Source organism: Streptomyces sp. NBC_00683, assembly GCF_036226745.1.
Lineage (GTDB): Bacteria > Actinomycetota > Actinomycetes > Streptomycetales > Streptomycetaceae > Streptomyces.
This window is the reverse complement of record NZ_CP109013.1, coordinates 2,240,079-2,355,421: the sequence shown is the minus strand read 5'-3', so window position 1 is coordinate 2,355,421 and position 115,343 is coordinate 2,240,079. Positions and strand designations below refer to the sequence as shown.

Sequence of the window (115,343 nt, the reverse complement as noted above, 5' to 3'; positions counted from 1 at the left end):
GCAGGTGTGCGCACGGCCCAGGTCTCCGCACCCACGTTCGAGCAGACCCCGCTCACCAAGGTCGCGCTCAGCGGAGGCTCGTTCCTCGGCCGGCTCTCCGGCGAGGACCGGATGGACCTGGCCGCGGAGCGGCTCGCCGCCGGTGACAGGTCGCTCGTCTACACGTACTACAGCGAGGTCGACGGCAAGGGTCACCGCTTCGGCGTCGACTCCGACGCCTGGCGGGGCCAGGTGATGTATGTCGACGGGCTGGCCCGGCGACTGGCCGAGCAGCTGCCGCCCCGCTCGGCGCTGTACATCACCGCCGACCACGGCATGATCGACATCCCGTTCGACGAGCAGTCCAGGATCGACTTCGACGAGGACTGGGAGCTCCGCGCCGGGGTCGCCCTGCTCGGCGGGGAAGGCCGGGCCCGTCATGTGTACGCGGTCCCCGGGGCGCAGAACGATGTCCTGACCGTCTGGCGCGAGGTACTCGGCGAGCAGTTCTGGGTGGCGAGCCGGGAAGAGGCGATCGCGGCGGGCTGGTTCGGCCCGCGGATCGACGAGCGGGTCCGTGGCAGGATCGGAGACGTGGTGGCCGCCGCGCACGACGACGTGGTGATCACCGCGTCGGTCAACGAGCCCCATGAGTCCGTGATGGCCGGCATGCACGGTTCGCTGACCCCTGCGGAGCAACTCGTCCCGCTCCTCGAAGTACGCTCGTAACTCCCTCCCGACCCCACTACGTACGACCCGAAAGGCGCTCAACTTCTCATGCCCGAGCTTGTGTTCTTCTCCGGAACGATGGACTGCGGAAAGAGCACGCTCGCGCTGCAGATTGCGCACAACCGGTCGGCGAGAGGGCTGCAGGGCCTGAACTTCACCCGGGATGACCGGGCGGGGGAGGGGAAGCTCTCTTCCCGGCTCGGGCTGGTGACGGAGGCGGTCGAGGCGGTGGCGGGTATGAATCTGTACGCCTACGTCGTCGACCGGGTGTCGCAGGGCGGCAGGGTCGACTACTTGATCGTGGACGAGGCGCAGTTCCTGGAGCCGGCGCAGATCGACCAGCTGGCGCGCATCGTGGATGACCTGGACCTGGACGTCTTTTCCTTCGGTATCACCACCGACTTCCGCACGAAGCTCTTCCCGGGCTCGCGACGGCTGTTCGAGCTGGCGGACCGCGTGGAGACGCTGCAGGTGGAGGCGCTGTGCTGGTGCGGGGCGCGTGCCACGCACAATGCCCGCACGGTGGGCGGCGAGATGGTGGTGGAAGGTGAGCAGGTCGTTGTCGGTGACGTGAGCAGCCCCGCTGCGGAAGTCGGCTACGAGGTGTTGTGCCGGCGTCACCATCGTCGCCGTATGACGAGCGGCTCCGTCCACGCCGGCGCGCTCTCGCCGGACGTCCTGCCGGTGGGCTCCGACTGAACGCTGTCAACGGCCACCCATGCAGAACGCTCGGCCGGGAAAACCCAGCCGAGCGCCTGCAGAACTGCTCGCCGGGTCAGTCCAGGGCGTACGCCCGCTCGATGGTCTGCGTCGTGCGGTTGCCCGCGTCGTCCCACACCTCGACGCGCAGGGCCACGAAGCCGTTGGTCTCCGCACGGCTCGGGTGGCGGACGCTCACGCGGTGGCTCCCGTCGTCGCCGACCACTACGTCGGCGTCACGCCAGGTGGCGCCGTCGTCGTAGGAGACGGAGACCTTGGCACCGGCGATGTCCTTGTCCCCGGTGTATCCGGCCTGGCGGGAGGTGGTGAGCGTGAATCCGAACCGCTTGCCCGCATCGGCCCGGTTGAACACGTCCACCGGCACGTCGAAGCCGGTGAGGATCACCGGCAGGGTCGAGCAGTCCGTCGGGTTCCCGTACGCTTCGTGGCACTCCTCGGACTGGACACCCTTCGGCGCGGCCGAGCGGAACGTCCAGGCCGTCTTCTGCTCCGTGCCGAGCCGGACGCCCGAGCCCAGGGCCCGGGTGACGTCGTACTCCATCCGGTAGGTGGCTTCCTCGGGAACGAGCAGCTCCGCGAGCTTGTCGATCTTTGTGTCGTTGCGGTAGTAGCGAGCCGTCATCGCCGTCGCGCCGTACATCCCCCAGTGCGATGACTCGGAGTCTCCGGCAGTCGTGTACGCGAAGCTGAGCCGCTCCGGGGTGCGGCAGAACCCGCACGCCGTGAGCCGAGGCGTCGCGGCATGGACGGGCCCGCGGTACCAGTCCCGCTCGCGTTTCTGACCGGCCTTGAAGGAGGCGACGGGCTCGCGCATCTCGGTGCCCGGCCGACCGGAGTGGACGGACTGCTGGTACGTCATGTCGGGCGCGTACACGTAGTCCTGCCGGGTGGCGGGGGCGTTCAGGTAGGCCTTGGTGCGGAAGGCGTAACCGCCCCACGGGTGCCAGGCGCTCATCGTCTCGTTGGCGAGGCGTGGTTCGAGGTCGCTGTAGAAGTGGTTCTCCGTGACGGCGTACTGCTTCTTGTAGGTGGTCATGACGGGCTTGGCGGGCAGGGCGCCCTGGAAGGCGAGGGGGACGAGGTAGGTGAAGCGGCTCTCGGCACGCGTGGCCACCTCCACCGTGACGGGCCTGCGGGCCAGTTCGCGCAGCAACTGCCGGCTGGAGGCCCGGGTGGTCGCGAAGACGGGGATCCTGCGGCCCTCGGTGTCCGTGATCGCCCCGGAACCCGGTTCGGGACGGGCGATCAGCACACCGGCTGCGCCCTTGGCCACCGCCGTGTCGACGAGCTTCGACACGTCGACGGCCATGGTGGTGACCACAGCCAGCCGGCCGCGTACGTCGCGTCCGGAGTAGTCGGCGTCCGAACCGCCGCCTGCCAGGACCGACTTGAGGCGGCGCGAGGTGTCCTTCCGCATACCCAGAGCGGGGGTCACGATGCTCAGGCGGTCCGAGCCCGGCAGGTCCGCCTCGGCGGTGACCAGCGGGTCACGGAGTCCGGCGTCCCGGCCGAAGGTGAGCGTGCCCGTCTCGGCCGTCGACTCCGACGGGATGACGCCTTCGGTGACGACCCGGTCCCCGGCGAGGCCGTAGCTGGTCAGCGAGCCGACGAAGTTCCCCGGACGGGTGCGCGTCAGCGACGTCGAGTACCAGGAGTCGGCCGTCGGCCGCTTCTCGTCGGCCACATGTGCCCTCACGTCGACGGCCTTGCGGGCGTCGATGCTGACCTCCATGTCCCTGGCCAGGTCGATCTCGGGCTCGGCGTAGAAGTCGGAGGCGGACTCCGTGCCGTTCACGTCCGTGCGGAGCCGGGCGATCACCGAGTAGCGGCCCTTGGGAACGGTGACGGAGTACGAGTCCTGGTTCTGCAGGGTCGCGCTGCGGAACACGACGTCGTCGGTGACCATGTCGAACACCTGGATCTGCGCCAGCGCGGGCGCCTTGCCGTTGCGGTCGGCCAGGTGGACCGTGACATCCGCCTGCGGCGCCCACCTGATGTAGCCGACCGCCGTGACGAGCCGGGCGCCGTCGGCGGTGGCGTGCACGAAGCCACTGTGGTAGCTGTACGCACCGAGGTACTGGTCGACGGAGAGCGTCACATCGGCGGTGCCGTGAGCGGGCACGGTGACGGTGCCGGAGGAGAGGCGGACCTCGTCCTTGACCGTGTCGACACCGCGGTCCATGTCGAGCCCGAGGGACAGCGTGACGTCCTTGTCGCCGATGTTGGTGTACGTGATGGTGCGGTTCAGGGGATCCGTCGGCGTGTCGGAGGCGATGAACGTACCGAAGTCGGCCTTGGCGCCGGCGAAGACCGTCGACCTGATGCCGTTGGTGAGGTCGACGCGGCCCGCGCCCTCTTCGAAGGGGGTGACCACGGGGAGATTCTTCGCGGTGCTGGCCAGGGCGTTCTTGAGCTGCTCGCCGTTCATGTCGGGGTGGATCTGCGCCATGATCGCCGCGGCACCGGCGACATGCGGGGTGGCCATCGAGGTGCCGCTGAGCGAGGTGTAGTTGTCGTCGACGGGCGTGCCCAGGCTGGTGCCGGCGGCGCGCGCGGCGACGATGCCGACGCCCGGCGCGGAGATCTCGGGCTTCAGTGACCCGCCGCTGTTACCGGGTCCTCGGCTGGAGAAGAGTGCCACCTTGTCGTCGCTGTCGACGGCGCCGACGGTCAGTGCCTTCGCTGCGAGGCCGGGCGACCGGACCGTGCCTGCGGCGGGTCCCGCGTTCCCGGCGGCGATGACGAACAGGGTGCCGTACTGCTCGCTTAGCCGGTTGACGGCCTGGCTGAGGACGTCGTTGGGGGTGCCCTCACCACCGAGGCTCATGCTGATGACATCGGCGCCCTGCGCGGCGGCCCACTCCATACCGGCGAGCACCCATGAGGAGTCACCGGAACCGCTGTTGCTGAGGACCTTCCCGACGATCAGGTCGGCGCCGGGGGCGACACCCTTGCGGAGCCCGCCGGAGGCGGCGCCCGAGCCCGCGATGGTCGCCGCGACGTGTGTGCCGTGCCCCTGCTTGTCAGGGACGGTCTCGGTCGGCACGAAGCTCTCCGAGGCGGAGATCCTGCCTGCCAGGTCCGGGTGGTCGAGGTCGGCCCCGGTGTCGAGGACGGCGACCTTCACACCCTTGCCGTCGTATCCGGCGGCCCAGGCGTCGGGCGCGCCGATCTGCGGCACGCTCTTCTCGAGGAGCGGCTTGACCTGCTGGTCGAGCCACACCTTCGTTATCTCGCGGGCGGCCTTCGCGGGCTGGTCGTCGCCGGTACCGAGCGCGTCGAAGAACGCGGCCGTGTCCTTCTTGCCGAGCGAGGTGGCCGCCGCGTCGATGGAGGTCAGGGGGCGTGCGCTCGCGTCGGCGAGGGTCTCGGTCCGCGTGTCGAGCGTGCGGGCCGAGGGCTCGTCCCCGTAACTGACGATGACGGGGATGGTGGCGCGGTGGGCGTCGTCGTACCCGGCGGCCATCAGCCCGGTGACGTTGAAGAGTTCACGGTCGAGCTTGCCGGAGGCGATGCCGCCGAGTGCGCTGTCCGGGTAGACGTACACGTCGCCGTCCGGCGTCGTCTCGCTCTGGAACGACGTGGCTTGCCGATCCCCGGGAGCGGCCGTCACCGACGTACGGCCGCCCGCCGTGGTGACGTTGACGGTGTCGCCGGTGAGCAGGGTGACGGCAGCATTGGTCGACCGGGCGGCAGCGGCGGGCTTTCGGGCCGCGTCATCGGCACGCCCCGTGGACTCGGCCGCGGCCGGTGCCACCGGGCTGATCGCCGAGACCACGATCGTGGCGGCGACCGCGGTACTGCCAAGCGCCGCGCGCACCGGTCTTCTACGTGTTGGTCGCATGATGGGGTTCACTCCGGTTCCATTGCAGTCGTGACCGGGATGCTTGCGTATGCCACGGCCACTGGCGACAGTTCCGGGTGGCCGGATTGCGCCAATGACGCCTATTCGCCACGCATGCGCGCCCGGGCTCCGGTGACCGTCCTCCGAGGAACGACCTCTCCACGGACATGCCCGATGGCCTGATCGCCCGCTTCCGCACGATGGTGGTCCGCCGCGGGTCGGTGCTCGTCGGCGCAGGCGCCAACTCGCCTTTATGTACTCCCAGTTCGCGTAGCCTGAGGGGACAGGACCCGTTACCCGTGGGTGCGATCGGCAGTTGTCCGGTTACCGGCCAATCGGACCAGTCCACAGGGCATTTGGATCCGAACAGCTAGGGGAGGGGACGGGTCCGGCACCGTTGCCGGACCTCTTCGGCGTGCGCGTGGCGCGGACCCCGGCAACGGACGAGCCCTGCCGGCGAGCGGTCCGGCAGGCAGACAGACACAGGTGGAGACGCACGTGGGCATACGCAGCGCGACAATGACCGACGCACGGAGCGTACGGGGCGAAAAAACCACAGGTGATGAAACGGGCAGACGTCAGGGCGCGAACCCTCGATGCGACGGCGGTGCGAAAAGAGTCCGTGACTCGGCAGTGAACGGCAGGGCATCCGCCGTGGCCGCGTCCGGTGACGGCTCGGTCTCCCGCACCGTTGTGTCGCCCGCCCGGCCGGTCTTCGTCGACAACACCGGGAAGCGCAGCCGTTCCTGGCGTCGTGCAGGGACCATCACCGCGCTCTGCTGCACCTGCTACGCCACGACCGTGGTCGCCGCGCTGGTGGGAGGCGACTCCAGCGCACCCTTCTTCCAGCTGCCCCGGGCGATGGGCCTGGAACGTGAGGTGGGAGAGCGACCGGCTGAGTCCCAGGACGAGGACGGTGCGGCCTCGGCCGCCGAAGCCGCGCTCGGAACGCCCGGTCCGGTGACACCTGATCAGGCACGCCTGTCGGCGGCCGGGCGGCCCACCGTTCAGCGGCCGCTCGAAGCGTCCTCCGGCCCCGCGGGCATCCCCGCCGTGGACGTGAGGCCCGCCGCGCCCACGTCAGTACCCCAGACGTCCGCCCCCGCATCCGGCGGGAACACGCAGACCGGTGGGGGCGGCGAGGAATCCCCGAGCGTGCCTTCGGCGCCCGCTCCGGAGACCGGCAGCGGCTCCGGAGCAGGCACTCCGGCCGGCGGTGGTGACGACACCCAGGGCCCGGAGGCCGAGGCCCCGTCCGGCGGGCCGCTCGGCGATCTGCTGGGAGGACTGCTCGGCGGGCTGCTGGGAGGCGCCTGACCGGCCGGGAACACCGTGGCGCGGGATGTGACCGGCGTGGCCCGGGCCGGGCTCAGCGGTCCGCCGACCGCACGATCGTGAACACCGCGCCCTCCGGGTCCGCGACCGTGGCGAGCCGCCCGCTCGATCCCTCTCGCGGCGGCTGCAGGACATGTCCGCCGAGCTCCACCACACGCGCGGCGGCGTCGTCCGTGTCGGACACCTCGAAATAGGTCATCCAGTGCGGCCCCCGGTCGCGCGGCAGCGCATGGCCCACCCCGTGGAGAGCCGCCACGGGGCGGCCTTCCAGATGCAGGGTCTGGTAGTCGAAGTCGGCCGAGACGACCGCCTCCAACTCGAACCCGAACACGGCCTGGTAGAACTTGGCGACCGAGGACGTCTCGCGTGTCACCAGCTCGTTCCAGACAGGGGTTCCGGGTTCGCCCGCCAGGGCCGTACCGACGTGCGCGGCGGCCTGCCAGATGCCGAAGACCGCTCCGCTCGGGTCCGAGGCGATGGCGAGGCGGCCCGCGCTCCCGGCGACGATCGGCCCGACGGCGACCGTTCCACCGCAGGCGCGGATCACCTCCGCGGTGAGATCGGCGTCCTCGGTGGCGAGATAGGTGGTCCAGGCGATCGGCAGGTGGCGGTCAGGGGGAAGCTGGCCGATGCCCGCGACTTCCTTCCCGTGAAGCAGCGCGCGGACATACGGCCCGAGCTCTTCGGGTCCCGGCCGGAACTCCCAGCCGAACAGATTGCCGTAGAACTCCTGGGTCGCGGTCAGGCCGTGCACGATCAGACTCACCCAGCAAGGTGCTCCGGGCGTGCGCCGGGCGGCAGCCTCGGTCATCTTCTTCTCTCTCCTCGGACCATCGTCGTGGCCGTACGGGGGGAACGGGGCCGGTACGCCGTCCAGCGGTACGGATACGGGTGTGTACGCTCCGTGCAGATGCTCGCACCACCGAGCTCCACAGGCACCCCGGCCGCGCCGCATTTTCCGGGTTCTGAAGGTGCGAAGACCGATTTGATGCGGTACGTCCAATTTGGCGTCACCCTATGCGGGACGCCGTCTGCGCGAAGATGGCACCTATGAAGCCCATCATCACCGCATCCGAATACGTGAGCGAGTCGGCAGGGCCACGTCCGCCGGTGCTCCTGGACATCCGCTGGCAGCTGGGCGGTCCTCACGGCCGCCCCGATTACGAAGCCGGGCACATCCCCGGCGCGGTGTTCGTCGATCTCGAAGCGGAGCTCTCCGGTCCGGCGGGCAGCGGCGGGCGCCACCCGCTGCCCCGCCCGGAAACCTTCGGGGCGGCCATGAGGCGGGCCGGCGTCTCCCACGGCACACCGGTGGTGGTCTACGACGGCGGCCTGGGCTGGGCGGCGGCCCGCGCCTGGTGGCTGCTGCGCTGGGCGGGACACCCCGACGTCCGCGTTCTGGACGGCGGTCTCGCGGCATGGACCGGAGAGCTCTCGACGAAGGTTCCGACGCCCGACGAGGGTGATTTCCGGCCCGAACCGGGTGCGCTCCCCCTGCTGGACGCGGACGCCGCCGCGGCACTCGCCCGCTCCGGGCTGCTGCTCGACGCCCGTGCCGCGGAGCGCTACCGGGGCGATGTGGAGCCGATCGACCGGGTGGGCGGTCACATCCCCGGCGCCGTATCTGCCCCGACCGTGCAGAACGTGGCCGAGGACGGGCGCTTCCTCCCCGCCGGATCGCTGGCCTCCCGCTTCGCCGCCCTGGGGGCCGACGGGGATACCGAGGTCGGTGTCTACTGCGGCTCGGGTGTCTCGGGCGCCCATGAGGTGCTGGCGCTGGAGATCGCCGGACACCGGGCCGCGCTGTACGCGGGTTCCTGGTCCGAGTGGTCCTCGGACGAGTCCCGCCCCGTGGCGACCGGGCCGAACCCCAGCTGACGCGACCGGCGTCCGGACGGAGCAAGGGCCCGTACGCAGCGGCGTACGGGCCCTCGTCATGCTACGGACATCCGGATGGTCCTCAGTCCTGCTTCTTCCGGCGCGTGCCGAAGACGATCTCGTCCCAGCTGGGCACCGCGGCCCGACGACCCGGTCGGACTCCGTCCGCCTCGGCCTGCCGGTCCGTCGTCCCGGTCAGCCGGTCGCGGTGGCCGGCCACCGCGCGCGGCATCAGCACGTCCGCGTAGGCGGAACCCGCACCCGCGGATGCGGCAGCCGCCGGCGGCTCGTCGGCCTCCGGCTCCTGGGCGGCGGGTTCGATCGCCGGCGGTTCGGGCTGCTGGGGACGCTCCGGGACGACCATGTCGCCACGGAAGCTGGGGACCGCCTCCAGGAGGCTGGTCAGCGAGTCGCGCTCGCCGGCCGACACCCCGCCGATGCGCTCCTCCGGCTCCGGTGCCGGGGGAGTGGGGCGCTCGATCTGACGGTCGAGCGCACGGTCCAGCGGCCGGTCGCGCGGCAGTCGTGCGATCCGCGGCACGAACGGGAAGCTGGGCTCCGGCGCGGCGACGTCGTCCGTCTCGCCGATCAGCGAGCGTGCTTCGTCGTCCACCGCCTGGACCAGCCGGCGCGGCGGGTCGTACGTCCAGCTCGCCGAGTGCGGTTCGCCCGCGACCCGGTACACCAGGAGGACTTCCCAGGTGCCGTCGTCCCGGCGCCAGGAGTCCCACTGGACGGTTTCCTTGTCGGCGCCGCGCAGCAGGAGGCGCTCCTGCACCGCCTCGCCGAGCTGAGGGCCGGTGTTCTCGCCGGGACGGCGCACAGGAGTCTTCCGGGCCCGCTCGGCCATGAAGGCGCGCTCGGCGAGGACAGGGCCCTCGAAGCGGCGCACACGGTCGACGGGGATTCCGGCGAACTGGGCGACTTCCTCCGCCGAGGCACCGGCTCGTATCCGTGCCTGGATGTCGCGGGGGCGGAGGTGGCTCTCCACCTCGATTTCGATCTGGCCGAGCCTGGCGCGGTCATTGCGCACGGCGGCACGCAGCCGCTCATCGATCGGAAGCGTGTACTCCGTGCTGTCCGCAGCCTTGAGCACCAGTCGTGTGCCGTCGTTTGAGACGGCCACGACACGCAGTTCGGGCATGGGAACCTCCCGGGTGGTGCCTGCCGACGTCACGTGCGTCGCTGCTTCCGCTAGTCGAGTGTGGCCTGCCCGGGTGCAGCCTGCCACAACCTTGCCAAGTTACCCGGCGTGTCGGGCGTTGGCCCTGGATCGCCACCATGGCACGGTTACCTGTTTACGACACATAGTGACCACTTGGTCGCTCTGTGTCGCAGGCGCCCGTGCGATGCCGCGGCGCCGCCGGTTCGAGTGCCGTCTTCGGCCCCCTCCCGCAGGTCCCGGATACCCATGTGGGAGTCCGGCCCCAGGGCTCGCCACAGTACTCCATTCGGGCCACGGGGGTGGACCGGCGCGCCGCCGAAGTTCTCGCCGGGCACGGGAGTTGGGCTACCCAGTTGTCGGCACTATGCCCTCAATGCGTGTGCTGCTTCACACAATCTCCAGAATCGGAACTATTCCCTTCGCTCATATGTCCCTTCTTGGTGCAGGGTGGGGTAGTTGTCGAGCAAGGGCTGGTAATGGATCAGAAGCCGCAAAGGGATGCGGAACCCGGGCAGAAGCGAATAGATCTGAGCCTGCCGCAGGTTGCGGGCAGTGCCGTCGCGGCGGTCGCCGCGGCGGTGATGGCTTCGCAGCTGGGTGTGTACGGGACGATCGCCGGCGCCGGCGTGATGAGTGTCGTCGCCACCTGCGGGGGGTCGGTCTTCCAGCACTTCTTCCGTCGCACGGGTGAGCAGATCCGCGAAGTCACGGTCCAGGTGAAGCATCCGGCCGGCCGTCAGGTGGCCGTACTCACGCGGGAGACGGTGCGGGAGCCGGCACGGCTCCGGGGTGACGACGCGACGACGGTCCTGCGGACCGTGGAGTCCGACCCGGAGCGTACGCAGCTGCTGAGAGCCGACGACGCGGAAGCCACGCAGCTGCTGAGAGCCGACGACGCGCAGGCCACGCAGCTGCTCGGCCAGGTCGGGCCCGACGCGTACTCGGACGCACGTACCCACGGCACCCGGATCCGGGGCGCACGGCGCTCCGCGCTCGCGGCGGTCGCCGTCTTCGCCCTGTCGATGGCCGGCATCACCGCGTACGAACTGGTCTCCGGCAACGACCTCAGCGGCGGCGGGGGAACGACCGTCGGCTCCGTCGTGCACGGCGAACGGGGCACGGGAACGACCGCTCCGGAGCCCTCGCGCGGCACCGGCGAGGAGCAGGACGGTGACCGCGACGGTGATCCGGGCAGCGGGGCCGGCACCACGCCCGGGACGGACGCGGACGACGGGCCGAGCACGGCACCGGACCCGGTTCCGGACCGGAGCGGCGGCTCGTCGGCCGACCCCGGCACCACACCCTCCGCCCCCGGCGCAGACCCGGCGCCCGATCCCACCGCCACTCCGACGGCGCCCGGCGACGGAGCTCCGGAGTCACCGGACCCGACCGGAACCGGCGACGCCCCGGAACAGAGCGACGGGGCCGCAGCGGGGACGGACACCGGCCGGTGACCGGCCGTCCGCGCGGCACCGCAGGGTTCAGTCGCCCAGGACGCGCCGCAGATAGTCGTTGGCGAACAGCCGGTCCGGGTCGAGCCGGTCGCGCACGGCGGTGAACTCGCCGAACTTCGGGTACGCCCCGGCCAGATACTCGGCGTCCCGGGTGTGGATCTTTCCCCAGTGAGGGCGGCCGGCATAGCCCGTCATGATCCGTTCGACGGCCGTGAAGTACGCCTGGTGCGGGGTGCCGCGGTACAGGTGCACGGCGATGTACGCGCTCTCGCGGCCGTGGGCCGTGGAGAGCGGTATGTCGTCCGCGGGCGCCGTCCGCACCTCCACCGGGAAGCCGACCCGCAGCGGTGAGCGCTCGACCATGGCCTTGACCTCGCGCAGCGCCTCGACCGCGGCCTCGCGCGGCAGTGCGTACTCCATCTCGACGAAGCGCACCCGCCGGGGACTGGTGAACACCTTGTAGGGAACGTCGGTGTACGTACGGGCCGACAGGGCGCGACTGGAGAGCTTCGCGAGGGAAGGGATGGCCCCCGGGACCGCCCGGCCGACCGAACAGGCCACCTGGAAGATCCCGTTGGAGAGGAGCTCGTCCTCGATCCAGCCGCTGATCCTGCCGGGAGGATCAGCGGGGCCCGCGCTGCGGTTGTTGCGCTTGGTGTTGCAGTTGCCGGTGTGAGGGAACCAGTAGAACTCGAAGTGCTCGTTCTCGGCGACCAGCTGATCGAAGTCGGTGGTGACCCTGTCGAAGGTCATCGGTTCCTCGCGTGCCCTGAGCAGAAAGACCGGCTCCACCGCGAACGTGATCGCGGTGACCACACCGAGCGCGCCGAGCCCGATCCGGGCGGCCGCGAAGACATCGGGGTTCTCGCTCTTCGAACAGCGCAGCACCGTGCCGCCCGCGGTGACCAGTTCCAGCGCGCGTATCTGCGCGGAGATGGAAGCCGAGTCGCGGCCGGTGCCGTGGGTACCGGTGGAGGTGGCCCCGGCAACCGTCTGCTCCATGATGTCGCCCATGTTGGTGAGCGAGAGTCCCTCGCGGGCGAGCACCGTGTTGAGGCGCTTCAGCGGGGTGCCCGCCTCGACGGTCACCGTCATCGCCGTACGGTCGATCTCCCGGATCCCGGTGAGCAGACCGGGGCGGATCAGCACACCGTCGGTCGCCGCGGCCGCGGTGAACGAGTGACCGGTGCCGACCGGCTTCACCGTCAGGCCGTCCTCGGAGGCCCTGCGGAGGACCTCGGCGAGCTCGTCGACGGAGGCGGGGGACACGGTCCGTACCGGCCGGGCGGTGACGTTTCCCGCCCAGTTACGCCACGTGCTCGTCGTCGTCCGTGCGTAGGTGTCGGTCATCTTCCCCGCGCCCTCCCGTAGGAACCGGCTCGGCGAGCCGGCGATACCCCAGGAACGCCACCGCGGCCGCGAGCGCTCCCGCCACGGCGGGCACCGCGTACCCCGCCTCGGCCCCGGAGGCGTCGACCACCCAGCCGGCGGCGGAGGAGCCGAGCGCCACTCCGACAGCGAGCCCGGTACTGGTCCAGGTCATGCCCTCGGTCAGCTGGGTGCGCGGTACGTGCTGTTCGACGAGGGCCATGGTGGTGACCATCGTCGGTGCGATGGCGAGACCCGCGACAAAGAGCGCCACGGCCAGGAACGGCAGGCTCCCGGCCAATTGGAGGGGGATCATACTCACGGCCATCGCACAGACCCCCACCAGCCACCTCGTGGACGACTTCCCCCTGAGGTGCAGCAGGCCGAAGACGGCTCCCGCGAGACACGACCCCAGGGCGTAGACCGCCAGGACGAGACTGGCCGCGGCCTTGTGGCCGCGCTCCTCGGCGAAGGCCACCGTCACCACGTCGACCGCACCGAAGATCGCGCCCGTGGCGACGAAGGTGACCACCAGGACCTGCAGACCGGTCGAGCGGAGCGCCGAACCGCCCGAGTGGTGCTCCTTGGGATGCGGTCTCGGCTCGGTGGCGCGCTGGGCGGTCAGCCAGAAGACGCCGATCACCAGGAACACGGCCGCGAGCAGCGGCCCGGCCTCCGGGAACCACGCCGTGGACAGGCCGATGGAGATGATCGGCCCGAAGATGAAGCACACCTCGTCGACGATCGACTCCCAGGCGTACGCGGTGTGCAGCTGGCGGCCGGAACCCCGGTAGATCTCGGCCCAGCGCGCCCTCACCATCGAACCCACGCTCGGGACGCAGCCGGCGCCCGCGGCGAAGACGAAGAGGGTCCAGTCCGGCAGCCGCTGCTGGGCGCAGATCAGGAGCCCCGCGACCGCCGCGACGGAGACCAGGGTGACCGGGCGCAGGACCCGGCGCTGCCCGTACCGGTCCACCAGCCGGGAGACCTGCGGCCCCATGACGGCCGCCGCCATGGCGAGCGTCGCCGAGAGCGCACCGGCGAGCCCGTAGCGGCCGGTGATCTGGGACACCATCGTCACCACGCCGATCCCCATCATGGAGAGCGGCATCCGGCCGAAGAATCCTGCCGCCGAGAAACCCCTGGTGCCGGGGGCGGCGAAGATGGCGCGGTAGGGGCTGGGCAAGAGGAGCTCCGGGAAGCCTGTCAGGCGTATAGATGGCTCATACAGCTTACGGGCGGTCGCGGTCCCCGGGGACCGCGACCGATGTCGGCTGTCGCACGGGCGGAGGCGGGTGGCAGGATCGGGTCCATGTCCGATCTGCGCGATCCCGCTCTCTACGACGCCCTGCTGCTGCTCTCCTTCGGCGGCCCCGAAGGCCCGGACGACGTGGTCCCGTTCCTGGCGAACGTGACCCGGGGCAGGGGCATCCCCGAAGAACGGCTGAAGGAAGTCGGCAAGCACTACTTCCTGTTCGGCGGCGTCAGCCCGATCAACGCGCAGAACAGGTCGCTGCTCGACGCGCTGCGCAAGGACTTCGCCGACCACGGCCTCGAACTGCCGGTGTACTGGGGCAACCGCAACTGGGCGCCGTACCTCACCGCCACGCTCCGGGACATGGTCGCGGACGGCCATCGCCGCATCGCCGTCCTCGCCACCAGCGCCTACGCCTCGTACTCGGGCTGCCGCCAGTACCGCGAGAACCTCGCCGAGTCACTGGCCGTACTGGAGGCCGAGGGACTGCCGGTGCCGCGCGTGGACAAGCTCCGGCACTACTTCAACCACCCCGGCTTCGTACGTCCCATGGTGGACGGTCTGCTGGCCTCGCTGGCGGACCTCCCCGACGACGTCAGGGCGGGTGCGCACCTCGCGTTCACCACGCACTCCATCCCGACCTCCGCCGCCGACTCCTCGGGCCCCGTGGAGACGCACGGGGACGGCGGCTCCTACGTGGCGGAGCACCTCGACGTGGCCCGGGTGATCGTCGACGCGGTGCGCGAGGAGACCGGAATCGACCACCCGTGGCAGCTCGTCTACCAGTCGCGCAGCGGCGCCCCGCACATCCCGTGGCTGGAGCCCGACATCTGCGACCACCTGGAGACGCTCCACGGCGCCGGTGTCCCCGCGGTCGTCATGGCCCCCATCGGCTTCGTCTCGGACCACATGGAGGTCCTGTACGACCTCGACACGGAGGCCACCGCGAAGGCCGCCGAGCTGGGGCTGCCGGTCCGCAGGTCCGCGACGGTCGGTGCGGACCCCCGGTTCGCGGCGGCCGTGCGTGAGCTCCTCCTGGAGCGCACCGCCGCCGAAGAGGGCCGCCCGGTGGACCGGTGCGCCCTGGGCGCTCTCGGCGCCTCCCACGACCTCTGCCCGGCCGGGTGCTGTCCGGCCAGGGCCGTCAGGCCCGCAGCCGCGGGTGCCGACAGCCCGTACGCCTGAAACCCCGGCATGCCAGCCGGCCGGAACACCCCCTGGAGCGTTGTGACCGACCCCTTCCTGTCCGAACTGCTCGACCTCGCCCTGGAGGCGGCCCGCCGGGCCGGAGCCCTGCTGCGTGACGGCCGCCCGGCCGACCTGGGGGTGGCCGCGACGAAGTCCAGCCCCATCGACGTCGTCACCGAGATGGACATCCGGGCGGAGAAGCTCATCACCGGCTTCCTCTCCGGGAACCGCCCCCGCGACGGCTTCCTCGGCGAGGAGGGCGCCAGCGCCGAGGGCAGCAGCGGGATCCGGTGGGTCATCGATCCCCTCGACGGCACGGTGAACTACCTCTACGGGCTGCCCACCTGGGCCGTCTCCATCGCCGCCGAGCGCGACGGAGAGCGGGTCGTCGGCGTGGTCGAGGCGCCGATGCGCCGCGAGACGTTCCACGCGGTGCTCGGCGGCGGCGCGTACCTGAACGGCGAGGCCCTGACCTGCCGCCCCTCCCCGCCCTTCGGCGAGGCCCTCGTGTCGACCGGCTTCAACTACGTCACCGAGGTACGCACCCACCAGGCCGCCGTCGCCCAGCAGCTCATCCCGAAGCTGCGCGACATCCGGCGCGGCGGATCGGCCGCGGTCGACCTCTGCGACGTCGCGGCGGGCAGGCTCGACGGCTACTACGAACGCGGACTGCACCCCTGGGACCTGGCGGCCGGCGACCTCATCGCCCGCGAGGCCGGAGCGCTCACCGGAGGCCGGCCGGGGCTCCCGGCGGACGGCGACCTGACCGTCGCGGCGACCCCGGGCGTCTTCGAGCCGCTGCAGGCACTCCTGGAGGACCTGGGGGCCTGGCACGACTGATGCCGGGCCCGGGGCCCCTGGTGGCACCCCGGACGGGCGCGGACGTACGAGAGGGCCCCGGGTGCCGTATATCGGCTCCGGGGCCCTCTCGTGGCGGCTCAGACGCTTGTGGCGCTGATTTCGACGCCGTGCTCGGCGGCGAGGCGGTGCAGGTCGTCCAGCTCTCCCTGCTCGACATCCGCGAGGAAGTCGTCGCCCGTCTCGCGAGCCCTCGTGAGGTCGGACTCGGTGGTCTTGATTCGTTGCAGCAGACCTGCGGTGAAAGCGTCCATGGAGCGCCCCCTCATCGTGGGTCGGTGGCACGGGGGTGTGCCCGGGATTCCCCCGGCCAGCGGTCGGGGGGCGGGTGATCACGCAGTCCCTCCGGGGAGAAGGGCGGGCTGTGGAACGCCACGTGCATGGCGTGATCGCGGGTGTGAAATCGTCCTCCCCGGGCCGGATGCCGGAGAAACCTCAACTGGCCCGGGAATCCGATGAATTCCCGGGAGGCGCACTGCGGGCCGCGTCGTCTTACCGCCGGTTTATGCGCGTTACGGGCAGGATGGACGCGCACAGTCGGTGCCGCTGACGTGCAGCGAGCGGCCGGAACGAGGGCCGCTCGCCGTATTTCTGGAGATCTAGGGAAGGACTGCGCCGTGCGCGTACTCGTCGTCGAGGACGAGCAACTGCTCGCCGATGCGGTGGCCACCGGACTGCGCCGGGAGGCCATGGCCGTCGACGTCGTCTACGACGGAGCGGCGGCCCTGGAGCGCGTCGGGGTCAACGACTACGACGTCGTGGTGCTGGACCGGGACCTCCCGCTGGTGCACGGCGACGACGTCTGCCGCAGGATCGTCGAGCTCGGCATGCCCACCAGGATCCTCATGCTCACCGCGTCCGGGGACGTCAGCGACCGGGTCGAGGGCCTGGAGCTCGGCGCGGACGACTATCTGCCCAAGCCCTTCGCCTTCAGTGAGCTGACCGCGCGGGTACGGGCCCTGGGGCGCCGCACCACAGTCGCCCTGCCGCCCGTTCTGGAGCGGGCCGGCATCAAGCTCGACCCCAACCGCCGCGAGGTCTTCCGGGACGAGCAGGAGATCCAGCTGGCCCCGAAGGAATTCGCCGTGCTCGAGGTACTGATGCGCAGCGAGGGTGCGGTCGTCTCGGCCGAGCAGCTCCTGGAGAAGGCCTGGGACGAGAACACCGACCCCTTCACCAACGTGGTGCGTGTGACGGTGATGACCCTGCGGCGCAAGCTCGGGGAACCTCCCGTCATCGTCACCGTGCCCGGCTCCGGATACCGGATCTGAGCGCCCCGTGGCCGCCTCCCCGGCGCCTGTGAAGGCGCCCCCGAAGCCGACCTGGGAGCCCAAGCCGCAGGAACCGCCGTACCCCTGGCTGCGCCCGACCATCCGGATACGGCTCACCCTGCTCTACGGCGGCATGTTCCTGATCGCGGGCATCCTGCTGCTCTCGATCATCTACATGCTGGCCGCACAGGCGCTGAACGTGGGCAGCGACCTGCCGTTCCGGATCGTGAACGGCCAGGTCACCAGTGAGGTCTGCGACCTGCCGAAGACGGCGAGCCCGGAGACCTTCAACGCCGCCATGAACGCCTGCGTCAACCAGCAGCGCCAGCAGGCGCTCGACTCCCTGCTGAACCGCTCGCTGCTGGCCCTCGTGGGCCTCAGCATCATCGCCTTCGCCTTCGGATACGCCATGGCCGGCCGCGTCCTGTCCCCGTTGGGCAGGATCACCCGCACCGCACGCAGGGTGGCCGGGACGGACCTGTCCCGCCGGATCGAGCTGGACGGCCCGGACGACGAGCTGAAGGAGCTCGCCGACACCTTCGACGAGATGCTGGACCGCCTGGAGCGGGCCTTCACGGCCCAGCAGCGATTCGTCGGGAACGCCTCGCACGAGCTGCGCACGCCGCTCGCGATCAACCGCACCCTGCTGGAGGTGCACCTCTCCGACCCGGAGGCCCCCACGGAGCTCCAGCAGCTCGGCAAGACACTTCTCGCCACCAACGAGCGCAGCGAGCAGCTGGTCGAAGGCCTGCTGCTGCTCGCCCGCAGCGAGAACCAGATCGTCGAGCGCAAACCGGTGGACCTCGCCGAGGTCGCCGACCGCGCCATCGACCAGGCCCGCGCCGAGGCGGCTCAGAAGGCGGTGGAGATCCGCGGTGAGCGCGCTCCGGCCGTCGTCCAGGGCAACGGTGTCCTCCTGGAGCGGATCGCGCTGAACCTCGTACAGAACGCCGTGCGCTACAACGTGGCGGAGGGCGGCTGGGTGGAGGTCACCACGGAGCTCCAGCCCGGACAGGCGCTCCTGGTGGTCTCGAACACAGGTCCTGTAGTGCCCGCCTACGAGATCGACAACCTCTTCGAGCCGTTCAGGCGGCTGCGCACGGAACGCACAGGCAGCGACAAGGGGGTGGGGCTCGGCCTGTCGATCGCGCGGTCCGTCGCGCGGGCGCACGGAGGCCGTATCATCGCGGAGCCCCGCGAGGGCGGTGGTCTCGTGATGCGCGTCACCCTGCCGGTCTGAGAGGCTTCGCGGTGTGAAGCCGCATTGGATCGCTCTGTTCGCTTTGGGCGGAATTTTCGGGCGCCAGTCCCGTTGACTCCCTGTGTGATCGATCACAGGAGCCATTTTCGGTCCTTCTACTCTCGGTGATCACGTCTCTGCCGGAAAGCCGGGAAACGTCCGGGTTTCCGGGGGTCGATATCACGGGAAGTACACGGGGTGGCACCCGTGAACTGCAGCAATCGGACCGTGTACGGTCCCCATCGCCACCCAAGCTGATCGCTCTCGGGAGATCCGGTTGGGTGTCGATTGAGTAACAGACCTTGATGTGAGGCAAAATCTCCGCCTCAGGTCGGGCACAAGTCCGGCCTCTCACGCGTTACGTGCGCTGAGACACCGCAGACACCCAAGAGGGGGAGAGCGACATGGCAACGGATTACGACACCCCACGCAAGACTGACGACGACGTGGACCAGGACAGCCTCGAAGAGCTCAAGGCTCGTCGGAGCGACAAGACGGCATCCGCCGTCGACGTGGACGAGTTCGACGCGGCAGAGGGACTGGAGCTGCCCGGCGCAGACCTGTCCAACGAAGAGCTGGCCGTGCGGGTCCTGCCCAAGCAGGCGGACGAGTTCACCTGCATGAGCTGCTTCCTGGTCCACCACAGGAGCCAGCTGGCGCGCGAGAAGAACGGCCAGCCCATCTGCCGCGACTGCGACTGAGGCAGGCCGGCCGTGGCAGGCGACACACCGTTCCGGAAGCGGCGCTTGCGGCGCACGAAGTCGTCGGAGGCGCATCAGGGCGGCACAGGCCCGGCAGAAGGCGCAAGCACTCCTGCCGAGCACCAGGCCGCCCTGCCGCCCTCTCCCGGCACATCCGACGACGAGCGGGGCCGGTCGGCCTCGCTCGAAGCGGCCCGGGCAGCGGCATCTCCGGAGATGCCCGGACAGGACGGCACGACGGAGCCCACGACCGGGGCAGGCCGTCTGAGAAAGCTGAAACGGGGCGTACACAAGGGCGGGGAGAGCGCCAGGGCGGTGGTCGGCCAGCTGGCCGACCGGATCATCGACACGGCTCCCCGCATCCCTGTGCGCGACCTCGCCAGGCTGCGCAAGCAGTTCCCGGGACTCGGTCCCGAAGAACTCGCCGACAAGCTCGTCGCGGGCGCGTGCAACGCGACCGCCACCGTCGGCGCAGGTATCGGGGCGGCGGCCATGATGCCCGTACCCCCCGCCATGCTGGCCGAGCTGGCCGCCGAGATCACCGGCGTGGCAGCCATCGAGATGAAGCTCGTCGCCGAGCTCCACGAGGTCTACGGCCGGCGCCCGCCGGGCAACCTCGGGCAGCGCAGCACCGCGTATCTGACGTCCTGGACGGAGGAGCGCGGCATCGACGTGTCCCGCCCCACCACGCTGAACGCGGCGCTGGGCGGGCAGATGAAGCGCGAACTGCGCCAGCAGATCATGAAGCGCATGGTGCGCGACCTGCCCAACCTCATTCCGTTCATGATCGGCGCCGCAGTGGGCGCGCTGATGAACCGCCGGGACACCAGAAAGCTGGCCGACCGGGTCAGGGCCGATCTGCGCAAGCAGCAGGTCACCTGGGACCGGCTCCCCGAACTGCCCCCGCTGGAGCAGCCCGCGGTGCCCGCGAAGGAGCTGCCGAAGGGGCTCGACGAGCCCGGCGCCTAGGGTCCCGGGCCGGGACGCCCCGCCCGTGCCTCAGGCGGGGACACCCGCGAGCGCGGCCACCAGGGCCTGCGGCTCCCGGGTCGAGAGATAGACGTACGGCGTCGGGTCGTCCGGATCGGTGACCTTCACCCGCACCGCGGTCGGGATGTAGCTGCGCAGCAGCATGAAGGCGCGGGGATCCGCCTTGTACGAGCGCCAGGCGCGCGCCTCCTCCGCATCCAGCGCCTCGGCGTCGCCGAGCGCCGACAGCGGAATACGCGCGTCGCCCGCGACGAGGGCGCCGGCAACCACCCGGACGCGTGCCGAGCCGTACTGGCTCACCACCACGGCAGCCGCGGCCGTGCCGCCGGCCAGCCCGCCGAGCATGGGCAGCGTGCCGAGCGGCAGGAGCATCAGGGCGCAGGCGACGCCGACCCCGAAGGCGATGAGCCACCACGTGCGGGGTGCGGTGAGACGTTCGTCGAAGGGCGGTGCGGAAGGCTGCATGGAGCCAAGCTTGGCACGGCGCGACCTGCGATCGGCCGCGCGGGTAAGGTCTGCGCCTGTGAGTGGAACATCAACACGTCTGACACCCCCGGCCGATGCCGCGAAGCCGGAACGGCACCCCGATGCCCCGGCGCCGGGCACGCTGCTCGGGTCGCACTACGAGCAATGTTTCGGCTGCGGCGACGAGCAGCCCCACGGGCTGCACCTCCGGGCGCGGGCCGGAGAAGGTGTGAGCGTCACCGCCGAGTTCACCGTGAAGCCCGCGCACCAGGGTGCTCCGGGGCTCGCGCACGGCGGCGTGCTCGCCACGGCGATGGACGAGACCCTCGGCGCCCTGAGCTGGCTGCTGCGGGTGATCGCGGTGACCGGACGGCTGGAGACCGACTTCGTCAGGCCGGTGCCGGTGGACACGGTGCTCTTCCTGGACGCCGAGGTCACCGCCGTGCACAGGCGGAAGATCTTCTGCCGGGCCACCGGCCGGATCGGCGGCCCCGAGGGGCCCGTCGCGGTCCGTGCCGAGGCCCTCTTCATCGAGGTCAAGATGGACCACTTCATCGACAACGGCCGACCGGAGGAGATCCGGGCGGCGATGGCCGACCCGGACCAGGTCAGGCGTGCCCGAGCCTTCGAGGTGAACCCGTGATGCGCCATCCCGTCGACGTACTGATCCGCCGGGTCGACCCGGACGTGCCGATCCCCGCCTACGGACACCCGGGCGACGCCGGTGCCGATCTGGTGACCACCCAGGCTGCCGAGCTCGCCCCGGGCGAGCGGGCGGTCCTCCCCACCGGGGTGTCGATCGCGCTGCCCGACGGGTACGCGGCGTTCGTGCACCCCCGCTCCGGCCTCGCAGCCCGCTGCGGAGTGGCCCTCGTGAATGCCCCAGGGACGGTTGATGCCGGGTACCGTGGGGAGATCAAGGTAATCGTGGTCAATCTCGACCCGCGCGAGACCGTGCGGTTCGAGAGGTTCGACCGGATTGCCCAGCTGGTCGTCCAGCAGGTCGAGAAGGTGCGCTTCCACGAGGTGGCGGAACTTCCCGGTTCGGCGCGGGCCGAGGGGGGCTTCGGGTCCACCGGCGGTCACGCCGCTGTGGACGGTGTCAGGGGCGGTAACACCCAGGGTGGGAACAGCTACGCTTCGGTCGTATCCGACCGGGAAGGACAGTGACGTGTTCGGACGTCGCAAGAACAGTGGTTCCGCCGAGGACACGGCGGACGAAGCGCGCGAGGCCGAGCAGGTCGCCGACGAGCTCGATGGCACCGACGGAGCCGCATCCGGCTCGCGCCGGTCGAACCTTCCGCCGGCCCCCAGGCCGGACGGGCCGTGGGACATCTCCGAGGTCTCCCAGCCCGGTGAGGGACGGGTGGACCTCGGCGGCATCTTCGTGCCCGGAGTCGAAGGCATGGAGCTGCGGGTGGAGGTGGCCGGTGACGCGATCGTCGCCGCCACCGTCGTACTGCGCGACAGTGCGGTCCAGCTGCAGGCCTTCGCCGCCCCCAAGAAGCAGGGCATCTGGGGCGAGGTCCGCGAGGAGATCGCCTCGGGCATCACCCAGCAGGGCGGGATCATCGACGAGGTCGAGGGCCCGCTGGGCTGGGAGCTGCGCGCGCAGGTCCCCGTACAGCTCCCCGACGGGAAGAACGGCGTACAGCTGGTGCGCTTCATCGGTGTCGACGGACCTCGCTGGTTCCTGCGCGGAGTGATCTCCGGTCAGGGTGCCGTGCAGCCGGAGGCGGCCGGACTCCTGGAGACGATCTTCCGGGACACCGTGGTCGTCCGTGGCGACGGCCCGATGGCCCCGCGCGACCCCATCGTCCTCAAGCTTCCCAATGACGCCCAGATGGTGCCGGAGGGTGTGCAGCAGGAGGACCAGGAGAGCTCGAAGTTCTCCGGCGGCATGGGCCAGCTCCAGCGCGGACCCGAGATCACCGAGGTGCGCTGAGCGACTCGCCCAGCATGATTCGGCCGGTGGGCCGTACCCCTTGCGGGGTGCGGCCCACCGGCCATTGCCCGTGCGTGTGCCTCGTGCACATACTGGCGGCGACGAGAGCACGTACGTACCGGGGAGAGACATGACCGAGAGCGCCACCGGACAGAGCGGCACGGCAGTGGCCGAGGACCCGGCCGGCGGGCCCATGGTGCGGATCGAGGACCTGCACCGCTCGTACGGAACCGGTGCGGCCGCCGTGCACGCCCTGCGCGGCGTCTCCTTCGAGATCCCGCGCGGGGAACTGGTCGCGCTCAAGGGCCGCTCGGGTTCCGGCAAGACGACTCTGCTCAACCTCGTCGGCGGCCTCGACGCACCGGACAGCGGCCGGATCACCGTCGACGGTACGGACCTCTCCCAGCTCGGCGAGAACGGCCTGCTGGAGCTGCGCAGGGACCGGATCGGCTTCATCTTCCAGTCGTTCGGCCTCATCCCGATCCTGACCGCGGCGGAGAACGTCGGTGTGCCGATGCGGCTGCGCCGGGCGGAGCCGGGTGAGCGCGAGGACCGGGTGGCGCTGCTGCTCTCCCTGGTGGGCCTCGGCGACCACGCCCAGCAGCGCCCCGGCGAGCTCTCCGGCGGCCAGCAGCAGCGTGTCGCCATCGCCCGTGCGCTGGCCAACCGGCCCGCGCTCCTGATCGCCGACGAGCCCACCGGACAGCTCGACGCGGAGACCGGCCTCGCGGTCATGGAGCTGCTGCGGGCCGTGGTGCGCAGCGAGGGCGTCACCGTTCTCGTCGCCACCCACGACGCGCAGCTGCTCGGCTTCGCCGACCGGGTCCTGGAGCTCAGTGACGGGCACATCGTCGAGCAGGTGTGAACAGCGGGCACACCGCGGGGCCGCATCAGAATCCCGTCAATACGGACCCTGCGTCCGCCCCTGGTCCCATATGCCGGAAATTCTCGGGGTAGCTTCTGAAGCAGCCGCCGGATACACGGCGGCCGGTCAGAGAAGACAATGGGGCCATGGCACGCGGCAAGCTTCGGATCTACCTGGGTGCGGCACCCGGCGTCGGCAAGACGTACGCGATGCTGTCCGAGGCGCACCGCCGGGTGGAACGGGGCACGGACTGCGTCGTCGCGTTCGTGGAGCACCACGAACGGGAACGCACCGAGGTGCTGCTGCACGGCCTCGAACAGATCCGCCGGCGCGAGATCGAGTACCGGTCCGTCGTTTTCTCCGAGATGGACGTCGAAGCGGTCCTGGAGCGGGCCCCCGCCGTCGCGCTGGTGGACGAACTGGCCCACACCAATGTGCCGGGCTCACGCAACGCCAAGCGCTGGCAGGACGTCGAGGAGCTCCTGAAGGCCGGCATCGATGTGATCTCCACCGTGAACATCCAGCACCTGGAGTCGCTCGGTGACGTCGTCGAGTCGATAACCGGCGTACGGCAGAAGGAGACCATCCCCGACGAGGTGGCACGCCGGGCCGACCAGATCGAACTTGTCGACATGTCACCCCAGGCGCTGCGCCGTCGCATGGCGCACGGCAACATCTACCGGTCCGACAAGGTCGACGCGGCCCTGTCCAACTACTTCCGGCCGGGCAACCTCACCGCCCTGCGCGAGCTGGCCCTCCTCTGGGTCGCCGACCGCGTCGACGAGTACCTCCAGCAGTACCGCGGTGAGCACAACATCCGCACCACCTGGCAGGCCCGCGAACGCATCGTGGTGGGACTGACCGGCGGCCCCGAAGGCCGTACGCTCATCCGCCGCGCGTCCCGGATGGCGGCCAAGGGCTCCGGCAGCGAGATCCTCGCGGTGTACATCGCCCGCAGCGACGGGCTGACCTCCGCGTCGCCCAAGGAGCTCGCGGTCCAGCGCACCCTCGTCGAGGACCTGGGCGGCACCTTCCACCACGTCATCGGCGACGACATACCCTCGGCGCTCCTCGAATTCGCCCGGGGCGTCAACGCCACCCAGATCGTCCTCGGCTCCAGCCGGCGCAAGGCCTGGCAGTACATCTACGGCCCCGGAGTGGGCGCCACCGTCGCCCGCGAGTCCGGACCCGACCTGGACGTCCACATCGTCACGCACGAAGAGGTCGCCAAGGGACGCGGCCTGCCCATCGCCCGCGGAGCCCGGCTCGGGCGCACCCGGATCATCTGGGGCTGGACGGTCGGCGTCCTCGGGCCGGCCCTGCTCACCCTGCTGCTGCTCCGCCTGGAGAACGGCCCCGGGCTCGCCAACGACGTCCTGCTCTTCCTCTTCCTGACCGTCGCAGCGGCCCTGCTCGGCGGACTGGCGCCCGCGCTCGCCTCGGCGGCCGTCGGCTCCATGCTCCTGAACTACTGGTTCACCCCGCCCACCCACACACTGACCGTGCAGGACCCCGAGAACTTCGTCGCCATCGTGATCTTCTTCGCGGTGGCCGTCGCGGTCGCCTCCGTGGTCGACCTGGCGGCCCGCCGCACCCACCAGGCGGCACGGCTGCGCGCCGAGTCGGAGATCCTCTCCGCCCTGGCCGGGAGCGTCCTGCGCGGGGAGACGGCGCTGGACGCCCTGCTGGAGCGGGTCCGCGAGACCTTCGGCATGGAGTCCGTCGCCCTGCTGGAGCGGCAGAGCGACGTCGATCCGTGGACCTGTGCCGGATCCGTCGGCCCCGCCCCGGTGGCCCGGCCGGACGACGCCGACGTCGACATGCCGGTCGGCGACAACATGGCGCTCGCCCTCTCCGGCCGGGTACTGCCCGCCGAGGACCGCCGGGTGCTCGGAGCGTTCGCGGCGCAGGCCGCGGTGGTCCTGGACCGGCAGCGCCTGGTGGGGGAGGCCGAGGCGGCCCGGCGGCTGGCCGAGGGCAACCGGATCAGGACCGCGCTGCTCGCCGCCGTCAGTCACGACCTGCGTACCCCGCTGGCGGCCATCAAGGCCGCCGTGAGCTCGCTGCGCGCCGACGACGTCGCCTGGTCCGACGAGGACGAGGCCGAGTTCCTCGCGGCCATCGAGGACGGCGCGGACCGGCTGGACCACCTGATCGGCAATCTCCTCGACATGTCCCGCCTGCAGACCGGCACCGTCACCCCGCTCATCCGTGAGATCGACCTCGACGAGGTCGTGCCGATGGCCCTCGGAGGCGTACCCGAGGGCAGCGTCGACCTCGACATCCCCGAGACGCTGCCGATGGTCGCCGTCGACCCCGGGCTGCTGGAGAGGGCCGTCGCCAACATCGTGGAGAACGCGGTCAAGTACAGCCCCGGCCGGGACCGCGTCACGGTCGCCGCCAGCGCCCTGGGCGAGCGCGTCGAGCTACGGGTGACGGACCGCGGCCGCGGTGTCCCCGACGAGGGCAAGGAACGCATCTTCGAGCCCTTCCAGCGCTACGGCGACGCCCCGCGCGGCGCGGGAGTCGGCCTCGGGCTCGCCGTCGCCCGGGGCTTCGTGGAGTCCATGGGCGGAACCCTCGGGGCCGAGGACACCCCGGGCGGCGGACTCACGATGGTCCTCACGCTCAAGGCGGTACCCGGACAGGTCGGCGTCGGCCCCGGCCTGCCCGTCCAGGTCACCTCGTGAACCCCCCGGGGCGGAACCCCACCTCGTACACATGTTCAGGAAAGGCAGGATCGCGATGACCCGGGTGCTTGTGGTCGACGACGAGCCGCAGATCGTACGCGCCCTCGTGATCAATCTGAAGGCGCGCAGGTACGAGGTGGACGCGGCCCCCGACGGGGCGACGGCCCTGCAGCTCGCCGCCGCCCGCCATCCCGACGTCGTCGTCCTGGACCTCGGACTGCCCGACATGGACGGTGTCGAGGTGATCAAGGGCCTGCGGGGCTGGACACGTGTGCCGATCCTCGTGCTCTCCGCCCGCCACACCTCCGACGAGAAGGTCGAGGCCCTGGACGCCGGCGCCGACGACTACGTCACCAAGCCGTTCGGCATGGACGAGCTGCTGGCCCGGCTGCGCGCGGCGGTGCGCAGGGCCGAACCGGTCGGCCAGGACGGGGCCGACGACCTCGTGATCGTCGAGACGCAGGGCTTCACCGTGGACCTGGCGGCGAAGAAGGTCCAACGGGAGGGCCGGGACGTGCGGCTCACCCCCACGGAGTGGCACCTCCTGGAGGTCCTCGTCCGCAACGCCGGCCGGCTCGTCAGCCAGAAGCAGCTGCTCCAGGAGGTCTGGGGGCCCTCCTACGGCACCGAGACCAATTACCTGCGGGTCTACATGGCGCAGCTGCGCCGCAAGCTGGAGGCCGATCCCTCTCACCCCAGGCACTTCGTGACCGAGCCGGGCATGGGCTACCGCTTCGAGAAGGGCTGAGAACGGGGCCCCGGGGCGACCTTGGTCACCCGTTCGGGTGGGACCCCCTCGGGCCAGCCCTTACCACAGGAGACCGGTACCCTTCGGGTATGAGCGCTGTTCCCCGATTCGAGAAGGCCGGCAGGGCCGAGAAGCCGTCCGGCCGCTTCCGCCGCATGCTCGACCGGCTGTCCAGTTCCCAGGAGGACCTGGAGTCCGAGGAGCTGCAGGAGGACACGCACGCCTCGGGCTGCACGCGCATTTCCGAGTGCTCGGACCGCCAGATCGTCAAGGTGGCTGGTACCTTGCGGACGGTCACCTTGCGCCCGCGCGCCGGAGTGCCCGCCCTGGAGGCGGAGCTCTTCGACGGCACCGCGCCGCTCGACGTGGTCTGGCTGGGCCGGCGTTCCATCATCGGCATCGAGCCCGGCCGCAAGCTCATAGCCTCGGGCCGCATCGCCATGAGTCACGGGCGCCGGGTGCTGTTCAACCCCAAATACGAACTCCGACCACTCGGCAAGGAGTAGCCGGTGACGTCACTCGACAAGCCGACGCCCGACACGGACCAGCCCCACAGCACCGACCAGTCGGCAGCCGACGCGAAAGCGGTCACGGAAGCCGCGCTCTTCGAGGCCTTCGGCGGCGTGCGCGGCATGGTGGAGACAGTCCTTCCCGGGCTGCTCTTCGTCACGATCTTCACCGTCAACAAGGACCTGAAGGCTTCGGCCATCGCCGCGCTGGCGCTGTCCCTGGTGCTCGTCGTCGTACGGCTGATCCGCAAGGACACCGTCAAGCACGCCTTCAGCGGTGTCTTCGGCGTCGCCTTCGGTGTGGTCTTCGCGATGATGACCGGCAACGCCAAGGACTTCTATCTGCCGGGCATGATCTACACGCTCGGCCTGGCGCTCGCCTACCTCATCACGACCCTCGCCGGGGTGCCGCTGATCGGACTGATCCTCGGTCCGGTCTTCAAGGAGAACCTCTCCTGGCGCACCAGGAACCCCGGTCGCAAGAAGGCCTACGCCAAGGCCAGCTACGCGTGGGGGCTGATCCTGCTCGCCAAGTGCGCGATCCTCTTCCCGCTGTACTGGTGGGCCGACACCACACAGCTCGGCTGGGTGCTCGTCGCGCTCAAGATCCCGCCGTTCCTGCTTGCGGTGTACCTGACCTGGGTCTTCCTCGCCAAGGCGCCGCCGCCCATCGACGTCTTCGCAGAGATGGAGGCGCAGGAGGAGGCCGAGAAGGCCCGCAAGGACGCGCAGAACGCCCGGGCCGCCGAGGCCCGCAACTACGACGTCTGACCCGGCCAAGTACGACCCGTACTGCACGTGAGAGGGGCCCGGAACCGTGACACACGGTTCCGGGCCCCTCTCCATTGCGTCTCTCAGCTGTCGGAGGGCTCGCGGCGGACCGACAGCAGGTCCTCCAGCTGCTCCTCGCGGGCCTGGGCGGCCACGAACAGCAGCTCGTCACCGGCCTCCAGGGTCTCCTCGGGGCTCGGCGTCAGGACGCGCGTACCGCGGATGATCGTGACCAGCGAGGTGTCCTCGGGCCAGGCCACATCGCTGATCGGGGTGCCGGCCAGCGCCGACTCCGGGGGCAGCGTCAGCTCGACGAGGTTGGCGTCGCCGTGGCTGAAGCGCAGCAGCCGGACCAGATCACCGACGCTCACCGCCTCCTCGACCAGGGCGGACATCAGACGCGGCGTGGAGACCGCGACGTCGACCCCCCAGGACTCGTTGAACAGCCACTCGTTCTTCGGGTTGTTGACCCGGGCGACGACCCGCGGAACGCCGTACTCGGTCTTGGCGAGCAGCGAGACGACCAGATTGACCTTGTCGTCGCCGGTCGCGGCGATCACCACGTTGCACCGCTGCAGCGCCGCCTCGTCCAGCGACGTGATCTCGCAGGCGTCCGCGAGCAGCCACTCGGCCATCGGGACCCGCTCCACCGAGATGGCGGTCGGCGCCTTGTCGATCAGCAGCACCTCGTGCCCGTTCTCCAGGAGCTCGGCCGCGATGGAACGCCCCACCGCGCCGGCCCCGGCAATCGACACGCGCATCAGTGACCGCCCTCCTCAGGACCTTCGGCAAAGGCCTCCTCGACCTTCGCGATCTCGTCCGTACGCATCATCACGTGGACCAGATCGCCCTCCTGCAGAACCGTCTGCGACGAGGGCAGAATGGCCTCGCCCAACCGGGTGATGAAGGCTACGCGGACGCCCGTCTCCTCCTGCAGCGTGCTGATCTTGTGACCGATCCAGGAGGGCGTCGTGTGCACCTCGGCGAGCTGCACACCACCGCTCGGGTCACGCCACAGCGGCTCGGCCCCCGACGGCAGCAGCCGTCGCAGCATCTGGTCCGCCGTCCAGCGGACCGTGGCGACGGTCGGGATGCCGAGACGCTGATAGACCTCGGCACGCTTCGGGTCGTAGATGCGCGCCGCGACGTTCTCGATGCCGAACATCTCGCGGGCCACCCGGGCCGCGATGATGTTGGAGTTGTCGCCGCTGCTCACCGCTGCGAACGCCCCGGCCTCCTCGATCCCGGCCTCGCGGAGGGTGTCCTGGTCGAAACCGACCCCGCTCACCCGCCGGCCGCCGAACCCGGAACCGAGCCGGCGGAACGCCGTGGGGTCCTGGTCGATCACGGCGACCGTGTGCCCCTGCTGCTCCAGGGTCTGTGCGAGTGCGGCTCCGACTCGGCCGCAGCCCATGATGACGATGTGCACCTTGCGCCTACCTCGCAGTCCTGGTCGTCCGGATGACCTGCGAAAACACCCTGCTCACACTTCTCTCTCAGCTTGCGGGGCAAACAATGGGGCAACCACCTTCGGTGTTGCCCGGGGATGAGCTTATGCGGCGCCGCATCCACTCCCTCATCCGAGTGTGCGTACGCGGCGGCCGGAACGGCAAAGGGAACCCCGCGGGGCTGGACAGCGAGGCCCGCGGGGGCTGGGCGGATGGGCCTGAAGGAGCTGGACGGAGAGGCCGCGCGGGGCCCTCGCCCGGTCGCTCGCACCGCAAGGATTCCGTTAAGGATTCCATGGACTTTTCCGGTGAGGGCGGGTAATTATGAAGGATTTACGGGCACCGAGGGGGTGGTGCTTCGGCGGCCCGTCTTCCCAACGCTTACGATCCTCAGCGTGTCCAAACTGACCGACGTGCCCAAACGGATCCTGATCGGCCGGGCGCTGCGCAGCGACAAGCTGGGAGAGACACTCCTCCCCAAGCGCATCGCACTCCCCGTCTTCGCATCCGACCCGCTGTCCTCTGTGGCGTACGCCCCGGGAGAAGTTCTCCTCGTACTGTCCATCGCGGGCGTGTCGGCCTACCACTTCAGCCCGTGGATCGCGGCCGCCGTCGTGGTCCTCATGTTCACGGTGGTCGCCTCCTACCGGCAGAACGTGCGCGCCTACCCGAGCGGTGGCGGTGACTACGAGGTCGCCAACACCAACCTCGGCCCCAAGGCCGGCCTGACAGTCGCCAGCGCCCTCCTCGTCGACTACGTCCTCACCGTCGCCGTGTCCATCTCCTCCGGGGTGGAGAACCTCGGCTCCGCGGTCCCCTTCGTGGTCGAGCACAAGACGCTCTGCGCCATCGCGGCCATCGTGCTGCTGACCCTGATGAACCTGCGCGGCGTGAAGGAGTCCGGAAAGCTCTTCGCCATCCCGACGTACCTCTTCGTGGCGGGGGTCTTCGCCATGATTCTCTGGGGCGCGTTCCGCGGGCTGGTCCTCGGCGACACCATGCACGCGCCGACCTCGGACTACGAGATCAAGCCCGAGCACCAGGGGCTGGCCGGTTTCGCCCTCGTCTTCCTGCTTCTGCGGGCCTTCTCCTCGGGCTGTGCCGCGCTCACCGGTGTCGAGGCGATCAGCAACGGCGTGCCCGCGTTCCGCAAGCCGAAGAGCAAGAACGCCGCGACCACCCTCGCGGCGATGGGCCTGCTGGCCGTCACCATGTTCTGCGGCATCATCGGCCTCGCGATGGCCACCGACGTGAAGATGGCCGAGAACCCGGCGAAGGACCTGATCCACAACGGTGTCGCGGTCGGCGCCGGCTTCGTCCAGGACCCGGTGATCTCCCAGGTCGCCGCAGCGGTCTTCGGTGACGGAACGTTCTTCTTCGTGCTCCTCGCCGCGGCCACCGCCCTCGTGCTCTTCCTGGCCGCCAACACCGCGTACAACGGCTTCCCGCTGCTCGGCTCGATCCTGGCCCAGGACCGCTACCTGCCCCGTCAGCTGCACACCCGCGGCGACCGGCTGGCCTTCTCCAACGGCATCGTGCTGCTGGCCGGTGCCGCGATACTGCTCGTCTGGATCTACGGGGCCGACTCGACCCGGCTGATCCAGCTCTACATCGTCGGCGTCTTCGTCTCCTTCACGCTCAGCCAGACCGGCATGGTGCGGCACTGGAACCGCCATCTGAGGAACGAGCGGGACCCGGCCAAGCGCCGCCACATGATCCGCTCGCGCGCGATCAACACCTTCGGTGCCTTCTTCACCGGTCTGGTCCTCGTCGTCGTCCTGGCCACCAAGTTCACCCACGGCGCCTGGGTCGCACTGCTCGGCATGGTGATCTTCTTCGGAACGATGACCGCGATCCGACGGCACTACGACCGCGTCGCCGAGGAGATCGCCGCCTCCGACACTCCGTCCGACGACACCGTGCGGCCCTCCCGCGTGCACTCGATCGTCCTCGTCTCCAAGCTCCACCGCCCCACCCTGCGCGCCCTCGCCTACGCCAAACTGGTCCGCTCCGACCATCTGGAGGCGCTCTCCATCAGCGTCGACCCGGCCGAGACCAAGGTGCTCAAGGAGGACTGGGAGCGGCGCGGCATCAACATCCCGCTGAAGATCCTCGACTCGCCCTACCGCGAGGTGACACGTCCGGTCATCGAGTACGTGAAGGGCCTGCGCAAGGACAGGCCCCGCGATGTGGTCAGCGTGTACATCCCCGAGTACGTGGTCGGTCACTGGTACGAGCACCTGCTGCACAACCAGAGCGCCCTGCGGCTGAAGGGCCGGCTGCTGTTCACCCCGGGCGTCATGGTGACCTCGGTGCCCTACCAGCTGGAGTCCTCCGAGGCCGCGAAGCTGCGGGCCAGGAAGCGCGCGGACTGGACCGCTCCGGGATCGGTCCGCCGAGGCCCCGTGGAGCGGCGGAACAAGGAAACCGGTCACAAGGGCTGACTCGGTGCAACCGTTCGTGGTAAGCGGCCGGGCGACATCCACGTAGACTCGTGGGTTGTTGTCCGGCCGCTTTCCCCTTGATCTCTGGAGCCACCCCCTCATGCAGAACGAATCCACATCGTCGCTGGCCGGGGAGTCTCTGATCGGTCGGGAGTACGAGGTCGAGGTCGGCCCCGTCGCACACGGCGGCCACTGCATCGCGCGCACCGCCGAGGGCCAGGTCCTCTTCGTACGGCACACCCTCCCCGGTGAGAAGGTCGTGGCCCGGGTCACCGACGGCGAGAGCGACTCGCGCTTCCTGCGCGCCGACGCCGTACAGATCATCGAGGCGTCCAAGGACCGCGTCGAGGCCCCCTGCCCCTACGCGGGCCCCGGCAAGTGCGGCGGCTGCGACTGGCAGCACGCCAAGCCCGGCGCCCAGCGCCGCCTCAAGGGCGAAGTGATCGCCGAGCAGCTGCAGCGCCTCGCGGGCCTCACCCCCGAGGAAGCGGGATGGGACGGCACCGTCATGCCGGCCGAGGGCGACAAGCTCCCGCCGGGCGAGGTGCCCGCGTGGCGCACCCGCGTCCAGTACACGATCGACGCGGACGGCCGGGCCGGGCTGCGCAAGCACCGCTCGCACGACGTCCAGCCGATCGACCACTGCATGATCGCCGCCCCCGGGGTCTCCGAGCTGGGCATCGAGAAGCGCGACTGGCCGCAGATCGCGTCGGTCGAGGCCATCTCCGCCACCGGCTCGCACGACCGCCAGGTCATCCTGACCCCGCAGGAGGGCGGCCGGCTGCCGCTCGTGGAGCTCGACAAGCCGGTCTCGGTGCTCCGCGTCGAGGAGAAGGACGGCGGCGTCCACCGCGTCCACGGCCGTGCCTTCGTCCGCGAGCGGGCAGACGACCGTACGTACCGCGTCGGCTCGGGCGGCTTCTGGCAGGTCCACCCGCAGGCGGCCAACACCCTGGTCCGCGCGGTCATGCAGGGCCTCCTGCCCCGCAAGAACGACACCGCCCTGGACCTCTACTGCGGTGTCGGCCTCTTCGCCGGCGCGATCGGCCAGCGCATCGGCGAGAAGGGCGCGGTGCTCGGCATCGAGTCCGGCAAGCGCGCCGTCGAGGACGCCCGCCACAACCTCCAGGACCTCGACCGCGTCCGCATCGAGCACGGCAAGGTCGACCAGGTCCTCCCGCGCACGGGCATCACCGAGTGCGACATCATCGTCCTCGACCCGCCCCGCGCGGGCGCCGGCAAGCAGGTCGTCAAGCACCTGTCGGGGCTGGGCGCACGCAAGATCGCCTACGTGGCCTGCGACCCGGCGGCGCTGGCCCGGGACCTGGCGTACTTCAAGGACGGCGGCTACAAGGTCCGCACGCTGCGGGCGTTCGACCTCTTCCCGATGACGCACCACGTGGAGTGCGTCGCGATCCTTGAACCCATCGCGAAGAGCGCCTGACCTGCGGTTTTTCGGATGTGCTCCATGTGCACTGTGGGCGTTACGGGCGACATCTCTACGCTGAAATGACGCCCGTGACGCTCACATGGCAACCGACGCGAGGAACGGGCTGACCGCGGCCGGCTGCACAGACGCCCCGACGGGAAGTTGGGCCGTCGATGCCGACGCCGTCAACTCGTGCCAGGACAGGTCGGAGTGGGCCGACTGTTCGGCTCTGCGCGCGTGTGCGCCGGTGATTCCTGGTCAGCGGCGGCCGGTGGCCAGGGTGACGAGGAACTGGCCGCCGCCCGGCTCGATGTCGGCGGTCACCGGCAGCCCCGGTACGAGTCGGGAGAACCGGTCCACCAGCCAATCCGCCGCCTCTTGGGCGTCCCGCCTGGTCGGACAACGGCCCACCATCTCGCGGCCCCCCTTGCGCTCCAGCCTCCCGGCAACGGTGATCAGCGGCGCGGGTTCGACCACGTAAAGGCGGTCCGGCCAGGGGATGACCACCTTGACCGCGCCCTTGCGGGTGTTGCATCCGCGGTGCGCGAGCCGCTCGGCGACCTTGGCCTTCCGGTCGGCGGTCCGGCTGTCGACGCTCGGCCCCCGCGGGTCGTTCACGGACTCGTCGGGGTCGACCGCTTCGTCACACACCCAGCATCGCCAGCCGTCGCGTTCGGCCACATCATCAAGGAGACTCATCCGAGCAAACTAGCCTGCCCGGCCACCACACCGCGCACCAGGTAGCCGACCCGACCGAAACGGGGAGGGGCCGGCATCTGCACCCCGGAAACCGCAGATCGAATGCACCCAGACACTTCCGCCGGGACCACAATGAAGTGTGTGGGCATCGCTGCCGCGGAGCTGCTGGAGAGCAGGGCCGTCGGAGTCGCGGTGCTGACACGGTGCCCGATTCCGCTCCGGGCCAGGGGCGGATGAGTGAGCGCCTACGAAGGGACCGACATGAGTGCCGGAGAGAAGGCCAAGGCCAAGACCGAGCAGGTTGTCGGGAAGGCCGTCAGGAAGATGGCCCACGCGGTGGGCAACGAGACCACCGCGGCCAAGGGAGCCGCACTGGAGGCCCGGGGCAAGGCCCGGGACATCAAGGAGAGGTCGAAGGACAGCTTCAGGCACTGATCACGCCACGTCGTCGGCGGAGGCGGTGCGAGGCTCGAGCGGGTTCGTGTGTCGGGCGGTGCGCAGCCGGGCTCGGCGCTGCAATGGCTTGCCCCGGCGCACATCGCGTCACACCGGCCCGCTCCCGTGGACGATCCCAATGGTGGGGTGAGCGCCGGGCTACTCGGCGCGGCCGTGGGTTCGAAATTTCGGACTTCATTCGGAAAATTGGGTTACCAAGAATTCTGGAGGGGCGGCCGGTCTTGTCCGCACCGCCCGTGAAACCCGCTCCGTTCTGGAGCCCAAGGGCCGTCCATCCACGCACCCAAGCCATTCGATTGGCTTGACCTGCGGGTTTTGCCCACACGGCCGTGCGAATGTTTCGACATCTCTCGCGAATCATGCGAGAAGTATTGACGCCGTTCACCGGTTCCCTATTATTCAGATTGCTCGACACTTCGACCCTTGTTCGATATCACGAACGCTGAGTCGCTCCACTGGCACAGCAGAGCACCTACGGGTCGCGCCCGCCGAAAGGCCGAGCCGCAAGGGGTGTGCCGCCTCGTGGATATGTCATGGTCACGTCAAATCTTTTGAGGAGTCCCATGCGCAGTCGAAAATTCAGCCGCAGGCAGCTGTCTGTGGTACTCGCCGCCGCGGTTGCGGCCCTGGTCGCGCTGGCGGCGTTACTCGTCGCCAACCCGGCTCAGGCTGCTTCCAGTGGCGCCTTGCGCGGTGTTGGTTCGGGCCGGTGTCTCGACGTACCGGACGCCGCCCAGACCGACGGCACGTACCTGCAGATCTACGACTGCTGGAGCGGGACCAACCAGCAGTGGACGTTGACGGACAGCAACCAGCTGACCGTGTACGGCGGTAAGTGTCTGGATGTTCCGGGCCACGCCACCACGGCCGGTACCCGGGTGCAGATCTGGAGCTGTTCCGGCGGTGCGAACCAGCAGTGGCGGGTGGACTCCGACGGCACGATCGTCGGCGTGGAGTCCGGGCTGTGCCTGAACGTCACGGGCTCCGGTACGGCCAACGGCACAGCGGTGGAGGTCCGGACGTGCAACGGAGGCAGCAGCCAGAAGTGGACCGGCCTGTCCGGGACAACGCCCCCGGGCGGCACGTGCACTCTTCCGTCGACGTACCGGTGGACGTCGACGGGTGTCCTGGCACAGCCGGCGAACGGGTGGGCCGCGCTGAAGGACTTCACCAGCGTGATGTACAACGGCAAGCACCTGGTCTACGCGTCGAACGTGTCGGGATCGTCGTACGGCTCGATGAGGTTCGCTCCCTTCACGAACTGGTCGGACATGGCTTCGGCCGGCCAGGCCGGGATGAGCCAGGCCGCAGTCGCGCCCACGCTCTTCTACTTCGCGCCGAAGAACATCTGGGTGCTGGCGTACCAGTGGGGTGCGTCGGCCTTCGTCTACCGCACGTCCGGCGACCCCACCGATCCCAACGGCTGGTCCTCGCCGCAGCCGCTCTTCACCGGCAGCATCTCCGGCTCCGGCACCGGCCCGATCGACCAGACCCTGATCGGTGACGGCCAGAACATGTACCTGTTCTTCGCCGGTGACAACGGCAAGATCTACCGGGCGAGCATGCCGATCGGGAACTTCCCGGGCAGCTTCGGCTCGTCGTACACCATGGTCATGAGCGACTCGACCAACAACCTGTTCGAGGGGGTGCAGGTCTACAAGGTTCAGGGCCAGAACCAGTACCTCATGATTGTTGAGGCGATAGGTGCGAACGGGCGCTACTTCCGCTCGTTCACGGCCTCCAGCCTGAGTGGTTCGTGGACCCCGCAGGCAAGCAGCGAGAGCAGCCCCTTCGCGGGCAAGGCCAACAGCGGTGCCACCTGGACCAACGACATCAGCCACGGTGACCTGGTCCGCAACAACCCCGACCAGACCATGACCATCGACCCCTGCAACCTGCAGTTCCTCTACCAGGGCAAGTCCCCCACCGCGGGCGGCCCCTACGACCAACTGCCCTGGCGGCCGGGCGTCCTCACCCTGCAGCGCTGACCCGCCCGATCCACGGTGATCGCGATGTGGTGCGGTCCGCCGGCGCGTGGACGATCGATTTACGGCGTGGGCAACTCCACCGCCTGACCCATACCCACCGCAGAGAGGAACCCCAGCCGTGCGTCGGATGGGGTTCCTCTTTTGGAGTTCACCGGTGCCTACCGGGCGCCGTCGACAAGCACGGTCGTAGCGGGTGGCACTCCGGCCGACGCCAGCACCGCGGCGCCGACCAGACCGGCGTCGGGCCCCAGTTCAGCCGGTACGACGCGCAGATCCTGCAGGAACGGCATGGCCGCGTAGCGCCGCAGGTGGCGAGCGAGCGGTTCGAAGAACACCTCGCCGGACTGGGCGACACCGCCCCCGACCACGGCAATGTCGATCTCGACCAGGGCCGCCGTTGCGGCGATGCCGGCCGCCAATGCGCGGGCCGCACGATCGAACGCGGCGAGAGCTGCCGCCTCTCCGGCTCGAGCCGCTGCCGCAACCGCCGCTGCGTCCGCTGTCAGAGGGGGTTGCCAGCCAAGGGCGAGCGCGTGCCGGGTGATGGCGGTCCCACTCGCGATGGTTTCCAGACAGCCCTTCGCGCCGCACGGGCAGGGTTCACCGTCGAAGTCGATGCTGATGTGCCCGAGGTGGCCGGCATTGCCTGTGAGCCCGTGGTGCACGCTGCCGTTGATGACCAGGCCGGCGCCCACACCCGTGGACACCACGAGGCACAGTGCGTTCTTGTGCCCGCGTGCCGCGCCGTGGCGATGCTCGGCGGCGGTCATCGCCACGGCGTCACCCGCCAGCATCACCTGCCGATGGGCGAGAGCTGGATGCCTTGCAACGGATTCGACGAGGGGAAAGTCCCTCCAGGCGGGGATGTTGACAGGACTCACGGTCCCGCGAGTCAGGTCGATCGGGCCGGCGCTGCCGATGCCCACTGCGCGAACTGCTCCCCACAGAGGGCCGGCAGCCAGGGCACTCACCACCTCGTGAACCGCACCCAGGAGTGCGTCGGCGGATTCCTGCGCCGGGGTGGCGCGGCGCGCACGGTGCAGCAGGACGCCGTCCCGGTCGACCAGGGCGCCGGCGATTTTGGTTCCGCCGATATCAAGGGCGGCGATCAGGTCACCGCTTGGGGGTGAAGCTGCCGACCGATGACTACTCAAGGTGATGTCCCTCGGAATAGGAGTGGCATGTGTGGTCCGGTTGAGAAGACCACATCCGAGCACCCTTCGACAACGTTGTCCAGATGCCCGCCGAATCCCGTTCGGCCGACGCGTTCAAGTCCCGATCGATTTAGTCACTGTTTAGTAAAGTCGCAGATCAGCGACCTGTGGAGGCTTCAAATCCAGGTGGACCGGTCTATGGACATTGCCGGCGCATTACGTCTACGTTGAGCGCTCATCAGGCCGGGGCAGCGGGAGCCGACGCGGCATTCCGCTGGGCGTGATGCCGGAAGTCGTGCAGTGAGGGGTGGATGAAATGCGCAGAGCGTGTGTGGTTCTGGTGGCTGCGACCATGGTTGCCGTCACAGCGTGTAGTGGTCAGGAGGACGCGGCGAGTGGCGACATCGCGGCTCCACCGAGTGATCCCGCGAAGGTCTCGGGCGGCATCACGGTCCTGACCAACAGGACGGACCAGATCTCCGACGGCTCGCTGAAGAAGTACGCGGCCGAGTTCAACAAGATCTACCCGGGCGTGAAGGTCAAGTTCGAGGGCCTGACCGACTACGAGGGCGAGACCAAGATCCGGATGAACACCGAGAACTACGGTGACGTCCTCCTGATACCCAACTCCCTTTCCGTCGAGCAGTACCCCAACTTCTTCGCTCCGCTCGGCGGTTCCCCCAAGCTGTCGGCGGAGTTCGACTACACCGACCACGCCACCGTGGACGGCATGGTCTACGGCCTGGCCAACATCGGGGTGGCGAACGGGTTCGTCTACAACAAGGCGGTCTGGGAGAAGGCCGGCATCAAGGACTGGCCCGTAACGCCCGAGGAGTTCGTCGCGGACCTGGAAACGGTCAAGGCCAAGACGGACGCCGTCCCCTACTACACGAACTACAAGGACGGCTGGCCCCTCACCAACTGGACGAACGCCATCGGCTCCCCCTCCTGCGACTCCGGGTCCTACGACTCCCTGGCGGAGACCAAGAAGCCCTGGAGCAGCGGATCGGACCTGTATGCGATCGACAAGCTCCTCTACACGGTCGTTGAGAAGAAGCTGGCCGAGCCCGACCCGACCACGACCAACTGGGAAGACTCCAAGGCGCAGATCGGATCCGGCAAGGTCGCATCGATGTGGCTGGGGTCCTGGGCGATCTCCCAGATGCGGGCCGGTGCGAAGGCCGCAGGGAAGAACCCCGACGACATCGCGTTCATGCCGTTCCCGGCACAGAAGGACGGAACGTTCTGCTCCGTGCTGCGTCCTGACTATCAGTACGCGGTCAACGCGCACTCCGACAACAAGGAAGCCGCGCGGGCGTGGCTTGACTGGTACATCACCAAGTCGGGCCAGGCCGCCAGTGAAGGGTCCATCTCCTCGGTCAAGGGCGCTCCGCTGCCGGACACGCTCAAGGCGTTCTCCGACAACGATGTCATGTTGATTCCGCAGAGCCAGAGGAACGTCGTCGAGGTCAACAAGATCGACAAGGCGTCCGAGATCGGCATCACTGCCCAGGGCTACCGGCAGAAGCTGGTCGACGTCGCCCGGGGCGCGGCCGACGGGGACATGGACAGCTACTTCGACGAGCTGAACGGCAAGTGGGCCGAGGCCCAGCAGACCCTCGGCGGCTGACCGTGCCGCGGCACGGTGAGACCCCGACCACGGCAGGCGTGCCCGTCCCGCCCGGGCAGGGCACCGCGTGAACCGTTCGTCGTGCCGCTGCCCCGATGCCCGCCCGACAGGGAACCCACCACGAGGAACCATGAGATGACCGTTGCCCACAAAACCCGTGCCCCGGGGCCGGCCGCCGGTCGGCGAAGCACACCGCCGCCGGAGTCCGCCCCCGGCAGGCCACGCGCCGGCAGGCGGCGCCGTTCCGCGGCCCTGACCCCCTGGCTCTTCCTGGCCGCGCCCCTGGCGCTGCTGCTGATGTTCACGTTCCTGCCGGTGGCCGACATGATCGGTTACAGCTTCACCGACTGGGACGGCATCAGCCCCGTGCGTTCCTACGTGGGCGGGGAGAACTACACCGACCTGGTGACACGGCCCGCGCGGTTCGAGGTGTTTCTCGTCAGCGGGTTCTACCTGGCGGCGTCGTTCCTCCAGATCGCGCTTGCGCTGTACTTCGCCACGGTCCTCAGCTTCAACACCCGGTACCGCAACCTGTTCAAGGGCCTGCTGTTCTTCCCCTACCTGATCAACGGGGTGGCCGTCGGATTCGTGTTCCTGTACTTCTTCCAGCCCGACGGCACCCTCGACACGCTGCTGCGCCTGGTCGGGGCGGAGGCCGAGCACCTGTGGCTGGGCGACCCGGACCTGGCCAACCCCTCGCTCGCCGGGGTGTCGGTGTGGCGCTTCATGGGCCTGAACATGGTGCTGTTCCTCGGTGCGATCCAGTCCATTCCGCCGCACCTGTACGAGGCGGCGGAGCTTGACGGGGCGAACCGCTGGCAGCAGTTCCGGCACATCATCGCGCCCAGCATCAAGCCGATCATCAGCCTGAGTTTCATCCTCGCTGTTTCCGGTTCCCTGGCCGTCTTCGAGATCCCCTACATCATGACCGGTGGCGCCAACGGCACGGAGACGTTCGTCATCCAGACGGTCAAGCTGGCCTTCCAGTTCGACAAGGTCGGCCTGGCCTCGGCATCGGCCGTCGTGCTTCTGATCCTGATCCTGCTGATCACCTGGGTCCAGCGCCGGCTGTTTCCCGAGGAGAGGGTGGAGCTCTCGTGACCACCGACACGTCCGCCCCGTCCCCGCGTACGGCGCGCGCCGGCCGCACCGTGCCCGTCAGGCTCTCCGTCGCCCTCAAGTACCTGTCACTGCTCCTGGCTTCGGCAGTGGTCCTCGTTCCTCTTGTCGTCGTTCTGCTGACCTCGCTCAAGACCGAGTCGGAGGTGGCGAACAGTGGACCGCTCTCGCTGCCCGGCGACTGGTTCAACTTCGCCAACTACGCCACCGCGATCGAGCAGGGTGCGATGCTGCGGGCGTTCGGCAACACGACGCTGATCCTCGTGGTGTCCACCGCGGGGACGGTACTGATCGGCTCGATGACCGCCTATGCCATCGACCGCTTCCAGTTCCGCCTCAAGAAGGTGGTGATGGGCCTCTTCCTGCTGGCCACGCTGGTGCCCAGCGTCACCACACAGGTCGCGACGTTCCAGGTGATCGACGATCTCGGCGCCTTCAACAGCCGCTGGGCACCGATCCTGCTGTACACCGGCACGGACATCGTCGCGATCTACATCTTCCTGCAGTTCATCCGGTCCATCCCCGTCTCCCTGGACGAGGCCGCACGCATCGACGGCGCCAACTCCTGGACGATCTACCGGAAGATCATCCTTCCGATGCTGCGACCGGCCATCGCCACCGTCGTCATCGTCAAGGGCATCGCGATCTACAACGACTTCTACGTGCCCTTCCTCTACATGCCGGACCCGGAACTCGGCACGATCTCCACCGCCCTGTTCCGGTTCAAAGGCCCATTCGGAGCCCACTGGGAGACCATCTCCGCCGGCACGATCGTCGTGATCGTGCCCACCCTGATCGTCTTCCTGGCGCTGCAGCGCTTCATCTACAGCGGTTTCGCGGCCGGTTCCACCAAATGACCTGCCCGCCCATCGCGCCCCGCACTACATCTCAAGGAGTACGCATGAAGGTCCGCACGCCGCTGTCCCAGGGCTGGACGCTGCGCCTGAACACCGACCGCGCCACCCCCGAGGGCACGCCGCCGCAGCTGGCCGGAACCACCGTGCCGGCGCAGGTGCCCGGCTGCGTCCACACCGACCTGATGGCGGCGGACCTGCTGGCCGACCCGTATCTGGACCGCAACGAGTCGGAGGCGGCCTGGGTGGGCCGCGCCGACTGGACCTACGCGACCGAACTGCCGCGGCGCGACAACACCTTCGAGCGGGCCGACCTGGTCTTCGACGGGCTGGACACGGTCGCCGCCGTCCACGCCGCCGGCCGGCTGCTGGGGCGCACACGGAACATGCACCGTTCCTACCGGTTCGACGTGACCGATCTGCTGGCGAACGGTCCGGCGCCGCTCGAAGTCGCCTTTACCTCCGCGTACACCGAGGCCGAGGCGGTCCGGACGGCGCTGGGGCAGCGGCCCAACTCCTATCCCGAGCCGTTCAACTACATACGCAAGATGGCCTGCTCGTTCGGATGGGACTGGGGCCCCACCCTGGTGACGGCCGGCGTGTGGCGCGAGGCGCGCATCGAGCAGTGGTCCACAGCCCGACTCGCCGAGGTCCGCCCGCAGGTCACCGTCGCAGGCGACGGGAGCGGCATCGTCGAGATCACCGTCGACCTGGACCGCACGACAGCCGGTCAGGACCGGTCCCTGCGCCTGGTGGCCGGTGTCGGTGACACCTCCTCGGAGGTCACCGTCGCGCCCGGGGCCAGGACCGCCACGGTGACCGTGCAGACCCCGGACGTGGCGCTGTGGTGGCCGCGCGGCTACGGCGACCAGTCACTGTACGAATGCACCGTCGCCCTCAGGGACGACAACGACGGCCGTACCCTCGACGCATGGGAGCGACGCATAGGCTTCCGCACGATCGAACTCGACACGTCCCAGGACGTGCACGGAAGCGCCTTCACCCTGGTCGTCAACGGCACTCCGGTCTTCGCCCGGGGGGTGAACTGGATACCCGACGATGTCTTTCCCAGCCGCGTTTCCGCTGACCGCTATCGCACCCGTCTCACCCAGGCCGCGGACGCGGGTGTGGACCTGGTACGCGTTTGGGGCGGCGGGATCTACGAGGACCGGGCCTTCTACGACATCTGCGACGAAATGGGCCTGATGGTCTGGCAGGACTTCCTCTTCGCCTGCGCCGCCTATCCGGAGGAGCAGCCGCTGCGCTCCGAGATCGAGGCCGAGGCACGTGAGAACGTGGCCCGCCTGATGCCCCACCCCTCGCTGGTGCTGTGGAACGGCAACAACGAGAACCTCTGGGGATTCGCCGACTGGGAGTGGGAGCAGGAACTCGCCGGAACGTCCTGGGGAGAGGGCTACTACCTCGGCCTGCTGCCCCGCATCGTGGCGCAGACGGACCCGACGCGACCCTACTGGGCGGGCAGCCCCTGGTCCGGATCGTGGAACCACACTCCGAATGACCCCGACCACGGCACCGCACACTCGTGGGAGGTGTGGAACCGCCGCGACTACAGCGACTACCTCACCGCGATTCCCCGCTTCGTCGCGGAGTTCGGCTGGCAGGCCCCGCCGGCCCACGCCACCCTGGAACGCGCTCTGTCCGAACGGCCGCTGACCGCCGATTCCCCCGGCATGCTGCACCACCAGAAGGCGGAGGACGGCAACGGCAAGCTGAACCGGGGGCTCGCCCACCACTTCACCCAGCCGGCCGACTTCGACACCTGGCACTACCTGACCCAACTGAACCAGGCACGCGCCGTCGCCACCGGGGTGGAGCACTGGCGCTCCCACTGGCCCCGTTGCGCCGGTACGGTGCTGTGGCAGCTCAACGACTGCTGGCCGGTGACCTCCTGGGCCGCGATCGACGGTGACGCCCGGCTCAAGCCGCTGTACTTCGAAATGCGCCGTCTGTACGCCGACCGGCTGCTGACGGTCCAGGACCGGGACGGCGCCCTGGTGCTCGCGGGCTGCAACCAGAGCGCCGCCACCTGGGACACCACCGCCACGGTCCGCCGGGTCGGAGCCGACGGAACGGTGCTGGCCAGCGCCGAGGTCACGCTCAAGGCCGCAGGACGCAGCGTGGCCCTGGAGGCGCTGCCCCGTTCGGTCACCGAGTTCGGCGACGCACACCGGGAGTTCCTCATAGCCGATGCGGACGGCTTGCGTGCGGTGCACTTCGCCTGCCCTGACCGTGAATTCGCCTACCCGGCCGCCTCCTACGATGTCCGCGTGAGCGCGGACGGCGAGAGCGGTGTGGCGATCACCGTCACCGCCGCCGGACTCGTGCGGGACCTGGTGCTGCAGGCCGACCGGCTGGCCCCGGACGCCCGCACCGATCACGGCCGGGTCACACTGCTGCCCGGCGAAACCTTCACCTGGCGGGTGACCGGCTGGGAACAGCCCACCGCACAGAGTGCAGACGGTGCACTGTTCTGCGTCAACGGGACGGCCGCCCGTGGGTGAGGCCCCCGCACGCCGGTCCGGGCGCGTCACCATCAATGATGTGGCCGCCCGGGCCGGGGTGTCCCGAGGAGCGGTGTCCCTGGCGTTCAACAACCGTCCCGGCGTCTCGGAAGCCACCCGTGAACGCATCATGGCGGCGGTCACCGAGCTGGGCTGGGTGCCGAGCCAGACCGCGATCAAGCTGTCCGGATCCGCGACCGGAGCTGCGGACACCGTCGGCCTGGTCATCGCCCGGCCCGCACGGCAACTCGGGCTCGAGCCGTTCTACATGGAGTTCATCTCCGGGGTCGAGTCCGTCCTCGAAGAACACCGGTGCTCGCTGCTCCTCCACCTGGTGCGCGACGCCACCCAGGAGATAGCCGTTCACCGCGAGTGGTGGCAGTCGCGCCGGATCGCCGGTTCCATCCTCGTCGACATCCAGCAGAACGACCCCCGGGTCACCGAACTGGCGGCGATCGGGCTACCGGCCGTCGCGGTCGGCCACCCGTCTCTGACCGGCGGGTTCACCTCGGTATGGACCGATGACGAGGCTGCCGTGCATGAGGCGGTGCGCTACCTCGCTGCCCTCGGGCACAAACGGATCGCACGGGTGGGCGGCCATCCGTCACTCGGCCACACCATCATCCGGACCGCCGCGATGAACACGATCGTGGCCGAACTCGGGCTGGAGTCGGCCCGAAGCGTCACCACCGACTATTCCGGCGACCAGGGCGCCCGGGCGACCCGATCGCTGCTGGCCTCCCCGCACCGCCCCACGGCCATCGTCTACGACAACGACATCATGGCGGTCGCGGGCCTGTCCGTCGCCGCCGAGATGGGTCTGAGCGTCCCGAGGGACGTGAGCCTGATCGCCTGGGACGACTCCCAGTTGTGCCAACTCACCCACCCGACCCTCTCCGCCATGAGCCATGACGTGTTCGGTTTCGGCGCCGACGTGACCCGTCGGCTGTTCGACGTCGTCCACCGCCGCGACCTGTCGTCCGGCCCGGTGGCGCAGCCCGTACTGATGCCCCGCGGCAGCAGCGCACCCCCACGGGAACCCACCGACTGACGACGATGGCTGCAGCAGCGTCCCGGGCACGACTGCCCTGACCCGTGCCCGGCACCGGTGAGCCGCCCTCGCCCGACAAGGGCGGCTCACCCCGTCCTCAACCCCCCTCTCCGGAGCGCCCCGTGACCGCACTCTCTCTCCTCAGCCCCGTCGCACGCGCCTGTCCCTGGGGGTCACGCACCGCGATCCCCGCTCTTCTCGGGCAGCGACCCGACGGTGAACCGCAGGCCGAGCTGTGGTTCGGCGCGCACCGCGCCGCGCCGTCGCTTCTCTCCGACCTGCCCGGCAGCCCTGACCTGGCGGCTGCCGTGGCCGCTGCCCCGGTCGGAGAACTGGGGGAGGCGAGTCTGGACGGGCATGACCGGGAGGAAGCGGCCGGGGTGCCGCTCAGCGCCCCGCACCGCGCGCGGGTTCCCCTGGGCGCCGCCTCATGATGCTCGCGACCAGAGTGTGGGGGAGCGGACCCCGCACAGCCGTACTGGTGCACGGCATCATGACGGACTCACGTACATGGAACCGCGTCGCACCCGCTGTCGCCGACCGCGGCTACCGGGTCATCGCCGTCGACCTGCGCGGTCACGGCGCAAGTGGCCACGGCGAGAACTACACTCCCGCCGTCCTGGCCGCCGACCTGCTCGAAACCCTGCCCCCGGCCCCCGACCTCGCCATCGGCCACTCACTCGGCTCCGCCGCACTGCTGACCGCTCTACCCCGATTGCGCTGTGCCCGCGCCATCCACTGCGACCCCGCATGGGTGAGCCGGCCCCGGGACCTGGCCGCCCTGCGCGCCGTCAAGCACGCCACCTGGCAGGAGTTGCGGGCCGCGCACCCGCGCTGGCACGACGACGACATCACCGCCGAGCATCGGGCCCTGGCAACCTGGGACCCGAGTTCCGTCGCCGCCCTGATGCACTTGCCCGGCCTGCCCACGGCCCCGGCCGTACCCTCCCTGGTGCTGCTCGCTGATCCCAGCGAGCGGATTCCACCGGTCGCGGCCGCTACGCTGCGCCGCCGGGGCTGGCACACGCGGACGGTGGACGGTGCGGGGCACACCGTCCACCGTGACGATCCGGTCGGCTTTCTCCACGGGCTGTCCGGATGGCTGTGACCGCACCCGGCCGCTTGCCGTCAAGAAGAACAGGTGCCGGGCCCGTCCGGCCCGGCCCGGCCCGAATCGTGATCCGTGAGTCGGGGCCGACGATGGCGACAGTGGCCTCAGGGGAGGCTGACCTCGCCCTGGTTCAGAACGCGGGGATGGAAGTACGCCGCTTGGATCTCGGCGTTGGTGTTGTTCCCGCGCAGATGCTCGGACCACATCATGAACCATGCCCATTGCGGCTGGTTCTGCAGCATCGTGGCGGTCGGCATCTTGCCGATTTCCCCGATGGCCATGGGTTTTGTCCCGGCGATGTTCCTCATCTGCTGGTAATCGGCGGAACTCGGGTGGCTCTTGTACCAGACGTCGAGTGAGACGACATCGGCGTACTGATTTCCGGGGTAGTAATTACTCCACCCGCCGGCCGGGTTGTCCTGCACGTTCCATACCCAGATGAGATTGTCCAGCCCCTTGGTTCCCGCGAGGTAGTCACGCGTGATCTGGAACAGCCGCGCGCTTCCGTTGGTCCCCGGTCGGTTGCCCCACCAGTTCCACGATTCGTTCATCTCGTGGAACGGGCGGAAGAGAACGGGGATTCCCGCGTTCTTCAGCTGTTGCAGGTAAGGGGCGACCTCGTCGAGACGCCGCTTCCACGTGGTGTTCAGGGCGCTGCCGTTGGTGACGATCTGCGAGAACTGCGTGTTCGATATGTTCGACTTGACGCCACCCTCGAACGCACACGTGCTTCCGCCGGTCGGCGGACAGGCATGCCAGGTCAGGGAGACCAGTGACCCGTTGGCCCACTCGGTCTTCGCCTGGTCCACCACGCGCTGGCGATTGGCGACGTCCGCGGCGTTGAACATCAGGTCGCCGCCCCACAAGCCGGGGTACTGCCCGGTGACGTCCTTGACCTGTTGCGTGTACTGCCCGGGAGCCGACGCAGGCTCCTTGTTGTGCTGCCCGGAAACGATGTTGTTTCCGGAGATTGTCTGCAGATAATTCACCACGGTCTGCTTGGGGGTCGCGGGGAACGCTTGCGCAGATTCCGCTGCCGGCCAGGTGAATAATGCTGTGAACACGGCTGCAGCGGTCATGGCGGAAGTGGCAAAGCGTTGAGTTCTTCTCACGGGCATCCCAGCTTTCGCGATGGAACGGAAATGCTTGACGCCATGAAGGTCTCGGAATTTCCGGTTCCCGTCAACGGTTCCCGTCGCCCTTCATTGCCAGCAAACGACATAATTTACTTAACGTTTCCTAAACGTGCCACAGTTTTCGCCGCTTGTCCTCAATGTGCAGTTCGCATTACGGATGGAACCGCGTACCGGTGGGCCCGCTCCTGTCGCACCGCGCCGCCGAACCGCGCACCGGAGTAACCGCTGCATCGGTCCCGGGCGTCACGCTTTTCGGGTGGTCCGGAAGAGGTGGATCGGTCGAGGTGTCCGCGGTGCGATGCGGACGCGGGAGCGGCCGGGAGCGGTGCGGGTGCGGCGGGAAGGAGTCGGGCCGCAGCGCTGATGGGTCTTGCACAGCTCGGACTCGGGGTCGCCGATGGATGTCACCGCGGTGGCCGCCGCGTTGCCGCGTGCAGGCAGTCACCCGCGTCAGACCGGTGCGTTCAGCTGTCCCCTGCCGAACGGGCCGCGAAGTCCGCGAACCAGGCCAGCATCTCGAAGTCGGTCACTGATCCTTCGCTGCTGACGTCGGTGACTGCGGAACCCTGCAGAATGCGCTTGACGGGTACTTCGAGCTTCTTGCCGGTGAGCGTGCGCGGGACAGCGGGGATCTGCACGATCACGTCGGGCACATGGCGCGGCGACAACTGGCGCTTGATCGCTCCGGCCAGCCGCTCGCGCAGTCCGCGGTCGAGTGCCGTGCCCCCGGCGGTCACCACGAACAGGGGCATGAAGTAGCCGCCGTCAGGCTGTTCCACACCGATGACGAGGCTGTCGGCGACTTCGGGGAACTGCTCGACGACTGCGTAGATGTCGGCGGAGCCCATCCGTACGCCCATGCGGTTCAGTGTGGAGTCGGAGCGGCCGGCGACGACGACCGACAGGTCCGCGTCGACAGTGACCCAGTCGCCGTGCCGCCAGATGCCGGGGTAGGTGTCGAAGTAGCCGGCCCGGTAGCGACTGCCGTCGGGGTCGCCGACGAAGTGGAGGGGCATGGACGGCAGCGGCCCTGTCACCACCAGCTCGCCCTGTTCACCTGTCAGCGGGCGCCCGTCGGGGTCCCAGGAGGCCAGCGGGACGCCGAGCGCCGGGCACTGGATCCGGCCCACCCTTACGGGCAGCAGGGCAGAACCTCCGGCGAGCACCGAGCAGATGTCGGTACCGCCGCAGATCGACTGCAGCCAGACGCCCGGCGCGAGCCGGTCGTAGACCCACCGCCAGGTGCTGGGAGGCAGGGACGATCCGGTCTGGAGCAGGGAACGCAGTCGCCCGAGACCGAGTTCGGCCGCGGGTTGCGTGTCCGCCTTCTCCACGGCGGTGAGATAGGCGGCGCCGACGCCGACCACGGTGGCGCCGGTCTGTTCGGCGATCCGCAGGGCCCCGTTGACGTCGGGAAAGGTGGGACTGCCGTCGTACAGGATGATCGTGCTGCCGTGCAGCAGGCCGCCGACCAGGAAGTTCCAGACCATCCAGCTCGTGGACGTGATGAAGAGGTAGCGGTCGTCGGCGCGCAGATCCGCGCCCAGGCCGAGTGCCTTGAGCAGTTCGACCACGATGCCGCCGTGACCTTGGACGATGCCCTTGGGTATCCCGGTCGTCCCCGATGACCACAGGATCCACAGCGGGTGGTCGAAGGACACATCGGCGAATTCCAGTGGCGACTCGGCGGCCGGCAGCGCGGACCAGGCGTGCTGTTCGATCCCGGGCCGCGCCGACCACGGCTCGGTCGGGGTGGGGAAGAGGTTGTCGACCGCGAGTACGTGGCGGAGGGTGGGCAGTCCGTCCACGAGCTCGGCGACTTCCGGGCGCCTGTCGTAGGCCTTGCCTCCGTAGTGGTATCCGTCCGCGGCCACGAGGACGGCCGGCTGCGCCTGCCGCAGCCGGGCGAGCACGCTGGGCGTGCCGAAGTCCGGTGAGCACGCCGTCCATACGGCGCCGACGGCGGCCGTGGCCAGCAGGGCGACGACGGTCTGCGGGAGGTTGGGAAGGTACGCGGCCACGCAGTCGCCGGGCCCCACTCCCATGCGGCGCAAGGCCGCCGCGACGTCCGCGACCTGGCGGCGCAGCTCCTGCCACGAAGTCTCCACCGGTGTGCCTGCCTCGGCCACGCTGATCAGCGCCGGGCGGGCGTCCGTGGCCTGGGCGAAGCACCGCTCGGCGAAGTTCAGCCGGGCACCGGGGAACCAGACGGCGCCCGGCATCGACGCGTCACCCAGCACCTCGTCGTACCGGGTGACCGCGTCCAGCCCGTAGAACTCCCATACCGCCGACCAGAAGCCGGGCAGATCGGTGGAGCTCCACCGCCACAGCTCGGCGTAGTCGGAGAAGTGCAGCCCCCGCACCTCGCTCACCCATTCCATGAAGCACGCGACGTTGGAGTCCTCCAACTCGCGCCGACCGGGAGACCACAGCAGGTCGGTGTCGGGGTTCATCGTTGCCTTTCGCGGGGGCTGCACGGTGGATCAGCTCGGTTCGAGTTCGCGGAGCAGTTCTTCGGCGCGTGGCCACGGGCCGTGGCCGGATGCGGGATTGAGGTGGCCGACCTCGCCGAGTTCCACGAGGCGGCCGCCCCAGTTCCGGGCCAGCTCGGCGACGCGTTCGACGGAGCCCAAGGGGTCGTTCGAGCTGGCCGCGACGATGCAGGGGAAGGGCAGCGGGGAGCGGGGCACGGGTGTCCAGCCGTTCTCGTCGAGCACCTCGGGGGTGGGGTAGCCCTCCGGCAGCGGCTTCTCGAAGTCCGGCGGTGTCACCAGCAGCGCCCCCTTCACCTGGGCCTCGTGCTGCTGGGACCAGTGGACGGTGGTGATCACACCGGCGCTGTGGGCGACCAGTACCACCGGTCCCGCGATCTCGCCCATCACCTTGTCCAGCGCGGCCACACGGGCCCCGCGACCGAGCTGGTCCTGCGTCAGCGGGGGAACGGTACGGACCGTGCGGCCCGCCTCGGTGAGCCGGTTCGCCAGCAGGGTCTGCCAGTGTTCCTCGACGTGGTCGCGCAGGCCGGGGACGATCACGACGACCGGCTCGGTGGTAGTGCTCATGAGGGCAACTCCGATTCCTTCGGCCCCGCCACCGGGGCGAGTCCGGTCAGACGGCGCAGATCACGTTCGTAGTGGTGGCGGCCGACCAGGAAGGCTCCGGTGGCCGCGATCGCCACGAGCGGGACGAGCTGGAGCGCGCCGAGCAGACCGAGCCGGTCAGCGAGTGCGCCGGTGACGGCCGGGCCGGGTGCCAGCCCGAGCAGGCTCTGGGCCAGCGTGAGCGTGGCGAATGCCGTCGCGGCGATGGCCGCGGGGGTCAGGTTCGCCACCATGGCGGCACCCGGCCCGGCCGTTCCGGCGCACAGCAGGGCTCCCAGCGCCAGGACCAGCAGCTGTAGCGGACCGGTCGGCAGGCGGAACGCGGTCATCAGCAGGACGAGGGAGCCCACACTGCAGCTGATGGCGACGGCCCACTTACGGATCGGGGCGCGCCGGCTGATCCGGTCCGAGGCGATTCCGCCGGCGACCATGCCGATTCCGATCACCAGGGCGAAGAGTCCGGCGGTCGCCCCGGCCTTCGCGGTCGGCATGTCGTAGTAGCGGTTGAAGTAGCTGGGCAGCCAGGCGATCAGGGCGCCCGCGGTGAACAGCTGCAGACCGCTGCCGATGTAGGCGCTGACCACCGAGACGGAGGAGAACAGCCGGGGGAGGAGCACGCGGAGAGGGGCCGGCGGGTCGGTGGCGGTCTCGACCTGGGGCGGATCCTGCCTCGGAGTCAGCCGCTTCTCCGTGACCACGACGGCGTAGATGCCCGCGAGCACCAGACCGAAGATGCCCATCACGGCGAACGCCCAGCGCCAGCCGTGCGCCTGTGCCACGGCGCCGCCGACGGACATGCCCAGGACCGAGCCGAAGGCCCCGCCGGCGATGAAGGCCCCGGAGAGGGTCGCCCGCAGGGCGCGCGGGAAGACGCTCAGGACGACGGCTATGCCGACACTGCCGTACGCGGCCTCACCGATGCCGACGAGGAGGCGGCCGACGAACATCTGGCCGTAGCTCGCCGCGACCGCGCAGCCCAGGGTCGCCAGGCTCCACAAGGTCGCCGCGATGACCAGGGACCTCACCCTGCCCCATCGGTCGGCCAGCAGGGAGAGGGGAACGGTGAGCAGACCGACCATCAGGGCCACGACGCCGCTGAGGGAGCCCAGTCGGGCGTCCGAGAGCAGCCATTCGGCCTTCAGCATCGGGAAGACGGCGTTGAGGACCTGCCGGGACATGTAGTCCGAGAGCAGGAGTCCGAAACTCAGTGCAAAGACGACCCAGGCGTAGCGCCGGGACACGGGCCACTCCGAGGAACCGGAAACGGTTCTGCCCGGGGCGGGTTCCGCAGTGGTGAGAAACCCCATTGTCATCACCTCGACTGCTCGTGAAGGAAAGGAAAGGTCAGAACGTTCCGTCGCCGACGATCCCGGCGCGCTCCATCCGGCGGACGGCGGGCCAGTAGTCCTGGACGGCGTAGTGCTGGGTGGAGCGGTTGTCCCAGATGGCGACGCTGTTCGGCGTCCAGCGCCAGCGCACCTGGTACTCGGGGACCGCGGCCTGGCTGATCAGGTAGTTCAGGAGGAGGCCCGCGCCGGGGGCGTAGTCCTGCCCGAAGCGCACGTTTCCGGGCGTGTGGTAGTTGACGAAGTGCGTCGTGAAGGCGTTGACGAAGAGGATCTGTTCGCCGGTCTCGGGGTGGGTGCGCACCACCGGGTGTTCCGCGTCGGGGAACTGTGCCTTGAGCGCGTGACGCTTCTCCTGCGGCATGGCGGCGCCGAAGGTGGCCTCGATGCTGTGCCGCGCCCGCAGTCCCTGGATCTGGGTCCTGACGTGCTCCGGGAGCCGGCGGTGGGCCTCGGCCATGTTGACCCAGATCGTGTCGCCGCCCACCGGGGGCGTCTCGACGCAGCGCAGCACGGCGCCCATGGGCGGGTTCTCACGCCAGGTGGCGTCGGTGTGCAGCGCGTTCTCGTAGTGCTCCGGCGTACTGTCCAGGTCCTTGTAGATCCGTACGAGACCGGGGTGTTCGGGGTCGCTGCCGGCGACCGGGTGGTCCTCCAGTGCGCCGAAGCGCTCGGCGAAGGCGACGTGTTCGGCGCGCGTGATGTCCTGGTCCCGCAGGAACAGCACCTTGTGCTGCAGGAGCAGGGCCCTGATCTCGGCGAACAGGTCGTCGTCGCGGGAGGCGTCGCCGAGGTTCACGCCGGAGAGTTCGGCGCCGATGGTGCAGGTCAGTGGTTCGACCTTGATCGAGCCGCGGGAGTGGGCGCGCACCGACGCGGGCGCGCTCCCCTGCTGGGCGAGAGTCTTTTCCATGGTGCTTCCTCCTCTAGAGGGTGGTGGTGCGCGTGAGCCGCCAGGGGTTCAGAGGACGAAGACGGACGATCCCGTGGTCCGTCCCGCCTCCAGCTCGCGGTGCGCCTGTTCGGCGTCCTCGAGCGCGTAGCGCTGGTTGATCTCGATGGCGATGCGTCCGGAGGCCACGTGGTCGAAGAGCTCCCCCGCCAGTTCGGCCCGCTCCGCGGGGTCGGCGATGTAGTCGGCGAGCGCCGGCCGGGTGACGAACAGGGAGCCGCTGACGGCCAGCTGCATGGCATCGATGGGCGGGACCGGTCCGGAGGCCGTACCGAAGCAGACCAGCAGACCGCGGCGCCGGAGCGAGGCGAGCGAGGAGGCGTAGGTGGTCCTGCCGACGCTGTCGAAGGCGACCGGGACGCCGGCTCCGTCGGTCAGTTCGCGCACCCGCTCGGCGACGTTCTCGCGCCGGTAGTGGATGACGTGGTCGCAGCCGTGGGCGCGGGCGAGCTCGGCCTTCTCCTCGGTGGACACGGTGCCGATGACGGTCAGCCCGAGCAGCTTGGCCCACTGGCAGACGATGAGGCCGACGCCGCCCGCAGCCGCGGTCAGCAGGATCGTGTCGCCTGCCTTCAGCGGGTGGATCCTGCGCAGCAGGTACGCGGAGGTGAGGCCGCGCATGGTCATCGCGGCGGCGGTCTCGAAGCCGATGCCGTCCGGCAGCCGGATCAGGGAGTCGGCGGGCATGACCCGTTCCGTGCTGTAGGCACCGAGCGGGCTGCCGGTGTACGTGACCCGGTCGCCCTCGGCGACGTGGGTGACGCCCTCGCCCACCGCCTCGACCACACCGGCGCCCTCGACACCGAGCCCGGCGGGCAGTGGTGCGGGGTACAGACCGCTGCGGAAGTAGGTGTCCGCGAAGTTGAGTCCGACGGCCTCGTGCCGGATCCGTACCTCGCCCGGGCCGGGGTCGCCGACGACGACCTCTTCCCGGCGCAGGACCTCGGGACCACCGGTCTCCTTGAAGCGAATGGCGTGCGCCATGAACGTGCTCCGTTGTTCGTGGGAGGTGAGGGGAGACAGGGGCCGCCGGCGCCGGGAGAGGACCCGGGCGGCCCCTGTGGGTTCGCGGGAATCGCGGCGGCGGGGTGTCCCGTGCCCCGCGATCAGGAGTCGCGCAGCATGAAGCCGCGCTGACCGGGACGGCGGTTCGGCACCATGCCGAGGCGGGTCAGCGTCTCGTCGGCGCCCGAGTAGGTCTCGCCGAGCTTGTAGATCTTCCTGGCCTCCGCGCCGGTCGCGATGTCACGGCCGAGCGCCTCGGAGATCTGCACCATCTGCTCGACCTGCTCGACGCTGGACATGCGCTCGCCCTTGCGCCGCCACAGGTTGTCCTCGTTGCCCACCCGGACGTGGACGCCGAGCGCGATGCCGATCGCGTTCATGGGTGCCACGGCGCGCATGGAGCTCTCGATGGTCAGGACGGCGCCGTCGGGGGCGCGACGGACGAACTCGATGAGGTCGGCCGGGTGGCGGCCCGCGAAACCGCCGCCGATCGCCACGTAGTTGAGGATCAGCGGGCCCGTGTGGATACCGGCCCGGATGAGCCGCTCGACGGTTTCGAGCTGGGCCAGGGTGGCGAGCTGGAAGTGCGGCTGGATGCCGCTCGCGGCCAGACGCTTGAGGTGCTCCAGGTAGAAGTCGGGGCCCGCCTCGACGACCATGTCGCGGTACGCCTTGTAGTAGTCGGGCTTCGCGATCGACGTGCCCTCCAGGTCGTCGTCGTTCATGATCTCGACGATGTTCATCTGGCTGGTGTTGATCGCGATCGTCACCTGGTCCGGCGCGGGGTCCAGGTCGGCCAGCATGTGGCGGGTGTCGTAGCTCAGCCACTTCGCCTCACCGCCCTCACCCTCGGGGGCGAAGGAGATCGAGCCGCCGACCTGCAGCACCATGTCCGGCACGGCCTCGCGCAGCCGGCCCATGAGCTCGTTGAACTTGGACATCCGCTTGGAGCCCTTGCCGTCGAGCTCGCGTACGTGGATGTGGAGCACGGTGGCGCCGGCGTTGTAGCAGTCGACGGCCGCCTGGACGTGCTCGTCCATCGTCAGGGGAAGGTCGTCGGCGTCCCCGGGCAGCCACTCCGGCCCGTAGGGTGCGGCCTGGATCACCAGTTTTTCCTGGTTCTCCGGGAAAAGTGAGTCGTCGTGGAAGTGCACGGTCCGTCTCCTTCGTGCGATCGGTGATCACTCGCCGGGAGCATCGCCGTGTGCGATGCCAGGGCATGAGGTGTCCGGCGAGGATCGATGCGGGTCACCGGGGGACAGCGGGCGCAGGGCGGCCCGGGTACGTTCGACCGGTCCGGAGGGGACGTGTACAGGGGGTGGTACGGCTCTTCTCCGGGGGCCGACCGCGTCTCTGCGGTGCTGCCAACGTAGGGGCGAACACTCGCGCCCGCTTGACCCGCGGGGACGGATAACTTGTCATTTGGGGACATCGCCCGTGCGCCACGCTGCGTGAGCCGGCGCGACCGGCCGGGCACGTGCCGCCCGTGGGATCAGTCCTGGCCGGGGAGTTGCTGCCGGTTCCCGCCACTGCGCCACGCCCTCGGGCTGCACCCGAACTGTTCGCGGAACCAGCGCGAGAAGGCGCTCAGCGACGAGAAGCCGAGAAGGTCGGAGATCTCCGTCAGGGAGCGCCGCGGATTCGCGACGAACTGCTCGGCGAGATGCATGCGGGTGGCGTTGAGGAGCGAGGAGAAGGTCTCGCCCGAATCGGCCAGATGACGGTGGACGGTGCGCCGGTCGACGCCCAGGCTGCGCGCGACCTGCTCGACCGAGCAGCGCCCGCTCGGCAGGAGGACCTCGATCAGCTCCCGCACCCGGTCCGCGGTGGTGGTGTCCTTGGGGACCGCGATCGCCTCGAAGTACTGGTGTGCGTACTCCCGCAGCAGCGGGTCCGCCATCGCGTTGGGTGCATCGAGGTCGGCGGCGTAGAAGACTATGCCGTCGAACTCGCGATCGAACTCCACCGACTCGCCGAACGTGCGTCGGTGCGTCGCGGTGTCCTCCGGGGCGGGGTGCCTGAACCAGACGGACAGCGGCTGCCACCGCGTGTGAAGGAAGCCGCGCAGGATCCGGTGGAAGGCGGCGACGACCAGGTCCGTGGCCTGCCTGCTCTCCGTCACCTCGCCGAGCCGCAGGTCGACCCTCAACGTGGCCAGCCCGTCGCCCTCCGTCAGCTGGGCGTTCAGGATCTCGTTGTACATGTGCTGATGGCGGATCAGCAGTCTCAGTGCGCTCCGTACGTCGGGTTCCTCGCGTACGACCAGGCTGACGGGGCCGAGGTTGGAGAGGCGCCGGAAATCGGCCATCAGCACGCCGAAGTCCTCGTGCCCCGAGGCGGCTGCCGACAGCTCCAGCACCTGGACCGCGGCCGCCCCGGAGATCCACCGGTCCTGGACCGCGAGGGCGGCGGTGTCCAGGCCCACGCTTTTCATCAGAGGCTGCGGGTCGATGCCCAGCGCGCGGCACAGTTCGACATAGCCGCTGAGGGCTGCGGTGCGGACCAGGGGTTTCATGCGTACCCTCCGAGGCTGTCCCGAGCTGTGTCCCGAAAAGGTAAGTCAGATGTCACGCCAGGACAAGCATGGTGTGAACGTGCGACCTAGCATGGCGTCCGTTCACCGGCCGCCCGGCTCGATGCGGCACCCCCTGGGGCCGGTGGACGGGCGACGGTACGGAGGCGCACATGACCGGTACGACGGAATCAGCTGAGGCGCTGTACGCGCCCTGTTCGGGCCCCTCGGTGTGGAGAGGTGGAGACCCGGCGGACCACGAGGAATGGATCCTGCGGCTCTCGCCCCGCCACCTCGCCGAGATCGACTCCGCCCTGTCGGAAGCGCGCAGACGCGACCGCACACTGCTGAAACTGACAGCGGCCGACTTCCCGCTCCCCACCCTCGCCGGTGAACTGGCGCGCATCGCCGGGACGCTGGAGCACGGACGCGGTTTCGCGATCGTGAAGGGCCTCCCGGTCGAACGACTGGGTGAGCCGGCCGCGAGCACGGTCTTCTGGGGCCTCGGCCAGCACCTGGGGCGTCCGGTCCCGCAGAACGCGGACGGGCACATGCTCGGCCACGTCCGGGACACCGGCCGCAGCCTGACCGATGCGGCAACACGCGGCTACCAGACCCGGGCGGCGCTGCCGTTCCACACCGACAGGACCGATCTGCTCGCGCTGCTTCCGCTGCGGGCGCCCCGCACCGGGGGGCTCACCTCCCTCGTCAGTTCCGCGGCGGTGCACAACGCGGTGCTGGAGCTGCGCCCCGATCTGGCCGGGCGCCTGTACCGCACCTACTTCTTCGACCGCCGGGAGGAGCACGCTCCCGGGGAGCCGCCGTACGCGGCCGTCCCGCTCGTCGCCCGGCAGGAAGGGGCACTGAGCATGCGCTACAACCGCTGCTATCTGGAATCCGCCCAGCGCTTCCCCCAGGTGCCCCGCCTGGAGCGGGCGGACCTGGAGCTGTTCGACCTCATCGACGACGTGGCGGGCTCCCCGGAGCTCCGTCTCGACATCGACCTTCAGGTCGGCGATCTGCTGCTGCTCAACACCCGGACGGTCATGCACGCGCGAGCGGAGTTCGAGGACCACGACCGGCCCGCACTCAAGCGCCACCTGCTGCGGCTCTGGCTGGCCCTGCCGCACCGCCCCCGTACCGAGGACGCTCGCGACGGAGTCACTCCTCGCGATGTGATCCGCCCCCGGAATGCCGCACCGCATGACGAGACGAACCCAAGGAGACAGCCGACATGACCAACCTCGCCACATTCCTGGTGGACTCCGCGGCGGCCCAGGGTGACCGCATCGCCGTGCGCCACGACGACAGCACGCTCACCTACGCCGAACTGGACGACGCGAGCGCCAGGGTCGCCGCCCTCCTGCGCGACCGCGGCCTCCTGCCCGGCGACCGCGTCGCGCTGACCATGCCCAACGTGCCACTGTTCCCGGTCCTCTACTACGGCATCCTGCGGGCCGGCGGTGTGGTCGTGCCGATGAATCCGCTCCTCAAGGCCCGTGAGGCGGCCTTCACCCTGCACGACTGCGGGGCGCGGATCGCGCTGGTGTCCCCCCTGTTCGCGGACGAGGTCGCGAAGGCCGCCGCCGAGACAGGAACGGCATGCCTGGTGACCGAGCCCTCGGTCTTCGACGGCATGCTGCGGGCTCACGAACCGATGCCCGGCATCGTCAGCCGTACCGATGACGACCCGGCCCTCATCCTGTACACCTCCGGGACGACCGGTACGCCGAAGGGTGCCGAACTGTCCCACCGGAACCTGGCCACCAACACCGCCACCGCGGCCGAGACACTGCTTCAGGTCGGACCTGACGACGTGCTCTTCGGCGGCCTGCCCCTCTTCCACGCCTTCGGCCAGACCTGCGCGCTGAACACGGCCGTCGCCGCCGGCGCCACTCTGACCCTGCTGCCGCGGTTCGAGCCGCAGCGCGCCCTGGAGATCATGGCCCGTGACGGGGTCACCGTGTTCCTCGGCGTGCCGACGATGTACGCGGCGCTGCTCCACGCCCAGCTCCCCGAAGGATTCGACGCCCACCGGCTGCGCCTGGCCGTCTCGGGCGGCGCCTCGCTCCCGGTGGAGGTGCTGCACGGCTTCGAGCGGCGTTTCGGCGCCACCGTACTGGAGGGATACGGACTCTCCGAGACCTCACCGGTCGCCGCCTTCAACCACCCCGACCGTCCGCGCAAGGCGGGCTCGATCGGGCAGCCCATCCGCGGGGTCGAGATGCGGCTCGTCGCCGAGGACGGCGGCGTGGTCCCCCCGGGCGGGGTCGGTGAGATCGCCATCCGCGGCGAGAACCTCATGACCGGCTACTGGAACCGCCCCGAGGCCACGGCGGAAGCGGTCCGCGACGGATGGTTCCACAGCGGTGATCTGGCCCGTGTCGACGAGGACGGCTTCTACTTCATCGTCGACCGCAAGAAGGACCTGATCATCCGCGGCGGCTACAACGTCTACCCGCGTGAGATCGAGGAGGTGCTGTACGAGCACCCGGCCGTCGCCGAAGCCGCGGTCGTCGGTGTGCCGCACCCGGTCCACGGCGAGGAGATCGCAGCGGTGATCACACTCCGGTCCGGTGCCCGTGCCACGGCCGAGGAGATCCGCGACCACGTCAAGGACCGGGTCGCGGCGTACAAGTACCCCCGGATCGTCACCTTCACGGCCGAGCTCCCCAAGGGCCCCACCGGCAAGATCCTCAAGCGCGAGATCGTGGTTCCCGGTCGGTGAATCAAGCACCGACGCGCCGGAGCGGCACTCCGGCGCGCGGGCTCGGCGCCGACGCAGAGGAAACGGTCGAGGCCCATGCGGGCCGGGGCAATTGCCAGTGTAAGACTCCGCTTCATCTGTCCGTGATCACGACGGTACGGTGCGTGATGAGCAGTCCTTGTCCCATGACAACCTTTGCTTGAGTGCAAGGACTTGAAACCGGAGGTACAGCGAGCGTGACGGCGAATCCCAACCCCACCGTCAGGAGACGCCGTCTCGGAGCCGAGCTTCGCCAGCTCCGTCTGGCCAGCGGGCTGAAGAGCCAGGAAGTGGCCAAGCGGCTCATGGTCTCTCAACCCAAGATCAGCCACCTGGAGAACGGGAATCGCGCCACCAGTCCCCGCGATGTGCGAGACCTGTGCGCGATCTACGGAGTCACGGACGAGCAAGTCATCGACTCGCTGATGGAGATGGCCAGGGAATCCGGCCGGCGGGGCTGGTGGCACCCCTACGGAGACCTTTCCGACAGCGCCTACATCGGCCTGGAGACGGACGCCGCATCCCTCCACACCTACGCGCCCATGATGGTCCCCGAGCTGCTGCAGACACCCGCCTACGCCCAGGCGGTCATTGAGGAAACGATCCCGCTGCCCACCGCCGAACAGGCCGCCACACGCCTCAAGGTGCGACTGCGCCGCCAGCACAGGATCTACGACCCGACCCGCCCGCTACGCCTGTGGGTCGTCCTGGACGAATCGGCACTGCGCCGTCTCATCGGCGGCCCGGACATCATGCGTGAACAACTCGAGCACCTGAAGGCACTCAGCGCCGAACCGCACATCACGTTGCAGGTCCTCCCCTACACCACCGGCGCACACCCTGGCCTGCCAGGACAGTTCTCCATCCTGCAGTTCGCCGACAGCTCCCAGGCAGGAGTGGTGCACCTGGAACGGTTCACCAACAGCCCCATCCTGGAGAAGCCCGCCGACGTGCAGTACTACAGCGCGATGCATGACCACCTTCAGACCCGAGCTCTCGACCCGGCAGACACCCGCGACTTCATCGCCGACGCCACAAATACGCCCATCGGTGCGGAACTCCGGTCCTCGGCGATGGCCGCGGCGCAGTCCGGGGCAATGCGTGCGCAGAGGTCCCGCTCGACGACTCATGAGGGCATCACCACCGGCCCCACCTGCACGTCGGCTGTCGACGGTGGCGCCAAGGGCGGGGCCGCCAACCCTGGACCGTGACACAGGGCATCCGGTGACTGTCCGTGGGCCCTCCCAACGGGTTCTGGACGTCCGCCGTTCGACGAGAGAGGACCGGTCCTGGCCGCAGCACGTAGGGATGCTGCATCCTGGACTCCGCGGGGACACTTGTCCTTGCCGACTGCGCGGCCGACAGCACTGAGGAGCGGTCCATGCCGAACAGCGGTTCACGCAGTCCTGAGAATCCGATCCGGGTCTTCCTCCTCGACGATCACGAAGTGGTCCGGCGCGGTGTTCGTGATCTCCTCGGTGACGAACCGGACATCAGCGTCGTCGGAGAAGCGGGAACCGCGGAACAGGCTCTGACGAGGGTCCCGGCCCTACGCCCGGACGTGGCGGTTCTCGACGTACGGCTCCCCGACGGCAACGGAGTGGACGTCTGTCGGGAACTGCGCTCGCGGATGCCCGACCTCGCCTGCCTGATGCTGACGTCCTTCGACGACGAGGAAGCCCTGTTGGACGCCGTCATGGCCGGGGCGTCCGGATATGTGCTCAAGCTGATCCAGGGCGGCGATCTCGTGGCAGCGGTGCGCACCGTGGACTCCGGCCGGTCCATGCTGGATCCCAGCGCTGCCGCCCGGTTGATGTCGCGGCTACGGGGGGACGACCGCGAAGAGCCCGAGGAAGATGCTCTGTACGGTCTGACGGACCGCGAACGCGACGTACTCGCGCTGATCGGCGAAGGGCTGACCAATCGTCAGATCGGCCTGCGGCTCTATCTCGCCGAGAAGACGATCAAGAATCACATTTCTCGTCTGCTGGCGAAGCTCGGGGTGGAACGGCGTGTGCAGGCAGCTGTCATCGCCGCCCAGGTACCCCGCGGTAAGGGCGGGGAGGTCCGCGACGGCGGGAGCAGGCCCGGACACGTCTAGCCATGGCGGAGCCCGAGCGGCGCCGCGGCCCTGTCCCCCCTCTCGTCATGCGGTCGGCACCTTGCAACGGCCCGTCCGCAGTTCCCTGCCGCAGCCCGAGGAGTGTTTCCGGTGACGCATACCCAGGACAGCGCCAAAAAGGTAGGAGGCGAGCAGGAGGAGTGCGCGGAGCGGCTCGCCCTCCTCGAGCGCCGACTGGAAGCGGCGCACGGCACCCGCGACCGGGTTCAGGAGCTCATGGAAGTGGTGATGTCCGTCGGCCGTGAGCTGGACCTGGAGCAAGTCCTGCGGCACGTGGTGAAGGCGGCGACAACGCTGGTGCACGCGCGATACGGCGCGCTCGGCGTCATAGGGCCCGATCACCGGAAGCTCGTCCAGTTCCTGACCGTCGGCATAGACGACGCGGACGCCGCCTCGATCGGCCCGTCGCCTTCCGGCCACGGCATCCTGGGCGAGCTGGTAGCGCACCCCGAACCCCTGCGTCTGCCGAAACTCTCGGAGCACCGGTCCTCGTACGGATTTCCCGTCGGCCACCCGCCGATGAACAGCTTTCTGGGAGTGCCGATCCGGATACGCGGCCAGGTGTTCGGCAATCTGTACCTCACCGAGAAGCTGGGCGGCGCCCACTTCGACGCCGAGGACGAGTCGATCCTGACCACCCTCGCCGTGGCGGCGGGGGTGGCCATCGACAACGCCCGCCTGTACGAGAGGTCCCAGCAGCGGGAGCTGTGGCTCCAGGCGACGGCCGAGGTCACGCACAGCTTGCTGTCCGGCAGTCCGCGCGGCACGGTCCTCGCCCTGATCGCCGACCGGGCGCGCGAGATCGCCGGTGCCGACCTGGTCGTCGTGGCGTTGCCCACGGCGGACCGGGACTCCTTCGTCGTGGAGCTGGCCAGCGGGCTGGAGGCCGACATCCATCAAGGCCGGCGTCCGGCGATGACCAGCAGACTGATCAGCGCGGCGTTCACCCGCGCCATTCCGGTCACCAGCGAGGACATGGACGATCCGCGGCCCACCGTGGACGCGGCCGGGTCGACCGGGCTCGGTCCGGCCGTAGCGGTTCCCATCGGCACCGGCTCCGGCGTGCGCGGAGTCCTGCTGCTCGTCCGAGCCTCGGGACGTGTTCCGTTCGCCGACGAGGAGACCCGCCCCGTTCTGGGCTTCGCGGGCACGGCCGCGGTGGCCATGGAGCTGGCCGAACGCCGAAGTGACGCCGAGCAGATCGTGCTTCTGGAGGAACGTGACCGCATCGCTCGTGACCTGCACGATCTGGCGATTCAGCGGCTGTTCGCCACGGGCATGACGCTGCAGAGCGCGGGCCGCTTCATCGAGCATCCCGAGGCGTCGGAACGTGTGGAGCGCGCGGTCGACGACCTGGACGAAACCATCAAGATCATCCGTTCGACGATCTTCGGCCTCCGGTCGCACGTGGCCGAAGAGGGGGAGAATCTGCGGGCCCGTACGGTGCGCGCCGTCGCCGGGGCGGCAGCGGGCCTGGGCTTCTCCCCGAGTCTGCGCAAGGAGGGCCTCCTCGACACCCAGGTTTCCCGGTTCGTCGCCGACCACGTCCTGGCCGTCCTGGGCGAGAGCCTGGCCAACGTGGCCCGCCACGCACGCGCGACCCGGGTGGACGTTGTTCTCCGGACCGATGGCCGTGAGGTGGTCCTGTCCGTCGCCGACAACGGGATCGGCATCAGCGACGGGGGTCGCCGCAGCGGTCTGCGGAACCTGTCCGACCGTGCCGAACGCTGCGGCGGCACGATGGAGTTGTCCTCGCCGGACGGCGGCGGAACACTCCTGGTGTGGCGTGTTCCCATGGTCGGACGTGAAGGGCGGGGCACGTTTCCCTGACGCCGGCGCCTGCCGCTCCGCCCGTAGCGGGCCGACTTGCCCTGGGACGAGTCGGCCGGCTGTGAGTGGAAGGGCCGGACGCATCTGCGGTGCCCATCCGCGAAGCCCCGCTCCGCTGTGCGCCCGGATCGGGGGCGGTCACTGCAGTTCGGGCCGAGCGAGTGTGGCCGAGAGGTAGGTGTGACGTGCGGCGATCCGGCGGCCGGTGATCCGGGTGGGAGAGACCGTGATCCACAGGCCGCGTTCGCCGCCCGCCCACGGCAAGGAGTGCGGCCTCGCGTCCAGCAGGCACACCTGGACGGGGTCGGTCACCACACGTGCCATGCCCACCACCAGGACGCTCCACCCCAGGCTGAGCGCGTCGTCCACACGGTCCACCTCGAAAGCGACCAGGTTTCCCGCGGCGGACGCGGGTGGGGCGCCCGGTGCTGTTCGGAAAGCGACGGTGTCCTCCAGGAGGATGTAGTTGACCGGCAGGATGACGGGTCCGTCGGGTGTGGACACTCCCACCCGCCCGATACCGTGCGTGCCCAGCAGCCGACGGCACTCCCCGACACCCAGTTCGGTGAACTGCGGAAGGAAGGGCGCCCTTCCACTGCCCGGAGGGAGATCCGCCGTGCCACCCGCCAGTTCGGCCACCGTCGTCTCCAGAGCGTTGGCGAGGCTGGTCAGGAACCCGATGCCTGGTGACGTGACCTGCTGCTCCTCCACGTACCTGATGTATCCGGGCGCCGAGCCGCAACGCGTGGCCACCTCCTGGCGGGACAGTCCGAGTTGCTCCCGACGCGTCGAGACACGTCGCCCCATGTCTCCCTGTCCGGAACGGGACACGGCGTCGGGACCGAGCGCTGGGTGCGACATGGGACAGCCTGCCTGTCGTCGGCCGGATGAGCTGGTCCGGCATGGGAGGGCGGCGTGACCGCCCCGCGCGGCGTTCGGGCGTGATCAGGCGTGGGGCACCACGGCCACCGCGGTCACGGAGTGGTGCAGTACCGCATGAGCGACGGAGCCGATGTGCGGGCCGACGCCTGCTCGGCGTTTCCTGCGCCCCACGACAAGGAGACCGGCATCGAGCGACGCCTCCACGAGGTCGTGAGCGGGGTGTCCGAGCCGGCAATGCTCGGTGACGGCGACGGTGGGGAACTTCTCCCGCCAGGGCGTCAGAGCCTCCGTCAGGACCTCGCTCGTCACCGTGGCCAGATCGGTCTGGACCGACAGCATCGCGCCCGTCGGGTCGCCGAGGTACACGGGGGGCCGCTGCCAACTGTGCAGCGCCCGCAGTGCGACCCCGTGCTGTTCGGCGTAGGCGAAGGCGAATTCCAGTACGGCGTCGCAGGCTTGGGAGGTGTCCAGGCCCACCACCACGTCGCCGGAGGGCGGGCCTTCCCGCGAGGAAGAGGAGTCCTCCGCCCGCACGAGGACGACCGGTGCGGTGCTGCGGGCGATGACCGACAACGAGACGGAGCCGAGGAGGAAGCCCGCCAGCCGGCCCAGCCCCCGTGAGCCGAGCACCAGCAGTTCCTGGTCCTTACCGGCCGCGCAGAGGATTTCGGCGGGCGTGCCGGGTACGTCGTCGGTTGTCACTTCGAGGCCCGGATGACGTGCCCGAAGGGCCTCGAGCGCCGCCTGCGGTCCGCCGTCGGGCCAGAGAGACCTCTCGGTATGGCCGAACGACGCGCGTATGCCGGGTGATGCGTCCCGGACGTGGAGCAGCCGAAGCGGCAGCCGTCGCCGCGATGCCTCACCGGCGGCCCATTCCACGGCCGCGAGACTTTCGCGCGAACCATCGATACCTGTGGTCACCGTACGGGGCATTCAAGCCTCCAGAGTTGGTCGTCAGTGGGATGTCTCCACTGTCACGGGCCGTGGGATCTCGCAGCAGGGGCCATTGGTCCCTGGTCGCCCCCCGACCGGCCCCGAACCTTGCCCGTCCGAGGCCGGCTTCGATGCGTTCAGGCACTCCACGAAGTGCTGCTCCCTGACGGCGCCGGTGACGTGAGGGCCGGCGCCCGTTCAGAGGAGCCAGCGGTTTCGGCGTACGAGGGGCAGCCGTGCCCATGCGCCGCCCAGGCCCCAGGTGCTGCCGGCAAGTACCACGGCGAGCAGGACGAGGACGGCGGCGTACAGCACGTGGTAGTCGACGAGCGGATTCGTCGACATGCTGGGCGAGCCGTCGGACAGGTGCCGGGCCGGAGGCCATTCCGCCACCCACATCAGCATCATCATGGCTGTGCCGGCGAGTGCCGCGAGCCGTAGAGCGACGCCGCTCGCCAGTGCGACGCCGACGCCCAGGAGTCCCAGCATGAAGGCCCAGTCCGCCCAGGCGTCGCCGGCCCAGGCATGGAAGGTGCTCTCCATCGGGCCGGCCGAGACGCCGCTCAGGAAACCCATCGTCGGGGAGCCGCCGTCCACCCATCCTTTGCCTGCTCCGGTGGCGTAGCTCCAGCCGAAGGCCTTGTCGAAGAACGCCCACAGGAAGGTGAACGCGGTGAGGATGCGGAGCACGGCGGCGGTACGTGCGAAGGCGACGCCGGTCGCGTCGTCGCGCGCGACCGTTCCGTCAGCGGCCGCACGCTCCGCCGTTGCCCTGCGGAAGGCGGAGAAGCGGATGCCTGTGAGTCGTCGGGAGTGCGGTTGCAGCGCCATGGTCACTCTCACCCTTGCTCGTGCCACGCGAGATGCGTGTGCCCGCCCAGAGTGACTGCCGGGCAGGGAGCACGGACCGGTCCGGTCGGCCCTCGGGAACGCGCCGAAGGTCCCTACCGGGCAGGCCGGTCGGGGGAGCTCCCCGCGATGTCTGCCGAGGGGCGGTCCCGTGGGGGAGACCGTGCCGGCGGCAGCGAGGCAAGAGAGGACACCCGGCACCCACATGGGGCCGAACGGCCCTCTCCTGCCGCCTGCCGAGGCGACGACGATGGAGAGCAGCCCGAGGCCGCCACCGACGGTCACCACGGCCGGAGCAGCGTTTCGGCGGATCGGCGGATCGGCGCCCGTCGCTGTCCGGCGGCCTCGGACATCGGCGGGCCGGACGATCAGGCCCGGCTCGGCATCAGCCAAGGAGCGAGACATGCCCACCCTTGTCCAGGGAGACGACCACTACCTCGACGACGCCGCACTCGTGCCACTGGACGCGCACTGGAGGGCTGCGAACTACCTGGCCGTCGGCCAGATCTATCTGATGTCCAACCCGCTCCTCGAACAGCCGTTGCGGCCCGAGCACATCAAGCCTCGGCTGCTGGGCCACTGGGGAACCTCGCCCGGCCTCAACCTGGTGCACACCCACCTCAACCGCGTGGCGCGGGAGCGCGGACAGGACACCGTCTGCGTCTGGGGGCCCGGGCACGGCGGGCCGGCCGTACTGGCGAACTCCTGGCTGGAGGGCACCTACTCCGAGACCTATCCGGATGTCAGCCGGGACGCCGAGGGTATGGGCCGGCTCTTCCGCCAGTTCTCCTTCCCCGGCGGTGTGCCCAGCCATGTGGCGCCGGAGACGCCGGGTTCGATCCACGAGGGAGGGGAACTCGGATACGCCCTCTCCCACGCCTACGGTGCGGCCCTGGACAATCCGGATCTCCTCGTCGGGTGCGTGATCGGTGACGGTGAGGCCGAGACCGGGCCGCTGGCGGCCTCGTGGCACTCCAACAAGTTCCTCGACCCCGTCCACGACGGCGCCGTCCTGCCGATCCTGCATCTCAACGGCTACAAGATCGCCAACCCGGCCGTGCTCGCGCGCCTGCCCAGGGAAGAGCTCGACGCCTTCCTGCGGGGCGTGGGGCACGAGCCCCTGCACGTCGAGGGCGACGATCCGCTGCGGGTGCACAGCGCGATGGCGCATGCGATGGACATCGCGCACGACCGGATCAGGACCGCGCAGCGTCGGGCCCGCGAGGAGGGCGTGACCGAACGCGTACGTTGGCCGATGATCGTTCTGCGGACGCCCAAGGGATGGACCGGACCGGTCGAGGTCGACGGACTGCCGGTCGAGGGGACGTGGCGCGCCCACCAGGTCCCGCTGACGGACGTGCGCGAGAACCCGGACCGTTTGCGTCAATTGGAACAGTGGCTGCGCTCCTACCGGCCCGAGGAGCTCTTCGACGGAGCCGGGCGGCCGAGTCAGGCCGTACTGGAGTGCGTACCGGCCGGGACACGGCGGCTGGGCGCGAGCCCGCACACCAACGGAGGGCTGCTCGTCCGGGACCTGCCGATCCCGCCGCTGGAGCGGTACGCCGTCGCCGTCGACAAGCCCGGCAGTTCCGTGCACGAACCCACCCGGATCCTGGGCGACTTGCTCGAAGGGGTGATGGAGAACACCGCGCAGCGACGTGACTTCCGGCTCGTGGGACCGGACGAGACCGCTTCCAACCGGCTCCAGGCCGTGTACGGGGCGACCGGCAAGGCATGGCAGGCACGGACCCTGGACACCGACGAGTACCTGGACCCGCACGGCCGGGTGATGGAGATCCTCTCGGAACACACCTGCCAGGGATGGCTGGAGGGCTACCTCCTCACCGGGAGGCACGGTCTCTTCTCCTGCTACGAGGCGTTCGTCCACATCGTCGACTCCATGGTCAACCAGCACATCAAATGGCTGCGTGTTTCCCGGCGACTGCCCTGGCGGCGTCCCATCGCCTCGCTCAACTACCTGCTCACCTCGCACGTGTGGCGGCAGGACAGCAACGGCTTCTCCCACCAGGACCCCGGTTTCATCGACCACGTCCTCAACAAGTCGCCGGAGGTCGTACGGGTGTACCTGCCGCCGGACGCCAACACGCTGCTGTCCGTGGCGGATCACGTCCTGCGTTCCCGCGACTACGTCAACGTCGTCGTCGCAGGCAAGCAGCCCTGCTTCGACTGGCTGACGCTCGACGAGGCCCGGGCGCACTGTGCCCGTGGGGCGGGAGTCTGGGGCTGGGCAGGGACCGAGAACCACGACAGGGAACCCGATGTCGTTCTCGGGTGCGCGGGGGACGTCCCCACCCTGGAAGTCATGGCCGCCGCACACCTTCTACGGCGTCACCTGCCCGACCTCGCCGTCCGGGTCGTCAATGTGGTCGACCTGGCCCGGCTGTTCCCGCGGGAGAAGCACCCGCACGGTATGTCGGACGCCGACTTCGACGCTCTGTTCACACCCGACAAACCCATCGTCTTCGCCTACCACGGCTACCCGTGGCTCATCCATCGACTCGCCTACCGGCGCACCGGACACGCGAACCTGCACGTGCGCGGATACAAGGAGGAGGGGACGACAACCACGCCGTTCGACATGGTGGTGCGCAACGACCTGGACCGCTACCGGCTGGTCATGGACGTCATCGACCGCGTCCCCGGCCTCGCCGTCCGCGCCGCCACGGTCCGCCAGGAGATGGCGGACGTACGACTGCGCCACCACGCCTGGATCCGCGAACACGGTACCGATCTCCCCGAGGTCAGCAACTGGGCCTGGACCGACTGACCCCGGGCGGGGGAGGCGTCGTGGGCGGAACGGTGCACGCCCGGTTCTCGCGACTCAGCGGGGCCGCCTCGGCGAACCCCGCGTCACGTCCGCAACCCGTGACCGCACCTTCACGTCACGGAACCCGTGACGCCGGAACCAGAGCAACCGGAGCCACCATGACCGTTTCGTCCGATCTTCATCCCGGCCCGACCCGTGAAGAGGGCCTGAGCCGGGAACAGGCTGCCCTGCTGCTGACCGAGTGCGGTCCCAACACGCTCGCCCCGCCCCCCGCGATCTCGCTGTGGTCCCGGGTCTTCGCACAACTCCGCGACCCGCTGATCGTCGTGCTGCTGGCGGCCGTGGCACTGACCGTCGCCACCGCGGACTACGCCGACGCGATCATCATCGGCGTGGTCGTCCTGTTCAACACCACTGTCGGGGTGGTGCAGGAGGTCCGGGCCGACAACGCGGTCGCGGCACTCTCGGCCATGACCGCCCCGACCGCGCGCGTCATGCGCGACGGCACGGAGCAGGAACTCGCCTCCGCCGGCGTCGTACCGGGCGACGTCCTGATGCTGGGGGAGGGAGACATCGTGCCGGCCGACGCCACCCTCCTGCAGGCCGCCGCACTCCTGGTCGACGAGTCGACCCTGACCGGGGAATCCGTGCCGGCCGACAAGGACGCCCACGGCACGGATCCGGAAGCGGCCCGGCTGCGGGCCGGGACCGTGGTGGTGCGCGGCCGGGCCGTGGCCACGGTCACCGCGACCGGACCGCACAGCGACCTGGGCATGATCGCCGCCTCGTTGCACCCCAGGCAGCAGCTGACTCCCTTGCAGAAGCGTCTGGCCGGGCTCGGCAAGGTGCTGGCCCTCGTCACCGTGGGGCTGTGTCTCCTGGTCCTGGTCCTCGGGCTGCTGCGTGGTCAGTCGCTGGAGCTCATGGCCGTCACCGCGATCAGTCTTGTCGTCGCGGCCGTGCCGGAGTCCATGCCGGCCGTGGTCACGCTCGGCCTGGCTCTGGGCGCGCGGCGGATGGCCGCCCGCAACGCGGTGGTGCGCCGCCTCTCGGCTGTCGAGACTCTGGGGTCGGTCACCGTCCTGGCCACCGACAAGACCGGCACCCTCACCGAGGGACGCATGCTCCTCGAACGCGTCTGGACCCCCCAGGGCGCCGTCACCGTCTCCGGGACCGGGTACGAACCCGTGGGCGAGTTCCTGGACGCCGGGCTTCCTCCCGCTCCCGCACTCGCCGAAGCCGTACGCGAGGTCCTCGTGGCGGGGGCGTTGTGCAACGACGCCTCGCTGGTCCCGCCCACCGAGGCTGCCACGCCGTGGGCCGCCCTCGGCGATCCGACGGAGGCCGCCCTGCTGACCGGCGCCGCGAAGGCCGGTTGTGCCCGGGAGGGCCTGGTCCTCACCCGGCCCCGCGTCGCGGAAGTTCCCTTCGACAGTCTCCGCAAACGCATGACGACTCTCCACAGCACACCGCGAGGAACGATCGAGATCTGCCTCAAGGGCGCACCGGAAGCGGTGCTGGACCCGTCGCTGCTCGACGAGGAGCCCGCACTGCTGGAACGGGCGCGCGAGGCGGCAGCCGCCCTGTCCGCCGATGGCTACCGCGTCCTGGCCCTAGCCGCAGGGTCCTGCACCGATCTGCCCGTCCCCGCGGAGAAGGGCGAGAGCGGCCTCAAGCTGCTGGGCCTGGCGGCCATCAGCGACCCGCCCAAGGCAGCGGCCGAAGCGACCGTGCACGCCTGCCGACGCGCGGGGATCACGTCCGTCCTGATCACTGGAGACCACCCGGCGACCGCCCGCGCGATCGCGACGCGCGTCGGCATCCTGCAGGGCGACGAAGCCGAGCGGCCGGGCCTGGTGGTCACCGGCCAGGAAGTGGCAGCAGGCCAGGTCCCCGACCTCACCCGGGTCAGGGTCTTCGCCCGGACCACGCCGCAGCAGAAGCTGGACATCGTCGAGGCGTGGCAGGCACGCGGTGAGGTCACGGCGATGACCGGCGACGGTGTCAACGACGGCCCCGCACTCCGGCAGGCCGACATCGGCGTCGCCATGGGCCGCCGGGGCACCGAAGTCGCCCGGCAGGCCGCCGACCTGGTTCTCGCCGACGACGAACTGACCTCGGTCACCGCGGCCGTCGAAGAAGGGCGACGGGTCTACACCAACATCCGCCGCTTCCTCCTCTACGCACTGGCCGGCGGCGCGGCAGAGATCCTCATCATGCTCCTGGGCCCCCTGCTCGGCCTCGCGCTGCCCCTGCGCGCCGGACAGATCCTCTGGATCAACCTCCTCACCCACGGCCTGACCGGGGTGGCCATGGGAGCCGAACCGGCCTCCCCCGACGCGATGGACCGCCCGCCCCGCCGACCGCAGCAGCACGTCCTCGGCGACGGCCTGTGGCAGCGTGTCCTGCGACTGTCGATCCTCGTCACGACCGTGTGCCTCGGCGCCAGCATGTGGGTCCGGCACACCGCCGGCCCGTGGCAGACCGTGCTGTTCCTGTCGTTGCTGGCGGCACAGCTCGGAATCGCCCTGGGACTGCGCGAACGGGTGCTCACCCGCCGGAATCTCTCCCTCCCCGCAGCCGTCCTGACCGCGGCCGCTCTGGGCGCTGCGGCCGTGTACCTCCCCTTCCTCGCGCATCTCCTGGGCACCTCCGCCCCGTCCTGGCCGGACGTCGGTATCGCCGCGGCGGCCGGACTCACCGCCTTCATCGCGGCCCGCACGGAAAGTCGCCTGGCGAAGAGCGCCGGCGGCTCCTCCGCGGCGGCTGTCACGCCCCTCCAGGGCCTCGGCCCGGCCGGGAGTAAGGAGTGGAAGTGAGCCGACGAAACGAAACCCCGCACGGCCACGTGGTGGTCGGGACGGACGGGTCCCGAGCGGCGACCCACGCACTCGACCGAGCGGCAGGGGAGGCACACCGCCGTCAGGTGCCCCTGGAGATCGTCCACGCCTGGCCCTGGGGCGGCGCCTACGAGCCCCTGGACGATGATGCGCCGGACATTCTGGCGAGAGCCGCCCAGTACGTCGCGAACCAGGACCCGGGACTCCAGGTCACCACGGCCGCCGTAGCGGACGACGCGGCGGAGGTGCTGGTGAGGCGGAGTCGGACGGCGGCGCTGACTGTGGTGGGCACCCGGGGGAACGGCGGGTTCAAGGGCCTCCTGCTGGGTTCCGTGAGCCTGCGGGTGGCCGCGCACTGCCGAGGCCCGCTGCTCGTCGTCCGGGACGAACCTGCCGCGCGGACCATTCCTTCTCCCCACACCGTCGTTGTGGGCGTGCGGAGTGAGGAGGACGAACCGGCCGCGGTCTTCGCTGTCGCGGAAGCCGTCCGGCGCAGTGCCCGGGTCTCCGTCGTGCACGCGTGGGCCTACGGCCAGAACGACCGCACGCACCATGATCGCGAGGCCCGCGCGCGGCAGGAGGACACGACGGCCGAACTGGTCGTGGCAAGGCTCCACGAGGAGCACCCCTTCGTGCGGCTGGAAAGCCGATCGATGCGCGTCGCACCTGCCCGGGCCCTGATCGACGCCGGTACGACGGGTGCGGTCGTCGTCATCGCCGTACATCGCCGGAAGTCCGGGCTGGGACTGCAACTCGGTCCGGTGACCCACGCACTTCTGCACCACGCGAGCTGCGACGTCGCCCTCGTCCCGGTCTCCGGGCCGGACGCTGCACCGCCGGGGGCACTGGACCGGCGAGGTGGGAGAGACCGTCGGCCATGAGGCCCGTCCGACGGTCCGAGCGCCTCACACATGAGGGCGGTCGGTTCCGCGTCGTGGGTCGCTTCCCGGCCGGCGCCGGGGGGTGCGCACCACGGCGCCTTGCTTTCACCGGGCGAGAAGGGCGCTTACGGTCTTGCCGCCGACCGTCCGGTGGGTCACCGAGGTGGCGCGGGCGAGGCGCTCGACCATGGGCCAGCCGAAGCCTCCGGTGCCGCCGCGCAGGTCGGGGGCGCGCATGCGCGGGACCTGCGGGCTGCGGTCACGCACGGACACCTCGATGCTGTCCGGGTGCGCGGTCAGATTCAGGGTGCAGGTACCGCCGCCGTGGCGCAGGGCGTTGGTGACGAGTTCCGAGACGACCAGCACGACCGTGTCGGCAGCCTCGGCCGCGATCGCCGGCCGTGCAAGGCGTTCGAGGAATGCGCGGGCGCTGTCGCGTGCGCCGGCGATGGATGCCGCGGAGCGCACGGTTGCCACGGTGACGCTCATCGTGTCCATCAGGCCTTCCCGGTCTCCGCATCGTCAGTGCACGGTCCTGTCTGTCCAGTGCTTGTGCCCGGCCTGCGGCGCGTTAGTCCCGGGAACCTTCCGGTTGCGGTGTCGAGGCCGGCGTAACAGCGCTGATCGGAGCGGGGTGTCCCGGCCGGAGCCGGGCAGCGGCATGCCCTCGATGGCCGAGGTCGACTATCTCTCTGTCCAGTGCATGGAAATCTATGATGGCGGGAGTAGACATTGGGCGGCGCCGTGGCTATGGTTTCTCTCGTAGCCGAGATCGAGCAAGGCCCGGCAGACATGAACTGCCAGGCAGTACAGGTAGTAGCAGTGCGCAGGACGGTGCGGTGGTGGAGTTTCGAAGCCAGGGCTGTTGCAGGACGGCGACGGGACTGACGACCGGACCGGGTGGCCCGCAGTGATCAGGGGCAGCCGCGGAGTAATACGCAGTGCGCAGTACACAGCAGTGAAGCAAGTGAGCAGCACCTCGGTGAAGGCGTCGGCTGCGGGCGCGCGCGCCGGGAGGTTCGGCAGTGGGGTTCCAAGCCAGAGCGGATGCAGGACGGGCGACGGGGCTGGCTGTCGAAGAGCGGCTGTGGTTCGAGGCCGCCAGTGGTTCGCAGTATCAGCAGTACGCAGGTCTCGTTCGGTAAGCAGTTCATCCAGAGGGAAGAACGGAGGAGCCCAGCGCCATCAGGATCGCCCGGGCGGACGTCATTGGGCCCGGGTACCGCAGGACATCGATAGTGAGGTGGTCTCCGGTCAAGCAACCGCGATCCCCGCGTCCCCGACAGCGTTCAGGTCGGGTCTGCGGAAACACAGGGCCGGCGCAGTATCAGGGCCGGTAGATGGTGTAGAAGTTCCTTCGGGGCCCTGGTGCCAGTACGGCACCAGGGCCCCTCAACGCGTTCCGCAGAGAGGTGCAAATGACAGTAAATGACTCGTTCGGCCGTCTTGATGACGACGACTACCCCGCCTACACCATGGGCCGGGCCGCTGAGATGCTCGGCACCACCCAGGGATTCCTCCGCGCCATCGGAGAGGCCCGCCTGATCACCCCGCTCCGCTCCGCGGGCGGCCACCGCCGCTACTCCCGCTACCAGCTGCGCATCGCAGCCCGAGCCCGGGAACTCGTCGACCAGGGCACCCCCATCGAGGCCGCCTGCCGCATCGTCATCCTCGAAGACCAGCTCGAAGAAGCCCAGCGCATCAACGCCGAATACCGCCGGGCCGCCGGGCCGTCCGCTCCGCCCGCGTCCTGAGGCAGCGTGCTTGGGTTCCGGCGGCCCTCCGCACGTGTCGGTGCGACGTTGCGGAGGTTCTGTCCTCTGCGTCAGCTGTCATGGTGCGGAAGGCCCCGCCCACGTCCTGGGCGTGTGTGTTTCGCCTCGCAAAACGTTGTGCTCCGGGTGGATTAATACTTGCGTCCGCGAGGTGAGGGTTTAACGTGCCGTGCCGGGAGCGTTTTTACCGCAACAAGCAGAATGTAATTGTGTAACGTACACCGGATGCTATGGCGTGCTACTGTCGATCGCAGTTGCAGTCATGGTTCCCGAACTTCAAGCGCCTCCAACGGTACGTCAACCGTTGGAAGCGTTTTTGTATTTCCGGTCATTCCGGGAGGGGCGTCATAGCGGCGACCCGGCATCCGTGTACTGCGGGTTCCGGCTTACTGCCTCCGAAGGAGATATGACATGGCGTCCGGCACTGTGAAGTGGTTCAACGCGGCAAAGGGTTTCGGATTCATCGAACAGGATGGTGGCGGCGCCGACGTGTTCGCCCACTTCTCGAACATCGCCGCCGAGGGCTTCCGTGAATTGCTCGAAGGCCAGCAGGTCACCTTCGACATCGTGCCGAGCCAGAAGGGTCCGACGGCCGAGAACATCGTTCCCGTCTGACGCCGAAGCGCACCTTGCGGCCCTGGCCCGCACCCCGGAGGGTGCGGGCCGCCGCTGCAAATACGTCTCGTGGTGGACTCACGTGTGGGAATGTCATCGCCCGCAGGCATTATCGAGGAGTACTGCCCCCGAAACTGCGCCTGCTGGAGTCCTGTGATTTCGCGTCCGCGGGACGCTGCTGATTTCCATCGCCTGCATTCGCATCCGGATTCACCGCGGGCCAGATTTTCTTTCGCATTCCATTCGGCTCGTCATTCTCCCTGCACTGCCCTGCGAGGCGGGAATTATTTGGTGCGCGCCCTATCAAGGAAGGTTCTGAATGAACCCTGAACCTACGGACGACCACTCTTCCCGCAGTCGGACCAACGGCGCCGCGGCCGGCTCGAACGACGTTTCGGTCCTGGGCAGCCGCGAATCGCCGGACCCGAGTGATGGGAAGGCGGTGGGCACGGATATCCGTCGCAGGAACAACATCACCGTCACCGGCCGTGTCGACGGGCCGGTGCTCCTGCTGGCGCACGGGTTCGGCTGTGATCAGAACATGTGGCGCCTGGTGGTTCCCCTGCTGGCAGGGGACTACCGGTTGGTGCTCTTCGACTACGTGGGCTCCGGCCGCTCGGACCCCTCGGCCTGGAGTGAGGAGCGCTACAGCTCACTGGAGGGCTACGCCTCGGATGTGCTGGATGTCTGCGAGGAGCTGGACCTGCGGGACGTGATCTTCGTGGGGCACTCGGTCAGCGCCATGGTCGGGGTTCTCGCAGCGGCCAGGGCCCCCCAGCGGTTCTCCCGCCTGGTGATGGTGGCTCCGTCGCCCCGCTACATCGACGAAAACGGGTACCGGGGCGGATTCAGCGCGGACGATATCGGTGAGCTGCTGGAGTCGCTGGAGTCGAACTATCTGGGATGGTCCGCGGCGATGGCTCCAGTGATCATGGGCAGCCCGGACCGGCCCGAACTCGGCCAGGAGCTGAGCACCTCGTTCTGCGCGACCGACCCGGACATGGCTCGGGTCTTCGCCCGCACGACGTTCCTGTCCGACAGCCGCGCAGACCTCAAGACGGTCGCGGTGCCGACGCTGGTGCTGGAATGCAAGCAGGACGTGATCGCCCCCCGCGAGGTCGGTGCCTACATCAACGACGCGATCCCGGGTAGTCGCCTGGTCACGCTCGAGGCGACTGGGCACTGCCCGCAACTGAGCGCACCCCAGGCCACCGCGGTGGCGATCACGGACTTCATAGGGGCGGCCCGCTGATGCACCGCAGCGATCAGTATCCGGACAGGGAGCAAGGCAGCGAAGCGATGGACGTGGCCTTTGCTTCCCTGCTGGAGGACAGCGCGGAGGAGCTGTACGAGCAGGCTCCCTGCGGCTACCTGTCGACGCTGATGGACGGCACCATCGCGAAGATCAACACCACCCTTCTGGAGTGGCTGGGTCTGTCGCGGCAGCAGGTGGTGGGCCGGATGCGGTTCGCCGATCTGCTCACCGTGGGCGGCAAGCTCTACCACGAGACGCACTTCGCCCCGCTGTTGCAATTGAACGGCGAGGTGAGCGGCATCGCCCTGGACATCAAGGCCTCCGACGGGCAGCGGATGCCGGTGCTCGTCACCTCGAAGGTGAAGACCGGCGACGACGGCGGACCGATGCTCGTCCGCACCACGGTCTTCGACGCCCGCGACCGCCGTGCCTACGAGACCGAGCTGCTGCGCGGACGTCAGGCGGCTGAAGAAGCGCGCCGTCAGGCCGAGGCCGACCGCGAGCGACTCCAGGAAGCCCTCGCCGTCCTGCAGCAGAGCCTGCTGCCTGCCGAGCTGCCCGAGGTTCCGGGCCTGGAAGCCGGTTCGTACTATCACACCGCCTCTCCGGAACTGCTCGGCGGAGACTTCTACGATCTGTTTCCCCTCGACGCCGACCGGTGGGCGTTCTTCCTCGGCGATGTGTGCGGCAAAGGCCCTCAGGCTGCCGCGATCACCTCGCTGACCCGCTACACGCTTCGGGCGGCCGCCCTGCACGACCCGGACCCCGTCACCGTTCTGACCACCCTGAACACCGTCCTGCACGAGCGGTACACCAGCGGCGACACCCGCTACTGCACCGCGATATTCGGCGTCCTGCACCCGGGCAGCGACCACGTCAGTGTGCACCTGGCCTCCGGCGGCCACCCCTCCGCACTGATCCAGCGCGCCGACGGCACCGCGGATTACCTGCACACCCCCGGTGGCATGCTCATCGGCGTCCTGCCCCAGGCGCAGTTCACAGCCGCCCGGACCCGGCTGCTGCCCGGCGACACCCTGCTGCTCTACACCGACGGCCTGACCGAAGCCCGCACCGGGCCCGATCGCGAGCTCTACGGCGATGACGCCCTGCGCGCTTTCGCCGCCGAACAGTCCGCCAGGGGGCCCCAAACCCTCATCACCGCTCTGACCGGTCTCCTCGCCGGCTTCGGCGACGGACTCGACGACGACACGGCTCTGCTCGCCCTCGGCGTGCCCGCCCCGCTTCCCACCCCGCGAGTGAAGACCTGAGATGAGCCCGCTGAAGATCACTGTCCGAGACGCAGCCACCGGTCCCGTTCTGGAGATCGCCGGTGACCTCGACCATACGACGGCACCCCAACTCCGCCAGGCCGTGGACCGCCTCACCCTGGCCGCCGGCCACCTGCTGGTCCTGGACCTGACCGGCCTCCAATTCGTCGACTCCAGTGGCATCACCGCTTTGCTGGCGGCACGCAACCTGGTGATGGAACAGGGCGGCGACATCGCCCTGGCCGCTGTCCCGGCCAACACCGCGCGGATCCTGCGCATCGTCGGCCTGGACCGGGTCTTCACCTTCGTCGACGGCCGGGACGGTCTCCGGTCCGGTGAGCATCCGGCGCAGTGACATCCTCCGGCTCTGACGGAGCGTCACTGACCCCTGGCCGGCTCGCGGCACCTGACGACGGGCGGCGCGGTGCCGTGGAGGTTCCCGGCACCACTGGCGGCGCCGGGAACATTCAACCCGTTGTGCGAGGGTTCACTTGAGGCGTTCGAGGCAGAGGGTGAAGTCCCGGCCCGCGCCGCCCTGGGTGTAGCGCTGGTACTGGCTGTCGCAGGTTCCGTCCGTGCCGGAGGTGCGGCCGGCGACCTTGAACTGGGCTTCGGAGCTGCCGCAGTCCACGATCTCGAACTCGGGATCGCCGACGGATATCACCGCGGTGGCCGACGCGTTGCCGGCGTGCAGGCAGTCACCCGCGTCGGCGGTCGCCGCGCCCCCGAACCAGGTCGTGTAGCCGCCGTACACGACGACACCGGCCACGACGACGGTGACGACTCCCCTGAGGACGCGTTTGACGCTCGAACCGCGGGCGGGGACCGGCGCGGCGGGTTGTCTGTACGGGTTCTGGCCGGGCGGCGGCGGAGTGGTCATCGGGGCTCCCCTGAGGTGTCGTGGGCAATGTCGATCGGCGGCAGAAAATACCACCGCCTACCGATGCCGTGACCTGCCGGCGACCACCGGACCGCTGATCCGGTTCCGTGCAGGCGGTGCTCAACACGGCCGAAGGGCAAGAAGGCGTTCCAGGCAACCCCGTTGGCGTGGAACGCTGCCGAAGCGTGCGGGCGTCAGCCGTCGCCAGGTTCGTCGGACGAGGGCGGGCGCGGGGTGCCCTCAGTAGTCCCCGGCGGGCGCGTATCCACGCGCCCGCCGAGGCGATCCCGCACGGCGCGTTCGACCGGTCCGGCGCGGTCGCCGGGCAACCGGCCGACGGCCAGGCCTCAGCGGCCCACCGCGGTTTCCCGCTTGATGCGTGACAGCTTCTCGGGGTTGCGGACCGCGTAGAGGCTGATGATCCGGCCGTCCTCGATGCGTACCGCCAGGACGCTGTCGATCTCGTCGCCGAGGCAGAGAAGCAAGGCCGGGTGGCCGTTGACCTGCGTCGGTCGCAGCTCCCTGCGACTGTCTTCCGGCCCGAGGCCGATCCGGCCCAGAACCCTGGCCACCTCGTCGGCGCCCACGACAGGTTCCAGCGCGGCGGGCACGATTCCGCCGCCGTCGGTCAGCAGGACGACATCGGGCGCGATCATGTCGAGCAGGCGCCGCAGATCGCCCGTTTCGAGCGCCTGCTGGAACGCGGTGAGCGCGTCGCGGGTCTCGGCCGGGGACACGACGGCGCGGGGCCGGCGCGCCGCGACGTGGGCCCGTGCGCGGTGGGCGATCTGCCGGACCGCGACGGGTGTCTTGTCGATGGCCTGCGCGATCTCGTCGTACCCGAGATCGAAGACGTCGCGCAGCACGAAGACGGCCCGCTCGGTCGGCGCGAGCGTCTCCAGCACGAGCAGCATCGCCATGGAGACGCTGTCGGCCAGCTCGATGTCGTCGGCGACATCGGGAGCTGTCAGCAGGGGTTCGGGCAGCCAGGGGCCGACGTAGGACTCCTTGCGCCGGCGCAGCACGCGCAGCCGGGTCAGTGCCTGGCGCGTGGTGATGCGGACCAGGAAGGCGCGAGGGTCCCGGACCGTGTCGTGGTCGATGCCCGCCCAGCGCAGCCAGGTCTCCTGAAGGACGTCCTCGGCGTCGGCCGCGGAACCGAGCATCTCGTAGGCAACGGTGAACAGCAGGTTGCGATGGGCGACGAAGGCCTCGGTGCCTGAGTCCGTACCCCCGGCGCGAGGACTGTGCCCGCTCACGCCGGTCGCCGGCACGGTGCGCTCGTCCATCGTCGGCTCCCGCCTGTCGCGTCGTGTCCCTCTCACGCACAAGTCGCCGTTCCTCACGTCCTTGTGACACAGGAGCGTGGTGGCCTGCGTCACATCGCTGTGCTGTCACAGCACCGGGCCGGCCGGCGACTCATGGGCATCAGGACGCCGCGCGGCTGGTCCGGGCGGCACACGATTCCACGAGCGAGGACGTTGTGATGGAACCCCGTATGAACCTGTTCGAGAACGAGACCGGTGCCAGGATCGGCAAGCGGATCTTCGCCGTGAGCCAGGTGATCCACGAGTCGCCGCTGCCCAGGTCCACCCAGGAGCTGGTGCAACTGCGCGCCAGCCAGATCAACGGCTGCGGTTTCTGCGTCGACATCCACAGCAAGGACGCCGCAGCCGCAGGTGAGACCGCGGCCCGGCTGAACCTGGTCGCCACCTGGCGTCACTCCACCGTGTTCACCGAGGCCGAGCGGGCCGCGCTGGCCCTCACGGAGGAGGGCACCCGCATCATCGACGGCTACGAAGGCGTTTCCGACGAGACCTGGGCCCGGGTCCGCAAGCACTACGACGAGGACCGGACCGTCGCGCTGGTCGCGTTGATCGCCATGATCAATGCGACCAATCGGCTCGGCGTCATGCTCAACAATCAGGGCGGCGCCTACGAGCCCGGCGATCTCGCCGCCGTCGCCGGCTGATCACCGCCGCTGCCGCAGGGCCGGCCCGCGATCGTTCGATGCGGGTCGGCCCTGCTGCAGGGGCAGGCGCACGCGCCGCAGCCAGGACTCGACGTCGGCGCCGGCCTTGCGGACCTCCTCGCCGCGCACGGCGAGTCCTTCGCCGATGGTCGCCCCGGGGCAGGAGTCCGCGTAGTCGCGCTCCGTCGTGCCGAGACCGCTCATGGCGTACGTCGTGACAGGGAGAACGGTCTTCCCGCTGAAGTCGAACGCGTCGGTGAACGTCGACATGATCATGGGGGCGCGAACGTTCCAGATGGGACTCGCCAGCAGCACCGTGCCGTACTCGTCGATCGAGTCCGGGAGTTCGGCGATCGCGGGGCGGGCGTCGCCCTCCTGCTCGCGGACGTTGCGCGCGACGGTCTCCTCGTAGTCGACGGGGTAGGGGGCGACGGCCTTGATGCGGTGCACGTCGCACGCGATGCGCTCGCTGATCATTCGGGCGAGGACCTCGGTGTTGCCCGTCCTGAGGTTGGTGCGCCCGCCGTAGTAGTAGTTCTCGCCCGGCCGCGAGAAGTAGGCCAGCAGCACCCGCTGTCCCGGCGTGACGGACGGGGCAGGCCGCCCGGTGGTCCTCGTGGCCGCCGGTGCGCTCCCGCCGCCCGGTGATGAGGAACAGCCGCTGATCTGGGCTCCGGTCATGACGGTCACTCCTGCCAGAAGTGCGCCGCGAAGCAGCGCACGGCGTCCTGTCCCGGCTGACGGGCCTGTTCGTATGTCGGTGATCTTCTGCTTCTGGGACATGGGAACCCCTGGGGCCGTGGGACGAGCCGCCGACGGTGGCGGAGCGGGGGCGGATGGCCGGGGCCGCCGTCTCGGACGGAGGCCCCGGCCGCCTTTGGCGGTTTGCGGTCAGTCGGTCAGTCGCCGCTTGCCGAGCGATCCGGCGACCGCCGGGTCCCGGTGGTCGAAGAACAGGGAACTGCCGGTGTCCAGGCCGGCGACGGCGGCCATCTGGTCGTCGGTGAGCTCGAAGTCGAAGACGTCGAAGTTCTCGGCCATGCGGTCCGCGCGAACGGACTTGGGGATGGTGACGATGTCGCGCTGGATCAGCCAGCGGAGCACGACCTGGGCGACGGACTTGTCGTGCGCCTTGCCGATGTCGCTGAGGACCGGGTTCGTGAAGAGGTCGTTCCTGCCTTCGGCGAATCCGCCCCAGGACTGGATCTGCACGCCGTGCTCGCGCATGACGTCCTGGTCGGCGGTGCGCTGGAAGAACGGGTGGGTCTCGATCTGGTTGACCGCGGGCGTCACGTCGTTGTTGCTGAGGAGGTCGACGAGGCGGTCGGGGTAGAAGTTGGCGACGCCGATCGCCTTCGCACGGCCCGCGTGGTGCAGCTTCTCCATGGCCCGCCACTGCCCGTACACGTCGCCGAAGGGCTGGTGCATCAGGTACAGGTCGAGGTGGTCGAGGCCGAGCTTGCGCAGCGACGTCTCGAAGGCGCGCTCTGCGTTGTCCTGCGCGGGCGCGTCCTGGATCCACAGCTTGGTGGTGACGAACAGGTCCTCGCGCGGGATGCCGCTGCTCTTGATCGCGCGGCCGACGGCTTCCTCGTTGCCGTACGCGGCGGCGGTGTCCAGCAGCCGGTAGCCGGCGGCGAGGGCGTCGGTGACGGTCCGCTCGGTGTCCTCCGGCGGGATCTGGAAGACGCCGAAGCCGAGGATCGGCATCTCTGCGCCGGTGTTCAGGGTGACGGTCTGCACGGGGGTCTCCTACGTGTGGTGCGGTGTGTGAGGCCTGTCGGCCCCGGGAGTTGTGACGGGTCAGAAGGCGATGAGGGCCTTGAGGACGCGGCGGTCGGCCATGTCCTGGTAAGCGGCGGGTACTTGGTCCAGCGATACGGTCCGGTCGAAGACGCGGCCCGGCTGGATGCTGCCGTCGAGCACGTCAGGCATCAGGTGCTCGATGTAGGCACGGGCCGGGGAGACGCCGCCGGTGAGGGTGATGTTCCGCATGATCATGGCGGCCCCGACGGGGCCTTCCTCGTACTGCGGCATGCCCAGACGGCTGATCGTGCCGCCGTCGGTGACGGCGGCCAAGGCGGTGTCCAGGCCCTGCCGGGCGCCGACGGCCTCGATGACCCTGCCGACGCCGTTCCCCGCGGTCAGGTCGCGCACACGGGCGACGCCTTCCTCGCCGCGCTCGGCGACGACGTCGGTCGCCCCGAAGTCACGGCCCAGGTCGGTGCGGTCGGTGTGCCGGCCCATGAGGATGATCCGCTCCGCGCCCAGGCGCCTGGCGGCGATCACCGCGCACAGGCCGACCGCGCCGTCCCCGATCACGAGGACGGAGTCGCCGTCGGACACGCCTGCGGTGACGGCGCCGTGGTGTCCCGTGCCCATGACGTCGGACAGGGCGAGCAGGGAGTGCAGCAGCGGTGAGTCCTCGCCGACCGGGAGTTTGACGAGGGTGCCGTCGGCGTACGGGACGCGGACGGCCTGGCCCTGGCCCCCGTCGACGCCGTCGATGCCGTACCGGCCACCGTGCCGGCACGAGGAGTGCAGCCCCCTGGCGCAGTAGTCGCATGTGTTGTCGCAGTAGGTGAACGGGGTGACGACCAGGTCACCGGCCTTGATCCCGGTGACGTCGGAACCCGTCTCCTCGACGACGCCGAGGAACTCGTGGCCCATCGGGCGGCCGGTGTCCGTCGCGGGCATGGACTTGTAGGGCCACAGATCGCTGCCGCACACGCACGACAGGACGGTGCGCACCACGGCATCGGTGGGCTGATGAATCTTCGGGTCAGGCCGGTCCTCGATCCGGACGTCGCCGGCTCCGTACATCACTGCTGCGCGCATGGGGTGGTGCTCCTGGTGGAAGGGGGTTCGGCCGTCATGGAAGAAGTCGGGCGCGTACGGCGCAGGTCAGCGCTCGAGCATCTGCCGCTGAGCCTCGGTGTGGGTGTCACCTGCGGCGGGCGGCAGGCTGCTGAGCTTGTCGAGCTGTTCGGCGGTCAGCTCGACGCCGTCCGCGGCGGTGTTCTCCTCGACCCGGGTCACGCGCTTGGTGCCGGGGATCGGGGCGATGTCGTCGCCCTGGGCGAGCAGCCAGGCCAGGGCCACCTGCGCCGGTGTGGCGCCGACCTCGGCCGCGATGGCCTTGACCTCGTCGGCCAGGCGCAGGTTGTGCTGGAAGTTCTCGCCGGTGAAGCGCGGGTTGTCGCGACGGAAGTCGGTGGCGTCGAACTGGTCGGCGGAGCGGATCGTGCCGGTGAGGAACCCGCGGCCGAGCGGGGAGAACGGCACCAGGCCGATGTTCAGCTCGCGCAGGACCGGAAGCACGCGGTCCTCCACGCCCCGGGTCCACAGGGAGTACTCCGACTGGACGGCCGTGACCGGTTGGACGGCGTGGGCGCGGCGGATGGTGTCGGGTCCGGCCTCGGACAGGCCGAACGCGCGGACCTTTCCCTCGGCGATCAGCTCGCCCACCGCGCCGGCCGTCTCCTCGACAGGAGTGTTCGGGTCGACCCGGTGCTGGTAGTAGAGGTCGATGTGATCCGTGCCGAGACGCCGCAGTGAGCCTTCGACAGCGGTGCGAATGTTGGCCGGGCTGCTGTCCAGGTTCCACGCACCGTCACCGGCATGGGAGACGAGACCGAACTTCGTCGCCAGAACGACCTTGTCGCGACGGCCCTTCAACGCCCGGCCCAGAAGCTCCTCGTTGGTGTACGGGCCGTAGATCTCCGCAGTGTCGATGAGGCTGACGCCGAGCTCCAGCGCGCGATGCACGGTGCGAACGGACTCCGCCTCGTCCGTCCCGGACCCGGTGTAGCCGTGCGACATCCCCATCGCACCCAGACCGATCCGCGACACCTCCAGATCACGCAGCTTGATATTTTTCATGACGATTTCTCCCTTTTGCTTGTTTCCTCGTTCAGTCTGCTCCGTGGCAGCGCGGCTTCTCCGCTCACACGCGGGCGCCGGGACGCAGCGGAAGGGCGCGGCCGAACTGGCGGAAGGTGTGAGCGGGCACGTCATCCACAGTGCCGCTCCGGGCGCCGGACAGGCAGGCCGGGTCTTGCCGGGGAGCGGCCAGCGGGGGTGTGACAGGGCCCCCCTCGCGCGTGCCCTCCCAGTGGCGGCGGGGCGACACTGGCACCATGGCACCCGAGCACACGAGCGGCGACGAACTGGCGCGATTCCTGCGCGCCCGCCGCACCCAGACCAGTCCCGGCAGCGTCGGCCTCACCCCCGGGCCCGGAGTGCGCCGCACGCCTGGACTGCGCCGCGAGGAGCTGGCCACGATCGCCGGGATCAGCATCGACTACTACACCCGCATCGAACGCGGCAAGGAGACCCGGCCCAGCCCCGCGGTGATCGACGCCCTCGCCCGCGCCCTCCGCCTCGACGACGACGAGCACCACCACCTGCGTGAGCTCGCCGCCCGCGCGGCCCATCACGCTTCCGAGCCGCCGCTCCCGCCGAGCCGGACGGTCCGCCCGCACCTGAAGCTGTTGCTGGAGACGATGCGGCCGAATCCGGCCTACATCGTCAGCCGGAGCATGGACCTGCTCGCCTGGAACACCGGAGGCCTGGCCCTGTACGCGGGAATGGCCGACTGGCCCGCCAGCCAGCGGAACCTGGCCCGCTACCTCTTCCTCCATCCCGCCGCACGCGAGTTGTTCCCCGACTGGGACACACAGGTCCGCGGCTGCGTCGCCCGCCTCCGCGCCGAGGCCGGTATGAACCCCGACGCCCCCGACCTGGTCACCCTGGTCGGCGAGCTCCTGCTCAAGAGCCCCGACTTCGCCAGGCTGTGGGAGCGTTACGAGGTCGTGGGCCGGAAGAAGGTCCAGAAGACCTTCCACCATCCTCAGGTCGGTGTGATCACCCTCAGCGGGCAGAGCATGAACATCGAAGGCACACCGGGCCAGCGCTTCGGTGTCTACACGGCCGAACCCGGCTCACCCGATCACGACGCGATGCTCCTGCTCGACATGACCTCGCCCCGGCCCGCCGGGCGTTCGCAGACGCAGGCCGAGCAGCATCCGCCCGCACAGCCCTGACCGGCCCCAGCCGCCCGAACCGGCGTCCGGCTCCCGGTAGGACCTCGTGCACCGGGTGCGGCGACGGCGTAGTCAGGCGCGCGGTCCGGCGCCGTGCAGCAAGGTGTCGATGATGCGGGCGGCGAGGGTGTCGGTGTCGACGTCGGTGTCGTCCGGGCTCCCGTGCAGGGACTCCCCGAGCAGTGCGTAGTAGACGCGGCGTACCCAGTGGAGGTCGGCTGCCTCGTCGATGAGCTTGTCCGCCCGGGCGCGTTCCAGCACGGTGATGCAACGCCGGCCGATGTCCTGGTGGAGGGCGGCCGCTTCGCTGTCGGGATCAGCCGGAAGCTCCAGGGCGAACGTCCAGGCGCTCTTCACCTCCAGGACATTGGCCGTGATCCGGTGCAGTGCCACCAGCGGAGGGGCGGTGTCCGGCCGTCCGTCCTCCACGGCTTGGGCGAGCTGGCGGGCGGCGGACGAGGCCAGGGCCTCGATCAGCGCCTGCCTATGGGCGAAACGCCGGTGGATCGTCGTCCTGGCCACCCCCGCCGCGGTCGCGATCTGCTCCATCGACGCGCCGGGATCCGTGGAGAGCACGCGTTCGGCCGCCTCCAGGATCGCGCGCACGCTGCGCTCCGCGTCCGCCCGCAACGGCCGTGCCGCTGTCTCGCCCATGACGCCTCCCACTCATCTATTGCTCCACGAAACGATACACCGGTGCGCCATCTTCAGATCAATTGCATCAGCGTTGTTGCAGTTATCTAGAAAGTGAGTACGCTCCTGTCTCAGTTGTTCGTCGAGTGAAGGAGTCTTCCCATGCACAGCGCAGCGCTCGTCACAGGTGCCTCGTCCGGACTCGGAGCGGAGTTCGCCACGCAGCTCGCCGCCCGCGGGCACGACCTGATCCTGGTGGCGCGTTCCGAGGACAGGCTCACCGCCCTCGCCGAGCGCCTGACCGCGGAGCACGGCATCCGCGCCCATGTCCTGGTCCAGGACCTCGCCGAGCCCGACGCGGCCCGTCGGATCGCCGGCCGGCTCGCCGCCCGTGGCCTGAGCGTCGACCTGCTGGTCAACAACGCCGGGTTCGGCACGTGCGGTCGCTTCGAGGACATTGCCGCGGACCGTGACCACGATCAGCTGATGGTCAACGTCGTCGCGCTCGTCGACCTCACCCACGCCCTGCTCCCGGACATGCTGGAGCGCGGCACGGGCGCGGTCGTGAACGTCGCTTCCACCGCGGGCTTCCAGCCCTCCCCGTACTTCGCCGTCTACAGCGCGGCCAAGGGCTTCGTCCTGAACTTCGGGCTCGCCCTGCGCCAGGAGTACCGCGGCCGTGGCATTCGCGTGCTCACGCTGTGCCCCGGCCCGGTCGACACCCCCTTCTTCGACGCCATCGGCACCCGCAAGGCGGCCGTCAACGGCTCGATGACCACGCCGGAGCCGGTCGTCCGTGCGGCTCTGCGCGCACTCGACCGCGACCGCGGCTACATCACCCCCGGCCTCGGCAACGCCCTGGCCGCGCATCTGCTGCCGCGCCGGCCGCGCACCCTGGTCGCCGCCATCGCCGAGCGCGTCACCCGCAAGGTCCTCACCCCCTCGGGCGCGGCCACGCAGCCGAAGGAGTACGCGGCATGAGTTCCCCCACCGTCCCGGCCGCGGGTGCCGCCGCCGCGATGCTGCTCGTCGGCACCTCGACGGCAGTCTCCGCGACGATCGCCGACTACCCCGTCCTCAGTGGCCAGGCGTTGCGCTACGCACTTGCCTCGGCGATCCTCCTCGCCGTCGTACGCCACCAGCGCTTACCCCGCGCCGGCCTGACGCCCCGTGACTTCCTGCTCCTGGCGGCGCTGGCCGCCACCGGCCTGGCCGGCTTCAACATCTTCCTGGTCGAAGCCACCCGGCACGCGAGCCCCGCCATGATCGGCACCGTGGTCGGAGCGATCCCCGTCGTACTCGCCCTCGCCGGGCCTTTGTCGCAACGCCGCAGACCCGACGCCCGCATCGTCGGCGCCGCGGCTGTCGTGACCCTGGGCGCTGCCGTCGCCGCCGGGCTCGGTGGCGGCAGCCTGCACGGTGTGCTGCTGTCGCTGGGAGCGCTCATCGGCGAAGTCGCCTTCTCGCTGCTCGCTCTACCTCTGCTGCCCAAGCTCGGCCCCATGAGGGTCGCCGCCTATCCCGCGGCGCTGTCCGTGCCCATGCTGCTGGCCGCGAGCCTCGCCCTGGACGGCGCGAGCTCCCTGCGCCTGCCCACCCCCACCGAAGCGGCCGCTTTCGGCTACCTCGGCGCACTCGTCACAGCCACCGCCTTCTTCCTCTGGTACGACGCGCTGCGCCGGCTGGGCGCCGAGCGTGCCGGACTGTTCGCCGGACTCGTCCCGGTGGGCGCACTGCTCACCACCGTCGCACTCGGGCTCGGCGAGGTGGGCCCCGCAGACGTGGCCGGCGCCCTGATCGTCGCCGCGGGTGTCGTCCTCGGGCTGCGGCGGCCTGCGCCGACCAGCGGTGCGGGGCGGGGCGGCCGTCGTGTCCGGCGGTCCGAACGGGGCGGCGTCACGGTCGCCGCCTCGTCACACCGGCCGGTCAGGCAGGCAGCCATCCCTTGCGTACAGCTTGGATGCCCGCCTGGAAGCGGGTCTCGGCCTTCAGGTCCGCCATCAGCCGGCTGATCCTGCGGCGGACCGTGTGAACGTGCAGGTCAAGGCGTCTGGCGATGGCCTCGTCCTTCAACCCGGAGGCGAGCATCGTCAGCAGTTCCCGGTCCTCGTCCGTGACTGCCTCGGTGCCGCCGGGGCCGATCGGAATGGCGCGCTGCCAGACCTCCTCGAACAGGGGCACCAGGGCGTTGCCCAGCAGGGCGTCACTGACCACCAGGGCCGCGTCGGTCGGGTCGGCGGCGTCGGTAGGGGGGAGGAGGGTGACCTGGCGGTCCACGGTGATGAGTTTGGTCGGCAGGTTCGACGCCACCCGGATCTCCACCCCCTGTTCCGCCAGTTCGCCCAGTCCGCGTGCGCGGCCGGGGAATTCCAGGCCCGCGCGGTCGACCGCCACACGCACCCGCACGCCGCGTCGTACGAGGTCGGTGACATCCAGCGGTGCCGGCATCCCGTCCGGCGCGCTGGAGGCGTAGGGCGGCCGGTCGAGCAGGTTGACCTCGCTCTGCGCGGACGCGAGAAGGGCGGCCACCCGGTCAGCCACGGCCTTCCGGTCCCTTACGGTTTCGATGCCCGTCCGCTGCGGGTCCGCGGCCCGGCCCAGTACCTGGGCGGCCAGGCGGTCGACCGAGGCCGTGAGCACCTCCAGGTCCGAGGAGGCGCTGAGGAGTTGTGCGCGACGCAGATGGATCCGATTGCGAATGGCGGTGGCGGGGTTGACGGCGAGGGGCAGCCTGCCGTCGGCGGACGCCGGGTGAAGGAAGCCGCGCTCCTGAAGCTGGTTCAGCGCGGCCGTCACCTGTTGGGCGGTCATGCCCAGACTCCGGGCAAGTGCCGTCGGGCTGCCGTGCCGGTCGGGCCCCAGCAGCGCCTCGTAGACGGCAAGTTCGCTGTCTCCCAGACCGAGGGTCCGCCACTGCCCGCTCGCCTGCTCCATGCCTTGATCACACCCTGACTGGCCCGGCCGGTTCATGAGGAGCGCCGTGCAATCGACGAAAGCCGTGAACCCTCCGGGCAGGGCCCGGAGGGTCGGCGGGGCGGCTTCGAGGGCCGTCCCATGTCCTGGCGGGAGCCTCGCGTTGCGTCGGCTCCCGCCAGGACGGGGTGCGGTGTGTGCCACCGCCGGTGTGGCGTCAGGAAAGCTTGAACGTGGTCATCTGGTGGATGGCGTTGTTCGGGCTGAGGACGCGACCGCCCAGTTGCTGGGACATGCGGTCGTAGCCGTTGATGTCGAAGTTGAGCGAGATCATCTCCTCAGCCCCGTCACCGTCGAGGTCGACCGCGAGGTATTCGCGGCCACCCGAGACGCTGCCCGAGCCGAGCGAGCCGCTGAAGGCGCCCCCGCTGGTCAGGATCGACGGGTCCCATGCTCCCACGCCGCCCTCCATGCCACCGGCCAGCAGCTTCCGCCCGCCGGGACCGGTGATGAACTGCGTGGTGCGCAGCGGTGCGGCGGTCGAGCCCTTGCCTTCCTGGCCGTCGGGGCCGAAGACACGGATGGTGCCGAAGCTCGTGGCGAGCAGACCGTCGCTGTCGTCACCGGTGAAGAAGTTGCCGTGCGACCAGGGGCCGCCGGTCTGCTTCTGATGCAGCAGCTCGCCGGTGCGGCCGTCCCGGATCTCCACGATGACAGTGGCGCTCGCGGCCTCCGTCGAACTGAAGTCGGGCACGGCGGACACGATCCACGTGTAGGCGACCGCATGCCCGTCCGCATAGGGGATCTTCGGCGAGGCGAAGACGCCGTGGTCGAGCAGTGCGCCGTGCAGCTTCCCGTCCACGGCCGCGGCCGGGGCCTTGGGGGCCGCCGTCCAGCGGACCGCGCCGTTCATGCCGTTGAGCGCGACGCCGTCCACCACGGCTTCGTCGAGGTTCAGCGCGCCGACACTGGTGTACTGGGCGTACACCTGGCCGTCGGCGACCGCCGTGTCGGAGAAGACCACGTCGCCGGCGCTCGCGGGCGCCGCGTACGTCCACATCTTCTTGCCGGAGCCCTTGTAGGCGCGCAGGGCGTCGGTCGGGACGAGGATCTCGGCCTTGCCCTTGCCGTCGATGTCGGCCACGGTGACCGAGCGGACGTAGGCGCCGTCGCCGTCGATCGTGCTCAGGACCTGGCCGGTGCGACCGTCGAGGACGACGGTCGCGGTGTCCGCGGCGACGATGACCTCGGGCTTGCTGTCGCCGGTCACGTCACCGGTCTCGATGGCGTGCACCTGGCCGGGGACCGTGGCCTGCCACAACTTCTTCGGCGTGCCGTCGAGCAGCGAGGTGCCGGAGTAGGCCCACACGCCGCGCGATGTGCCGCCGGTGACGACATCGGGCTTCTTGTCGCCGTCGACGTCGAGTGCCTTGGCGAACGACAGGTCGCCCTGGAGCGGCGTCAGGCGCTGCTGCGTGCCCTTGCCGAGGTCGAAGTCGCGGACGTTCTGCTCCAGGTCGACGACCCGGACGTGCGCGCCGCTCTTGTCGCTGAACAACTGCTGGAACATCGGCGAGGCGGAGTTGTCCTCGTGCTCCCAGCGGACGTCACCGTCGCCGTTGAACACCGTGAGCCTGGCCAGTCGGCCACCGCCGGAGTTGTCGGCCGTGAAGATGGCGCTGTCGCTCTGAGAGGAGGTGACCAGGCGGCCGGCCCTCACGTCAAGACGCCAGGTGCTGGCGCCGTCCCCGCTGTTGTCGGCATCCCGCTTGACGGTCCGCGACCAGAGGGCGGTGTCCGGGCTGTTGCCGTCGAGGACCCGAACGGTGCTCGCGTTCACGTAGAGCGCGGGGTCGAAGGTGGACTCGGCGACCACGTACTCGGTCTTGGCGTCGCCCCGCAGGTCGCCGACCGTCATGGCCGTCGGCAGAACGTTGGACCGGCCGTCGAGGGTGGCGCGTGCGCCGCCGCCGAGGGCGTACGAGGCGATCTCGTAGCGCACGCCGTCCGTGGAGTCGGTCTGCTCCAGGGCGACGAGGCGGTTGCGCGTGGCGTCCAGGTGCAGCTGGCGGCTGTACAGGGCGCTGTCGGTCTGCCAGGTGACGGACCCGTCGGCCGCGTCCATCACCAGGGTGCGGCTGCTTCCCGGCGTCGTCTCCGTCTTCCGGAGGTTCCAGGAGGCAGCGAGCCTGCCGTCACCGACGGACTCCAGCGCTCCCCAGGAGCCCTCGGTCTGCCGGGTGTCGTACGTCCACGTCGACGCCGGGGTCAGCGCGCCGTCGGCGTACGAGAAGCGGATCCCGCTGAGCGTGGCCGTCTCGGCCGCCGGGGCGTTCTGGTTGTACGCGGGGGTGTTGGCGACGAGCAGCGTGCCGTCGACGACCTTGACCGCGGTGGCCTGCGAATAGACCTTCGACCAGAGCGTCTTGCCGCTCCTGCCGTCGAGGACCGTCACGAACGTGCCCGTGGGCAGCGTGGAGCCGGGCGAGGTGAACGGCCGGTAGGGCGAGCTGCCGACGCTCGCCGAGAAGACGACGTCGGGCGTGCCGTCGCCGGTCAGGTCGGCGGTGTCGAAGCCCTGGTCGGAGGCGGCCGTGAACGGGCTGACCGCGTTGTAGCCCATCATGATGCGCGCCGGGTACGGCTCGGTCTGCCAGACCCGCAGCGGCTTGACCTGCCAGTCCGTGTACAGGGACGCATTGGTGCGCGCCCATGCCGTGGTGCCGTCGGCCTTGTGCAACTGCACGTTGCCCAGGCTGTGGAGGGTGAAGTAGCTGCCGTCGGAGCCGGCCGGGACGGTTGCGCCGACGCCGCGGACGCCCTCCAGGGCGGACTTGTTGGTGAAGGTGACGGGGGTCGCCGCGGTGGTCCCGGACCCGGAGCCCGCCGTGTCGTCGGACGAACCGGTGTCGGCCGGGTCGCCCTCCTGGTCACCTGCGTTGACGGGCTTCAGGTTGTCGCCGTACACGTCGACCTGCACGCGCTCGGCCAGTGTCTCGGCCTGCTGGCTGGTCAGCTTCATCGCCGAACCGTCGTCGTCACCGGCGGCGAGCGCGTGCGGCGCCGCCGTCAGGGCGAGGCCGGCCGCGACAAGGCCGGAGGCGAGCCGCAGGGCCCGCCGGGAAGTGGTGGCTCTCATCACTAGGCTCCCTGGGCGATGCGAATGGCCGAGCCGTTCGTCAGCACCGACTGGTTGAAGGAGTACTGCAGGGCGTCCGTACCGGACTGGTTCTCGATGCCGACAGTGGCCGTGCCACCGTTGCCCGGGACGGTCTGGTACTGGAAGGTGATCGCGCCGGTGGCCTCGTCGAAGACCGCCTCGAAGGTGACGCGGGTCGAGGAGCCGTCGGCGAAGAGGGCGTTGTTCCAGACGACCGCGAAACTGCGGGCGCCGATCTTGCCGGTGGTGGCCGTCTGCACGCTCGACTTCTTGTCGAGGGCCAGGTCGTCCCAGAACGGGGCGACGACGCCGTCGGGCTTCGCCGTCGACGGCAGGGCCGTGTTGGTGTAGTCGCCGACGCGCGGCGCCAGGAAGTTGATCATGCCGTTCGTGGTCACGGCGGCGCTGGAGTACGAGACGCCGTACAGCTTCACCGGGAAGGGCAGCGCGATGTTCTTCGCGTCCTCGTCACCGCTGAGGGCGACCTTCTCGGCGCCCTTGACCCAGGCGTACGTGCCCGGCGTGCAGCTGTTGCCGGACCGGTCGGTGCGGGCCGGCAGGCGGACGGTCAGCGACTCGTCGCCGTCGACCGTGAGCGCGGTGGTGTCCACGCCGTTGCACAGCACGGGGGCGGCGGGCGTCGTGGTCAGCGAGTAGGAGCCCTCGGCGACCTTCGGCAGGGTGAAGCGGCCGGAGGCGTCCGTGGTGACCTCGGGCACCGGGACGCCGTCGACCTCGACGGTGGCCTTGGCGAGCGGCTTGCCGGTGACGTCGAGGACGGTGCCGGTCACGGGGTGCATCGGGACGGCGTCGAGCACGACGTCCTGCGTGAGGTCCTGCCCCTCGGCGACGTCGAGGCCCTTGACCGAGCCCATGGCGTAGCCGTAGCCGCCGTACGAGATGTCGTACGTGCCCGGGGCCAGCGTCAGCCGGTAGGAACCGGCGGCGTTGGTGGTCGTGGTGCGGCTGGTGTCGGCGTTGGTCGCCTTCACGGTGACGCCGGGCAGCGCGGAACCGGTGGCGCTGTCGGTGACCTTGCCGGTCACGGTGCCCGCGGTGTGCGGGGCCTTGCTGACGGTGCTGAGGATGTCGAGCTTGCCCTCGCCCCACACGTTGTTCATACCGGCGGTGCCGCCGCAGTGCGTGTCGTCGACGTCCGTCGCGCCCTCGTTGAGGAGCGCGCGCGTGCCGTCGATGTCACCGATGAGGGCGGGAGCCGACGACCACAGAAGGGCCACGGCGCCCGCGACGTGCGGTGTCGCCATCGACGTACCGTTGATGGCCTTGTACGTGCTGCCCGGCCAGGTCGAGCGGATGTTCACGCCGGGGGCCGAGATGTTCGGCTTCGCCGAACCGTCGACCAGCGACGGGCCGAAGCCGGAGAAGTTGGCGATCCTGCCGGTGGAGTCGTACGCGCCGACGCCGTAGGCGGGCGCCTGCGCACCCGGGGCCCTCGTGGTGGAACAGGTCACGCCGTCGCCGTCGTTGCCCGCGGCGAACGCCTCGAAGATGCCGGCCGCGTTCCATGCCTCGACGATGTCCTGGTAGAACGTCGTGTTGCCGCCGCCCCAGGAGTTGTTGACGATGTCGGGGGCCAGGTCGGGACGCGGGTTCTCACCGTTGCGGTCGGTCGGCGCGAGGATCCACTGGCCGGCCGAGAGCAGCGACGCGTCGGAGCAGGAGGACGTCTCGCAGCCCTTCGCGGCGATCCACGTCGCGTTCGGCGCGACGCCGATGCCGTTCGCGGCGACCATCGTGCCCATGGTGTGGGTGCCGTGGCCGTTGTTGTCGCACGGGAGGCCGCTCGTGCCGCACTCGCCGGTCGGGTCGTAGAAGTTGTAGTCGTGGGTGAAGCTGCCGTCGCCGTTGTTGCCACGGTAGTTGCCGACGAGGTCCGGGTGGTCGAACTGCACACCCGAGTCGACGTTGGCGATGACGATGCCCTCGCCGCGGTTGTCGTACTGGGACCAGACCTGGTCGGCCTTGATGTCCTTGACGCCCCACTCGGGGGTGGCCTCGTCGGTGACGGAGGCGGCCTCGGTCCTGCTGTCCGCGCTCTCGACGTCGTCGAGCCGGTAGTGCTGCTCCTTGACGATCTTCGCGACGTCCGAGCGCTTGGCGAGCTCGTCGACGAGCTGCTCGTCACCGCTGACGTAGACGGCGTTGGCTATCCAGAAGTCCTGGTGGCCGACCTTCTTCTTGTCGAGGAAGGCGTTGAGCGAGCGCTGGCTGTCCGAGGCCTTGGCGCGCAGTTCCTTGTACGCCGACTTCGCCTTGGAGTGCGCGGGCTCTGCCTTGGCGGCGGACAGGTCGGCCTGGTCCTTGAGGACGACGAAGAACGATGCCTCGCCGCCCTTGTCCACGGCCGTCAGCAGGGACGAGTCGATCTTCGGGGAGGGCGTGTCAGCCGCGGCTGCCGCGGTGGCCGCGGGCAGCGGGCCGATCAGCAGGGTGGTCGCGGTGAGGGCAGCCGCCGCCCACGCGGCACGTCGGCGCCGGGGCAGTCGTGGCAGGTGCATCGAGGTAAACCTCCGGAAACGGTACGGAGCCCGGACGCTAGACACCAGCCGTTACTCGGGTATTACAGGGCGCCGTGCGGCCGACGACGAGGCCTTGAGTATTCGTGACGGTGAGGGGCCGTCCGTGAGGCGCCGACGGCCCGGTGCCCTGCGCGCACGCTCCGCCCGGCCGGCCGACAACAAGTGGGCAAGTCCACAAGTGGGCATCCGGAACTCATTGTTTGCCTTCCTGCACCGGTAGTTGCATGTCCGCATCCGATATCCGTTCACATGTCGAAGGAGCACCGTGCGGACTTCAGTGCGCAGGAGAGCGTCACGATCAGGGGGGACGGCGGGCGACGCCCGTCGGTCCGGCGGCACAGCGGTCGGTCAGGGACTGGCGGCCGTACTGGCCGTCGCGGGCCTCCTGGTGACGGCGATGCCGGCCGCCCATGCCGCCACCGCCGCCCCGGCGGCCGCAACCGATGTGACCCCGGGCACCGACACGGACACGCCTGCCCTCGTCACCGGCCTGCACGAGGAGGCCGCCGCCACGGGCAGCGCCGCCGACGCCGCGCGCGGTCACCTCAAGGCGAAGAAGAGCCGCTACCACGTCGCCGACCCGGCGAGGGACCTGGCGACCGCAGGCACCGAGAGCGGGGGCGGCCGGGAGGCGGTGCGTCTGCAGCAGAAGTACCACGGCATTTCGGTCCTGGGCGGCGAGTACATCGTCCGGATGCAGAAGAAGGACGGCAAGCGCACCGTCACCGGCACCTCCGGCAAGTACTTCACCGAGCTGAAGCTCGACACCGTCGAGGCGAAGGTCTCCGAGGAGACCGCGATCGCCCGGGCCGTCGGCGCCGTCCGCTCGCAGCTGGGCCAGGGTGCCCCGCTGCAGCGCCCGGCCGAGGGAGAGAAGCCCGGCACGGCCGAGCTCAGTGGCAGCGGGCAAGGTCTGACGATCCTCCCGCAGGGTGCCGGCGTACTCACCCGCCATATCACCGTCACCGGCGTCAGCCCGGTCGACGGTGCGCCCGTCAAGCAGGAGGTGTACGTCGACGCGCACTCCGGCTTCCCGCTGATGCAGTACAGCTCGATCAAGACCTTCGGCGCCACGAACTCCCAGGCAGGCGCCACCGACGGGACGGGCACGGCGGACGAGCCGGTCGTCGCGGCAGCCGACGAGCTCGTGGTCAAGGGCTCCGGCGTCCGCTACAACGGCGAGAAGACCGAGGTGAACCTGTACAAGGACACCAAGGGCGTCTACAACATGATCGACTACAGCAAGCGGGCCGCCGACTCGCCGTACTCCGGCCCCATGCTGGTGACCTACGACGCCCGGGGCCGCGAGGCCGCCAGCGCGTCCGGCCGCTGGCCCACCGGCATCAAGGCGTTCCAGTCGGCCACGCCCGAGCTCGGCCAGGACTTCACCGACGCCGGTGCGATCGACGCCCACTGGGCGGCCGGCAAGGTCTACGACTTCTACAAGTCGAAGTTCGACCGGAACAGCCTCGACGCCGAAGACGGCTACATGTACTCCCTGGTCGGCGTGGTCGACAACGGCCAGCCGTTCAACAACGCCTTCTGGGACGGCACCAAGATGGTGTACGGGCAGGGCGGCGGTGAGTACCGCACGTTCTCCGCGGACACCGACGTGGTCGGCCACGAGATGACCCACGGTGTCGTCGAGCACACCGCGAACCTGGTCTACGTCGGCCAGTCCGGTGCCATGAACGAGGCGATCGCCGACTACTTCGGCAACGCCATCGACCTCGAGGCCGGCGGCGGCTCGATGGACGACCCGGACTCCGGCCTGCTCGGCGAGGACCTCTGCAGGACGCTCGGCCCCCGCGAGTGCGCGCTGCGCGACCTCAACGACGGCGCCACCACCTCGAAGGACTTCATCGGCGTCACCTACCGCGGTGACAACGGTGGTGTGCACCTCAACTCCACGATCTTCTCCGGTGCTCTGTGGGACCTGCGCCAGGACCTCGGCGCCGAGCTCGCCGACAAGATCGTCTACCGCGCCCTGTCCGCGTACATGACCCCCCTGGACGGATTCACCGAGGGCCGCGCCGCGGTCGTCGCCGCCGCGCAGGAACTGGGCGCCACCAAGGCCCAGCTGGGCGTCGTGAAGAAGTCGTTCGACGCGCACGGCATCGTGCCCGGCTGGGAGAAGGCGCTCGGCGTCGACACCGACCTCCTTCAGTCGAAGGTCAACGTCGGCGGTACCGGCGTGGGCGCGGGCGGCGGCAAGTACGCCGTCTCCAGGTCCAACGAGGACGGCAGCGAGCCGTACTCGGTGTGGCTGGGCAACACCTCCGGCAAGGGCACGCCCCAGCTGATGAGTTCCAACAACGGCGACTACAACGTCTACGCGGACACCGACGGCGAGACCGTGGTGTGGGCCCAGTACAGCAGCAACGGCATCCTCATCATGGCGCGCCCGGTCAAGGGCGGCCTCGCGAAGCAGGTCAGCGCCATCGGCAGCGATATCTCCGGACTCACCGTGGACGGCGACTACGTCGCCTACACCGCGGTCAACCCGCAGTTCGGCGTCACGAACGTGCGCTACGTCAACATGAAGACCGGCGAGACCGGATTGGTCGACGGCGGTCGTGCCTACCACATCTCAGGTCTGCCCTCCATAAAGGACGGGAAGATCGCCTACGTCAAGCTGTGGCCCGGCGAGGACGGCTTCTCCAAGATCGGTGTCGAGGTCTTCGACGGGGCGACCGGCGCCAAGACCCTGATGCCCATCGACAGCGCCACGACGCGGAGCATAGGCCAGACCGCGATCACCGACGACGGTGTCTTCTGGATCGAGGACAGCGACGGCACCGGCAAGGCCTCGGTGCGGCGCGCGGACCTCGATGGCTCGAACCCCGTCACTGTCACCCCGGAAGCCGGAGACGGCTCCCTGTACGCCTACTCCCTGACGGCCTCGGACGACGCGGTTTCCGTCACGGTCCTGCCGCCGGCCACCTCCTGGTCCAACGACACGCTGCCGAAGCTGTACCAGGTGGCACCCGACGGCAAGGGCGGCGCGCAGCGCGTCTCCTGCAACCGGGGCGACCAGGTGTACGCCTCCGCCGACGAGGGCAAGCGCGTCCTCTGGCTGGACGGCACCACCGGCTCCACGAACCTGGTGAAGCGGGACCGTCCGGCGGGCAGCTGCTGATCCTGCCTGCCTGACGCGACGGCCGGACTCCCTTGTGGGTCCGGCCGTCGCACGCATGTCCGCAACTGCCCGGGAAGCCGCTCGTACAGCCGTGATTGGCGCTCCTGAAGCCGAGGACGTGGGGTTTCCGGGGCCGGATCAGGTGAGGCGGCCGAGGATGTACTGGGACTCGATGAGTCCCTCGTCGCTGGGCTCCTTGCCTTCGCCGAAGAGGCGTGCGGCCTGGCGGGCACGCAGGTCGAGATGCGCCTCGGCGGGCTTCTCGTAGCCGTGGCGGGTGCGGGCTTCGGCGGGGGTGAGCACCTCGTCGGTGCGCGGGGGGATGCCGAGCTTGACCGGTGCGACGACGGGGACGGTGGAGGGCGAGAGCTTCTCCAGGATCGCCAGCTCGGCACGGGGGCTGAGGTGCAGGAGGGCGAAGCCGGCCTTCATGACGGGCACGATCAGGACGTCGGTGAGGCGCGACTGCCGGATGCCGGCCGTCCGGCGCATCCAGCGCGGCAGTGTGGCGATGGTGGCTGCCCGGATCGCCCTGGCGGCGATCAGGGCGCCGGGCTTCTCCCACCAGGGCATCCCCGGCAGGAGGACGAGTTCTGTCCTGAGCAGGTGGTGCATGGCCTGCTTGGCGATCGGGCTGGCGGACATCCTCGGGCGCATCAGTTCGAAGTACGCGCGGACACCGGCACGGTCGCGCGGGATGTCACCGGGCGGGCAGGTCTGGAACTCCGCGGCCACGGCGCAGGATTCCCAGTACTCCTTCTCCTCGTCCGCGGAGAGCTTGCCGGGCCCGTACTTCTCGTAGGCGTAGAGGATCGAGTGCCAGCCCGTGAGCTGGATCCACAGCTGGGAGTCGGGGTCGTTGGCGTCGTAGGTGCCGCCGCCGTAGGGCAGTTTCCCTATCGCCTTGGAGTGGACCTTGACCAGGATGTCCGCTGCTTTGCACACGTCCCGTGAGCCCGCGAAGGCCACCATCGAGAAGTAGCGCAGGGTCCGGTCGTAGCGGGTGCGGGGACGACGGTAGATGTCCTGGGTCCCGTGCACGGCCGCCACCAGGGGCGGGTCGAGTTCCTCCACCACGACAGCCCGCTGCAGAGCGACGGTCGGCGCCGTGGGATAGCCCCAGACCTTCCACACCACCGAACCGGGGCCGAAGAACCCGTAGTCCTCGTGCGGCTCGACCGTACTTCGTCGTGTCGGCATGCTGCGCCTCCTCGTGTCCGTGGTGCGTACGCCTGATGGCTGTCCCGGGTCCGCCCGACCGCATTTACGACACCGCCGTCGTAAATTAAGACACGGATGTCGTAAGATGCCAAGGTGTCGACCACGAGCAGTCCGAACGCCAGGCCGCGCAAACGTCGCCCCTACGCCCCGCGGGTGCCGATCGAGGTGCGCCGTGAGCAGCTGCTCGACGCGGCGCTCACCGTGATCGTGGACGCGGGGCACGACCGCGTGTCCATTGACGCCGTGGCGAAGCAGGCCGGTGTCGCACGGGCCGTGGTCTACAGCGCTTTCGGTGACCTGGGCGCGCTGCTCGGTGCCCTGCTCGACAGGCAGCAGGCGCGCGCCTTCGGCCGCCTGCTCGCCGTCTTTCCCCAGGGGGGCGGCCTGCGCGATCCGGCCGGGTTCGTCGCGGAGTCGGTGCGCCGCGGGGTGGAGATGCTCTCCGAGGACCCCGACACCTGGCGGCTCATCCTGCTGACCCCGTCGGCCATGCCCGCCGTGGTCCACGAGCGCATCGAGGCGGACAGGGAGCGGGTGCGACAGCGAACGGCCCTGTGGATCACCCGGCTCGGGGCCGCACGCGAAGACGTGCCTGCCCTCGACCCCGAGATCCTGGCCCACGCGCTGGTCGCCTGCGCGGAACACTTCTGCCGCATCGAACTCACCGACCCCGGCAGGTTCGCCCCGGAGCACCTGGCCGAGCAGATCCGAGTGGCCCTCGGTGCGCTGTGGCCGCCAAGCTGACCAGCAGTCAGAAGGCGTGCGATTGCGGGAGTTGGGGTCGGCGGGTCCGTCCGGGAGGCGTCCGGCGAAGCGAAGGCGGTAAGCCCATCGCCGCGCGATACGTTGACATGTACCGGACTAGTCAGGATGCTGTGAGAGCGCTCTTCCATCGATGTAAATCCCCCCGCCGGCCCGGCGTCGCGGCGGAGGCCAACCTTGGAACGGGACCATGAAGCTCTCTCGACTTCTCTCCGGAGCCGCCGCCGTTGCACTGTCCGGCGTCCTCGCTGCCGTCATGTCCCTGTCGTCCGCCCAGCCCGCTCAGGCCGAACAGACCATCAGAGCCGCGGACCCGAGTGTGATCCGGGTCGGCAGCACCTACATATCGGTGCAGTCGACCGGTGGGGGCATCGCCGTGCGGCAGGCGTCGTCGACGGCCGCACTGGCCTCGGCGCCCGCACGGCAGGTGTGGTCGGACACGGCAGGCCGCGGTGAGGTCTGGGCTCCCGAGATCGTCACCGACGGCGGCCGCTACTACATCTACTTCTCGGCCGGCCGCGGATCGGCCCACCGGATGTACGTCATCAGCTCGGCCGGCCCGGACAGCGGATACACCGGAGAGAGCCAACTGGCCCTGCCGGACGGCAAGTGGGCCATCGACGGGACCCTGTTCACCTTCGGCGGGCAGCGCTGGTTCGTATGGTCCGGCTGGGCCGGCGACACCAACGTCGAGCAGAACCTCTACATCGCGCGGATGAGCAGTCCCACCACGCCGACCGGAGCGCGGTACGTCATCTCCCAGCCCCGGGAGAGCTGGGAACGGGTGGTCGGCAACCCGTTCATCAACGAGAGCCCCGAGGCCATCAAGGACCCGAACGGGCAGTTGCACATCGTCTACTCCGCCAACGGCAGCTGGAGCGACAAGTACTGCCTGGCCGACCTGCGGCTGCGCGCCGGCGGCGACCCGACGTACGTCTGGGACTGGTACAAGTCGAACGGCTGCCTGTTCGGCTCCGACCGCGCGACGATGATGTCCGGCTGGGACCCGACGCTGTACGTCAACGGCCCCGGCCACCACAGCTTCGTCCTGCTCAACGGCGACATCAACACCAGCCCGCCAGCCGGTCCGAGGTTCCCCCTGATGTTCCACGCGGTCCCGAAGGGAACGCCGTACGCGTGGGAGAACCGGTACTGGTACACGGGCACGTTCGCCTGGTGGGGCAACACCACCTACAGCCGCGCCAACGTCCCCGGCCCGACCGCCGACACCGGCTGGAGCCTCAAGTTCTTCGAGTAGGGCGGAGGGCGGCACGCGCGGTCGAGGTCCCGGCGCATCGGGGCGGGCCGGCGAATGTGCGGGGATCCGGTCGGCCGTCGTCCTCGGCCGGCCCCGCACCGACCGGCCCGATATTCGGCTGCGGTGCTCCGCGGGGCCTCCCATACTGAGCGGGCTCGAACTCCCAAGCCCCGAAGGAACTTTCCCGCGTGCAGGCCGCCGTCACCGTCACTCCCGCCCAGATTCCCGAACTGCTGCTCGGGCTCGCCACCGTGCGGCCCGTGTTCCTCTGGGGAGCCCCCGGGATCGGGAAGTCGTCGCTCGTGCGGAGGTTCGCCGAGTCGCTGGGACTGGAGTGCGTCAGTCTCCTCGGGACGCAGCTCGCGCCCGAGGACCTGATCGGCGTGCCGCAGATCCGTGACGGACGTTCCGTGTTCTGCCCGCCGGAGATCATCGCCCGCGACGAGCCGTACTGCCTCTTCCTCGACGAGCTCAACGCCGCAACCCCCGATGTCCAGAAGGCCTTCTACTCGCTGATCCTGGACCGGCGGATCGGCTCGTACGAGCTGCCCGCCGGCTCGATCGTCATCGGGGCGGGCAACCGTGCCACGGACAACGCGCTGGCGAGGCCCATCGCGTCCGCTCTGGTCAACCGGCTCACCCACGTCCATCTGCGGGCATCGGGAGCGGACTGGCTGGTCTGGGCGGGGGAGAACGGCATCCATCCCTGGGTGACGGACTACCTCATCGACCGTCCGGACCACCTGTGGTCGCAGCCGCCCAAGACCGAGGAGCCGTTCTCCACGCCCCGCTCCTGGCACATGCTCTCCGACGCACTGCACTCCTTCGGGCCGGCCATCGACGAGCAGACGCTGAAGGTGATCGTGCACGGCACGCTGACGCCCGCGCACGCCGTTTCCTTCTGCGGCTACGCGAAGATCGTCCGCCATACGTTCGGCATCGAGGCGATCCTCAAGGGCGACGCCTCCTGGCCGGCCCGGCTCGAGGACCGTGACCTCCTCTACTACCTGGCCGAGGCGTTCCGCGGACGGCTGGTGAAGGAGCTGCCGCGTCAGAAGGAGCACGTCTCGGCGTCCATGCGACAGACCTCCTACCGGGCCAAGTCGCTGCTCGTGCAGCTGGCCGAGATCTCGGTCGAGGTCGCGCAGACCGTCATCGCGGACGACGCCGACGGCCTGCCGGTGCTCCCGGCCTGGTTCCTCATCGACGCGGCGCGCGACATGCCCAGGCTGGTCGAGGCCCGGCGATGAAGGCCGTGGCGCGCGGGGCCAAGGGCAGCGGCGGGAAGAACAGCAAGGGTGGGAAGAACAGCAAGAGCGGCACGTCCGACCCGGCCGCCGAGGCGTTCGCGGCGGGGCTCGCGACGGTCAAGCGGAACCCGGCCTTCGCCGCTGTCGACGCTTCCGTCTGCAGACAGGACAAGTGCGCCCTGACCCCGGCCGGGGGACTGGCCGCCGTCACCTCCAACGGCACCGTCCACGTTCACCCCACCAAGCGGGCGGATCCCGCCGAGTGGGCCTGGGCCCTTGCCCACTGCCTGCTGCACCTGGGCTTCGGGCATGTACCGGCAGCAGCGGACGACCCGCGCGAGCAGCCCGACCGCTTCGACCTCGCGGCCCGCTGCACGGTCGTCAACCGCTTCCTGCTCACCTTCCCGATAGGCCGTCCCCCCGGACACCTGCCGGAGTCCTTTCCCGGCGGCGACGAGGCAGAACTCGCCGCCCGCTGGCGCCGCGACGGCATCCCCGCCGCCCACGAGGACTGCGGCACCGCGGGCGCGCACCCGGACCAGGTCCTCACGACGTGGCCGGCCTGGAACAACACCTCTGTCCCCGACTGGGAGACGGCCTTCGCACACGCCCTCACCCGGAGCGTCTCCACCGCCATGGACGTGGCGGGCGGCCGCGTCGACCGGGTTACCGGAGAGCGCGCACCGCAGCGCCCCTGGGACCGGGCCATGAACTGGTTCGTCTCCTCGTACCCCCTGCTCGGGGGACTCGCCGCGGGCCTCACCGTCGTGGCCGACGCCGAACTCGCCCGTGCGCAGGGCATCGCGATCGCCGCGGTGAGCTCTGCCGCGGGTGAGATCTACGTCAACCCGCTGCGCACGTTCACCGATGACGAATGGCGCTTCATCCTCGCCCACGAGATGCTGCACGCCGCGCTGCGCCACGGCGAACGCCGCGGTGGCCGCGACCCGTTCCTCTTCAACGTCGCGGCCGACTACGTCGTCAACGACTGGCTCGTCCAGATGCGCGTCGGCGACATGCCCGAGGGGCTGCTGTACGACCCGGACCTGCGGGACCTGTCCGCCGAGGAGGTGTACGACCGCATCGCGGTCGACCTGCGCCGACAGCGGCGGCTCGCAACCCTCCGCGGCAAGGGTGCCGGCGACATCCTCGGCGAGGCACTGCCGCACCCGGGGGCCCGCCCGTACACCGACCTGGACGACTTCTACCGGCGAGGCCTGGTCCAGGGTTTCGATCTGCACCAGTACGGTGAGCGCGGCCTGCTGCCGGCCGGGCTGATCGAGGAGATCAGGGCACTGGCCCACCCGCCCGTACCGTGGGACGCGAGACTCGCCCGCTGGTTCGACGAGTACGTCCCCCGACCGGAACCCCTGCGGTCCTACGCCCGCCCGGCTCGGCGGCAGGCGTCGACACCGGACATCCCGCGTGCGGGCCGGTACTTCCCGCCCCAGGAGACCGCCCGCTGCACCTTCGGAGTCGTTCTCGACACCTCCGGCTCGATGGACAGCGCCCTGCTCGGCAAGGCACTCGGCGCCATTGCCTCGTACGCGGAGGCCCGCGACGTACCCGCGGCGCGCGTGGTGTTCTGCGACGCGGCACCGTACGACGCCGGCTATCTGCCACCGGCCGAGATCGCGGGCCGGGTCCGGGTGCGCGGCCGTGGCGGTACCGAACTGCAGCCGGGCATCGACCTGTTGCGGAGGGCCGACGACTTCCCGCCGACGGCCCCGGTACTCGTCATCACCGACGGCTGGTGCGACACCCTGCGGATCCGCCGCGAGCACGCGTTCCTGATCCCGCAGGGCGCCTCCCTTCCGTTCACACCGCGCGGCCCGGTGTTCCGGCTGAGCTGACGGTGCGGCGTCACGCATCCGGTGTCAGACGCCGGCTGCGTACGCCGTGAGGGTGTTCAGATTCTTGATGAAGTCCGACGTCGTGATGCCCAGCGGGCCGGCCTGCGGCGTATAGGGAGGCATCTGCGGTGGGCTGAGCGGGTCATAGGGTGAGGTGTCGTAGAGGTCGCCCACGTGGCGGCTCACACAGGCCTTGCCGTCATAGGGCGTCGTGGGTGGCGGCCCCTGGTACGGATTGGTGATCGAACCGATCCGCGTCAGCCAGTGGTCCCTGTCGCCCAGTCCGGACACGACCGCGTCCGCCTGCGCCGGGGTCACGGTGGGAAGCGACAGATCGGCACCCCGGAAGAGGTCGTCCAGTCCCAGGTCCCTCGCCGAGAAGTAGCCGGGCAGTTCACGCCTGCCGCGCGCCGCGAGGGGCGATCGCGCCCTGAGGCCGGCGACCTCCGACCGGCTCATCGACATGAGCTGGTCGTAGGTCGCGTGCAGGGCAGCGGTGTCGACCTTGCGTCCGCCGCCGTAGTGGCTCGGAGTGTCCCGGTGGTCGTGGTCGTTGTAGTAGGCGCCGTTACGGACGTTCGAGCCGAAGCGGTGGACGAACCGGGCGCGGTTGGTGCCGAGTTCGACGAAGGTGGGATGCGTACTGGAGGCCAGGAGCGGGTTCTCCGCCCGCTGCTGGTCCGTCAGCCGGCAGCTCTCCAGCCAGGCGATGGCTTCCGGCGCCCGGCGGAGGAACTCGTGGTCGCCGGTGAGCCGGAAGTAGGCGAAGAGCTGCTGGACATTGGTCTGGGTGGTGTGGGTGACGAGCGCACGCGGTTCGTAGGAACGGGCACCGGCGGGCGCACCTGCCTGTCGGCCGCCGGCTGCGCGGGCGAGGTGCTGCAGGCCCCAGCCGGCCTGCGGTCCCGGCTGCTGCATGCGATGGAGGCAGGCCATGGCCCGCCTGACGTTCGGGATCAGGTCGCGGCGCCCGAGCGAGGTGACGCACATCAGCAGGAACTTGATGTTCTCGCCGAGCACGTTGTCGTTGAAGGTGACGTGTCCGGTGTAGTCGCCGTCCTCCATGCCGTGCCGGATGCCGGCGGGCAGCCAGGACGGCAGTTCGTCCGGCCACGGCGTCTGCCGGGCGGAGCCGGAGAAGGCCGGGAAGCGCTGCGGCCAGCCGCCGTCCGCGACGCCGCCGCGGTACTGCGCCGCGACGACGAACCGGATCGCCCTGTCCAGGGCGGCTTCGAACTTCGGGTGCGGCCTTTCCAGCTGGAGCCGGAGTATCAGCTGGGCGGCTGTGGCGGTCGCCGCATCGTCGAAGGTGGCGTTGCCGTAGAAGTGCTGAAACTCCTCCAGGCGCCAGCCGTTGGCACCGATCGTCCCGTACCAGGTGCGGAGTGATCCCTGCCCCGCCGTGTCATGGATGTAGTTCCAGCCGCCGCAGGCAAGTTGGGCGTCCACCAGGGCCAGCCCGGTGCGCTTGGCGGCCCGGTAGCAGACCTCCGATCCGGTGGCGTGATAGGCATCGAGCATGCTGTGGCCGACCGACGGCGTGCCGGGCGGCTGGATCCAGCACATGGTGCGCCGGGCCTCCATTTCGCCCCATGTGGTCGAGAGGTCCGGCAGGTAGCTCCAGACGTAGCCGCCTCGGTAGGAGACGTGCTCGTCCATGAACGCGGTCACGCGGTCCACGGCGGCAACGATGTCGCCGCGCCCGGCTGCGGGGGCTGCCGCGGCGGCCGAGGCGCGGTCGGCCGGTCCGAGGACAAGGGCCGCGGCCGGCGCGGCGGCGAGGCGGGCGAAAGTACGACGGCTCACTGGCAGGTGCATCGAACGACTGCCTCCAACTCTGGTGCGGAGTGCGGGTTCCATGGCATGACACAGCGTCACCGGATGGTGTGCCGAGGCATGTCAGAGGAGTTGTAGCACCGGCTGACGGCGCCGCCAAGGGTTCAGGCACAACGACGATGTTCATGTATGTGGCCCAAGGTGGGGTGCAATAGCTCATTCGGTGCTTGATGGTTCGGATACATGGGTGGGGTGGCCCAAGTGGCACACCGGGTCGGAACGGAGGAGTCGTCACGCTGCGTCTGTGCGGGATGCCGGTGCTTACCTCCGACGTAATCGACGCTCCGTCACCGCCTCGGCAGACTGGTCCCATGACGCTCACCGCCGCGGATGTCACCCGCGCCACCGTGGAGAAGTTCCTCGCCCTCCGGCTCGCCGGGGACGCCGAGGGGCTCACCGCCCTCTTCGCCGACCACGTCGACTGGCTGCTCGCCGAGAACCCCGCGGCCCCCTGGATCCGGCCCCGCTCCACCGCAGTGGAATGCGCTTCCCAGGCTGCGGAGTTGGCGGAGTACACCGTGCCGGAGGATGCCCGCGCGTCTGTCGACACTTTTCTCGTCGACGGCGCCGACGCCGTTCTGATGGGTCACCTCTCAGGGACGGTCCGCGCGACGGGCAAGTCCTTCTCGGGCCCCTTCGCGCTGCACCTCACGGTCGAGGCCGGCCGGGTCACCCGGCACCACCTGTACGAGAACAGCCTGTCGATCGCGGAGGCGTGCGCTCCCTGACGACACCTCGGGGGCGCGGCATCCTCGGGAGGTGACCGGGCCGGTCGGCGTGGGGCTGCTTGCGGCTCAACGGTAGTCCGCCTGTGGGTGGTTGCCCCATGCTGAGCGCGACGCGGAGTTGGGCGGTCCGGCGGGGCTGAGCCGGGGGGCGACTGTCCGGCCGTCGGGCATATCCTGTGTCCGGCCGGACGGCCGTGCCCGATCACCGGTGCTCCGGAGGGGACCCCAACGATGCCCGCAGCCGCTTCCGGCGGACCGGCTCCGGCCGGGCGCAGCCGCCGCAGCTTCGCCCGGTCCAAACCGGTCATGGACGATGTCGCCCGGCTCGCGGGCGTCTCCAAGCAGACCGTTTCCAGAGTCCTCAACGACAACCCTTCCGTGCGTGCCGAAACGCGTACGAAGGTGCTGGCAGCGATGAACGAACTGGGATACCGGCCCAGTTCGAGCGCCCGTTCCCTGACCAGCGGCCGTACCCGGGTGCTCGGCGTGATCTCGTTCGACGCGGCCCGTCATGGACCCGCCTCCCTTCTCACCGCGATCAATCTCGCCGCTCGCGAGGCCGGATACCTGATCAGTTCGATCTCCTTGCCCCCGTCCGACGCGGACACCGTCATGAAGGCCGTGGACCTGCTGGCCGCGGAGGGAGCGGACGGTGTCATCGCCATCGCTCCGCAGCAGAACGCGGACAAGGTGCTGTCCGGCGTCGTACCGGCCATTCCGCTGGTCACGCTGGAGAGCCGTCTCGGCCCGGGCACCCCCGTCGTCACGTCGGACTCCGCCGCCGGAGCCCGCATGGCCGTCGAGCACCTCCTGGCCCATGGGCACTCCACCGTCTGGCACGTCGCGGGGCCGGACGGCTGGCTCGCCGCCGAGCAGCGCGTATTCGGCTGGCGTGAGGCTCTGGAGGAAGCAGGCGCATTCGTACCCGGCCGGCTGATCGGCGACTGGAGCGCCGGTTCCGGATACGCCCTCGGCCGGCAGCTGGCGTCCCGGCCGGAGGTCACCGCCGTGTTCGCCTCCAACGACCACATGGCACTGGGGGTACTGCGAGCCCTGCACGAGGCGGGGCGCCGGGTGCCCGAGGACGTCAGTGTCATCGGCTACGACGACATCCCCGAAGCCGCTTACCTCGCACCGCCGTTGACCACCGTCCACAACGACTTCGCCGAGACCGGCCGACGCGCGCTCCACCTGCTGCTGCGGCAGCTCCGGGGGGATGCGGAGAGCGACGTCCGCTCGATCGTCCCGGTCGAACTGATCGTGCGGGCCAGCACGGGACCTGTGCGGAGGCGAGCGGACGCCTGAGGTTCCCCGGCGCCGACGTCCGGCCGCCGGAGTTCATGGTGCCGTCATCCGTACCCCTTGCCACCTGCTCAAACGTTCGTTCATGATCTGCGGCATGCCAGCAGACATCCGTGCGGACTGTGAACCGGGTCCACGCCTGCCACGCCGGGTCCGTATCGGATACGGGCTCGGCTCCCTGTGCACCGGCACCTTCGCCACCGTTCCGGGCCTGATCCTGCTCTACTACCTCACCAACGTCCTCGCCGTGCCCGCGGCCGTCGCGGGGGCGGCGGTCTTCCTGCCGAAGGCCTGGGACGTCCTGATCAACCCGCTGGTCGGCGCGGTGTCCGATCGCAGCAGGCTGCGCGGCGGACCACGCCGTCCGTTCCTGCTCATCGGCGCCTGCACCCTCCCACCGCTCTTCGCGCTGATCTTCGCCGCGCCCCCGCTGCGCGGAGCGGCCGCGGCCGGATACGTGGCGGTGCTGTTCCTCCTGGCAGCCACCGCGTACGCCGTCTTCCAGGTGCCGTACGTGACGATGCCCGCCGAGATGACCGAGGACCCGGCCGAACGCGGCCGGATCCTGGGCTGGCGGGTGGGATTCCTCGGCGTCGCGATCCTGCTGTCCGGGGCGCTCGCACCGGCGATCGCCCACGCCGACGGCGACAGTCCGGCGAGCTACCGGACGATGGGGATCGCCGTCGCCGTCCTGCTGGCCCTCGGCATGTTCGGCGCCTGGTTCACCACCCGGTGGGCCCCGGCGGTGGCCCGCAGCGAGGCCGAACCCTCGCTCCGGGCGCAGTTGGCCGCCGCCCGCTCCCACCGGCCGTTCCTGTTCCTGGCCGGCATGTGGACCCTCCAGGCGCTCGCCATCGGCGTGATGCTCGCGGGAGTCCAGTACTTCGCCACGTACACGCTCGGCTCGCCCACCGCGGTCACCCCGCTGTTCGCCTGCCTGATCGGACCGCTCGTCCTCGTCATGCCGCTGTGGAACCGGCTGGCCCGTCTGCGCGGAGTGAAGGGGGCCCAATGGTGCGCGTCCCTGCTCTTCCTCGCAGGAGCCGTGCTGCTCGCCTTCACCCCGGCGGCCGGACCTGCACTCGGCTACGCGGCGGTCGTGGTCATCGGTATCGCCTACGCCGGGCTCCAGTTGCTGCCGCTGACCATGCTCGCGGACACCCTCGCCGCCGATGTCGCCCGTACAGGCAAGCGGCGGGCCGCGACCTTCACCGGACTGTGGACGGCCGCCGAGACCCTGGCCTTCGCGCTCGGAGCGGGGGTGTTCGCGCTGGTCCTGGCGGTGACGGGGTTCCGTTCCTCCGACGCCGACCACCGGGTGGCCCAGCCCGAGGCCGCCCTGACCGGCATCACCGCGGGCATGAGCGTGCTGCCCGCCGTACTCGCCGGCGCAAGCCTGTGGCTGCTGCACCGCTACCGCGAGGACCGCACCGAACCCGTACCCCCGCAGCCCGTACCCCCGCAGTCCGTACCCCCGCAGTCCGTGCCTCAGCAGTCCGTGCCTCAGCAGGAAGAGACCGACCGTGTCGACTGAACCCACCCGTGCCCTTCCCGCCGGCCGTTCCGCGGCCGAGGTGCTCGCCGAGCTGCGTGCCCTGCGGGAAGCCGACGCGCCCACCCGCGGCGGGCGCACCTTCGCCTACGTCTACGACGCCGGCCTGGACGGCCTCGACGAACTGGCCGCCGCCGCGTACACGGCGTACGCCACCGTCAACGGGCTCGACCCGACCGTCTTCCCGAGCGTGGCACGGCTGGAGAACGACCTGGTGGGGGCAGTCGCGGCGCTGCTGGGCGCACCGGGTGCCCAGGGCACGTTCACCAGCGGCGGGACGGAGAGCATCATGCTCGCCGTCAAGACGGCCCGGGACCACGCGCGTTCGGTACGAGGCATCACGGCGCCTCAACTGGTCCTCCCGGCCACCGCCCACGCCGCCTTCCACAAGGCCGCCCACTACCTGGGCCTGGAGACCGTCGTCGTCCCCGTCGATCCCGCCACCTTCCGTGCCGACGCCGGTGCCGTCGCCGCGGCGATCACCGACCGCACCGCGCTCGTGGTCGCCTCGACACCCTCGTACGCGCACGGAGTGATCGACCCGGTGGCCGAGATCGCCGGGGCCGCCGCACGGCGCGGAGTGCTGTGCCACGTCGACGCGTGCATCGGCGGCTGGCTCCTGCCCTACCTGCGGCGCGCCGGACGCGAGGTGGAGCCGTTCGACCTGTCGGTTCCCGGGGTCACCTCGCTCTCCGTCGACCTGCACAAGTACGCGTACGCCGACAAGGGCGCCTCCGTCGTCCTCTACCGGGACGCCGAGCTGCGCCGGTACCAGTACTTCGCCCATGCGGGCTGGCCCGGCTACCCGGTCGTCAACCCGACGGTCCAGGGCACGAAGTCCGGCGGTCTGCTGGCCCAGGCGTGGGCGGTCCTCCAGCATGTCGGCGAGGACGGCTACACCGCGCTGGCCGGCCGGGTCGCCGAGGCTTCGGACCGGCTCCTGGAGGGCCTGCGCGGGACCGAAGGCGTACGGGTGCTGGGGGAACCGGCTGCCGGACTCGTCGCGTTCACGGTCCACAGCGGGCCGGCGGGCGGGGACCCCGACCTGAGCCTGCTGCTCCACCTCGCCGACGAGATGCGCGACCGCGGCTGGTACCTGCAGCCCCAGCTCTCCTTCGACGGACTGCCGCCCAATCTCCACCTCACCCTGACGCCGGCCACCGTCGGGCAGGTCGACGCGCTGCTGGTGGACCTCGCGGCCGCGCTTCGGGCCGCCCGGGCGCTGCCGCAGGTCACCGTGGACCCGGGGCTCGCGGAGCTCGCCGCCGGACTCGACCCGGCGGCCCTCGGTCCGGACGAGGTCGCGGCGGTCCTGGCCTTCGCGGGGCTCGGCGGCGGTTCGGAGCTCCCGGGCAGGATGGCTCCGGTTCTGGTGCTGCTCGACGCGCTTCCGGAACCGCTCAAGGAGCGACTTCTCACGGAGTTCATCGGCTCGGTGTTCCGTGCCCACTGAGTGTCAGGGGCTGAGCGACCGCCAGATCCTCTCCGGCAGGATGCGCGCGGCCTGATCGAGGTCGACGTCGTCGACGCCGGACAGCCAGCGGCGCGCGGTCGCGACGACGGGTCCCATGACCAGTGCCTCGACCAGGGGGACGGACAGCGGAGCGATTTCTCCCGTCTCGACGTGCAGCCGCACCCACTCGGTCATGGGTGAGAGCCTGGCCTCCTGGGCGTCGCGGAGCTGCCTGGCCTGCGCCATCCCGAGCCGGTCGGCGTAGGAGGAGTGCAGGAGCCGGGCGGCGTCCGGGTGCTCCTGGATGAAGGTCAGATAGGTCCGCACGAGGGCGCCGATGCCGGTCCGGGCCGCGCGGGAACGCTCCACGGCTGCGGCCAGCTCGGCGAGGAGGCGGCCGAGCCAGCGCAACAGCAGGGCGTTCATCAGGCCGTCGACGCTGCCGAAGTGGTGGTAGAGACTGCCGAGGCTGACACCGCTCGCCTTGGTGAGGGCACTGACGGTGACGCCCTGCTCGCCGGACTCGGCGTACACCTGGAGGGCGGCGTCCAGGAGGCGGTCGGCAGTTTCCTCGCCACGTTGTTGCTTGGGGCTCATGGTGACCACCAGCGTAGTCCCCCGTGGTCACGGTCCCGCCGATGGGAAGTGGAATCGTTTTCTAGAAAGATCTTCCAATCAGGACGATCGATGGTTCAGACTGTTCCCCGAGTCGGGAGCCTGTGCCGGCCCGTGCGGACCGGGGGAGCGCATGGACCGGCACAGGTCCCGGCCGACCGGCTGGTGAACGGGGAGAGCGTGAACGGGGAAGACGGGTTCGACCTCGCGGGCAGTGGTGCGGAGCCGCTGCGCGCACAGGACCCACGGCGGATCGGACCGATCCCTCTGCTGGGCCGGATCGGGGCCGGCGGCATGGGGCGGGTGTACCTCGGCGTCACGGGCGGCAGGTATGCGGCCGTCAAGCAGATGCTGGCGTCCGTCGTCGCCGAGGACGAGGGGTTCGTACGCCGGTTCGGGCAGGAGATGGACAACCTCGCACGGTTACCGGCCGAGGCCACAGCGCCCCTGCTCGCGAGCGACCGCACCGCGGAGCCGCCGTGGTTCGCCACCGCGTATGTACCCGGGATCACCCTTGCCGAGGCCGTCGAACCGCACGGCACTCCTTCACCGGGCTCCGAACTGAGCTCTCGACCGAGCGCGAGCAGCGGAAGCCCCGTCCCGGCCGACGCCCTGTGGCTGCTGCTGCGGGAGGTTGCCGCAGGACTGAAGCCGGTACACGCGCTCGGCATGGTGCACCGTGACCTGAAACCGTCGAACGTCATGCTGACCCTCGACGGCGTCACCCTCATCGACTTCGGCATCGCCCGCGCCGCCGAGCAGAGCCAACTGACCCGGACCGGCCTGATCGTCGGCACGCCCGCGTACATGTCGCCCGAACAGGCCATGGGCACAAGGCGGTTGACCGGTGCCTCCGACGTGTTCGCACTGGGCCTGCTGGTCGCGTACGCGGCGAGCGGCCGCTGGCCCTTCGGGGACGGGGCGGAGGGCAGCCCGCTCTACCGCATCGTGCACGACGAGCCCGATCTGGCGCCGGTGCGCGAGCGCGACGCCCGGCTCGCCGAAGTGGTGGCGTCCTGCCTGGACAAGGACCCGGAGGGCCGTCCGACCGCCGCCGAGCTGGTCGAACTCATCGGGCGGCGGGGCCCGTCGGCCCCCGGCGGCTGGCCCGAGGCCGTCATGGAGCAGCTGGTCCGGCGGGCGGCCTTCGCCGCGAGGGTGCCGGAGAACATCGAGCCGTACGTTCCCGTCGTACCCGCAACAGCACCGGACCCGGTCGAAGGCGCGGGGACCACGGGAGGTGCGGGGAGCACGGCGGGTGCGGGCGGTACGGGGGACATCCCGGAGACCGCACCCGACGCCCGGTCACCGCGGCGTGAGCGGCGTCGTACCCGCATCCTGCTGACCGTCGTGCCCGTCGTGGTGACCACCGTCGGGGCGACGCTCGCCATCCAGAACCTGCCGTACGCCACCGGCCCGGACCACGCCGCGGGATCGACGCCGTCCGTCTCCGTCACCGCACCGGCCGACCCCACGCGGTCGCCCGGCGCGAGCGCGTCGGCCACCCCCGCGTCGGAGAAGCCGAAGAAGCCGGAGAAGAAGGACACGTCGTCGCCGGACGCCGCGAAGGGCGGTGCGGGCGGAGCGGCTTCGGGAAGCGGAGCGCAGGACACGGCCGGAGGGAGCGACGGTTCTTCCGGTGGTTCCGCCGGTTCGGGCAGCTCCGGAACGGGCGAGGTCGAATCATCCGGTTCGTCCGGCTCGGGTTCCTCCGGATCGGCCACCGGCGGCGGAGACCCGGCACCGCCGCCCTCGTCGGGCGCCTTCCGGCTGAAGAACGCCGACAACGGCTCGTGCCTGATCCAGGTGTACGGCTCCGCGGACGACGGCAGCTGCACCGCCCCGAGCGCTTACTGGACCACCGTGAGCGCGGAGAACAACAGCCTCAAGGTAGTCAACAAGCAGTCCGGTTCCTGTCTCGTCGCCAACATGCTGAACCAGGCCGTGTTCGTGGGCGACTGCACCCAGGGCACCGCGCGCCTCTGGCGCTGGGGCTCGGGCGGCACCTTGAAGAGCGTCCCGAACGGCGGCTGCCTCGACCTCGCCTACGGCGGAGGCGTGTCGACGGCGACCTGCGCATCAGGCAAGGCGTCACAGAACTGGCGGAAGTCGTAGCCCCGTACCCCGCCGGGTCCGGACAGCCGTCCCGCGGCCCGGTCTGCCCGACATAGCCCGAGCGCCCCCGGAACCGGACTCGAACCGGGACGGGGGCGCTCGCCCGGTGCGGTCGGGCCCGGCGGCGCGGGGGAGGAGCTACGGCTTGCGTCCCAGTGCCACGTAACCCGCGCTGACGATGTCCTCCTGGCCGGGGATCGGCTCGCCGAGCTCGGGGTGCCACGCCTCGGCGGCCACGATGCCGGGCTCGACGATCTCGAGTCCCTCGAAGAACGCGGCGAACTGGGCGCGGTTGCGCGGCGCCAGCGTGAGCGTGTTGGCCTTGTACATCTCGTCGACCTTGCGTGCCTCCTCCGGATGGAAGTCGGCGGTGAGGTGCGAGATCACCAGATAGCTGCCCGGCGCCAGCACGTCGGTCAGCCGGCTCACCAGCTCGTAGGCGCCGCCCTCATCGGAGACGAAGTGCAGCAGCGAGATCAGCGAGAGCGCGACCGGACGGCTGAAGTCCAGTGTCTTACCCGCGTGTTCGAGGATGGCGTCTACGTCCCGTGCATCGGCCTGCACGTAGTCGATGCTGCCCTCCGGAGTGCCGCTCAGCAGGGCTTCGGCGTGGGCGAGCACGATCGGGTCGTTGTCGCAGTAGACGACCCGCGTGGCGGGCGCGGCCTCCTGGGCCACCTGGTGGAGGTTGGGCTCGGTCGGTATCCCCGTACCGATGTCGAGGAACTGCAGGATGCCCTGGTCCGACAGCCAGCGCGTGGCGCGGTGCATGAAGGCCCGGTTGACCTTCGCCATCACCGGGACGCCGGGCTCCACGGCGAGCATCTGCCTCCCCATCGCCTCGTCCACCGGGTAGTTGTCCTTGCCGCCGAGGAACCAGTCGTACATCCGCGCGGGGTGCGGCTTGCTGGTGTCGATGTGCAGTGCGGTGCCGTTGTTCTCCGGTCGGGACATTGCGAACTCCAGGGGGCATGAAGCTGTGGATGATCAGTTCGCCCCAAGAATAGGGAACTTGAACGCCGAAGTAGACACGTTCGCAGGCCGGCGGGCCACCCGGCGGCGTTGTGTCGCGGAAGCTCGTGGCGGATCACCGTTCCGGCCTCGCGCGGAAGGGCCGCAACACGTTCTTCATGCTCTGTGCATGGTCCGGGGGCCGGACCTCACGCGATGATCGGCAGCACCTCGGGGGGAGGTCTCCTTCGCCGCGGCCGGGGTGCGGGAGCCGAGGGCCGCGGCGGGCTCCCGCAGGCCCGACCCTGCGGCGGCACCGAAACGACGACCAGCAGGATGGAAACGGAGTCACCACCATGCCCTCGACCAACGGGCGTTGCGGCGCACGGCGCCTCACGGCCCCCGCGGCTCTGCTCGCCGCAGCGCTCCTGATGTCCGGCACACCGGCCACGGCCGGCACACCGGTCCCGGCCGCCGCCACCACGTCCGTGCTGCCGGCCAACCCGTACGCGGGTCCGCGCGGAAGCGCCACCATGCACGGTGACACCGGCTCCTCCGACACCACACCGCTCGCCGGCCCCGGCGCCGGAAGCCTCTCCGGCAAACTGAACGGGCTGCTGTCCGCCTGCCCCACCGTCCTCATCGGGGCCGACGACTACCCCGTGGCGCTGTGCACGCCGATTCTGGGCCAGGTCCCCACCGTCCACCTCCTCGACCCGCACACGGGCGCCTCCCTCACCTCGCTCCAACTGACCAAGGGCTCGCTGCTCGGCGGCGTGTACGCCTACATCGACCACGAGGACCGGCTCGTCGTCGTGGACGGCAGTCGCTCCCTGCTGCGGATCGGGCACCGTCGGGACGCGGCCGGCTCCTGGCGGCTGACCGTCGACAGCAGTCTCCCGCTCGGCTCGGCCGTGCCCGCCGACGATGCCGTCACCGGGCTCTCCCCGGACTGGCAGGGGCGCGTCTGGTTCGCCACGGGTGGCGGCGTGGTCGGTACCGCGGACGACAGGACCGGGACGGTGCGGTCCGTGGCGCTCCCCGCCGGCGAGCGGATCGCCAACAGCATCTCGACGGCACCGCAGGGCACCGCCGTGACCACCACCCACGCCACCTACCTGCTCACGGCGTCCACCGACGGCACGCCGAGGATCTCCTGGCGGCAGGCGTACGACCGTGGCCAGGCCCGTAAGCCCGGCCTGCTGAGCTGGGGCAGCGGTTCCACGCCCACCTTCTTCGGCCCCACCGACGGCACGGACTACGTGACGATCGTCGACAACGCCGACGCGTCGGTCAGGCTGAAGGTCTACCGCACCTCGACCGGCGAAACCGTCTGCTCGGTCCCGGTGCTGCTCGCGTCGAGCGGCCCCGGCAGCGAGAACTCCCCTGTCGGCGCGGACCGCAGCGTCTACGTCGCTGGCACCTACGGCTATCCCTACCCCGCGGTGCCCGAAGG

At 70.0% G+C, this 115,343-nt stretch carries 95 protein-coding genes (2 of these 95 cut by a window edge); 58 read left to right on the top strand and 37 right to left on the bottom strand.

What is annotated here, in order from left to right:
• On the top strand, window positions 1-708 hold the 3' portion of the coding sequence (locus tag OG257_RS10290; protein WP_329206685.1) for an alkaline phosphatase family protein. 480 nt of this gene lie to the left of the window's left edge; the window shows 708 of its 1,188 coding nt (coding positions 481-1,188); its start codon lies beyond the left edge, outside the window; it ends in the stop codon at window positions 706-708.
• A 48-nt stretch (window positions 709-756) separates the two neighbouring features.
• Entirely contained in the window at window positions 757-1,407 is a 651-nt protein-coding gene (locus tag OG257_RS10285; RefSeq protein ID WP_329206684.1) for a thymidine kinase, read from the top strand.
• A 76-nt stretch (window positions 1,408-1,483) separates the two neighbouring features.
• Here the strand turns inward: OG257_RS10285 and OG257_RS10280 are convergent, their stop codons facing one another.
• On the bottom strand, window positions 1,484-5,248 hold the full coding sequence (locus OG257_RS10280) for a S8 family serine peptidase (protein ID WP_329206682.1): 3,765 nt from the start codon (window positions 5,246-5,248) through the stop codon (window positions 1,484-1,486).
• Window positions 5,249-5,905: 657 nt separating this feature from the next.
• Between OG257_RS10280 and OG257_RS10275 the strand changes: the two genes are divergently transcribed.
• On the top strand, window positions 5,906-6,589 hold the full coding sequence (locus tag OG257_RS10275) for a hypothetical protein (RefSeq protein WP_329206681.1): 684 nt from the start codon (window positions 5,906-5,908) through the stop codon (window positions 6,587-6,589).
• A gap of 52 nt (window positions 6,590-6,641) precedes the next feature.
• Here OG257_RS10275 and OG257_RS10270 read toward each other — a convergent pair whose 3' ends face one another.
• Window positions 6,642-7,418: a VOC family protein gene (locus OG257_RS10270; protein WP_329206678.1), complete on the bottom strand. Its 777-nt coding sequence runs from the start codon at window positions 7,416-7,418 to the stop codon at window positions 6,642-6,644.
• Between the two features lie 239 nt (window positions 7,419-7,657).
• On the opposite strand from OG257_RS10270, the gene OG257_RS10265 reads away from it, so the two are divergent.
• The gene (locus OG257_RS10265) at window positions 7,658-8,485 is read left to right on the top strand and encodes a sulfurtransferase (protein WP_329206676.1); all 828 of its coding nucleotides are present in this window, start codon (window positions 7,658-7,660) and stop codon (window positions 8,483-8,485) included.
• Between the two features lie 82 nt (window positions 8,486-8,567).
• Here the strand turns inward: OG257_RS10265 and sepH are convergent, their stop codons facing one another.
• On the bottom strand, window positions 8,568-9,629 hold the full coding sequence (gene sepH, locus OG257_RS10260; RefSeq protein ID WP_329206674.1) for a septation protein SepH: 1,062 nt from the start codon (window positions 9,627-9,629) through the stop codon (window positions 8,568-8,570).
• A gap of 497 nt (window positions 9,630-10,126) precedes the next feature.
• On the opposite strand from sepH, the gene OG257_RS10255 reads away from it, so the two are divergent.
• Entirely contained in the window at window positions 10,127-11,104 is a 978-nt protein-coding gene (locus OG257_RS10255; RefSeq protein WP_329206672.1) for a hypothetical protein, read from the top strand.
• A gap of 27 nt (window positions 11,105-11,131) precedes the next feature.
• On the opposite strand, the gene OG257_RS10250 is transcribed toward OG257_RS10255, so the two are convergent.
• A complete protein-coding gene (locus OG257_RS10250) occupies window positions 11,132-12,454 on the bottom strand; it encodes a D-arabinono-1,4-lactone oxidase (RefSeq protein ID WP_329206671.1) in 1,323 nt (440 codons plus the stop codon).
• Window positions 12,411-13,658 carry an MFS transporter gene (locus OG257_RS10245; protein WP_329206669.1) on the bottom strand — a complete coding sequence of 416 codons (1,248 nt, stop codon included), beginning with the start codon at window positions 13,656-13,658 and terminating at the stop codon, window positions 12,411-12,413. The genes OG257_RS10250 and OG257_RS10245 overlap by 44 nt, the downstream gene beginning before the upstream one ends.
• A 126-nt stretch (window positions 13,659-13,784) precedes the next feature.
• Between OG257_RS10245 and OG257_RS10240 the strand changes: the two genes are divergently transcribed.
• Both OG257_RS10240 and OG257_RS10235 read left to right on the top strand, forming a co-directional pair.
• Window positions 13,785-14,912, top strand: coding sequence for a ferrochelatase (locus tag OG257_RS10240; RefSeq protein ID WP_329206667.1), 1,128 nt, complete (start codon window positions 13,785-13,787; stop codon window positions 14,910-14,912).
• Between the two features lie 42 nt (window positions 14,913-14,954).
• On the top strand, window positions 14,955-15,755 hold the full coding sequence (locus OG257_RS10235) for an inositol monophosphatase family protein (RefSeq protein WP_329206666.1): 801 nt from the start codon (window positions 14,955-14,957) through the stop codon (window positions 15,753-15,755).
• A gap of 98 nt (window positions 15,756-15,853) precedes the next feature.
• Here the strand turns inward: OG257_RS10235 and OG257_RS10230 are convergent, their stop codons facing one another.
• Window positions 15,854-16,027, bottom strand: a complete 174-nt coding sequence (locus OG257_RS10230; protein ID WP_167359495.1) for a hypothetical protein — start codon at window positions 16,025-16,027, stop codon at window positions 15,854-15,856.
• Between the two features lie 363 nt (window positions 16,028-16,390).
• Between OG257_RS10230 and OG257_RS10225 the strand changes: the two genes are divergently transcribed.
• The 4 genes from OG257_RS10225 to OG257_RS10210 all read left to right on the top strand — a co-directional run bounded on the left by OG257_RS10225 (window position 16,391) and on the right by OG257_RS10210 (window position 19,954).
• Window positions 16,391-17,044, top strand: coding sequence for a response regulator transcription factor (locus OG257_RS10225; protein ID WP_329206664.1), 654 nt, complete (start codon window positions 16,391-16,393; stop codon window positions 17,042-17,044).
• A 7-nt stretch (window positions 17,045-17,051) separates the two neighbouring features.
• The gene (locus OG257_RS10220; protein WP_329206663.1) at window positions 17,052-18,284 is read left to right on the top strand and encodes a sensor histidine kinase; all 1,233 of its coding nucleotides are present in this window, start codon (window positions 17,052-17,054) and stop codon (window positions 18,282-18,284) included.
• A 404-nt stretch (window positions 18,285-18,688) separates the two neighbouring features.
• Window positions 18,689-18,985 (top strand): DUF4193 domain-containing protein, encoded by a 297-nt coding sequence (locus OG257_RS10215; RefSeq protein WP_003965732.1) that lies wholly within the window; start codon window positions 18,689-18,691, stop codon window positions 18,983-18,985.
• Between the two features lie 12 nt (window positions 18,986-18,997).
• The gene (locus OG257_RS10210; protein WP_329206662.1) at window positions 18,998-19,954 is read left to right on the top strand and encodes a hypothetical protein; all 957 of its coding nucleotides are present in this window, start codon (window positions 18,998-19,000) and stop codon (window positions 19,952-19,954) included.
• A gap of 30 nt (window positions 19,955-19,984) precedes the next feature.
• On the opposite strand, the gene OG257_RS10205 is transcribed toward OG257_RS10210, so the two are convergent.
• Complete coding sequence (locus tag OG257_RS10205) at window positions 19,985-20,440, bottom strand: DUF3093 domain-containing protein (RefSeq protein WP_329206660.1); 456 nt, start codon at window positions 20,438-20,440, stop codon at window positions 19,985-19,987.
• Between the two features lie 58 nt (window positions 20,441-20,498).
• Between OG257_RS10205 and OG257_RS10200 the strand changes: the two genes are divergently transcribed.
• From OG257_RS10200 to OG257_RS10165, 8 genes are all read left to right on the top strand, one after another.
• The gene (locus OG257_RS10200) at window positions 20,499-21,083 is read left to right on the top strand and encodes a PaaI family thioesterase (RefSeq protein WP_329206658.1); all 585 of its coding nucleotides are present in this window, start codon (window positions 20,499-20,501) and stop codon (window positions 21,081-21,083) included.
• Entirely contained in the window at window positions 21,083-21,610 is a 528-nt protein-coding gene (gene dut, locus OG257_RS10195; RefSeq protein ID WP_329215010.1) for a dUTP diphosphatase, read from the top strand. Before OG257_RS10200 ends, dut begins: the two co-directional genes overlap by 1 nt.
• A 1-nt stretch (window position 21,611) precedes the next feature.
• Window positions 21,612-22,385, top strand: a complete 774-nt coding sequence (locus tag OG257_RS10190; protein ID WP_329206655.1) for a DUF3710 domain-containing protein — start codon at window positions 21,612-21,614, stop codon at window positions 22,383-22,385.
• A gap of 130 nt (window positions 22,386-22,515) precedes the next feature.
• Window positions 22,516-23,250 (top strand): ABC transporter ATP-binding protein, encoded by a 735-nt coding sequence (locus OG257_RS10185; protein ID WP_329206653.1) that lies wholly within the window; start codon window positions 22,516-22,518, stop codon window positions 23,248-23,250.
• A 146-nt stretch (window positions 23,251-23,396) separates the two neighbouring features.
• Window positions 23,397-25,940 carry a sensor histidine kinase KdpD gene (locus tag OG257_RS10180; protein WP_329206651.1) on the top strand — a complete coding sequence of 848 codons (2,544 nt, stop codon included), beginning with the start codon at window positions 23,397-23,399 and terminating at the stop codon, window positions 25,938-25,940.
• Between the two features lie 55 nt (window positions 25,941-25,995).
• The gene (locus OG257_RS10175; protein WP_329206650.1) at window positions 25,996-26,688 is read left to right on the top strand and encodes a response regulator; all 693 of its coding nucleotides are present in this window, start codon (window positions 25,996-25,998) and stop codon (window positions 26,686-26,688) included.
• Between the two features lie 155 nt (window positions 26,689-26,843).
• The gene (locus OG257_RS10170) at window positions 26,844-27,194 is read left to right on the top strand and encodes an OB-fold nucleic acid binding domain-containing protein (RefSeq protein WP_383179311.1); all 351 of its coding nucleotides are present in this window, start codon (window positions 26,844-26,846) and stop codon (window positions 27,192-27,194) included.
• A 3-nt stretch (window positions 27,195-27,197) separates the two neighbouring features.
• The gene (locus OG257_RS10165; protein WP_329206648.1) at window positions 27,198-27,968 is read left to right on the top strand and encodes a DUF3159 domain-containing protein; all 771 of its coding nucleotides are present in this window, start codon (window positions 27,198-27,200) and stop codon (window positions 27,966-27,968) included.
• Between the two features lie 83 nt (window positions 27,969-28,051).
• Here the strand turns inward: OG257_RS10165 and OG257_RS10160 are convergent, their stop codons facing one another.
• Both OG257_RS10160 and OG257_RS10155 read right to left on the bottom strand, forming a co-directional pair.
• On the bottom strand, window positions 28,052-28,729 hold the full coding sequence (locus tag OG257_RS10160; RefSeq protein WP_329206646.1) for a potassium channel family protein: 678 nt from the start codon (window positions 28,727-28,729) through the stop codon (window positions 28,052-28,054).
• Window positions 28,729-29,397: a potassium channel family protein gene (locus OG257_RS10155; RefSeq protein ID WP_329206645.1), complete on the bottom strand. Its 669-nt coding sequence runs from the start codon at window positions 29,395-29,397 to the stop codon at window positions 28,729-28,731. Before OG257_RS10155 ends, OG257_RS10160 begins: the two co-directional genes overlap by 1 nt.
• 414 nt (window positions 29,398-29,811) lie before the next feature.
• Between OG257_RS10155 and OG257_RS10150 the strand changes: the two genes are divergently transcribed.
• Window positions 29,812-31,860, top strand: a complete 2,049-nt coding sequence (locus OG257_RS10150; RefSeq protein ID WP_329206644.1) for an APC family permease — start codon at window positions 29,812-29,814, stop codon at window positions 31,858-31,860.
• Window positions 31,861-31,960: 100 nt separating this feature from the next.
• A complete protein-coding gene (locus OG257_RS10145) occupies window positions 31,961-33,304 on the top strand; it encodes a class I SAM-dependent RNA methyltransferase (protein ID WP_329206642.1) in 1,344 nt (447 codons plus the stop codon).
• A gap of 243 nt (window positions 33,305-33,547) precedes the next feature.
• Here OG257_RS10145 and OG257_RS10140 read toward each other — a convergent pair whose 3' ends face one another.
• Complete coding sequence (locus OG257_RS10140) at window positions 33,548-33,988, bottom strand: hypothetical protein (RefSeq protein ID WP_329206641.1); 441 nt, start codon at window positions 33,986-33,988, stop codon at window positions 33,548-33,550.
• A 261-nt stretch (window positions 33,989-34,249) separates the two neighbouring features.
• On the opposite strand from OG257_RS10140, the gene OG257_RS10135 reads away from it, so the two are divergent.
• Both OG257_RS10135 and OG257_RS10130 read left to right on the top strand, forming a co-directional pair.
• On the top strand, window positions 34,250-34,423 hold the full coding sequence (locus OG257_RS10135) for a hypothetical protein (RefSeq protein WP_329206639.1): 174 nt from the start codon (window positions 34,250-34,252) through the stop codon (window positions 34,421-34,423).
• A gap of 584 nt (window positions 34,424-35,007) precedes the next feature.
• Window positions 35,008-36,432, top strand: coding sequence for a non-reducing end alpha-L-arabinofuranosidase family hydrolase (locus OG257_RS10130; RefSeq protein ID WP_329206638.1), 1,425 nt, complete (start codon window positions 35,008-35,010; stop codon window positions 36,430-36,432).
• A gap of 158 nt (window positions 36,433-36,590) precedes the next feature.
• Here the strand turns inward: OG257_RS10130 and OG257_RS10125 are convergent, their stop codons facing one another.
• A complete protein-coding gene (locus OG257_RS10125; protein WP_329206637.1) occupies window positions 36,591-37,586 on the bottom strand; it encodes an ROK family protein in 996 nt (331 codons plus the stop codon).
• 316 nt (window positions 37,587-37,902) lie between these two features.
• On the opposite strand from OG257_RS10125, the gene OG257_RS10120 reads away from it, so the two are divergent.
• The 7 genes from OG257_RS10120 (at window position 37,903) to OG257_RS10090 (ending at window position 45,870) form a co-directional block, all read left to right on the top strand.
• Complete coding sequence (locus OG257_RS10120) at window positions 37,903-39,216, top strand: ABC transporter substrate-binding protein (protein ID WP_329206635.1); 1,314 nt, start codon at window positions 37,903-37,905, stop codon at window positions 39,214-39,216.
• 135 nt (window positions 39,217-39,351) lie between these two features.
• A complete protein-coding gene (locus tag OG257_RS10115; RefSeq protein ID WP_329206634.1) occupies window positions 39,352-40,317 on the top strand; it encodes a carbohydrate ABC transporter permease in 966 nt (321 codons plus the stop codon).
• Window positions 40,314-41,192 carry a carbohydrate ABC transporter permease gene (locus tag OG257_RS10110; protein WP_443054353.1) on the top strand — a complete coding sequence of 293 codons (879 nt, stop codon included), beginning with the start codon at window positions 40,314-40,316 and terminating at the stop codon, window positions 41,190-41,192. Before OG257_RS10115 ends, OG257_RS10110 begins: the two co-directional genes overlap by 4 nt.
• A gap of 44 nt (window positions 41,193-41,236) precedes the next feature.
• Window positions 41,237-43,711 carry a glycoside hydrolase family 2 protein gene (locus tag OG257_RS10105; RefSeq protein WP_329206632.1) on the top strand — a complete coding sequence of 825 codons (2,475 nt, stop codon included), beginning with the start codon at window positions 41,237-41,239 and terminating at the stop codon, window positions 43,709-43,711.
• Window positions 43,704-44,762, top strand: a complete 1,059-nt coding sequence (locus OG257_RS10100; protein ID WP_329206631.1) for a LacI family DNA-binding transcriptional regulator — start codon at window positions 43,704-43,706, stop codon at window positions 44,760-44,762. Before OG257_RS10105 ends, OG257_RS10100 begins: the two co-directional genes overlap by 8 nt.
• A gap of 122 nt (window positions 44,763-44,884) precedes the next feature.
• Window positions 44,885-45,196, top strand: a complete 312-nt coding sequence (locus OG257_RS10095; protein WP_329206629.1) for a hypothetical protein — start codon at window positions 44,885-44,887, stop codon at window positions 45,194-45,196.
• A complete protein-coding gene (locus OG257_RS10090) occupies window positions 45,193-45,870 on the top strand; it encodes an alpha/beta fold hydrolase (RefSeq protein ID WP_329206628.1) in 678 nt (225 codons plus the stop codon). The genes OG257_RS10095 and OG257_RS10090 overlap by 4 nt, the downstream gene beginning before the upstream one ends.
• 107 nt (window positions 45,871-45,977) lie before the next feature.
• Here OG257_RS10090 and OG257_RS10085 read toward each other — a convergent pair whose 3' ends face one another.
• The 8 genes from OG257_RS10085 to OG257_RS10050 all read right to left on the bottom strand — a co-directional run bounded on the left by OG257_RS10085 (window position 45,978) and on the right by OG257_RS10050 (window position 55,928).
• Complete coding sequence (locus tag OG257_RS10085; RefSeq protein ID WP_329206627.1) at window positions 45,978-46,952, bottom strand: glycosyl hydrolase; 975 nt, start codon at window positions 46,950-46,952, stop codon at window positions 45,978-45,980.
• A gap of 521 nt (window positions 46,953-47,473) precedes the next feature.
• Window positions 47,474-49,462 (bottom strand): acetoacetate--CoA ligase, encoded by a 1,989-nt coding sequence (locus tag OG257_RS10080; protein WP_329206626.1) that lies wholly within the window; start codon window positions 49,460-49,462, stop codon window positions 47,474-47,476.
• 30 nt (window positions 49,463-49,492) lie between these two features.
• Window positions 49,493-50,071 carry an RBBP9/YdeN family alpha/beta hydrolase gene (locus OG257_RS10075; protein ID WP_329206625.1) on the bottom strand — a complete coding sequence of 193 codons (579 nt, stop codon included), beginning with the start codon at window positions 50,069-50,071 and terminating at the stop codon, window positions 49,493-49,495.
• Window positions 50,068-51,351 (bottom strand): MFS transporter, encoded by a 1,284-nt coding sequence (locus tag OG257_RS10070; RefSeq protein ID WP_329206624.1) that lies wholly within the window; start codon window positions 51,349-51,351, stop codon window positions 50,068-50,070. Before OG257_RS10070 ends, OG257_RS10075 begins: the two co-directional genes overlap by 4 nt.
• 103 nt (window positions 51,352-51,454) lie before the next feature.
• Window positions 51,455-52,369, bottom strand: a complete 915-nt coding sequence (locus OG257_RS10065; protein WP_329206623.1) for a TauD/TfdA dioxygenase family protein — start codon at window positions 52,367-52,369, stop codon at window positions 51,455-51,457.
• A 48-nt stretch (window positions 52,370-52,417) separates the two neighbouring features.
• Window positions 52,418-53,392 carry a quinone oxidoreductase family protein gene (locus OG257_RS10060; protein ID WP_329206622.1) on the bottom strand — a complete coding sequence of 325 codons (975 nt, stop codon included), beginning with the start codon at window positions 53,390-53,392 and terminating at the stop codon, window positions 52,418-52,420.
• A 122-nt stretch (window positions 53,393-53,514) separates the two neighbouring features.
• On the bottom strand, window positions 53,515-54,567 hold the full coding sequence (locus OG257_RS10055; protein WP_329206621.1) for a 3-keto-5-aminohexanoate cleavage protein: 1,053 nt from the start codon (window positions 54,565-54,567) through the stop codon (window positions 53,515-53,517).
• Between the two features lie 338 nt (window positions 54,568-54,905).
• Complete coding sequence (locus OG257_RS10050) at window positions 54,906-55,928, bottom strand: AraC family transcriptional regulator ligand-binding domain-containing protein (protein WP_329206620.1); 1,023 nt, start codon at window positions 55,926-55,928, stop codon at window positions 54,906-54,908.
• 170 nt (window positions 55,929-56,098) lie between these two features.
• Between OG257_RS10050 and OG257_RS10045 the strand changes: the two genes are divergently transcribed.
• The 5 genes from OG257_RS10045 (at window position 56,099) to OG257_RS10025 (ending at window position 62,623) form a co-directional block, all read left to right on the top strand.
• Window positions 56,099-57,163 (top strand): TauD/TfdA family dioxygenase, encoded by a 1,065-nt coding sequence (locus OG257_RS10045; protein ID WP_329206619.1) that lies wholly within the window; start codon window positions 56,099-56,101, stop codon window positions 57,161-57,163.
• Window positions 57,160-58,653, top strand: coding sequence for a long-chain-fatty-acid--CoA ligase (locus OG257_RS10040; protein WP_329206618.1), 1,494 nt, complete (start codon window positions 57,160-57,162; stop codon window positions 58,651-58,653). The genes OG257_RS10045 and OG257_RS10040 overlap by 4 nt, the downstream gene beginning before the upstream one ends.
• 215 nt (window positions 58,654-58,868) lie before the next feature.
• Entirely contained in the window at window positions 58,869-59,882 is a 1,014-nt protein-coding gene (locus OG257_RS10035) for a helix-turn-helix domain-containing protein (protein WP_443054351.1), read from the top strand.
• Between the two features lie 170 nt (window positions 59,883-60,052).
• Entirely contained in the window at window positions 60,053-60,772 is a 720-nt protein-coding gene (locus tag OG257_RS10030; protein WP_329206616.1) for a response regulator transcription factor, read from the top strand.
• Window positions 60,773-60,883: 111 nt separating this feature from the next.
• Window positions 60,884-62,623 (top strand): sensor histidine kinase, encoded by a 1,740-nt coding sequence (locus OG257_RS10025; RefSeq protein ID WP_329206614.1) that lies wholly within the window; start codon window positions 60,884-60,886, stop codon window positions 62,621-62,623.
• A 138-nt stretch (window positions 62,624-62,761) separates the two neighbouring features.
• Here OG257_RS10025 and OG257_RS10020 read toward each other — a convergent pair whose 3' ends face one another.
• The 3 genes from OG257_RS10020 to OG257_RS10010 all read right to left on the bottom strand — a co-directional run bounded on the left by OG257_RS10020 (window position 62,762) and on the right by OG257_RS10010 (window position 65,269).
• A complete protein-coding gene (locus OG257_RS10020) occupies window positions 62,762-63,430 on the bottom strand; it encodes a helix-turn-helix domain-containing protein (protein ID WP_329206613.1) in 669 nt (222 codons plus the stop codon).
• Between the two features lie 138 nt (window positions 63,431-63,568).
• Window positions 63,569-64,438 (bottom strand): universal stress protein, encoded by an 870-nt coding sequence (locus OG257_RS10015; RefSeq protein ID WP_329206611.1) that lies wholly within the window; start codon window positions 64,436-64,438, stop codon window positions 63,569-63,571.
• A 198-nt stretch (window positions 64,439-64,636) separates the two neighbouring features.
• On the bottom strand, window positions 64,637-65,269 hold the full coding sequence (locus tag OG257_RS10010; protein ID WP_329206610.1) for a hypothetical protein: 633 nt from the start codon (window positions 65,267-65,269) through the stop codon (window positions 64,637-64,639).
• A gap of 421 nt (window positions 65,270-65,690) precedes the next feature.
• On the opposite strand from OG257_RS10010, the gene OG257_RS10005 reads away from it, so the two are divergent.
• The 3 genes from OG257_RS10005 (at window position 65,691) to OG257_RS09995 (ending at window position 71,796) form a co-directional block, all read left to right on the top strand.
• Window positions 65,691-68,075 (top strand): phosphoketolase family protein, encoded by a 2,385-nt coding sequence (locus OG257_RS10005; protein ID WP_329206608.1) that lies wholly within the window; start codon window positions 65,691-65,693, stop codon window positions 68,073-68,075.
• A gap of 158 nt (window positions 68,076-68,233) precedes the next feature.
• On the top strand, window positions 68,234-70,894 hold the full coding sequence (locus OG257_RS10000; RefSeq protein ID WP_329206606.1) for a cation-translocating P-type ATPase: 2,661 nt from the start codon (window positions 68,234-68,236) through the stop codon (window positions 70,892-70,894).
• Window positions 70,891-71,796 carry a universal stress protein gene (locus OG257_RS09995; protein WP_329206605.1) on the top strand — a complete coding sequence of 302 codons (906 nt, stop codon included), beginning with the start codon at window positions 70,891-70,893 and terminating at the stop codon, window positions 71,794-71,796. The genes OG257_RS10000 and OG257_RS09995 overlap by 4 nt, the downstream gene beginning before the upstream one ends.
• A gap of 105 nt (window positions 71,797-71,901) precedes the next feature.
• Here the strand turns inward: OG257_RS09995 and OG257_RS09990 are convergent, their stop codons facing one another.
• Window positions 71,902-72,294 (bottom strand): ATP-binding protein, encoded by a 393-nt coding sequence (locus OG257_RS09990; RefSeq protein WP_329206603.1) that lies wholly within the window; start codon window positions 72,292-72,294, stop codon window positions 71,902-71,904.
• A gap of 920 nt (window positions 72,295-73,214) precedes the next feature.
• On the opposite strand from OG257_RS09990, the gene OG257_RS09985 reads away from it, so the two are divergent.
• From OG257_RS09985 to OG257_RS09965, 5 genes are all read left to right on the top strand, one after another.
• The gene (locus tag OG257_RS09985; RefSeq protein WP_329206601.1) at window positions 73,215-73,550 is read left to right on the top strand and encodes a MerR family transcriptional regulator; all 336 of its coding nucleotides are present in this window, start codon (window positions 73,215-73,217) and stop codon (window positions 73,548-73,550) included.
• A 432-nt stretch (window positions 73,551-73,982) separates the two neighbouring features.
• Window positions 73,983-74,186, top strand: a complete 204-nt coding sequence (locus OG257_RS09980; RefSeq protein ID WP_329206599.1) for a cold-shock protein — start codon at window positions 73,983-73,985, stop codon at window positions 74,184-74,186.
• A 319-nt stretch (window positions 74,187-74,505) separates the two neighbouring features.
• The gene (locus tag OG257_RS09975) at window positions 74,506-75,438 is read left to right on the top strand and encodes an alpha/beta fold hydrolase (RefSeq protein ID WP_329206597.1); all 933 of its coding nucleotides are present in this window, start codon (window positions 74,506-74,508) and stop codon (window positions 75,436-75,438) included.
• Window positions 75,438-76,709 carry a PP2C family protein-serine/threonine phosphatase gene (locus OG257_RS09970; protein WP_329206596.1) on the top strand — a complete coding sequence of 424 codons (1,272 nt, stop codon included), beginning with the start codon at window positions 75,438-75,440 and terminating at the stop codon, window positions 76,707-76,709. Before OG257_RS09975 ends, OG257_RS09970 begins: the two co-directional genes overlap by 1 nt.
• 1 nt (window position 76,710) lies before the next feature.
• Window positions 76,711-77,064 carry an STAS domain-containing protein gene (locus OG257_RS09965; RefSeq protein ID WP_329206594.1) on the top strand — a complete coding sequence of 118 codons (354 nt, stop codon included), beginning with the start codon at window positions 76,711-76,713 and terminating at the stop codon, window positions 77,062-77,064.
• A gap of 132 nt (window positions 77,065-77,196) precedes the next feature.
• On the opposite strand, the gene OG257_RS09960 is transcribed toward OG257_RS09965, so the two are convergent.
• Both OG257_RS09960 and OG257_RS09955 read right to left on the bottom strand, forming a co-directional pair.
• A complete protein-coding gene (locus tag OG257_RS09960; protein WP_329206593.1) occupies window positions 77,197-77,589 on the bottom strand; it encodes an LppU/SCO3897 family protein in 393 nt (130 codons plus the stop codon).
• Between the two features lie 347 nt (window positions 77,590-77,936).
• Window positions 77,937-78,878, bottom strand: a complete 942-nt coding sequence (locus OG257_RS09955) for an RNA polymerase sigma-70 factor (RefSeq protein ID WP_329206591.1) — start codon at window positions 78,876-78,878, stop codon at window positions 77,937-77,939.
• A 197-nt stretch (window positions 78,879-79,075) separates the two neighbouring features.
• Between OG257_RS09955 and OG257_RS09950 the strand changes: the two genes are divergently transcribed.
• Complete coding sequence (locus OG257_RS09950; RefSeq protein WP_329206589.1) at window positions 79,076-79,561, top strand: carboxymuconolactone decarboxylase family protein; 486 nt, start codon at window positions 79,076-79,078, stop codon at window positions 79,559-79,561.
• Here the strand turns inward: OG257_RS09950 and OG257_RS09945 are convergent, their stop codons facing one another.
• The 4 genes from OG257_RS09945 to OG257_RS09930 form a co-directional block, all read right to left on the bottom strand.
• Complete coding sequence (locus OG257_RS09945; RefSeq protein WP_329206587.1) at window positions 79,562-80,242, bottom strand: flavodoxin; 681 nt, start codon at window positions 80,240-80,242, stop codon at window positions 79,562-79,564. It abuts the gene before it with no gap.
• Between the two features lie 210 nt (window positions 80,243-80,452).
• Entirely contained in the window at window positions 80,453-81,304 is an 852-nt protein-coding gene (locus OG257_RS09940) for an aldo/keto reductase (RefSeq protein WP_329206585.1), read from the bottom strand.
• Window positions 81,305-81,364: 60 nt separating this feature from the next.
• Window positions 81,365-82,399, bottom strand: coding sequence for a zinc-binding dehydrogenase (locus OG257_RS09935; RefSeq protein WP_329206583.1), 1,035 nt, complete (start codon window positions 82,397-82,399; stop codon window positions 81,365-81,367).
• A gap of 66 nt (window positions 82,400-82,465) precedes the next feature.
• Window positions 82,466-83,443 (bottom strand): aldo/keto reductase, encoded by a 978-nt coding sequence (locus OG257_RS09930; RefSeq protein WP_329206581.1) that lies wholly within the window; start codon window positions 83,441-83,443, stop codon window positions 82,466-82,468.
• 257 nt (window positions 83,444-83,700) lie between these two features.
• On the opposite strand from OG257_RS09930, the gene OG257_RS09925 reads away from it, so the two are divergent.
• A complete protein-coding gene (locus tag OG257_RS09925; protein ID WP_329206579.1) occupies window positions 83,701-84,606 on the top strand; it encodes a helix-turn-helix transcriptional regulator in 906 nt (301 codons plus the stop codon).
• 72 nt (window positions 84,607-84,678) lie between these two features.
• Here the strand turns inward: OG257_RS09925 and OG257_RS09920 are convergent, their stop codons facing one another.
• Window positions 84,679-85,260: a TetR/AcrR family transcriptional regulator gene (locus OG257_RS09920; protein ID WP_329206578.1), complete on the bottom strand. Its 582-nt coding sequence runs from the start codon at window positions 85,258-85,260 to the stop codon at window positions 84,679-84,681.
• Between the two features lie 141 nt (window positions 85,261-85,401).
• Between OG257_RS09920 and OG257_RS09915 the strand changes: the two genes are divergently transcribed.
• Together OG257_RS09915 and OG257_RS09910 are read left to right on the top strand one after the other, a co-directional pair.
• A complete protein-coding gene (locus OG257_RS09915) occupies window positions 85,402-86,220 on the top strand; it encodes an SDR family NAD(P)-dependent oxidoreductase (RefSeq protein ID WP_329206576.1) in 819 nt (272 codons plus the stop codon).
• A complete protein-coding gene (locus OG257_RS09910; protein WP_329206574.1) occupies window positions 86,217-87,251 on the top strand; it encodes a DMT family transporter in 1,035 nt (344 codons plus the stop codon). The genes OG257_RS09915 and OG257_RS09910 overlap by 4 nt, the downstream gene beginning before the upstream one ends.
• Here OG257_RS09910 and OG257_RS09905 read toward each other — a convergent pair.
• The 3 genes from OG257_RS09905 to OG257_RS09895 all read right to left on the bottom strand — a co-directional run bounded on the left by OG257_RS09905 (window position 87,166) and on the right by OG257_RS09895 (window position 93,831).
• Window positions 87,166-88,173: a helix-turn-helix transcriptional regulator gene (locus tag OG257_RS09905; RefSeq protein ID WP_329206573.1), complete on the bottom strand. Its 1,008-nt coding sequence runs from the start codon at window positions 88,171-88,173 to the stop codon at window positions 87,166-87,168. The two genes, OG257_RS09910 and OG257_RS09905, sit on opposite strands and share 86 nt — an antisense overlap.
• Before the next feature lie 196 nt (window positions 88,174-88,369).
• Window positions 88,370-91,291 carry an FG-GAP repeat domain-containing protein gene (locus OG257_RS09900; RefSeq protein ID WP_329206571.1) on the bottom strand — a complete coding sequence of 974 codons (2,922 nt, stop codon included), beginning with the start codon at window positions 91,289-91,291 and terminating at the stop codon, window positions 88,370-88,372.
• A gap of 2 nt (window positions 91,292-91,293) precedes the next feature.
• Window positions 91,294-93,831: a S8 family serine peptidase gene (locus tag OG257_RS09895; protein WP_329206570.1), complete on the bottom strand. Its 2,538-nt coding sequence runs from the start codon at window positions 93,829-93,831 to the stop codon at window positions 91,294-91,296.
• A 286-nt stretch (window positions 93,832-94,117) separates the two neighbouring features.
• Here OG257_RS09895 and OG257_RS09890 point away from each other — a divergent pair, with 286 nt between their 5' ends.
• Window positions 94,118-96,991 (top strand): M4 family metallopeptidase, encoded by a 2,874-nt coding sequence (locus tag OG257_RS09890; protein ID WP_329206568.1) that lies wholly within the window; start codon window positions 94,118-94,120, stop codon window positions 96,989-96,991.
• Window positions 96,992-97,129: 138 nt separating this feature from the next.
• Here OG257_RS09890 and OG257_RS09885 read toward each other — a convergent pair whose 3' ends face one another.
• Window positions 97,130-98,191, bottom strand: a complete 1,062-nt coding sequence (locus OG257_RS09885; protein WP_329206567.1) for an oxygenase MpaB family protein — start codon at window positions 98,189-98,191, stop codon at window positions 97,130-97,132.
• A 114-nt stretch (window positions 98,192-98,305) separates the two neighbouring features.
• Here OG257_RS09885 and OG257_RS09880 point away from each other — a divergent pair, with 114 nt between their 5' ends.
• From OG257_RS09880 to OG257_RS09865, 4 genes are all read left to right on the top strand, one after another.
• Entirely contained in the window at window positions 98,306-98,956 is a 651-nt protein-coding gene (locus tag OG257_RS09880) for a TetR/AcrR family transcriptional regulator (protein ID WP_329206565.1), read from the top strand.
• A 208-nt stretch (window positions 98,957-99,164) separates the two neighbouring features.
• Window positions 99,165-100,232 carry a glycoside hydrolase family 43 protein gene (locus OG257_RS09875; RefSeq protein WP_329206564.1) on the top strand — a complete coding sequence of 356 codons (1,068 nt, stop codon included), beginning with the start codon at window positions 99,165-99,167 and terminating at the stop codon, window positions 100,230-100,232.
• A 188-nt stretch (window positions 100,233-100,420) separates the two neighbouring features.
• On the top strand, window positions 100,421-101,482 hold the full coding sequence (locus tag OG257_RS09870) for an ATP-binding protein (protein WP_329206562.1): 1,062 nt from the start codon (window positions 100,421-100,423) through the stop codon (window positions 101,480-101,482).
• Window positions 101,479-103,335, top strand: a complete 1,857-nt coding sequence (locus OG257_RS09865; protein WP_329206561.1) for a vWA domain-containing protein — start codon at window positions 101,479-101,481, stop codon at window positions 103,333-103,335. The genes OG257_RS09870 and OG257_RS09865 overlap by 4 nt, the downstream gene beginning before the upstream one ends.
• Window positions 103,336-103,359: 24 nt before the next feature.
• On the opposite strand, the gene OG257_RS09860 is transcribed toward OG257_RS09865, so the two are convergent.
• The gene (locus OG257_RS09860) at window positions 103,360-105,141 is read right to left on the bottom strand and encodes a pectate lyase (protein ID WP_329206560.1); all 1,782 of its coding nucleotides are present in this window, start codon (window positions 105,139-105,141) and stop codon (window positions 103,360-103,362) included.
• A 341-nt stretch (window positions 105,142-105,482) separates the two neighbouring features.
• On the opposite strand from OG257_RS09860, the gene OG257_RS09855 reads away from it, so the two are divergent.
• The 4 genes from OG257_RS09855 to OG257_RS09840 all read left to right on the top strand — a co-directional run bounded on the left by OG257_RS09855 (window position 105,483) and on the right by OG257_RS09840 (window position 110,206).
• The gene (locus tag OG257_RS09855) at window positions 105,483-105,899 is read left to right on the top strand and encodes a nuclear transport factor 2 family protein (RefSeq protein WP_329206559.1); all 417 of its coding nucleotides are present in this window, start codon (window positions 105,483-105,485) and stop codon (window positions 105,897-105,899) included.
• Between the two features lie 231 nt (window positions 105,900-106,130).
• Window positions 106,131-107,204 carry a LacI family DNA-binding transcriptional regulator gene (locus OG257_RS09850; protein WP_329206557.1) on the top strand — a complete coding sequence of 358 codons (1,074 nt, stop codon included), beginning with the start codon at window positions 106,131-106,133 and terminating at the stop codon, window positions 107,202-107,204.
• A 94-nt stretch (window positions 107,205-107,298) separates the two neighbouring features.
• Entirely contained in the window at window positions 107,299-108,735 is a 1,437-nt protein-coding gene (locus OG257_RS09845; protein ID WP_329206556.1) for an MFS transporter, read from the top strand.
• The gene (locus tag OG257_RS09840) at window positions 108,725-110,206 is read left to right on the top strand and encodes a pyridoxal phosphate-dependent decarboxylase family protein (RefSeq protein ID WP_329206555.1); all 1,482 of its coding nucleotides are present in this window, start codon (window positions 108,725-108,727) and stop codon (window positions 110,204-110,206) included. Before OG257_RS09845 ends, OG257_RS09840 begins: the two co-directional genes overlap by 11 nt.
• Window positions 110,207-110,209: 3 nt before the next feature.
• Here the strand turns inward: OG257_RS09840 and OG257_RS09835 are convergent, their stop codons facing one another.
• A complete protein-coding gene (locus OG257_RS09835) occupies window positions 110,210-110,803 on the bottom strand; it encodes a TetR/AcrR family transcriptional regulator (protein ID WP_329206554.1) in 594 nt (197 codons plus the stop codon).
• A 198-nt stretch (window positions 110,804-111,001) separates the two neighbouring features.
• Between OG257_RS09835 and OG257_RS09830 the strand changes: the two genes are divergently transcribed.
• A complete protein-coding gene (locus OG257_RS09830) occupies window positions 111,002-112,936 on the top strand; it encodes a serine/threonine-protein kinase (RefSeq protein ID WP_329206552.1) in 1,935 nt (644 codons plus the stop codon).
• A 138-nt stretch (window positions 112,937-113,074) separates the two neighbouring features.
• On the opposite strand, the gene OG257_RS09825 is transcribed toward OG257_RS09830, so the two are convergent.
• The gene (locus OG257_RS09825; RefSeq protein WP_329206551.1) at window positions 113,075-113,890 is read right to left on the bottom strand and encodes an SAM-dependent methyltransferase; all 816 of its coding nucleotides are present in this window, start codon (window positions 113,888-113,890) and stop codon (window positions 113,075-113,077) included.
• A gap of 353 nt (window positions 113,891-114,243) precedes the next feature.
• Between OG257_RS09825 and OG257_RS09820 the strand changes: the two genes are divergently transcribed.
• Window positions 114,244-115,343 carry the 5' portion of a hypothetical protein gene (locus OG257_RS09820; protein WP_443054348.1) on the top strand. 376 nt of this gene lie beyond the right edge of the window, so the window shows 1,100 of its 1,476 coding nt (coding positions 1-1,100); its start codon is at window positions 114,244-114,246; its stop codon lies off the right edge, out of view.

Coding starts and splice junctions, on each gene's coding strand:
- OG257_RS10285 (WP_329206684.1), top strand. CDS start 757: ATGCCCGAGCTTGTGTTCTTCTCCGGAACGATGGACTGCGGAAAGAGC.
- OG257_RS10270 (WP_329206678.1), bottom strand. CDS start 7,418: ATGACCGAGGCTGCCGCCCGGCGCACGCCCGGAGCACCTTGCTGGGTG.
- OG257_RS10265 (WP_329206676.1), top strand. CDS start 7,658: ATGAAGCCCATCATCACCGCATCCGAATACGTGAGCGAGTCGGCAGGG.
- sepH (WP_329206674.1), bottom strand. CDS start 9,629: ATGCCCGAACTGCGTGTCGTGGCCGTCTCAAACGACGGCACACGACTG.
- OG257_RS10255 (WP_329206672.1), top strand. CDS start 10,127: ATGGATCAGAAGCCGCAAAGGGATGCGGAACCCGGGCAGAAGCGAATA.
- OG257_RS10250 (WP_329206671.1), bottom strand. CDS start 12,454: ATGACCGACACCTACGCACGGACGACGACGAGCACGTGGCGTAACTGG.
- OG257_RS10240 (WP_329206667.1), top strand. CDS start 13,785: ATGTCCGATCTGCGCGATCCCGCTCTCTACGACGCCCTGCTGCTGCTC.
- OG257_RS10230 (WP_167359495.1), bottom strand. CDS start 16,027: ATGGACGCTTTCACCGCAGGTCTGCTGCAACGAATCAAGACCACCGAG.
- OG257_RS10215 (WP_003965732.1), top strand. CDS start 18,689: ATGGCAACGGATTACGACACCCCACGCAAGACTGACGACGACGTGGAC.
- OG257_RS10205 (WP_329206660.1), bottom strand. CDS start 20,440: ATGCAGCCTTCCGCACCGCCCTTCGACGAACGTCTCACCGCACCCCGC.
- dut (WP_329215010.1), top strand. CDS start 21,083: ATGCGCCATCCCGTCGACGTACTGATCCGCCGGGTCGACCCGGACGTG.
- OG257_RS10185 (WP_329206653.1), top strand. CDS start 22,516: ATGACCGAGAGCGCCACCGGACAGAGCGGCACGGCAGTGGCCGAGGAC.
- OG257_RS10180 (WP_329206651.1), top strand. CDS start 23,397: ATGGCACGCGGCAAGCTTCGGATCTACCTGGGTGCGGCACCCGGCGTC.
- OG257_RS10175 (WP_329206650.1), top strand. CDS start 25,996: ATGACCCGGGTGCTTGTGGTCGACGACGAGCCGCAGATCGTACGCGCC.
- OG257_RS10170 (WP_383179311.1), top strand. CDS start 26,844: ATGCTCGACCGGCTGTCCAGTTCCCAGGAGGACCTGGAGTCCGAGGAG.
- OG257_RS10160 (WP_329206646.1), bottom strand. CDS start 28,729: ATGCGCGTGTCGATTGCCGGGGCCGGCGCGGTGGGGCGTTCCATCGCG.
- OG257_RS10145 (WP_329206642.1), top strand. CDS start 31,961: ATGCAGAACGAATCCACATCGTCGCTGGCCGGGGAGTCTCTGATCGGT.
- OG257_RS10140 (WP_329206641.1), bottom strand. CDS start 33,988: ATGAGTCTCCTTGATGATGTGGCCGAACGCGACGGCTGGCGATGCTGG.
- OG257_RS10135 (WP_329206639.1), top strand. CDS start 34,250: ATGAGTGCCGGAGAGAAGGCCAAGGCCAAGACCGAGCAGGTTGTCGGG.
- OG257_RS10130 (WP_329206638.1), top strand. CDS start 35,008: ATGCGCAGTCGAAAATTCAGCCGCAGGCAGCTGTCTGTGGTACTCGCC.
- OG257_RS10120 (WP_329206635.1), top strand. CDS start 37,903: ATGCGCAGAGCGTGTGTGGTTCTGGTGGCTGCGACCATGGTTGCCGTC.
- OG257_RS10115 (WP_329206634.1), top strand. CDS start 39,352: ATGACCGTTGCCCACAAAACCCGTGCCCCGGGGCCGGCCGCCGGTCGG.
- OG257_RS10105 (WP_329206632.1), top strand. CDS start 41,237: ATGAAGGTCCGCACGCCGCTGTCCCAGGGCTGGACGCTGCGCCTGAAC.
- OG257_RS10090 (WP_329206628.1), top strand. CDS start 45,193: ATGATGCTCGCGACCAGAGTGTGGGGGAGCGGACCCCGCACAGCCGTA.
- OG257_RS10085 (WP_329206627.1), bottom strand. CDS start 46,952: ATGACCGCTGCAGCCGTGTTCACAGCATTATTCACCTGGCCGGCAGCG.
- OG257_RS10080 (WP_329206626.1), bottom strand. CDS start 49,462: ATGAACCCCGACACCGACCTGCTGTGGTCTCCCGGTCGGCGCGAGTTG.
- OG257_RS10075 (WP_329206625.1), bottom strand. CDS start 50,071: ATGAGCACTACCACCGAGCCGGTCGTCGTGATCGTCCCCGGCCTGCGC.
- OG257_RS10065 (WP_329206623.1), bottom strand. CDS start 52,369: ATGGAAAAGACTCTCGCCCAGCAGGGGAGCGCGCCCGCGTCGGTGCGC.
- OG257_RS10060 (WP_329206622.1), bottom strand. CDS start 53,392: ATGGCGCACGCCATTCGCTTCAAGGAGACCGGTGGTCCCGAGGTCCTG.
- OG257_RS10050 (WP_329206620.1), bottom strand. CDS start 55,928: ATGAAACCCCTGGTCCGCACCGCAGCCCTCAGCGGCTATGTCGAACTG.
- OG257_RS10045 (WP_329206619.1), top strand. CDS start 56,099: ATGACCGGTACGACGGAATCAGCTGAGGCGCTGTACGCGCCCTGTTCG.
- OG257_RS10040 (WP_329206618.1), top strand. CDS start 57,160: ATGACCAACCTCGCCACATTCCTGGTGGACTCCGCGGCGGCCCAGGGT.
- OG257_RS10030 (WP_329206616.1), top strand. CDS start 60,053: ATGCCGAACAGCGGTTCACGCAGTCCTGAGAATCCGATCCGGGTCTTC.
- OG257_RS10020 (WP_329206613.1), bottom strand. CDS start 63,430: ATGGGGCGACGTGTCTCGACGCGTCGGGAGCAACTCGGACTGTCCCGC.
- OG257_RS10015 (WP_329206611.1), bottom strand. CDS start 64,438: ATGCCCCGTACGGTGACCACAGGTATCGATGGTTCGCGCGAAAGTCTC.
- OG257_RS10010 (WP_329206610.1), bottom strand. CDS start 65,269: ATGGCGCTGCAACCGCACTCCCGACGACTCACAGGCATCCGCTTCTCC.
- OG257_RS10005 (WP_329206608.1), top strand. CDS start 65,691: ATGCCCACCCTTGTCCAGGGAGACGACCACTACCTCGACGACGCCGCA.
- OG257_RS10000 (WP_329206606.1), top strand. CDS start 68,234: ATGACCGTTTCGTCCGATCTTCATCCCGGCCCGACCCGTGAAGAGGGC.
- OG257_RS09990 (WP_329206603.1), bottom strand. CDS start 72,294: ATGGACACGATGAGCGTCACCGTGGCAACCGTGCGCTCCGCGGCATCC.
- OG257_RS09985 (WP_329206601.1), top strand. CDS start 73,215: ATGACAGTAAATGACTCGTTCGGCCGTCTTGATGACGACGACTACCCC.
- OG257_RS09980 (WP_329206599.1), top strand. CDS start 73,983: ATGGCGTCCGGCACTGTGAAGTGGTTCAACGCGGCAAAGGGTTTCGGA.
- OG257_RS09975 (WP_329206597.1), top strand. CDS start 74,506: ATGAACCCTGAACCTACGGACGACCACTCTTCCCGCAGTCGGACCAAC.
- OG257_RS09970 (WP_329206596.1), top strand. CDS start 75,438: ATGCACCGCAGCGATCAGTATCCGGACAGGGAGCAAGGCAGCGAAGCG.
- OG257_RS09965 (WP_329206594.1), top strand. CDS start 76,711: ATGAGCCCGCTGAAGATCACTGTCCGAGACGCAGCCACCGGTCCCGTT.
- OG257_RS09960 (WP_329206593.1), bottom strand. CDS start 77,589: ATGACCACTCCGCCGCCGCCCGGCCAGAACCCGTACAGACAACCCGCC.
- OG257_RS09955 (WP_329206591.1), bottom strand. CDS start 78,878: ATGGACGAGCGCACCGTGCCGGCGACCGGCGTGAGCGGGCACAGTCCT.
- OG257_RS09950 (WP_329206589.1), top strand. CDS start 79,076: ATGGAACCCCGTATGAACCTGTTCGAGAACGAGACCGGTGCCAGGATC.
- OG257_RS09945 (WP_329206587.1), bottom strand. CDS start 80,242: ATGACCGGAGCCCAGATCAGCGGCTGTTCCTCATCACCGGGCGGCGGG.
- OG257_RS09935 (WP_329206583.1), bottom strand. CDS start 82,399: ATGCGCGCAGCAGTGATGTACGGAGCCGGCGACGTCCGGATCGAGGAC.
- OG257_RS09930 (WP_329206581.1), bottom strand. CDS start 83,443: ATGAAAAATATCAAGCTGCGTGATCTGGAGGTGTCGCGGATCGGTCTG.
- OG257_RS09925 (WP_329206579.1), top strand. CDS start 83,701: ATGGCACCCGAGCACACGAGCGGCGACGAACTGGCGCGATTCCTGCGC.
- OG257_RS09920 (WP_329206578.1), bottom strand. CDS start 85,260: ATGGGCGAGACAGCGGCACGGCCGTTGCGGGCGGACGCGGAGCGCAGC.
- OG257_RS09915 (WP_329206576.1), top strand. CDS start 85,402: ATGCACAGCGCAGCGCTCGTCACAGGTGCCTCGTCCGGACTCGGAGCG.
- OG257_RS09910 (WP_329206574.1), top strand. CDS start 86,217: ATGAGTTCCCCCACCGTCCCGGCCGCGGGTGCCGCCGCCGCGATGCTG.
- OG257_RS09905 (WP_329206573.1), bottom strand. CDS start 88,173: ATGGAGCAGGCGAGCGGGCAGTGGCGGACCCTCGGTCTGGGAGACAGC.
- OG257_RS09900 (WP_329206571.1), bottom strand. CDS start 91,291: ATGAGAGCCACCACTTCCCGGCGGGCCCTGCGGCTCGCCTCCGGCCTT.
- OG257_RS09895 (WP_329206570.1), bottom strand. CDS start 93,831: ATGCACCTGCCACGACTGCCCCGGCGCCGACGTGCCGCGTGGGCGGCG.
- OG257_RS09885 (WP_329206567.1), bottom strand. CDS start 98,191: ATGCCGACACGACGAAGTACGGTCGAGCCGCACGAGGACTACGGGTTC.
- OG257_RS09875 (WP_329206564.1), top strand. CDS start 99,165: ATGAAGCTCTCTCGACTTCTCTCCGGAGCCGCCGCCGTTGCACTGTCC.
- OG257_RS09865 (WP_329206561.1), top strand. CDS start 101,479: ATGAAGGCCGTGGCGCGCGGGGCCAAGGGCAGCGGCGGGAAGAACAGC.
- OG257_RS09855 (WP_329206559.1), top strand. CDS start 105,483: ATGACGCTCACCGCCGCGGATGTCACCCGCGCCACCGTGGAGAAGTTC.
- OG257_RS09850 (WP_329206557.1), top strand. CDS start 106,131: ATGCCCGCAGCCGCTTCCGGCGGACCGGCTCCGGCCGGGCGCAGCCGC.
- OG257_RS09845 (WP_329206556.1), top strand. CDS start 107,299: ATGCCAGCAGACATCCGTGCGGACTGTGAACCGGGTCCACGCCTGCCA.
- OG257_RS09835 (WP_329206554.1), bottom strand. CDS start 110,803: ATGAGCCCCAAGCAACAACGTGGCGAGGAAACTGCCGACCGCCTCCTG.
- OG257_RS09825 (WP_329206551.1), bottom strand. CDS start 113,890: ATGTCCCGACCGGAGAACAACGGCACCGCACTGCACATCGACACCAGC.